At 32.5% G+C, this 115343-nt stretch carries 95 protein-coding genes, 3 tRNA genes, 1 pseudogene and 1 CRISPR repeat array (2 of these 100 running past the window's edge); of the genes and pseudogenes, 55 read left to right on the top strand and 44 right to left on the bottom strand.

From position 1 onward, the window contains the following. A protein-coding gene (locus DFR66_RS02490; RefSeq protein ID WP_114753452.1) for a DEAD/DEAH box helicase crosses the window boundary here: on the bottom strand, positions 1-699 show its 5' portion. It extends 648 nt beyond the left edge of the window; the window shows 699 of its 1347 coding nt (coding positions 1-699); its start codon is at positions 697-699; its stop codon lies off the left edge, out of view. 156 nt (positions 700-855) lie between these two features. On the opposite strand from DFR66_RS02490, the gene DFR66_RS02495 reads away from it, so the two are divergent. Then, positions 856-2586, top strand: a complete 1731-nt coding sequence (locus tag DFR66_RS02495) for a M14 family metallopeptidase (RefSeq protein ID WP_114753272.1) — start codon at positions 856-858, stop codon at positions 2584-2586. A 10-nt stretch (positions 2587-2596) separates the two neighbouring features. Here DFR66_RS02495 and DFR66_RS02500 read toward each other — a convergent pair whose 3' ends face one another. Then, a complete protein-coding gene (locus DFR66_RS02500; protein ID WP_114753273.1) occupies positions 2597-3199 on the bottom strand; it encodes an NUDIX hydrolase in 603 nt (200 codons plus the stop codon). A 7-nt stretch (positions 3200-3206) separates the two neighbouring features. Between DFR66_RS02500 and pyrE the strand changes: the two genes are divergently transcribed. Further along, a complete protein-coding gene (gene pyrE / locus DFR66_RS02505; protein WP_114753274.1) occupies positions 3207-3854 on the top strand; it encodes an orotate phosphoribosyltransferase in 648 nt (215 codons plus the stop codon). Between the two features lie 24 nt (positions 3855-3878). Next, a complete protein-coding gene (locus DFR66_RS02510; protein ID WP_114753275.1) occupies positions 3879-4271 on the top strand; it encodes an SRPBCC family protein in 393 nt (130 codons plus the stop codon). A 77-nt stretch (positions 4272-4348) separates the two neighbouring features. On the opposite strand, the gene DFR66_RS02515 is transcribed toward DFR66_RS02510, so the two are convergent. Continuing rightward, positions 4349-5077: a biotin--[acetyl-CoA-carboxylase] ligase gene (locus tag DFR66_RS02515; protein WP_114753276.1), complete on the bottom strand. Its 729-nt coding sequence runs from the start codon at positions 5075-5077 to the stop codon at positions 4349-4351. A 97-nt stretch (positions 5078-5174) separates the two neighbouring features. On the opposite strand from DFR66_RS02515, the gene rsfS reads away from it, so the two are divergent. The 7 genes from rsfS (at position 5175) to DFR66_RS02550 (ending at position 10884) form a co-directional block, all read left to right on the top strand. After that, on the top strand, positions 5175-5546 hold the full coding sequence (rsfS, locus tag DFR66_RS02520; RefSeq protein WP_114753277.1) for a ribosome silencing factor: 372 nt from the start codon (positions 5175-5177) through the stop codon (positions 5544-5546). Positions 5547-5565: 19 nt separating this feature from the next. Continuing rightward, the gene (gene ftsH / locus DFR66_RS02525; protein ID WP_114753278.1) at positions 5566-7494 is read left to right on the top strand and encodes an ATP-dependent zinc metalloprotease FtsH; all 1929 of its coding nucleotides are present in this window, start codon (positions 5566-5568) and stop codon (positions 7492-7494) included. Between the two features lie 117 nt (positions 7495-7611). Continuing rightward, on the top strand, positions 7612-8214 hold the full coding sequence (locus tag DFR66_RS02530) for an LUD domain-containing protein (RefSeq protein WP_114753453.1): 603 nt from the start codon (positions 7612-7614) through the stop codon (positions 8212-8214). A gap of 1 nt (position 8215) precedes the next feature. Next, positions 8216-9106 carry a phosphatidate cytidylyltransferase gene (locus DFR66_RS02535; RefSeq protein ID WP_114753279.1) on the top strand — a complete coding sequence of 297 codons (891 nt, stop codon included), beginning with the start codon at positions 8216-8218 and terminating at the stop codon, positions 9104-9106. Then, positions 9096-9746: a phosphatidylserine decarboxylase family protein gene (locus DFR66_RS02540; RefSeq protein WP_114753280.1), complete on the top strand. Its 651-nt coding sequence runs from the start codon at positions 9096-9098 to the stop codon at positions 9744-9746. The genes DFR66_RS02535 and DFR66_RS02540 overlap by 11 nt, the downstream gene beginning before the upstream one ends. Before the next feature lie 2 nt (positions 9747-9748). After that, positions 9749-10018, top strand: a complete 270-nt coding sequence (locus DFR66_RS02545; protein WP_114753281.1) for an acyl-CoA-binding protein — start codon at positions 9749-9751, stop codon at positions 10016-10018. Between the two features lie 92 nt (positions 10019-10110). After that, on the top strand, positions 10111-10884 hold the full coding sequence (locus DFR66_RS02550; protein WP_114753282.1) for a superoxide dismutase: 774 nt from the start codon (positions 10111-10113) through the stop codon (positions 10882-10884). 80 nt (positions 10885-10964) lie between these two features. Here DFR66_RS02550 and DFR66_RS02555 read toward each other — a convergent pair whose 3' ends face one another. Beyond that, a complete protein-coding gene (locus DFR66_RS02555; RefSeq protein ID WP_114753283.1) occupies positions 10965-12836 on the bottom strand; it encodes an alpha-amylase family protein in 1872 nt (623 codons plus the stop codon). Positions 12837-13110: 274 nt separating this feature from the next. On the opposite strand from DFR66_RS02555, the gene DFR66_RS02560 reads away from it, so the two are divergent. The 6 genes from DFR66_RS02560 to cas2 all read left to right on the top strand — a co-directional run bounded on the left by DFR66_RS02560 (position 13111) and on the right by cas2 (position 19862). Further along, positions 13111-14742 carry an OstA-like protein gene (locus DFR66_RS02560; RefSeq protein ID WP_114753284.1) on the top strand — a complete coding sequence of 544 codons (1632 nt, stop codon included), beginning with the start codon at positions 13111-13113 and terminating at the stop codon, positions 14740-14742. A gap of 139 nt (positions 14743-14881) precedes the next feature. Continuing rightward, positions 14882-16069, top strand: coding sequence for an aspartate aminotransferase family protein (locus DFR66_RS02565; RefSeq protein WP_114753285.1), 1188 nt, complete (start codon positions 14882-14884; stop codon positions 16067-16069). 222 nt (positions 16070-16291) lie between these two features. Next, positions 16292-17689: a tetratricopeptide repeat protein gene (locus tag DFR66_RS02570; RefSeq protein WP_114753286.1), complete on the top strand. Its 1398-nt coding sequence runs from the start codon at positions 16292-16294 to the stop codon at positions 17687-17689. Beyond that, a complete protein-coding gene (locus tag DFR66_RS02575; protein ID WP_114753287.1) occupies positions 17689-18438 on the top strand; it encodes a shikimate dehydrogenase family protein in 750 nt (249 codons plus the stop codon). The genes DFR66_RS02570 and DFR66_RS02575 overlap by 1 nt, the downstream gene beginning before the upstream one ends. 204 nt (positions 18439-18642) lie before the next feature. Beyond that, positions 18643-19557, top strand: coding sequence for a type II CRISPR-associated endonuclease Cas1 (gene cas1, locus DFR66_RS02580; protein ID WP_114753288.1), 915 nt, complete (start codon positions 18643-18645; stop codon positions 19555-19557). After that, positions 19533-19862 carry a CRISPR-associated endonuclease Cas2 gene (gene cas2, locus DFR66_RS02585; RefSeq protein ID WP_114753289.1) on the top strand — a complete coding sequence of 110 codons (330 nt, stop codon included), beginning with the start codon at positions 19533-19535 and terminating at the stop codon, positions 19860-19862. The genes cas1 and cas2 overlap by 25 nt, the downstream gene beginning before the upstream one ends. Before the next feature lie 2 nt (positions 19863-19864). Here the strand turns inward: cas2 and DFR66_RS02590 are convergent, their stop codons facing one another. Continuing rightward, positions 19865-20521: a transposase gene (locus DFR66_RS02590; RefSeq protein WP_114753290.1), complete on the bottom strand. Its 657-nt coding sequence runs from the start codon at positions 20519-20521 to the stop codon at positions 19865-19867. Positions 20522-20768: 247 nt separating this feature from the next. After that, positions 20769-21332: direct repeats of the CRISPR family, unit length 37 nt; unit sequence AAATATCGTGTTTTCTAATCTTTAATCAAACCACAAC. A 97-nt stretch (positions 21333-21429) separates the two neighbouring features. Continuing rightward, the gene (gene cas9, locus DFR66_RS02595) at positions 21430-25824 is read right to left on the bottom strand and encodes a type II CRISPR RNA-guided endonuclease Cas9 (RefSeq protein ID WP_114753291.1); all 4395 of its coding nucleotides are present in this window, start codon (positions 25822-25824) and stop codon (positions 21430-21432) included. Positions 25825-26271: 447 nt separating this feature from the next. Here cas9 and DFR66_RS02600 point away from each other — a divergent pair, with 447 nt between their 5' ends. Continuing rightward, positions 26272-28260 carry a DUF349 domain-containing protein gene (locus tag DFR66_RS02600; RefSeq protein ID WP_114753292.1) on the top strand — a complete coding sequence of 663 codons (1989 nt, stop codon included), beginning with the start codon at positions 26272-26274 and terminating at the stop codon, positions 28258-28260. Positions 28261-28668: 408 nt separating this feature from the next. After that, positions 28669-30033 carry an oxygen-independent coproporphyrinogen III oxidase gene (hemN, locus tag DFR66_RS02605; RefSeq protein WP_114753293.1) on the top strand — a complete coding sequence of 455 codons (1365 nt, stop codon included), beginning with the start codon at positions 28669-28671 and terminating at the stop codon, positions 30031-30033. A gap of 73 nt (positions 30034-30106) precedes the next feature. Here the strand turns inward: hemN and DFR66_RS02610 are convergent, their stop codons facing one another. The 8 genes from DFR66_RS02610 to DFR66_RS02645 form a co-directional block, all read right to left on the bottom strand. Next, the gene (locus DFR66_RS02610; protein WP_114753294.1) at positions 30107-30808 is read right to left on the bottom strand and encodes a sulfite exporter TauE/SafE family protein; all 702 of its coding nucleotides are present in this window, start codon (positions 30806-30808) and stop codon (positions 30107-30109) included. 72 nt (positions 30809-30880) lie between these two features. After that, positions 30881-31333 (bottom strand): FixH family protein, encoded by a 453-nt coding sequence (locus DFR66_RS02615; RefSeq protein WP_114753295.1) that lies wholly within the window; start codon positions 31331-31333, stop codon positions 30881-30883. Between the two features lie 37 nt (positions 31334-31370). After that, positions 31371-32789 carry a cytochrome c oxidase accessory protein CcoG gene (gene ccoG, locus DFR66_RS02620; RefSeq protein WP_114753296.1) on the bottom strand — a complete coding sequence of 473 codons (1419 nt, stop codon included), beginning with the start codon at positions 32787-32789 and terminating at the stop codon, positions 31371-31373. A 76-nt stretch (positions 32790-32865) separates the two neighbouring features. Then, entirely contained in the window at positions 32866-33765 is a 900-nt protein-coding gene (locus DFR66_RS02625) for a cbb3-type cytochrome c oxidase N-terminal domain-containing protein (RefSeq protein ID WP_114753297.1), read from the bottom strand. A gap of 18 nt (positions 33766-33783) precedes the next feature. Beyond that, the gene (locus tag DFR66_RS02630; protein ID WP_114753298.1) at positions 33784-33963 is read right to left on the bottom strand and encodes a cbb3-type cytochrome c oxidase subunit 3; all 180 of its coding nucleotides are present in this window, start codon (positions 33961-33963) and stop codon (positions 33784-33786) included. Between the two features lie 11 nt (positions 33964-33974). Further along, complete coding sequence (gene ccoN / locus DFR66_RS02635) at positions 33975-36152, bottom strand: cytochrome-c oxidase, cbb3-type subunit I (RefSeq protein ID WP_114753299.1); 2178 nt, start codon at positions 36150-36152, stop codon at positions 33975-33977. A gap of 50 nt (positions 36153-36202) precedes the next feature. Next, entirely contained in the window at positions 36203-36394 is a 192-nt protein-coding gene (ccoS, locus tag DFR66_RS02640) for a cbb3-type cytochrome oxidase assembly protein CcoS (protein ID WP_114753300.1), read from the bottom strand. Between the two features lie 117 nt (positions 36395-36511). Continuing rightward, entirely contained in the window at positions 36512-38917 is a 2406-nt protein-coding gene (locus DFR66_RS02645; RefSeq protein WP_114753454.1) for a heavy metal translocating P-type ATPase, read from the bottom strand. Positions 38918-39026: 109 nt separating this feature from the next. On the opposite strand from DFR66_RS02645, the gene DFR66_RS02650 reads away from it, so the two are divergent. Next, a complete protein-coding gene (locus DFR66_RS02650) occupies positions 39027-39707 on the top strand; it encodes a Crp/Fnr family transcriptional regulator (RefSeq protein ID WP_114753301.1) in 681 nt (226 codons plus the stop codon). A gap of 12 nt (positions 39708-39719) precedes the next feature. Here the strand turns inward: DFR66_RS02650 and DFR66_RS02655 are convergent, their stop codons facing one another. The 4 genes from DFR66_RS02655 to def all read right to left on the bottom strand — a co-directional run bounded on the left by DFR66_RS02655 (position 39720) and on the right by def (position 43423). Next, entirely contained in the window at positions 39720-41168 is a 1449-nt protein-coding gene (locus DFR66_RS02655; RefSeq protein WP_114753302.1) for an APC family permease, read from the bottom strand. A gap of 226 nt (positions 41169-41394) precedes the next feature. After that, the gene (gene mazG / locus DFR66_RS02660; RefSeq protein ID WP_114753303.1) at positions 41395-42177 is read right to left on the bottom strand and encodes a nucleoside triphosphate pyrophosphohydrolase; all 783 of its coding nucleotides are present in this window, start codon (positions 42175-42177) and stop codon (positions 41395-41397) included. A gap of 80 nt (positions 42178-42257) precedes the next feature. Continuing rightward, a complete protein-coding gene (locus DFR66_RS02665; RefSeq protein ID WP_114753304.1) occupies positions 42258-42746 on the bottom strand; it encodes a DUF5606 family protein in 489 nt (162 codons plus the stop codon). A gap of 89 nt (positions 42747-42835) precedes the next feature. After that, complete coding sequence (def, locus tag DFR66_RS02670) at positions 42836-43423, bottom strand: peptide deformylase (RefSeq protein WP_114753305.1); 588 nt, start codon at positions 43421-43423, stop codon at positions 42836-42838. A 195-nt stretch (positions 43424-43618) separates the two neighbouring features. On the opposite strand from def, the gene DFR66_RS02675 reads away from it, so the two are divergent. Beyond that, entirely contained in the window at positions 43619-45832 is a 2214-nt protein-coding gene (locus DFR66_RS02675; protein WP_114753306.1) for an FUSC family membrane protein, read from the top strand. 61 nt (positions 45833-45893) lie between these two features. Here the strand turns inward: DFR66_RS02675 and DFR66_RS02680 are convergent, their stop codons facing one another. Together DFR66_RS02680 and ruvX are read right to left on the bottom strand one after the other, a co-directional pair. Continuing rightward, positions 45894-47390 (bottom strand): malate:quinone oxidoreductase, encoded by a 1497-nt coding sequence (locus DFR66_RS02680; RefSeq protein WP_114753307.1) that lies wholly within the window; start codon positions 47388-47390, stop codon positions 45894-45896. A 120-nt stretch (positions 47391-47510) separates the two neighbouring features. Continuing rightward, positions 47511-47927 (bottom strand): Holliday junction resolvase RuvX, encoded by a 417-nt coding sequence (gene ruvX / locus DFR66_RS02685; protein ID WP_099715875.1) that lies wholly within the window; start codon positions 47925-47927, stop codon positions 47511-47513. A gap of 233 nt (positions 47928-48160) precedes the next feature. Between ruvX and DFR66_RS02690 the strand changes: the two genes are divergently transcribed. Genes DFR66_RS02690 through DFR66_RS02700 form a run of 3 tightly spaced genes read left to right on the top strand, consistent with a single transcriptional unit; the run spans position 48161 to position 51974 of the window. Beyond that, positions 48161-50068, top strand: a complete 1908-nt coding sequence (locus tag DFR66_RS02690; RefSeq protein ID WP_114753308.1) for an acyltransferase family protein — start codon at positions 48161-48163, stop codon at positions 50066-50068. 20 nt (positions 50069-50088) lie between these two features. After that, positions 50089-50904 carry a 2,3,4,5-tetrahydropyridine-2,6-dicarboxylate N-succinyltransferase gene (locus DFR66_RS02695; RefSeq protein ID WP_114753309.1) on the top strand — a complete coding sequence of 272 codons (816 nt, stop codon included), beginning with the start codon at positions 50089-50091 and terminating at the stop codon, positions 50902-50904. An 8-nt stretch (positions 50905-50912) separates the two neighbouring features. Continuing rightward, positions 50913-51974: a glycosyltransferase family 9 protein gene (locus DFR66_RS02700; RefSeq protein ID WP_242008619.1), complete on the top strand. Its 1062-nt coding sequence runs from the start codon at positions 50913-50915 to the stop codon at positions 51972-51974. 5 nt (positions 51975-51979) lie between these two features. On the opposite strand, the gene DFR66_RS02705 is transcribed toward DFR66_RS02700, so the two are convergent. Continuing rightward, positions 51980-52795 carry a glycosyltransferase family 2 protein gene (locus tag DFR66_RS02705; protein ID WP_114753310.1) on the bottom strand — a complete coding sequence of 272 codons (816 nt, stop codon included), beginning with the start codon at positions 52793-52795 and terminating at the stop codon, positions 51980-51982. 66 nt (positions 52796-52861) lie between these two features. On the opposite strand from DFR66_RS02705, the gene DFR66_RS02710 reads away from it, so the two are divergent. After that, positions 52862-53656 (top strand): glycosyltransferase family 2 protein, encoded by a 795-nt coding sequence (locus tag DFR66_RS02710; RefSeq protein WP_114753311.1) that lies wholly within the window; start codon positions 52862-52864, stop codon positions 53654-53656. Here DFR66_RS02710 and DFR66_RS02715 read toward each other — a convergent pair. Together DFR66_RS02715 and DFR66_RS02720 are read right to left on the bottom strand one after the other, a co-directional pair. Then, a complete protein-coding gene (locus DFR66_RS02715; protein WP_114753312.1) occupies positions 53634-54395 on the bottom strand; it encodes a lipopolysaccharide kinase InaA family protein in 762 nt (253 codons plus the stop codon). The two genes, DFR66_RS02710 and DFR66_RS02715, sit on opposite strands and share 23 nt — an antisense overlap. Before the next feature lie 128 nt (positions 54396-54523). Beyond that, entirely contained in the window at positions 54524-55312 is a 789-nt protein-coding gene (locus DFR66_RS02720) for a glycosyltransferase family 2 protein (RefSeq protein WP_114753313.1), read from the bottom strand. Between the two features lie 282 nt (positions 55313-55594). Between DFR66_RS02720 and DFR66_RS02725 the strand changes: the two genes are divergently transcribed. From DFR66_RS02725 to DFR66_RS02750, 6 genes are all read left to right on the top strand, one after another. Then, positions 55595-56164, top strand: coding sequence for an L-threonylcarbamoyladenylate synthase (locus DFR66_RS02725; RefSeq protein ID WP_114753314.1), 570 nt, complete (start codon positions 55595-55597; stop codon positions 56162-56164). Positions 56165-56222: 58 nt separating this feature from the next. Next, positions 56223-56615 carry a GxxExxY protein gene (locus DFR66_RS02730; protein WP_114753315.1) on the top strand — a complete coding sequence of 131 codons (393 nt, stop codon included), beginning with the start codon at positions 56223-56225 and terminating at the stop codon, positions 56613-56615. A 20-nt stretch (positions 56616-56635) separates the two neighbouring features. Further along, entirely contained in the window at positions 56636-58051 is a 1416-nt protein-coding gene (locus DFR66_RS02735) for a CCA tRNA nucleotidyltransferase (protein ID WP_114753316.1), read from the top strand. Between the two features lie 61 nt (positions 58052-58112). Beyond that, a complete protein-coding gene (locus tag DFR66_RS02740) occupies positions 58113-59135 on the top strand; it encodes a COX15/CtaA family protein (RefSeq protein ID WP_114753317.1) in 1023 nt (340 codons plus the stop codon). Positions 59136-59187: 52 nt separating this feature from the next. Continuing rightward, positions 59188-59961 carry a CDP-alcohol phosphatidyltransferase family protein gene (locus tag DFR66_RS02745; RefSeq protein WP_114753318.1) on the top strand — a complete coding sequence of 258 codons (774 nt, stop codon included), beginning with the start codon at positions 59188-59190 and terminating at the stop codon, positions 59959-59961. Between the two features lie 238 nt (positions 59962-60199). After that, a complete protein-coding gene (locus tag DFR66_RS02750) occupies positions 60200-60382 on the top strand; it encodes a CsbD family protein (protein WP_114753319.1) in 183 nt (60 codons plus the stop codon). Between the two features lie 108 nt (positions 60383-60490). Here the strand turns inward: DFR66_RS02750 and DFR66_RS02755 are convergent, their stop codons facing one another. The 6 genes from DFR66_RS02755 to DFR66_RS02780 form a co-directional block, all read right to left on the bottom strand. Beyond that, complete coding sequence (locus tag DFR66_RS02755; protein ID WP_114753320.1) at positions 60491-61258, bottom strand: LytR/AlgR family response regulator transcription factor; 768 nt, start codon at positions 61256-61258, stop codon at positions 60491-60493. 66 nt (positions 61259-61324) lie between these two features. Beyond that, positions 61325-61633, bottom strand: coding sequence for a 2TM domain-containing protein (locus tag DFR66_RS02760; protein WP_114753321.1), 309 nt, complete (start codon positions 61631-61633; stop codon positions 61325-61327). Positions 61634-61635: 2 nt separating this feature from the next. Further along, positions 61636-61950, bottom strand: a complete 315-nt coding sequence (locus tag DFR66_RS02765; RefSeq protein WP_114753456.1) for a 2TM domain-containing protein — start codon at positions 61948-61950, stop codon at positions 61636-61638. Beyond that, entirely contained in the window at positions 61941-63272 is a 1332-nt protein-coding gene (locus DFR66_RS02770; protein ID WP_114753322.1) for a 2TM domain-containing protein, read from the bottom strand. The genes DFR66_RS02765 and DFR66_RS02770 overlap by 10 nt, the downstream gene beginning before the upstream one ends. Before the next feature lie 54 nt (positions 63273-63326). Beyond that, on the bottom strand, positions 63327-63947 hold the full coding sequence (locus DFR66_RS02775; protein WP_114753323.1) for a hypothetical protein: 621 nt from the start codon (positions 63945-63947) through the stop codon (positions 63327-63329). A 233-nt stretch (positions 63948-64180) separates the two neighbouring features. Continuing rightward, positions 64181-66385, bottom strand: a complete 2205-nt coding sequence (locus tag DFR66_RS02780; RefSeq protein ID WP_114753324.1) for a TonB-dependent receptor — start codon at positions 66383-66385, stop codon at positions 64181-64183. Positions 66386-66565: 180 nt separating this feature from the next. On the opposite strand from DFR66_RS02780, the gene DFR66_RS02790 reads away from it, so the two are divergent. The 10 genes and pseudogenes from DFR66_RS02790 (at position 66566) to DFR66_RS02830 (ending at position 75541) form a co-directional block, all read left to right on the top strand. Beyond that, positions 66566-67024, top strand: coding sequence for a YciI family protein (locus DFR66_RS02790; RefSeq protein ID WP_114753326.1), 459 nt, complete (start codon positions 66566-66568; stop codon positions 67022-67024). Position 67025: 1 nt separating this feature from the next. Then, entirely contained in the window at positions 67026-67583 is a 558-nt protein-coding gene (locus DFR66_RS02795) for a sugar O-acetyltransferase (RefSeq protein ID WP_114753327.1), read from the top strand. 71 nt (positions 67584-67654) lie between these two features. Further along, positions 67655-67828 (top strand): hypothetical protein, encoded by a 174-nt coding sequence (locus DFR66_RS13835; RefSeq protein ID WP_158634634.1) that lies wholly within the window; start codon positions 67655-67657, stop codon positions 67826-67828. Positions 67829-67832: 4 nt separating this feature from the next. After that, positions 67833-68051, top strand: a complete 219-nt coding sequence (locus DFR66_RS02800) for a hypothetical protein (RefSeq protein WP_146841079.1) — start codon at positions 67833-67835, stop codon at positions 68049-68051. Positions 68052-68112: 61 nt separating this feature from the next. Further along, positions 68113-68373, top strand: a complete 261-nt coding sequence (locus tag DFR66_RS02805) for a hypothetical protein (protein WP_114753329.1) — start codon at positions 68113-68115, stop codon at positions 68371-68373. A gap of 393 nt (positions 68374-68766) precedes the next feature. Continuing rightward, positions 68767-69306 carry an IS1096 element passenger TnpR family protein gene (locus DFR66_RS02810; RefSeq protein ID WP_114753330.1) on the top strand — a complete coding sequence of 180 codons (540 nt, stop codon included), beginning with the start codon at positions 68767-68769 and terminating at the stop codon, positions 69304-69306. Between the two features lie 58 nt (positions 69307-69364). Further along, positions 69365-69658 (top strand): annotated as a pseudogene (locus DFR66_RS02815) (four helix bundle protein); the annotation flags it as partial. A gap of 115 nt (positions 69659-69773) precedes the next feature. Next, on the top strand, positions 69774-70832 hold the full coding sequence (locus DFR66_RS02820; protein WP_114753331.1) for a nucleoid-associated protein: 1059 nt from the start codon (positions 69774-69776) through the stop codon (positions 70830-70832). Positions 70833-71193: 361 nt separating this feature from the next. Next, positions 71194-71406, top strand: coding sequence for a hypothetical protein (locus DFR66_RS02825; protein ID WP_114753332.1), 213 nt, complete (start codon positions 71194-71196; stop codon positions 71404-71406). 400 nt (positions 71407-71806) lie between these two features. After that, positions 71807-75541 carry a metallophosphoesterase gene (locus tag DFR66_RS02830; protein ID WP_114753333.1) on the top strand — a complete coding sequence of 1245 codons (3735 nt, stop codon included), beginning with the start codon at positions 71807-71809 and terminating at the stop codon, positions 75539-75541. A 140-nt stretch (positions 75542-75681) separates the two neighbouring features. Here the strand turns inward: DFR66_RS02830 and DFR66_RS02835 are convergent, their stop codons facing one another. Both DFR66_RS02835 and DFR66_RS02840 read right to left on the bottom strand, forming a co-directional pair. Continuing rightward, positions 75682-76401, bottom strand: a complete 720-nt coding sequence (locus DFR66_RS02835) for an SdiA-regulated/phytase-like domain-containing protein (protein WP_317048668.1) — start codon at positions 76399-76401, stop codon at positions 75682-75684. A gap of 31 nt (positions 76402-76432) precedes the next feature. After that, positions 76433-77500 carry a hypothetical protein gene (locus DFR66_RS02840; protein WP_114753334.1) on the bottom strand — a complete coding sequence of 356 codons (1068 nt, stop codon included), beginning with the start codon at positions 77498-77500 and terminating at the stop codon, positions 76433-76435. Between the two features lie 763 nt (positions 77501-78263). Here DFR66_RS02840 and DFR66_RS02845 point away from each other — a divergent pair. The 6 genes from DFR66_RS02845 (at position 78264) to DFR66_RS02870 (ending at position 88658) form a co-directional block, all read left to right on the top strand. After that, a complete protein-coding gene (locus DFR66_RS02845; protein ID WP_262510416.1) occupies positions 78264-79718 on the top strand; it encodes a PAS domain-containing sensor histidine kinase in 1455 nt (484 codons plus the stop codon). Then, positions 79708-80109, top strand: coding sequence for a response regulator (locus DFR66_RS02850; protein ID WP_114753336.1), 402 nt, complete (start codon positions 79708-79710; stop codon positions 80107-80109). The genes DFR66_RS02845 and DFR66_RS02850 overlap by 11 nt, the downstream gene beginning before the upstream one ends. A gap of 66 nt (positions 80110-80175) precedes the next feature. Continuing rightward, complete coding sequence (locus DFR66_RS02855; RefSeq protein WP_114753458.1) at positions 80176-81087, top strand: ABC transporter ATP-binding protein; 912 nt, start codon at positions 80176-80178, stop codon at positions 81085-81087. A 3-nt stretch (positions 81088-81090) separates the two neighbouring features. Next, the gene (locus tag DFR66_RS02860) at positions 81091-81927 is read left to right on the top strand and encodes an ABC transporter permease (RefSeq protein ID WP_114753337.1); all 837 of its coding nucleotides are present in this window, start codon (positions 81091-81093) and stop codon (positions 81925-81927) included. Between the two features lie 14 nt (positions 81928-81941). After that, positions 81942-84269: a T9SS type B sorting domain-containing protein gene (locus tag DFR66_RS02865; protein ID WP_114753338.1), complete on the top strand. Its 2328-nt coding sequence runs from the start codon at positions 81942-81944 to the stop codon at positions 84267-84269. 24 nt (positions 84270-84293) lie between these two features. Beyond that, positions 84294-88658, top strand: coding sequence for a T9SS type B sorting domain-containing protein (locus tag DFR66_RS02870; RefSeq protein ID WP_114753339.1), 4365 nt, complete (start codon positions 84294-84296; stop codon positions 88656-88658). Positions 88659-88828: 170 nt separating this feature from the next. Here DFR66_RS02870 and typA read toward each other — a convergent pair whose 3' ends face one another. Further along, positions 88829-90625, bottom strand: coding sequence for a translational GTPase TypA (gene typA / locus DFR66_RS02875; protein ID WP_114753340.1), 1797 nt, complete (start codon positions 90623-90625; stop codon positions 88829-88831). Positions 90626-90798: 173 nt separating this feature from the next. Here typA and DFR66_RS02880 point away from each other — a divergent pair, with 173 nt between their 5' ends. Further along, positions 90799-92514 carry a PAS domain-containing sensor histidine kinase gene (locus DFR66_RS02880; RefSeq protein WP_114753341.1) on the top strand — a complete coding sequence of 572 codons (1716 nt, stop codon included), beginning with the start codon at positions 90799-90801 and terminating at the stop codon, positions 92512-92514. Beyond that, complete coding sequence (locus tag DFR66_RS02885; protein ID WP_114753342.1) at positions 92514-92918, top strand: response regulator; 405 nt, start codon at positions 92514-92516, stop codon at positions 92916-92918. Before DFR66_RS02880 ends, DFR66_RS02885 begins: the two co-directional genes overlap by 1 nt. Before the next feature lie 70 nt (positions 92919-92988). Here the strand turns inward: DFR66_RS02885 and rpsT are convergent, their stop codons facing one another. The 5 genes from rpsT to proS all read right to left on the bottom strand — a co-directional run bounded on the left by rpsT (position 92989) and on the right by proS (position 95255). Then, positions 92989-93240, bottom strand: coding sequence for a 30S ribosomal protein S20 (rpsT, locus tag DFR66_RS02890; protein WP_073371796.1), 252 nt, complete (start codon positions 93238-93240; stop codon positions 92989-92991). 157 nt (positions 93241-93397) lie between these two features. Beyond that, a tRNA-Glu gene (locus DFR66_RS02895) sits at positions 93398-93469 on the bottom strand. A 38-nt stretch (positions 93470-93507) separates the two neighbouring features. Then, positions 93508-93579 (bottom strand) — tRNA-Glu (locus DFR66_RS02900). Positions 93580-93626: 47 nt separating this feature from the next. After that, positions 93627-93698, bottom strand: a tRNA-Glu gene (locus DFR66_RS02905). A 78-nt stretch (positions 93699-93776) separates the two neighbouring features. Further along, positions 93777-95255: a proline--tRNA ligase gene (gene proS, locus DFR66_RS02910; RefSeq protein WP_114753343.1), complete on the bottom strand. Its 1479-nt coding sequence runs from the start codon at positions 95253-95255 to the stop codon at positions 93777-93779. Positions 95256-95355: 100 nt separating this feature from the next. Between proS and DFR66_RS02915 the strand changes: the two genes are divergently transcribed. The 5 genes from DFR66_RS02915 to DFR66_RS02935 all read left to right on the top strand — a co-directional run bounded on the left by DFR66_RS02915 (position 95356) and on the right by DFR66_RS02935 (position 100950). Beyond that, complete coding sequence (locus tag DFR66_RS02915; RefSeq protein ID WP_114753344.1) at positions 95356-96372, top strand: hypothetical protein; 1017 nt, start codon at positions 95356-95358, stop codon at positions 96370-96372. 56 nt (positions 96373-96428) lie between these two features. After that, positions 96429-97934: an OmpP1/FadL family transporter gene (locus DFR66_RS02920; RefSeq protein ID WP_114753345.1), complete on the top strand. Its 1506-nt coding sequence runs from the start codon at positions 96429-96431 to the stop codon at positions 97932-97934. Between the two features lie 269 nt (positions 97935-98203). Then, positions 98204-99517 carry a 30S ribosomal protein S12 methylthiotransferase RimO gene (rimO, locus tag DFR66_RS02925; RefSeq protein ID WP_114753346.1) on the top strand — a complete coding sequence of 438 codons (1314 nt, stop codon included), beginning with the start codon at positions 98204-98206 and terminating at the stop codon, positions 99515-99517. Between the two features lie 39 nt (positions 99518-99556). Continuing rightward, on the top strand, positions 99557-100012 hold the full coding sequence (locus DFR66_RS02930) for a hypothetical protein (RefSeq protein ID WP_114753347.1): 456 nt from the start codon (positions 99557-99559) through the stop codon (positions 100010-100012). 35 nt (positions 100013-100047) lie between these two features. After that, positions 100048-100950, top strand: coding sequence for an N-acetylmuramoyl-L-alanine amidase (locus DFR66_RS02935; protein WP_114753459.1), 903 nt, complete (start codon positions 100048-100050; stop codon positions 100948-100950). A gap of 299 nt (positions 100951-101249) precedes the next feature. Here DFR66_RS02935 and DFR66_RS02940 read toward each other — a convergent pair whose 3' ends face one another. After that, positions 101250-102299 carry a porin gene (locus tag DFR66_RS02940; RefSeq protein ID WP_114753348.1) on the bottom strand — a complete coding sequence of 350 codons (1050 nt, stop codon included), beginning with the start codon at positions 102297-102299 and terminating at the stop codon, positions 101250-101252. Between the two features lie 1009 nt (positions 102300-103308). On the opposite strand from DFR66_RS02940, the gene DFR66_RS02950 reads away from it, so the two are divergent. Beyond that, positions 103309-103788 carry a hypothetical protein gene (locus tag DFR66_RS02950; RefSeq protein WP_114753350.1) on the top strand — a complete coding sequence of 160 codons (480 nt, stop codon included), beginning with the start codon at positions 103309-103311 and terminating at the stop codon, positions 103786-103788. 130 nt (positions 103789-103918) lie between these two features. Here DFR66_RS02950 and DFR66_RS02955 read toward each other — a convergent pair whose 3' ends face one another. The 6 genes from DFR66_RS02955 to DFR66_RS02980 all read right to left on the bottom strand — a co-directional run bounded on the left by DFR66_RS02955 (position 103919) and on the right by DFR66_RS02980 (position 114155). Then, the gene (locus DFR66_RS02955; RefSeq protein WP_114753351.1) at positions 103919-105271 is read right to left on the bottom strand and encodes an NAD-dependent succinate-semialdehyde dehydrogenase; all 1353 of its coding nucleotides are present in this window, start codon (positions 105269-105271) and stop codon (positions 103919-103921) included. Positions 105272-105498: 227 nt separating this feature from the next. Continuing rightward, positions 105499-107610, bottom strand: coding sequence for a response regulator (locus tag DFR66_RS02960; RefSeq protein ID WP_114753352.1), 2112 nt, complete (start codon positions 107608-107610; stop codon positions 105499-105501). Positions 107611-108032: 422 nt separating this feature from the next. Then, positions 108033-109574, bottom strand: coding sequence for an acyl-CoA carboxylase subunit beta (locus DFR66_RS02965; RefSeq protein ID WP_114753353.1), 1542 nt, complete (start codon positions 109572-109574; stop codon positions 108033-108035). Positions 109575-109824: 250 nt separating this feature from the next. After that, positions 109825-111264 carry an acetyl-CoA carboxylase biotin carboxylase subunit gene (gene accC / locus DFR66_RS02970; protein ID WP_114753354.1) on the bottom strand — a complete coding sequence of 480 codons (1440 nt, stop codon included), beginning with the start codon at positions 111262-111264 and terminating at the stop codon, positions 109825-109827. Positions 111265-111367: 103 nt separating this feature from the next. Continuing rightward, a complete protein-coding gene (locus DFR66_RS02975) occupies positions 111368-111853 on the bottom strand; it encodes an acetyl-CoA carboxylase biotin carboxyl carrier protein subunit (protein ID WP_114753355.1) in 486 nt (161 codons plus the stop codon). 100 nt (positions 111854-111953) lie between these two features. Then, entirely contained in the window at positions 111954-114155 is a 2202-nt protein-coding gene (locus DFR66_RS02980; RefSeq protein WP_114753356.1) for a B12-binding domain-containing radical SAM protein, read from the bottom strand. Positions 114156-114322: 167 nt separating this feature from the next. Here DFR66_RS02980 and DFR66_RS02985 point away from each other — a divergent pair, with 167 nt between their 5' ends. Continuing rightward, positions 114323-115343, top strand: the start of a protein-coding gene (locus DFR66_RS02985) for a T9SS type B sorting domain-containing protein (protein ID WP_114753357.1). It continues 4835 nt past the right edge of the window; 1021 of the gene's 5856 nt are visible here — the first part of the coding sequence; the start codon lies at positions 114323-114325; its stop codon lies off the right edge, out of view.

Below are 115343 nucleotides of genomic sequence, written 5' to 3' on the forward strand. Positions count from 1 at the left end.
TGCCGATTGTGATTTTAACGAACAAATTAAGTTGAATAAACTTCCTAATTTGTCTTTTTCTTTCGAGACAACCATTTTCATAGCTAGATTTGTTTCTGCTACATTTTCTGGTATGAAATCTAAAATTGTTGGGTTTACGACTCTTGTGTATCTTGGAATCTCAATATCAGAAGTAGCCGAAACCAAAACACGTTTGTTCAGTTTTGTTAATTTCCCTATGATAAATGACATTTGCTCATGGAAACCCAATTGCAACGATTTATCAAATTCATCCAAAATCAAGGTTTGAATTTTATCCACACGGAAAGTTCCTCTGTCGATATGGTCTGCAATTCTTCCTGGAGTTCCTATCAAAACCGCTGGCGGATTGCTTAAATTCTTAATTTCAGTATCTATAGAATGTCCACCATAGCAAACATTTACTTTATAATCGGTTCCCATTTTTTTCCAAACTTGCTCAATCTGCAATCCTAATTCACGTGATGGAACCAGAATTAAACATTGCACCGATAGAATTTCAGGTTGTAACATTTCTAAAATAGGCAATAAAAAAGCCAAAGTTTTTCCTGAACCTGTAGGCGAAAGTAATAAAACATTATTGTCATTTAGGATTGTGTCTTGTGCTACTTCCTGCATTTCATTCAGGCTTTCGATACCTAAATTCAAAAGTATATTGTTGGAATGGTGTTTCTTATTCATTTTTTCAATTTGGTGCAAAGGTAATTTATAATTGTGAGTTATGAATTTTGAATTATCAATTTTCATTTTTTTTCAATCATAAATTGCTTTTCTTATATTCATTTTTACAGCTGTCTAAAAAAAACTACATTTGATATTCCATTTAAAAACCGAAATATGAGACTTTTCACATTCCTTTTTTTTCTATTAACTATTTGCACTTTTGCACAAAAAACGAATAAATACGATACTTTTTTCGAAAAAGGCAATGGAAATCAATCCGCATCTTATCCAGAAACAATTGCGTATTACAAACTTCTGGCAAATGATTTCCCAACAATCAAAATGCAAAAAATGGGACTGACAGACAGTGGCGAACCCTTGCACATGGTAGTTTTTAATCCGGAAAAGCAATTTGACTTTAGAATCATCCAAAAAAACAAAGCGGTAATATTACTCAATAACGGCATTCATGCAGGCGAACCGGACGGAATTGATGCCAGTATGCAATTGTTTAGAGATTTAGCTTTGGGTAAAATAAAAGCGCCAAAAAATACCGTTATCGTTTGTATTCCGGTGTATAATATTGGAGGCGCTTTAAACAGAAATTCCACTTCAAGAGCCAATCAAGATGGACCAGAAATTTATGGCTTTCGTGGCAATGCAAGAAACTACGATTTGAATCGCGATTTCATCAAGTCCGATACTCGAAATACTAAAAGTTTTGTTGAAATATTCCACAAAATAAATGCAGATGTTTTTATTGACAATCACGTTAGCAATGGCGCAGATTACCAATACAAACTCACGTACATTATGACCCAACATAACAAATTGGGAACCGTTTTAGGTGATTTTTTAAATACTGAAATGATGCCTGCTTTGGTAACAGATTTACAAAAAAAGAACATAGAAACTACGCCTTATGTTAATGCTTTTCAGGACACACCAGACAAAGGTTTTGGTCAATTTTTTGAAAGCCCACGATTTGCTACGGGTTACACATCATTGTTTAATACCATTGGATTTGTGGTGGAAACTCACATGCTGAAAAAATATACCGAGCGCGTAAAAGTGACTTACGAATACATGCGTTCCGCCATTGATTTTACGGATGCCAATTATAAGAAAATTAAGCAACTGCGATTGAAAAATGAGGAACAATACCAACCAAAGAAATCGTACACCATTAAGTGGGAAATTGACAGTACAAAGGCGATTCCTTTTTCGTTTTTAGGTTATGAAGCCAGTTACAAAAAAAGTGACGTAACATCAGGGAATCGCTTGTTTTATGATCGTACAAAACCATTCAAAAAAGACATTCCGTATAGCAAGGAATTCAAATCCGTAAAAGAGGTAATTATCCCGGAAGCGTATATCATTCCAAGAGGATTTTGGCCTGTTATCGATTTATTAAAAAGTAATACCATCACCTATTCCCAGCTAAAAAACGATACCATAATTGAAGTCGAAAGTTATAAAATTGCAGATTTTAAAACCACAAATTCGGCTTATGAAGGCCATTATTTACACCGAAACACAATGGTGACTTCTAAAATAGAGAAAGTGGCTTTCGCCAAAGGAGATTACATCATTCCTACGCAACAAAAGGGAATCAAATATTTATTAGAAACATTAGAACCGGAAGCAATAGATTCTTATTTCAATTGGAATTTTTTCGATACAATGTTACAGCAAAAAGAAGGGTATTCTGATTATGTTTTTGAAGATTCAGCAACACAAATTTTAAAAGAAAATCCGAAATTAAAAGCTGAATTTGATTTAAAAAAACAAAGTGATGTCAAATTTATTAATAACCCGGAAGCCCAACTCGACTGGATTTACAAACATTCAGATTATTATGAAAAGGCACATTTACAATATCCGGTATATCGCATCTTAAAATAAAAAAAAGCTCCTATTTCAGGAGCTTTTCTTCTTCAAACAATAATTTTATGTTTTCATAGGAGTTCTTTAAGGCTTCAGTAATTTGCTCTGGATTCATCCACGCCACTTTTTCTATTCCTTCCTCTAATTGTCCTTCAGGTGTTCCTTCAAAATCAGATTGCATTTCGAACCAATGTGTAATTTTCAGTTTGTACTTACCATTGCGTCTAAAAACATGATAGGTTTTTTGAAGTTTATGGGATATTGTCAAACCATTAACACCAGTTTCTTCCTCTACCTCTCGCATGGCAGTAGCATCAATTTCTTCTCCTTTTTCGATTCCGCCCTTAGGCAAATCCCATTTTCCATTTCTAAAAATGAATAAAACCTCCCCTTTTTTATTGTAAACCAAGCCGCCTCCCGCTTTGCAAACAGGAATTTTAGCTTTTAAAGTCTTCATAATCAAGCTTTCGTCAGGATGATACAGATAGGCTTTATTAATTTTATTTTGAAAGATTTTAACTATAAGTTGCTCTATGTCAATACTTTCCAATAAAAACAATTGGAAATCAGTCTCCTTGGAGATGTGATTTGTCAAAAAAAGTGGTTTGTCGTTAACAAAAACTTTATACATTTGTACTATGATTTTTAATAAAGATACAGCCGAAAAAACAGCCGAATTTCTTTTGCAAATAAATGCAATTAAATTGAATCCAAGAAATCCTTTTACATGGGCTTCTGGATGGAAATCGCCTATTTATTGTGACAACCGATTAATCCTCTCATTTCCAGCCGTAAGAAATTATGTCCATGATGAATTCGCCAAAAATATTGAGAAACAATTTGGTAAACCAGATGTTATTGCCGGTGTTGCTACTGGAGCAATAGGAATTGGGGTGCTGGTAGCGGAAAGTTTAGGATTGCCTTTTGTTTATGTTCGTCCAGAACCAAAAAAACACGGAAGACTAAACCAAGTTGAAGGTTTTTTACAGAAAGGACAAAATGTAATTGTTGTAGAAGATTTAATCAGTACCGGAAGCAGCAGTTTACTTGCAGTTGAAGCTTTGCGCGAAGCAGGAGCGAATGTAAAAGGAATGGCAGCAATCTTTACCTATGGTTTTGATATTGCTGACACCAATTTTAAAAATGCAAATGTGGATTTATACACGCTAAGCAATTATCAAAATTTATTGAATTTAGCAGTTGCAAAAAGATACATTACAGAAGATGAAGAGCAAACTTTAAGAGAATGGAACGTGAGTCCATCCACGTGGACAATTGAAGTTTAAACAAAAAAATAAAATATAAAAACAATGAACTTAGAAAGTCCTAAAGTTACTGTTCAAAAATCAGCTCAAGAATTATTTGATTTATTGAGTGATGTGAAAAATTTTGAAAAATTAATGCCGGAAAACATCGCTAAATTTGAAGTTATTGGTGACGACGCTTTTATTTTTGGATTAAAAGGCATGCCAGAAATTAAACTTAAAATGAAAGAAAAAGTTGCTCCAAGCAAAATTGTTTTGGGAGCAGCAAGTGATAAACTTCCATTTACCTTGATAGCGAACATAGATTCAGTTTCTGAAAACTCTAGTGATGTAAAACTTGATTTTGAAGGTGATTTCAATCCTATGATGGCCATGATGATAAAAGGTCCTATTGGGAAATTCATCGAAACTTTGGCTGGAAATATGACCAAATTATAAATACCAATAAAATATAAAAACGAAACCCTTTTAGTGAAAACTAAGAGGGTTTCGTTTTTAAATGCGATAATGTTTTCTTAATACAACATCTGAATTTCTTTAACATCATATTCAGCTATGCTGTCATCTTCCAGAAGAACTTGAAGTTTTCCTACATGAGAAACGCCTTGAATAATGCCCATAAAATTATTATTCTTTTGATCTGCAAAAGGCATTGGCAAACCTTTCTTATATAAAAAATTACTATAATTAGACCATAAACCTTCAGGGCTTTGTTTACAAAATTTTACATTTTTTTTTATTGCTTCACAAATTAATAAAAGTAGTTCATCTTTGTTAAATTTTGTATCACTAATAACCGCCAAAGAAGATGCTTTGGGCAAATTATCAAAGTTGGTTTGATTCACATTTAGTCCTAAACCTACTATAGAATTGATTGTACCGTCACTTTTAATACTATTTTCGATCAAAATGCCACCTATCTTTTTGTTGTATGACATTATGTCGTTAGGCCATTTTATACTAAGATTAGGAATCTTAACCGATTCTAAAACTTCTATTACAGCCAATGAAACTGCAATGTTTAAATTGAAAATCTGACAAATATCAACTAAAAAATCCTTAACCAAAAGACTCATTATTAAGTTTTTACTCGCTTCAGAAGTCCAAACAGCTCCCATCTGCCCTTTACCCTTTGTTTGATGCTCAGCAGTTACTACAGTAAAGTTTTCCAACTCTTGTTTGTTCGATAACCCTTTTAGGAATTCGTTTGTAGAATCTATGGCATCGAGTTTGATTAGTTTCATATACAGTTTTTTGTGAAACAGAATTTAATATTGTGTTAAGGTTCAAAAATAATCACAAAAAATGGTAACTTTACAAACTTATATATAAAAATAATTCATGGCGAAAAAGACTATAAATAATGACGTCCTGTTGGCGAACATCATTAAGGGAATAGAAGAGGTAAAAGGAAATGATATTACAATCCTTGATTTAAGAGAAATAGACACTGCAGTTTGTGACTATTTTGTCATCAGTAACGGTAATTCAAACACTCAGGTTAATGCCATAGTAAACTCAATCCAAAAAACGGTTTCTAAAGAATTAAAAGACAAGCCTTGGCATGTTGAAGGAACAGATAATGCTGAATGGGTATTAATGGATTATGTAAATATTGTGGTTCATGTATTTCAAAAACACATTCGTGAATTCTACAACATCGAAAGTTTATGGGGCGATGCTAAAATAACAACCATAGAAAACAAATACTAAAGAAACATAACTCCTAGTAATGGCTAAAGATAATAATCCAAATTCGAATAAGTTTAAAGTAAGCCCTTGGTTAATTTACACTGCAATATTATTAATTTTCTTGTTTATAAGTTTTATAACTGGCGGTTCTAGTTTAAACGAACCAGGTCAATTAACTTCTTCTAAATTTAACGATTATTTAGAAAAAGGCCAAATTGAAAAAGTTATCGTTTATAACAAAACTGAAGCAGAAGTTTTTCTTAGTGCAGCAGCTTTAAAAGAAGGTGCGCATAAAAAAGTTTCTAAAGACGTATTTGACAGACCTAACAAAGGTCCTCATTATACTTTTGACATTGGTAACGATCAAATTTTTCAAAACAAACTTGAAAAAGCCGTTGCTGAAGGAAAGTTAAAAGATTTTAACTTCTTGCCAAAAAACAACTGGTCAGATATTTTGATCAGTTTATTACCAATCATAATTATTATCGCTGTTTGGATATTTATCATGAGAAAAATGTCTGGTGGCGGAGCTGGTGGCGGTGGCGGTCAGATTTTTAACATTGGAAAATCTAAGGCTAAGCTGTTTGATGAAAAGACAGATATCAAAACTACCTTTAAAGATGTTGCTGGTTTAGAAGGTGCAAAAGAAGAAATACAAGAAATTGTTGAATTCTTAAAAAACCCTGAAAAATATACCAATCTGGGTGGGAAAATTCCAAAAGGAGCTTTATTAGTGGGACCTCCAGGAACTGGAAAAACCCTACTAGCAAAAGCGGTGGCAGGTGAAGCTCAAGTACCATTTTTCTCTTTATCAGGTTCTGATTTTGTAGAAATGTTTGTAGGTGTAGGTGCTTCTCGTGTACGTGATTTGTTTAAACAAGCCAAAGAAAAATCTCCTGCAATTATCTTTATTGATGAGATTGATGCTGTAGGTAGAGCAAGAGGAAAAAGCAATATGTCAGGTGGAAATGACGAACGTGAAAATACATTAAACCAATTACTTACAGAAATGGACGGTTTTGGAACAAATTCTAATGTCATTGTTTTAGCTGCTACAAACAGAGCTGATGTATTAGACAAAGCTTTAATGCGTGCAGGTCGTTTTGACAGACAAATATTTGTAGACTTACCAGACATTCGCGAAAGAGCTGAAATTTTTAAAGTACACTTAGCCCCTTTGAAAAAAATTGAAGGATTAGATACTGATTTTTTAGCTAAGCAAACCCCAGGATTTTCTGGAGCTGATATTGCTAATGTTTGTAATGAAGCTGCTTTGATTGCCGCAAGAAACAATAAAACTGCAGTTGACAAACAAGATTTCCTTGACGCTGTAGATAGAATTGTAGGTGGTCTAGAAAAGAAAAATAAAATTGTAACCCCTGATGAGAAAAAAGCAATCGCTATTCATGAAGCAGGACACGCTACCGTTAGTTGGATGTTGGAACATGCAGCACCACTAATTAAAGTTACCATTGTTCCAAGAGGTCAAAGTTTAGGAGCCGCATGGTACTTGCCAGAAGAACGATTAATTGTTCGCCCAGACCAAATGTTAGACGAAATGTGTGCTACTATGGGAGGAAGAGCTGCTGAAAAAGTAACATTTAACAGAATTTCTACTGGAGCATTAAGCGACTTGGAAAAAGTTACTAAACAAGCACGTGCCATGGTAACTGTTTATGGATTAAATGAAAAAATTGGTAATGTCACTTATTACGATTCAACAGGACAAAGCGAATACAATTTTTCTAAACCTTATTCAGAAGAAACAGCTAGAGTTATTGATGAAGAAATTTCTTTACTAATTGAAGGTCAATACCAAAGAGCTATTCAAATATTAGAAGAGAATAAGGACAAACTAGATCAACTGGCAAATATCTTAATCGAGAAAGAAGTTATTTTTAAAGATGACCTAGAAGCTATTTTCGGAAAAAGAACATTTGATAAAAATCTTGAAGAAGTAGTATCTTAGAAAACATAATAAATTATTCAATTATTTTTAAAATCTTAATTCAAAAACTACTTTTGAATTAAGATTTTTTTATCTTTGGACGTTTTCAAATATCAAATTATAGTATTCTACAAAAATATGAGTCTTTTTAGAAAAATTTTTGGTTCTAGTAATCCAGCTTCTGAGGAAAATCAAGAAAGTGAATTTAATAAATCCCTTACTGATAATGCAACCTCTATAGATGAAAAATTTATCTATAATTTTAAAAGAAATGGAGGTAAGTTTTTGTATTGCGAAAACGCTGATGAAGTAAAAGAACAATTTGAAAACATATTAGAGGAAAACGATTGGTTTGAAAGCGAAGTTTTATGCTATGAACCAAATCTTTTTGGAATGCTTGACGATAATAAACTTATGTATACTAAGCCACTAACTCCAAAATTTCTTCTAGCAAGTTGTGAAAATTTAATTGCTGAGGAAGGCTCTATCCTTTTCTCATCAAAACAAATTAAACAAAACAAACCTAACGAATTACCAACAAACATTATAATAATAGCAAATACTAGCCAAATTCTTGCTACAAAAAGCGATGGACTTAGTGCTATAAAAAAGAAATACGAAAGAGATTATCCTACCAATATTACTACAATAAAATATTTCGAGAAAGCTAAAGAAGAAGATTTTACACAATACGGAAGTTCGGCAAAAAACCTTTATTTGTTGCTTTTAGAAGATCTTTAAGATGAATGAAACTCTAAAACGAGGTATATCAGGAGCTATTTATATTATATTATTACTTGCTTCTATTTTATATTCTACAGAAAGCTTTTTTATCCTTTTTGGTATATTCCTTATTATTGCAGTTTATGAATTTTGTAATTTAGTTCAAATAAATAAAGTCTTTCCAATTCTTTTTGCAACACTTCTATATACGATTGTAACTTTAGTAAGCCATTACAATACAATTACTACAGATACTATTAATGAAATATTTGATACAGACTTAGAAATAGCAATAAATATCCAACAGTTAGATGTCGTTTTATTAGTTGTGGCATTAGTTGTATCCATAAAATGTATCCTTTTTTTATTTTATGATAACATTCAAAAAATAAGTGTTTCATCAAAATATCTTTATTTACTTGGATATATTATTCTTCCATTTATATTTATCACAAAAATTTCATTTGGTATAAACGATTATAATCCTAAAATAATAATTGGATTATTTATCTTAATCTGGACCAATGACACTTTTGCCTATATTGTGGGCAAATCTATAGGCCGAACTAAATTATTTGAAAAAATTTCTCCTAAAAAAACAGTAGAAGGTTTTTTAGGCGGGATTGTTTTTGCAATTATAGCGGGTTATTTAATCTCGAAATACTACATAAAGGCAAATCCTGAATTTAGTGACAGATCCATTTTGATTTGGACCTCAATAGCTGTTATTGTTGGGATTGCAGGTACAATTGGGGACTTAATTGAATCTAAATTTAAGCGCATTGCAGGTGTAAAAGACAGCGGAAGCATAATGCCTGGTCATGGAGGCATACTAGATCGACTAGATAGTGTTATATTTGTAGCACCAATTATATTTTTATTTTATCAAATTTTAAACTATGTTTCATAAAGAAGGAACCCAATCTATTTTACTAGGCACCATTTTCACAGCTGTTGTCCTTTTATTAACTGACAATTTCATTGATACTAACTGGATCAAAATGGCTATACAAATAGCTACTTTGTTACTTTTAATTATCATTCTGCAGTTTTTCAGAAATCCAAAAAGAACAGTGGAAATCAATGAAAATCATATTCTTGCTCCTGTAGACGGGAAAGTTGTAGTTATTGAAGAAGTGTTTGAAAGCGAATATTTTAAAGATAAACGTTTGCAAATTTCTATTTTCATGTCGCCTATAAACGTACATGTTACGCGTTATGGATTAAGCGGAATAGTAAAATTCAGTAAATATCATCCTGGTAAATTCTTAGTGGCATGGCATCCAAAAGCCAGTGAAGAAAACGAAAGAACAACAATTGTCATCGAAAACAAAACCTTTGGGTCCATCTTATACCGTCAAATTGCCGGTGCATTAGCCCGACGAATTGTAAATTACGCAGTAGAAGGAACTCAAGTAATTCAGGGAACTGATGCTGGTTTCATAAAATTTGGTTCAAGAGTAGATATCTTTTTGCCATTAGGAACAAAAGTAAATGTGGAACTGAATCAAAAAGCAATCGGAGGAAAAACAATTATTGCTATAAAATAGGCATGAATGAAAAAGATTTAGATACTCAGTTTTTAGAAGCAGTAGAAATAGCTTCTGAAATGACGCAGGCATCTTTACCTCAAGATATACAACTGCGGCTATATGCTTTTTTTAAACAAGCTACTTTTGGAACTTTAGATCTAAAACAAACATCATCATACCACTTGAGAGATGCTTTTAAGACCAATGCTTGGATGCAAATTAGTCATTTAACTCCTGATCAAGCAAAAGAAGAATACATAGAGCTAATCCATACTCTTACTAAAAAATAATACAAATTATAAAATTGCCATGATTCCTAATCACAAAAAGGAATAAAGAATGGCGATACCATGTTCCGCTAAAAAACAAATATTATCTTCATATGAAAAAGCTGAATTTTTTACTTTCTGTTTTATTTTTATTTATGACTTTACTTTCTTGTAACAAGAAAAAATTAACGGAGGTTGTTGAAGTCCCTTTGCCAACTACCGAACCAACAGTAGCTATACAGGGATCTCCTGATGACGTAAAAGCTGATGAAGGATCTTTTCAGCTAGAAAAATTACCTTACACTTATAATGCACTAGAACCAAGTATATCAGCTGCAACTTTAGAAATGCATTATTCCAAGCATTACCTTACCTATACAAACAATTTAAACAAAGCCGTATTAGGAACTCCTTTAGAAAATATGACGATTGAAGAAGTCTTATCAAAATTAGATCCTAATGATGCTGCACTTCGTAATAATGCTGGTGGATTTTATAATCATTCTTTGTATTGGAAATGTATGGGTCCAAAAGCTGGAGGTGAACCAACTAATGAATTAGCTGAAGCAATAACAAGAGATTTTGGTTCTTTTGAAAATTTTACTTCATTATTTAAGGACCAAGCAACAAAACAATTTGGTTCCGGTTGGACTTGGCTAATAGTCGATCGAACTGGAAAACTTCAAGTAACTAGCACGTCAAATCAAGACAATCCATTAATGCGAAATGCTCTTGTTCCAGGAACACCAATACTAGGATTAGATGTTTGGGAGCACGCATATTACTTAGATTACCAATACAAAAGAAAAAATTATATCGATGGTTTTTTTAATGTAATCAACTGGAACAAAGTCCAAGAAAACTTTGATGCTATTGTCAAAAAATAGTTTTAAGTTTTTAGTAAAAAAAAATGCTGGTATAAAAATTTATATCAGCATTTTTTTTATTCCTAAATCTAGATTCCTTTTTAGTTCAATTGATAAATAAACGATTCTGAAGGTGCGATTGTAATTTGCGCTTTTCCTTCACCATTTACTACCTGTAACTGAATAGCACTCTTATGGTATAATTGATCCGTTAATGTGTAATTTCCGTCTTTCAAATTCCATTTTTGAATAATATCGGAAGGAATTAATAATTCAAAATTACTGGTAGTAAGCCACGAAAAATTAGTAACAACGATTAGTTTTTGAGAATCTGACCAGCGTGTAAAAGAATATATTCCTGAGTCGTAACCTTGTGTATTATTGCGATTTACAGTTTGAATTTCTTGGTATTTTCCCATCAAAGCAGAACTATTCAAGGAGAAATTCAACAATTTTTTATAAAAATCACGTAACTCTTTTTCTTCCTTAGTCAATTGTCCACCATCAAATTTTCCTTCGTTCATCCAGCGTTGATGATTTGGAACTCCGATATAATCAAAAATTGAAGTCCTAGAATGTGTTCCAAATCCTGCATTTTCATTCCCCGCCTCTCCTACTTCTTGTCCAAAATAAACCATAGTAGGCGAAGTGCTAATGGTTGTAGAAACTACCATTAAAGGTTTTCCTTTTTCTGGCGTTCCTGCAAATTCGGGACTAGCCAAACGCTGTTCATCATGATTATCTAAAAAATGCAACATGTGATGTTCGATATCTGCCATTCCGTTTTGTATCTCTGATAATCCATCAGGCAATGATCTTCCTTGAATGATATCTTTCAATTTATCATACGTTTCTACTTTATCATACAAATAATCCATTTTACCCAAACGAATATAATTTCTGTATTCTTTAGGATTATAAACTTCAGCTAATAAAAAAGCATCTGGATTATTCACTTTGATGGCTGAATTCATATAGCTCCAAAATTCATATGGAACCATTTCGGCCATGTCAAATCTAAAACCATCCACTCCTTTTGCTGTCCAGTACAGCGCAATGTCTTTGAATTTATCCCAAGAATCCGGAACGTCTTTTCCTTTCCAAAAATCAAAATGTTCCTGATACGACTTGGAACCAAAATCTGCGGGAAGTTCTGGAAAATCTTTTGAACCATCTGGACGAATACCATAATTTACTTTTACAGTTTCATACCAATCATTTTTATCTGGTTTTGCCATTCGGGAACCGTTTCCAGTCCATTTTGCTGGAATTTCTTCAAATTTACCATCAATTAATGGATTCTTTTCTCCATTTAATGGTCTGTCTGTATCGGGAATTTCAAAACGTGTATTCGGTATATAATAGAAGTTATTATCTCTTTTGTAATCAACCGTTATATCATCATCAGCCCCAAAATCTCTTACACCTACTGGATTGCTTTTTCCTTCATATTTACGTGCAATGTGATTGGGAACAATATCTATAATCACTTTTAAACCCGCTTTGTGGGTTCGCGCAATTAAAGCCTCAAATTCCTGTAAACGATTCGCTGGATTTTCGGCCAAATCTGGATTTACATTGTAATAATCTTTTACGGCATAAGGAGAACCGGCTCGCCCTTTGACCACTTCAGGATCATCATTAGAAATACCTATTGCAGAATAATCCCGTATCAAAGCGTGATGCGGAACGCCTGTGTACCAAATATAAGTAACTCCTAAATCCTTAATTTCATGCAATGCTGTTTCAGTAAAATCATTAAATTTACCTACTCCATTTTCTTCAATTGTTCCCCAAGGCTTATTGGTGGTGTTTATATTTCCAAATAATCGGGTAAACACCTGATATACAACCTCTTTTTTACGCGAGACTGTCACTTGTTGTTCTGTGCTCATTTTTAAATCTTTCGTTTTACAAGCAGTTACTAAAAGTACCACGCTTATTCCTGCAACAATAGTTATTTTTTTCATCATATAAAATTATTCATCTATATTTTAATTCTTTTAATAGCAACTGAATATCAATTTTTAAATTTAATATTTTTTAAATTATAGATGTCTAATTCGTTCTTAATTATGTAATTCAATTTTTAAAAAACAAATACTACAACGAAGGAGTTGTTCTATTTGTTAATAACTTTAAAAAAGTACAGAAATAGCTTGTCCTACGATTTAACTAATTATAAATAAATCCTAATATAGATTAGGATTGTTTCCTTTTTCATAAATTTGACAAAAATTAAATCCATTGAAGAAATCGCTATTTTTCCTTCCTTATTGTTTGATACTCTTTGTTACAAATTTGGTTTTGGCGCAAGCCCCAAAAAAAATTATTGTTGAAAACTCGGATTTTGCAGATGTAAATCAGCTTGAAGTTCCTGATGCGTTGTTGCTTATCGGTAACGTACGTGTCAATCATGACGGTGTGGTAATGACCTGTAATAAAGCCTATTATTTCCAAAAAGAAAACTACATCAAAGCCTTTGGAAATGTACAAATGGTACAAGGAGACACTTTATTTTTGAATAGTAAATATGCAGAATACAACGGAAACGTAAAAAAAGCCTATGCTTCAGGAGATGCCGTAATGAGTTCCCCAGACGCAACATTGGTAACAGAGATTATAAATTTTGACCGAAATGTTCAAGAAGTATTTTACGACACGCCAGGAACTATTACCAATAAAGATAATACGCTTAAAAGCAATGCGGGGAGGTACTTCGTAAACCAAAAAAAATTCCAATTCCTGACAGCGGTTACCATCACTAATCCTACGTATGTAATCAAATCAAATCATCTAGATTATTTTAGTAATTCTGGGCATTCTTATCTTTTTGGACCTTCTACAATCACCAGTAAAGCCAATTATATTTATACCGAAAAAGGGTTTTATGATACCAAAAAAAATCTGGCGCATTTCCTGAATAAATCTTACATCAGATACGATGATCGAGTGATTAAAGGAGATAGTTTGTATTATGATCGCAACCAGGAATTTGCATCGGCAACTCGCAATGTAAAAATAACCGATTCTATCAATCGTGGAATCGTAAAAGGACATTATGCCGAAGTGTACAAAAAACTGGATTCTATGTATGTAACTAAAAGAGCCCTTGCTGTAAATTTTGTAGAAAATGACTCAGTCTACATCCACGGAAAAAAATTGATGGTTACCGGAAAAGAAGGAAACAGAATTATCCGAGCGTTCAATAATGTTCGTTTTTTCAAAACGGATATGAGCGGAAAATGTGATTCGATTCATTCTAGTTCTAAAAATGCCTTGACTAAAATGATTGGAAGTCCAATACTCTGGAACGCAGAAAACCAAATCACAGGTGATGTAATGCATCTTATTGGTAATAATACAACACAGAAACTAGATTCACTCAAAGTACTCGAAAACACGTTTATAGTCTCTAAAGACACCATAGGAACCGGCTATAATCAAGTCAAGGGACAAAATCTCTATGGCAAATTTCAGGATGGAAAACTGCATGATGTAGATATTGTGAAAAATGCAGAAGTTATCTATTATATGCGAAACGAAGCACAAGAACTCATTGGTATCAACAAAAACGTGAGTAGTAAGATAAATCTTGTTTTAGAAAAAAATGAAATCGAAACCATTACCTTTTTTCAGCAAGTAGATGGGGATATTTTTCCGGAAAAAGACTTGCCTGAAAATGCTAGAAAACTTCGAGGCTTAGTCTGGCGTGGCGATGAACGAATAAAATCAAAAGACGATATTTTTCCTCCCGAAGAAAATGAAGACAATGATAAAATTGCTAAAGCAACTCAATCATCTAAGGCCAAAGGGGATATTCCTATGAAAATTCGAAAAGAAACTCTGAATTACGATAAGAAGAAAGGGAAAAAATAGTATTCAGTCGTCAGTCTCAGTTTTCAGTCTCAAGTTACAGACAACAGCTTTCAAAATACCTGTTTAAAAAATACCATTAAAAAACTTCGTGAACTTTGCGAAAAAACTTCGTGAACTTTGCGGTTAAATTTCTAAAAAATTGAACACAGATTTTTTAAAATATCAAGCACAAACCTCACCATATCCACTAGGAATGGAAGTTTCACATGCTGTAGGTTCTTACATTTACGATACAAATTCTAATAAATATTTAGATTTTGTAGCTGGTGTTTCGGCTTGCGCATTGGGACACCAACATCCTAGAGTCAATCAAGCTATCAAAGATCAGCTAGATAAATATTCTCATGTTATGGTGTATGGCGAATATTCGCAAAGTCCGGCGGTAGAATATTGCAAATTGTTAGCCTCACTCCTGCCCGCTCCTTTAGACACTACTTATTTAGTCAATTCAGGAACAGAAGCAATAGAAGGCGCCTTAAAACTTGCCAGAAGAACTACCGGAAGAAGCCATTTGATTTCGTGTCATAATGCATATCACGGCAACACCATGGGCTCGATGAGCGTTATGGGATTTGAAGAACGCAAACAAATCTTTCGCCCTTTAATACCTGATGTTGATTTTATCACTTTCAACAACGAAGAAGATTTACAAAAAATAACGACAAAAACAGCAGGAATTATTCTGGAAACCATTCAAGGTGGCGCTGGATTTATTCAACCACATAATGATTTCCTTAAAAAAGTGCGCGAGCGCTGTACTGAAGTTGGTGCCATGATGATTCTGGATGAAATTCAACCAGGCTTTGGGAGAACAGGAAAACTTTTCGGATTTCAAAATTATGATGTTGTTCCTGACATCGTAGTTATGGGAAAAGGAATGGGTGGCGGAATGCCTGTAGGCGCTTTTACAGCTTCATCTGCTATGATGAAACTGCTAAGTCATGATCCAAAACTAGGTCACATTACCACTTTTGGTGGACATCCTGTCATTGCGTCAGCCTGTTTGGCGACTTTGAAGGAAATAACTGAGACCAATCTCATGGCCGAAGCTGTAGAGAAAGAAAATTTATTTCGTTCCCTTTTGGTACATCCTTTGATAGAAGAAATAAGAGGAAAAGGATTGATGCTTGCCGCAATGACAAAAAATGCCGACATTACTAATGAGGTGATTCTCAAATGTCAAGACAGAGGACTCATTTTATTTTGGCTACTTTTTGAAGGTTGTGCTATAAGAATAACACCTCCATTAACTATTTCTGAAGAAGAAATACGAGAAGGTTGTAGCATCATACTGGAAGTAATGAATGAAATGATGAACAAAAATTAATAGTCAGAAAAGTAGTGATTAGAAACTATTCCTGCTATTCATTAAAAATAAAGTTCTATGAACTACTATTAAAATAAAAATATAGTAAAGTATTCAGAGCTAAGAAATCCGTTTTTACTAAAGCTTTTTTGTTAATTAAATTGTTCACAACAATTCTAACATTCCCTCTTAGCATACCCACGATTACCTAATTTTATTTAGGCCAAATTAAAAACATACAGTATGCAATTAAGCAACGAAGAAGAAGACTATAACTTATCCTTGTCTAAATTTGAGTCCATGTTGAAAACCAACAAAGTACTCTTTTTTGACTCTGAAGAATTTGAAGAAATTATTCTTCATTATCTGGACATGGGTAAGGCAGCATTGGCAAAAAAAGCACTAAAACTAGCATTGGAACAACATCCAAAATCTACCGGACTAAAACTAGTTCAAGTAGAAATGTTAGTGTATGATGACAAACTCGAACTGGCTGAAAAGTTATTGAATGAGTTGTTTGCCATTGAACCAACCAATGAAGAAATATACATTCAAAAAGCTAATATTTGCTCCAAAAGAGACCAACACGAAAAGGCAGTTGAATTATTAAAAATAGCATTAAAATATACTGATGATTATCCAGATGTCTATAATTTAATAGGTATGGAATATCTCTTTATGGACAATTTTGAAATGGCAAAAGAAAGCTTTATCAAGTGTTTAGAAGAAGATTTAGAAGACCAATCCGCATTGTACAACGTTGTTTATTGCTTTGAATTCTTAGATCAAAACCAAGATGCGATCAGTTATTTAAAAAAATACATCGACAAAAATCCCTACAGCGAAATTGCATGGCATCAACTGGGACGTTTGCATTACGGTGTAAAAGAATATGAAAGTGCAATTCGCGCTTTTGATTATGCCACTTTAATAGATGATGAATTCCTAGGTGCTTTTATGGAAAAAGCAAAAGCCTACGAACGATTAAAAAAATACGCCGAAGCGATTGAAAGCTATAGCAGAACCATCGAACTGGATGATGTCACTTCGTATGCACTGCTAAGAATGGGAAAATGTTATGAAAGATTAGGAAACAAAGCTTTAGCATTAAAATATTTCAATCAAACCGTACATGAAGATCCACTATTAGATAAAGGTTGGATTGCCATTACTGATTTTTATGTACGTCAAAAAAATTATCAAAAAGCACTATTTTTTGTCAATAAAGCATTAGCAATAGACAATCAAAACCGACTGTATTGGAAACGTTTTGCCAGTATTAATAAGCAAATGAACTTCTTTGAAGAAGCTGAGTTTGGTTACAGAAAAGCAGTAGAATTTGGTGAAACAGGATTAGAAACTTGGTTGTTTTGGGTTGATATTTTGCAATTTTTAGGCGAATTTGAAAGTGCTATTCAAACATTATTACAAGCCTCAGAGTATTATCCAGAGGAAAATGAAATCGAATACCGATTGGCAGGATTGTATTTTATGCTTTCCGATACTACAAAAGCAAAATTCCATTTAAGCAATGCTTTGCGTTTGAATTTTGATAATTATATAATACTCGAAGATTTATTTCCAGTAGTTTGGACAAAAAAAATGGTTCAAAATTACATTGCAAAATATAAAAAACAATAATGATTGACACAGTTAGAAAACGCTTTGGATTATTAGGACGTAACATTAGTTATTCGTTTTCTAAAGGATATTTTACAGAGAAATTCAATAGTGAAAACTTTGTAGGTTGCACCTATGAAAATTTTGACATTCCAGAAATAACCGCTTTTACGGAAGTAATTAAAGACACTTCAGATTTAAAAGGTTTGAATGTTACCATTCCGTACAAAGAAGCAGTTATTCCGTTTTTAGATAAATTGTCAAAAAAAGCGGCGTTAATTGGCGCTGTAAATACGATCAAAATCACTAAAAAAGGTAAACTCAAAGGTTATAATACCGATTACTATGGTTTCAAAAAATCATTAGAACCATTGCTGCAACCCCACCATAAAAAAGCATTGATTTTAGGCACAGGTGGTGCTTCTAAAGGAGTTGCATTTGCATTAGATGAACTGGATATAACCTATACTTTTGTTTCGAGAGAAGCTAAAGAAAATGGAATTGATTACAACCGTATCAACGCAACTACATTTGATAATTACCAAATCATAATCAACGCAACCCCTGTAGGCACAAGCCCTAATGTGGATGCCTTTCCGTTGATTCCATATGAGTTTTTCACAGAGAAGCATATCGCTTATGATTTGATTTATAATCCTGCTGAAACACAATTCCTCAAAAAAGCCAAACAACAAGGCGCGCAAATCAAAAATGGATTGGATATGCTTATTTTTCAAGCAGAGAAAGCATGGAAGATTTGGAATAAATAAGTAGAAAATAATTCAAGAATATTTTAATCGTCTTGTTTTAAAATTAGCATTACTCGTTTTGGGTCATGCTGTTTTAAAACAAGACGTTTTTTTTATGTCAGTAATTTAAAAGACAAATTGAGGTTTCCCGTAAAACAGTTGGTTATTTATTGTGTTAATTTGACTGACAATCAAATTCTTGAGTTTAATTTAACACTTTAAATTATGATTAAAAGAACAATCCTCGTCGAAAACAAATCCTCAATCACGACAAAAAATCAGCAATTAGTCCTAAAATCAGAAGTTAGAGAAAGTACTATACCAATAGAAGACATAGGTTTTCTTGTGCTCGATCATGCTGAAATTTACCTAAGTATTCCTGCCATGAATTTAATTGTAGAAAACAATACCGCAATTATTATTTGCGGCAGCAATCATCTACCAAATGGAATGTTTTTGAACCTCAACAGTCATCATATTCAGCAAGAAATTTTCAAAAATCAAATCGAAGCCTCTATTCCATTAAAAAAAAATTTATGGCAGCAAACCATTGTTGAAAAGATAAGAAATCAAGGAGAATTGTTAGCTAAAATAACTGGAAATAAAAATACGTTTGAATTTCTGGCGAGTAAAGTATTAAGCGGTGATACATCTAATATGGAAGGTGTTGCAGCACAACAATACTGGAAATATTTCCCTTTGCCAAATCATGAAAAAGATGGTATAAAAAGAGAACGCTATGGCGATTATCCAAACAATTTTTTGAACTATGGATATGCTATTTTAAGAGCAGCTACGGCCCGAGCACTTTCTGGAAGCGGATTATTAAATACTTTAGGAATTCATCACAAAAGTAAATACAATGCTTTTGCACTTGCGGATGATATTATGGAGCCTTTTCGTCCTATTGTTGACGAAAAAGTTTTTGAGATTATGTTAAAGTTTAAAGAACAAGAACTAAACACCGCTATAAAGGCTGAACTACTACAAATCTTGACACAAACTGTTTATTTCAAAGAAGAAAAAAGTCCGTTAATGGTAGGATTACAAAAAACGGCCAGCTCACTCCAACAATGTTTCACAGGAGAACGAAAAAAAATTAAATATCCGAAATTATGGAACTTAACGGATACCGAATAATGTGGCTATTTGTATTTTTTGATTTACCTACAGAAACAAAAAAAGACAGAAGAAATGCTTCTCAGTTTAGAGGTAATCTCTTAAAAGACGGTTTTAGCATGATGCAATATTCCGTTTATATTAGGCATTGCGCGAGTGGAGAAAGTGCCGATGTACATGAAAAACGCATTAACAGACTTGTTCCACCATTAGGTAAAGTGAGTGTTTTACGGATTACCGATAAACAATTTGGCATGATCATCAATTATTTAGGTAAGGCAAAACAAGATGCTGATGCTGCACCAACGCAGTTGGAGTTGTTTTAATTCTAACTAGTGTGAAATTTATCTTTATGCCAAGTATTGGGATTTTTTTCTATATAGCTTACAATGTTAAAATACGATTTTTCATCTCTAATAATATGGTCGTAAAAAGAACGATGCCATGCAAACTCATCATTACCAGCTTCATGAATTAATTTAGAACTAGTCGTTTTATATGCTCCCATAATTTGAGAAAGCGATTTTATTTTAACAATCTCTTTTGGCAAACATTGATTAGTAGCTGCCTTTATTAAATTAGAATCAATTTCAATCACTGCATGAATATGATTTGGCATTACAATATAAGAATGAAGACTAATGTAAGGATATTGTTTTTCTAACCATTCCAATTGATTATTCGCTATAATCCCATATTCATTTAAAATCATTTCTGCTTCAATTTCATCGAGATCATTTTTATCGGGAATATTTTTATCAAGATTATTTTTATCTGGATTGTTTTTATCAGAAATATTTTTATATGGATTGTTTTTATCAGAAATATTTTTATCGGGAATACGTAAAGACAGGTCGCGACCTGTCCCTACCGAAACCACATCACCAAAACAACATTCCATATTTTTCACGCATGATGTTACAAAATATAAATTATTTTTCGAATAATCATATCCTTTCAATCTATTTGCTTTTCTATTTTTCATATTGATTTGCTATTTTCAGCCATTACGCCTTGACACACGGTAGTACAGACAGGTCGCGACCTGTCCCTACGTGTTGCAAATAACAAAATTTATTTTAAAAATACATTATTATTTGTAGGTACGGGTCGCGACCTGTACCTACAAATAAAAAAATGCTCCAATCTTGGGTTATCAATCCAAAAAAGAGGCATTTTTTTATACGATATTTACTCATAATCAGCTGAAAATTAGAAGGTAACAAACCAACTAATATCGTGTTTTCTAATCTTTAATCAAACCACAACTCGTAGTAACTTCGGTGTATAATTCCATAAATATCGTGTTTTCTAATCTTTAATCAAACCACAACACAGCAAGCATTAACCCTGTTATTGGTGCAAATATCGTGTTTTCTAATCTTTAATCAAACCACAACGAAAGTAATAAACTGGAATTAGATAAGCTAAATATCGTGTTTTCTAATCTTTAATCAAACCACAACCGAGGTTGTGGACGATTCAAAAACTATAATAATATCGTGTTTTCTAATCTTTAATCAAACCACAACCGGCTGAAAGAAATCCAAGCATAAACCAAAAATATCGTGTTTTCTAATCTTTAATCAAACCACAACCATTCTTCAAAAGTTGTTTTTCTAAAAACAAATATCGTGTTTTCTAATCTTTAATCAAACCACAACCATTTTTATAAATATTTATTAGTTATTGAAAATATCGTGTTTTCTAATCTTTAATCAAACCACAACTAAACGTCTCTAATGCGCTTGCAAATGTGGAATATCGTGTTTTCTAATCTTTAATCAAACCACAACTGAAAGCTACTGCATCCCTGCTGGGCGGATGCCATACCTTTCAGTTGTGGTTTGGCTGTTTAAGACAATGAAACATGTCAAAGAACTTTTAATCTTTTTAAATAAAAGTTATTTTGCCAGAGGAAGACAATACGAACTCATATCCTTCGACTAACATATTTAATTTACTTACTTGCAATCTAATTTGTTCAAATGGGTTTTCAAAATCTACATTATAAATTTCTTTTAAATCACTAGCTTGCCTAGCTTCAAAATGAGTTCTAAAAGTTAACCTCCCTTGGGCATCAAATTTAGCTAATTTGTATAATCGATTATGTAAATCATTAATAGGCAATTCTAAAATCTCTTGTTGGTTTTCTTTAAAAAACAAAACCATCAATCCTTTTTTTAGAATATACTTTAATGGTAATCCTGTTTTATCGTGAGGATTAGTTACAATGTCATAGTTCATTTTATTTTCTCCATTACTTAACTTATAGTATGAACCAGCATCGATATTATTAATCATTTCAAACGACCTTTTTATTTTTCCTTTTTTATCAAAATCTTCATAGATAGCAATTGCAAAATTCTCATCATTTTGAGCATATATTTTTTGCTTATGTTCGTGTCGAGATTTTGATAATGAACTATGCTCTTTAATTTCTAAAGGATTCTTTACTGAATTCGCATACAATCTAACTTTGTTTATTGGAATTCCTTTTTCTTCATTCATCCAAACCGTTCCGTCTAATTTGTTTTTTTGTTGCGCATTTGATGAAATTAATAAAACTTTATTTCCGATAGCATCCTTCACTTTTTCTTTAACCATTTCATCAACAATATTCTCGATATCGGATGCTTTGATACTTTCTAAATCTTTACGGATTACATAACGGATTTCCTCTGTATTTAATGGATTTTTAATTGCTCCATAAATACTGTCTTGGTGTAATGAACCGCGGATGGTATCACCTTGTTTAAAGATTGGGATTTTCTTGTAAATTATATTTCCAGATTTATCAAATAGATACTCATAATATAAGGTTTCGCTATTCTTTTGAATTTTAAAATAATCTTTTCCTTCAACTTTTGATAAAACCTCTTCTTCATTTAATCTTTTTCCAAAAATTGGAATTGTATTTCCTCTTTTATCTAATAAATTTTCATCTCTAAATTGTTTCTTCCCTCTAATTCTAACAATTTTTTTAGACTGTTTTTTTACATTATCGGGTGTATAATGTGATACTAAAATTTCTTCTTCTATCTTTTTTAAATCTTCTTTAAAAGTCTTCCAAGGTTTAGAATCGGCTAATAATTTTCGTGCTTCGCCAAGTTGTCCTTTGTCTTCGTGTGTCCAAGCATTGGCTAATGCATCATATTTCTCTTTGGTCATACAAGCAATTGTAATCGCATCGATGGTGTGATGTGTGTGTTTGCTTCGGTCTTTTTCGTGAAAATATTTTTTATCGTTTTCTTGAAAACTCTCTTGAATTCCCCAAATTTTTCTGAACTCGGCAACCATTCCTCCTTTTACGGATTCTACTCTTTTGAAATAAGATTTCAAATAGGCTTGCGAATACTTTGTGATAATCCCTGTATCTGGAATTTGACTGTTTTTGAAACCAACTTTTGGCTCTTCCCAAATAAATCGGTCGTATTTCCCTTTTAGATAGTCTCTTTTTAAAGTCAAGTAATGTCTTCGTCTTATTTTCTTGTCTTTAAGCTCTTTTGTAGCTGCTGCTTTTATGGAGCGAGAAATAATCTCGATTTCTCTAGTCAAATTATCTGATTCTTCTTTCCAATGTGCAATTCTTGGTAAAATTTCGAGATAATTACTTAACTCAAAAGGCATTTTATTCCCTTTGATTTCTCTATTGAACTTTTGACTGCAAAGCGTCTTGTTCATTTGAGAATTGTCTTGTGAACGACTTCTTGGAATTGTGTGTTCGAAATCATATTTTGGGTCAGTTCCAATGATGTCACATATACTTATATTTCTTCCATCTTCATAAATTTCTTGCCTATTCTGCTCTAGCCAAAGTTGATACCGTAATAAATCATCTTCTGTTGGTTCAATCTCTTTTTTGCATTCGTCAAAATATAACTTCCTTATATCTTTGGCATATTCTTCTCTATTCTTTTTATTTTCATTTTGATAATCTTGAATCCCTTTTCGCTTATTGGCATCGTTCAGTTCACGAGCCATTTCAATATGAATAATAGTTTTTTCGTCAACTAGTCCTTCAAAAATCAATGTATTCAACACTTTTCGCAATTGATACAAAGCACGCATTGCCATTGGATTTTTAATTGATGACGTTAACGGACTTCCTAAAACCACTTTTTCATTTCTGAATTCGTCTTTAATGATTTTCTTTTTAAAAACCTCTATGTCAGATGGATGATACAGTTTATTAATTCGCTTTTCTTTTGTACAGAATATTTCGCCATCATCATTTTTACCTTTTATGAAGTCTAAAACTTTTTCATCTAAACGATTGATTTTTATATATTCATATTTTTTCAATTGCTCAATTAAAACAGGAAATAGCTCGCTTAAAATTGATTCTTTGTCTGATTCTATTTTATGGAATTTAACGAAAGGAATTAATTTTTTATCCAAATCTGATTTGTAGATATTTTCGGCTTCTTTAGAATAAAAAGCACCTACCGCTTTACACTCTTTAATCAAACTATTAATTACTTCTAATTTTCCATTTTCAAAAGTGTGATTTTCAATTATTTCAGCAATTTTATCTTGAATAAATTTTCTTTGATTGCTGTCGTTCCATATAGATTCATCAACAATACTTTCAATATTTGCCATAAAAACGGCGTGAGAATACAGCAATCCTTCTCTAACATAAGGCAAAATCTTGGTGATAGCATTCAAACTCAAACTTGCAAAATCTTTTTTCAATCGAATTTTACTAAATGATTTGGCATTTTTATCATCCAATCCTAACTTCTCTTTGGCATATTGAAACAAATAAATATCTGATGTTGAAACGGAAAGTAAATGCCATAAATCCTTATAATCTACAGTTCGATTTACTTCAATTCCTTTTGAGTTTTTGGTTTTATATGAAATGGTTTTAGTTTTCCAATCTTCTCCAAAAATGTTTTTTAAAGATGCCGAAACTGGGCTTGCCGTTACAGTATCATAAGGTTTGTAATTAAACAAATAATTAACCTCGTTAGCTTTGGAAGATTTATAGAAATTGAATGTAGCTCCTTTTGGAATCAATTCTTTGGCTAAATCTTCAAAATTAAAATTGTCTTTTTTTCTTAAAAATTTAGAAATCAAACTTTGCTTTTCATCTTGTGATAAAAATCGCAAAGTTTTATCCGATTGAGTTCCAATCTTTATTGTGTTTAAATAAGTCCACATTCTATATTCCTCAAAATCTGGATGAGAAATGGCGCAACGAGTTTTGCTTTTTTCAAACGAACATTTACCTATCAATCCTTTCTGTGATTTTAATGGTCGCTGAAAAAATATTGCTTTATATAAATCTTTAGCTAATCCATTATATTTTTTTTCAGGTAACAATTCATCGACTATGATTTCTCCTATTCCTTGTATCTGACAAATTATATTAAACTCTTCAAGATAATGTTCTTCTCTCGAAGTATATTGATTTCTAATCTTGCTTTTATTGTATAAACTAAAGAAATATTGACCTAGTGTTTCGAAATTTCCGTCAATCATTGCTTGGGAAATGTCTTTGATTTTACCTTTAACTGCTCCTAAAGCATCTTTTTTATTTAATCTTGCAATAATTTCTTCTTTACCTTTTTCAAAATTATTCTCATTATTCTTAATTATTGCCAACATTGATTTATACAATGAAACTAATTTTTTGTCGCCCTCATCTAAATCTTTTGCAAAACCAGTTTTTTCATTGGCATCAAAAATTCCAGTTTCTAAAAAATATTCTTTTAATTCTGAAATAATTTCTTCTTTAGAACTCAAATCTTCAATACTTGCTTGGATTTTTGGACAATGTTCTTCCAAAATTCCTTCTGCAGATTGATCCAATCGATTACTTAAAAAACCTCTTCTTTGAGCAATATGATATAATGCTCTACCTAATTCAAACAAAGAAACTTTTTGTTTGCTTGCCTTATCTCTAAACACATAAGGATTTATATTTTCATTTTCATCAGTTCGCAACCATTTCAAGAATTCAGGATTCATAGGATATTTTTTAAATCCTGACTTTCTCCATTCTTCAACTTCTTCAATAGATAATGGACACATATTGTTTTTAGAAAGCACTTTTAAAGTTTCATACTTTCTCAACTTTCTACGGTATTTTAATTTTCTAGCACTTCTGAAAGCGGTTCTTTCTGCTGCACGAGAACTTTCAATACCTTTTTCTGATTTTACGCCTTCCGAAAATATCCTAACACCTTTATCTACTAGAGAAAATTCATTCCCATCTTTATCAACTATCGCCCACCCAATTGAGTTTGTTCCTAAATCTAATCCTAATATTTTTGCCATACTACTATGTGTTTTGTAAGAATATTGCAAAGTACAATTAAAATAATTGTTCATTTTACGGTTTTCCGCATTGCAACTTAACTATTTTTTATTTATGTTTGTTACTGATTAAAATTTCTAATCTTTAATCTTATCACAATAAGGCTATATGCCGTAGATGAAAATCTTTAGTCCTGCTTCGGTGGGACTTTTTTTTTGAATACAACTTACACTTTCATCCACAAAACCCTAACCCTGATGGCAGCGGCATCTCCCGATTTAGGAAAACAAGGCTTTTTTAGCCGTAGTTTTTTTAAATTAGGAATACAGCGAACAGCAGGAAATTGCTCCAAAAAAAAAACATTTGCAACATAAAATGACAATAAATAAGGGGTTTTATTTTGTACTTTGATACTGCTTTAGTACCTTTCGTGTTAAATCTAATTAGAAACCTTACACATTGAAAAAATGTTAGAAGAAAAGAATGATAACCTGCTTGAAGCAGATGGAAATATTGAAAATAACTCAATTGATGCTACTGCGGCTGCTGCGGAAGTATCAGAATTAGTAGAACCAACTGATTTTCCTGCGGAAGATAATGTAGTGTCGCCTTCTATGGAAGAAACGGTTTCAGAGACAGAAAATCAAACAGCCATTGACGCCATTGCAGAAACAAACGCCGAAGAAAGCGAAGATGAAACGCTGAAAGAGCGTCATGAAATTCCATTGCAGGATTATGATAGTTTGTCACTCGAAGCATTAGTAGACGAACTGAAAAGTTTAGTTGCTAATGACAAAGTGATGTCATTTAAGGAGCATATTGAAGAAATAAAAAAAGTATTTTTAGCTAAATACAATCATCTACTGGAGGAGAAAAAAGAAGAATTTCTGGCAGAAAATCAAGATCCAAATGAAGATTTTCAATATCATTCTCCACTTAAGACTAATTTTGATAAATATTATTCTCAGTTTAGAGATATTAAAAATACACACTTCAAGAGTTTACAAACGAATCTAAAAACCAATTTAGAGAACCGTTTAGCTATTGTTGAGGAATTAAAGGAGTTGATAAATCCGCAGGCAAATATCAAAGACACCTTAAAGCATTTTAATGATTTAAGAGAACGATGGAAAAATGCTGGACCTATTCCTAAGGATAAATACAACCACGTGTGGAACAACTTTCATTTTCATGTGGAAAATTTTTATGATTATTTACACTTAGATCGAGAAGCGAGAGACTTAGATTTTAAACATAATTTAGAGCAAAAACAAAAAATTGTTGCTCGTGTTGAAGAATTAGTAAACGAGGCGGATATCAATAAAGCATTCCGAGAATTACAAGACTTACATAGAATTTGGAAAGAAGATATAGGACCTGTTTCTAGAGAACATCGTGACGTGATTTGGAATAAGTTTAGCGACTTGACCAAACAGATGCATGATAAACGTGAAGTTTTATTTGAAAACCAAAGAGGAACTGAGCTTGAGAATTTAGAAAAGAAAAAAGAAATTATTGCCAAAATTGAAGTTTTAGCTACTGAAAAAGTAAATGCACACTCACAATGGCTGGCTCAGATAGAAAAAGTGGAAGCCTTGCGTACTGCTTTCTTCTCTGCTGGAAAGGTTCCATCTGATGTGAATGAAGAAACTTGGGCTAGTTTTAAAACGGCTGTCAGAAATTTTAATACTTTCAAAAATTCATTTTATAAAGACATTAAAAAAGATCAAAACGACAATTTAAGCAAGAAAATAGCTCTTGTTGCTAAAGCTAAAGAATTGCAAGAAAGTGTTGATTTTAATGTGACTACACCTATCATGAAAAAAATTCAGGATGAGTGGAAACAGATAGGACATGTACCAAGAAAATACTCTGATAAAATCTGGAAAGAATTTAAAGATGCCTGCAATCATTATTTTGACAAGTTAAAAGAGCAAAAAAATGAAGAAAATGGCGAAGAAGTAGCCGCTTTTGATAATAAAAAAGCCTATCTGGAAACGCTGAGAGAATTTCAGTTGACCGGAGATCACAAAACAGATTTAGATGCTATCAAATTGCATATAGAAACTTGGAAAAACTTTGGAAAAGTACCTTTCCCAAGAAGGCATATTGAAGGGAAATTTAATAAAATCCTAGATGCGCTTTTTGAAAAATTGAGTTTGAGCAAGAAAGATACAGATATGATGCGTTTTGCAAACAGAATGGATCATTTGTCTGAAAGTAACGATACCCGAAAACTGGAAAACGAAAAGATTTTTCTAATGCGTAAGATTGAAGAAGTTCAGAATGAAATTTTCCAATTAGAAAATAACATTCAATTCTTTACTAATACAAAAAATGCAAAAAAAGAAAATTCTATTGTATTAGAAGTTCGTAAAAACATCGCTATTCATAAAGAAAGTCTTGATGTTTGGAAAGAAAAACTAAAACAATTGAGAAATCTTAACCAAGAATAAATCTTAGTTAACGTTAATGCAGAAACCTCGAACTTAAACAGTTCGAGTTTTTTTTTTGCATAAGTCACTATTGACATACACATTGCAGTCTCTATATTTTTTTGTTATATCGAGCGCAATGTCATTACGTTAAGGAAAAATCCTCATGATTTTGTCTTTCCGACGAAGGAGGAATCCTAACAAACGTGAGCAAAAAACAGAGATTCCTCCTTCGTCAGAATAACAAATAAACTTTTAGCTTAATGACATTTATATCGAGCGCAGTCGAGATGTCATTATGGTTATTGACTGCGTACGAAATCACAATTGGACTATTTTATAATAACGAATTATTACATTGATATGATAATTATCATTTTAATAATTGAGTAGTCGTTCTACTTTTGAACAACGATAAATGATTTTGCCATGAAAAATTCTTTGATTCAAAAATACAATGTACCCGGCCCAAGATATACGAGTTACCCTACGGTTCCTTATTGGGATGAAACTGATTTTTCAGAAGAAATTTGGGTTGAAACGTTAAAAAAATCATTTCAAGAAAGCAATGCTACAGAAGGAATCAGTTTGTATATCCATTTGCCGTTTTGCGAAAGCTTGTGTACTTTTTGTGGCTGCAACAAGCGTATTACCAAAAATCATAGCGCTGAAAACCCATACATTGAAGCAGTTTTGAAAGAATGGGCAATTTATTGTAAAATTCTGGGGGAAAAACCAACAATCAAAGAAATTCATTTGGGCGGTGGAACTCCTACATTTTTTTCCACTAAAAATTTAGAGGATTTAATCAATGGAATTTTTGTTCATGCCAAAAAAGCCAAAGATCATGAGTTCAGTTTTGAAGGTCATCCCAATAACACATCGCATGAACATTTGCAAAAACTTTATGATTTAGGTTTTAGAAGAGTAAGTTTTGGTGTTCAAGACTATTCAGAGAAAGTACAAAAAGCAATTCACCGTTTTCAACCTTTTCATAATGTGGCAAAAGTTACCTTTTGGGCTAGAGAAATTGGATATACTTCTATAGGACATGATATCATTTTTGGATTACCCTTTCAGGAAGTAGAAGATATCATTGATACGATTGAAAAAACAAAATCATTACAGCCCGACCGATTGGCATTTTATAGTTATGCACACGTTCCGTGGATTAAAGGCAATGGACAACGAGGTTTTAATGACGAAGACATTCCAAAAGATGATAAAAAGAGAATATTGTACGAGACCGGTAAAAAATTATTGTATGAAAACGGATATAATGAAATAGGAATGGACCATTTTGCTTTAGAATCAGACAGTTTATACAAGTCTTTTCAGAACGGGACATTGCATCGTAATTTTATGGGCTATAGTTCCTCTAAAACACAATTAATGATTGGTTTGGGGGTTTCTTCCATCAGTGACAGTTGGTACAGTTTTGCACAGAATGTAAAAAATTTAGAAGATTATTATCAAATATTAGAATGGAATAAATTACCGATTTTCAAAGGGCATTTATTGACTGATGAAGACCTTATTATCAGAAAACACATTCTGAATTTAATGTGTCAATTTGAAACATCTTGGGTAAAAAAAGAAGATTATTTCAATGAAATTCCAGATATAATTCTTCAATTGAAAGAAATGGAAAATGATGGATTGCTAATCATAAAAGACAATGGCATTGCCGTTACAGAAAATGGGAAACCGTATGTGCGTAATATTTGTATGGCATTTGACTTACGATTGAAAAGAAAAGCTCCAGAAACAGCACTGTTTTCGATGACAATTTAATGTTTTAGAAATTTTTGAAGATATAAAAAAGCACGCTAAATGGCGTGCTTTTCTATTAGTATACAACTAAAACTTAATGACAATTGGGATCAGCTTGAATAAATAAACTCATATCAGATGGAGAAATATAAGGAATTCCCAATCCCAAACCTCTTAAAATAAATAAGCAACCAATACATACCGCTACATAAGGAATAGCTTTCTGGATGCGGTTTCGAATTGGTACTGTTAAGAATGAATTGATATATACCACGCTGCTCATCAAAGGAACAGTTCCTAATCCGAATAAAATCATATATAAAACACCAAGACTTTCACTTTGCATGGCAATAGCACCAAATAAGGCAACATAAACCATTCCGCATGGCAAAAAGCCATTTAGTAAACCTATTGTAAAAAGGGATTTGTAACTTTTGTTTCTGAACTGACTTCCTAACGCTGTTTTTATTTTTGAAATTAATTTAAAAACAGGTTTCGAAAAATTATATTTTGCAAAAAGAGTATCAGGAATCAGCACTACAATAATCATAGCTACACCAATGAATATCGATAATTTCTGTTGTAAGCCAGCCATGAAAAAACCTTTTCCAAGCAGTCCAAAAACGAAACCTATAGTGGCGTAAGCCGTTAATCTTCCTAAATGATACGTGATGATTTGAATAACTTTTTTAGACTGATTGGTTCTGTCTACGGGTAACATCATGGCAATAGGACCACACATACCTATGCAGTGAAAACTACTTATTAAACCAAAAATAAAGGCAGTATAAAGCATTTTTTTTGTCTAATGTCATAAAAATAAAAGTTTTAAATCCAATAAATTGTCTTTAAGCTTTTAAAATTAAGACTAGTTGATATATATTGTTTCTTTAGACAAATATGATTTTCCATCATATTGCCATTCCATATTAATGTCCCATCGACCGCCTGCCAAACTTTTTTTAGGTATGAGCAAAGTAGTAGCATCAGATAATGAAATTGGAATTTCAAAATCTAATTTTTTGTTAGACGGTCTATAAAGGGACACTTTACCTTTAATGTTTTTTGGAACAAAGATTTTTGGAAATACTATTTCAATTCCGTTCGAAACATTATTAATTGTAGGTTTTTGATTCAAATCTGCTGCATTTTGAATTCGAGCCATTTCATCTCCAAAATGAGCATCATGCTTGTAATATTCTTCAACCACTAACTCATTATCATATTTTGAATCGGATTGTACTTTAAAAACAAAATACAAAATAAAGGTTATAAACAAACCAAAAGCGATTACAATTCCTGTTCCCCAGCTAAATTTCATAATGTTATATTTTTTGATGAATCTCTATTGCACCCTATTAATCAAAACTACGCGGACTCAAAAAGTTTGTAGTTGTTGTTTCAATTTTTTCACTCCCATTAAAAACCTCAATTTTCAGTTTTGTTTTATCACTATCTAGTAAATTTTGGTTAATTTCTATAAAAAGTGAACCACCATCCATGCCTTGTTTTGGTATTTTAATATCTTGTTTCCCTACAATTTTTAAAACTCCTTTGATATCTACTAATTTAAAATGAATATCATTAAAATCCTTGTTGGTTTTGTTTATGATTTTAAAAGTATAAATATTACTAATGTTTTCGCCTTTGTGTTCAAATAACTGACCTGGAAGTCTCAAAATAATAGCTTCAACATCCGAACGCAAGAATAATAATCCAATCAAAATACCTGTCAAGATGAATAACACAGCGGAATACCCTTTCATTCTTGGGGTAAATTTGAACTTGATGTTTTTCTCAATTTCATCTTCAGAGGCATAACGAATCAAACCTTTTGGCAATCCAATACCATCCATAATGGTATCACATTCATCTATACAGGCTGTACAATTGACACATTCCATTTGAGTACCGTTACGTATGTCAATTCCTGTTGGGCAAACATTTACACATTGTTTGCAATCAATGCAATCACCTTTACCCGATGCAACTCTATCTTCCTGTTTATTAAATTTAGCTCTACCAACTTCTTTTTCACCACGTACAAAATCATAGGCTACATTTATCGATTTATCATCTAATAAAACACCTTGCAATCTTCCGTAAGGACAAGCAATAATACAAACCTGTTCTCTGAACCATGCAAAAATAAAATAGAAAACCCCAGTAAAAATTAATAAGGACACTAAAGTACTTAGATGATTTGCAGGTCCCTCTTCAATCATTAACAACAACTTGTCACTACTGATTAGATATGCTAGAAATACATTGGCAATAAAAAAAGAAATAATTAGGAATATCGTCCATTTTATAGCTTTCTTTCTGATTTTTTCAGCGTTCCATTCTTGCTTTTCTAAACGAATTTGAGCACCACGATCACCTTCTATCCAATATTCAATCCTGCGGAAAACCATTTCTAAAAAGATGGTTTGTGGGCAAATCCAACCACAAAATATTCGCCCAAATATCACTGTAAAAAGTATCACAAAAACAACTCCTACAATAATAACCAGAACAAAAAGATAGATATCCTGCGGCCAAAATGGAAATCCTAATATATTAAAACGGCGCTCCAGTATGTTGAACATCATGAACTGATTGCCATTTATCTTTATAAAAGGATTCGCAACAAGTACAATCAGTAAAAAATAACTCACCCATTTCCTGTAATCATAAAACTTCCCCGAAGGCTTTTTAGGAAAAATAAATTTTCTGTTTCCTTCTTCATCAATTGTACCGATGGTATCTCTAAAAGCTTCGTCTGGTAATTTTGACATTTCTTTTTATTTAAAACACAAGTTTAAAATAATTATTAAAATTCTTAAGTTAAATAAAAACGTGTGTTTCTAATTGTTATTTAACCGCAACAGTAACATCTTCTTCTACCCAAACTTCCCCTTCCGGAGCTTTTGCATCTGGTGGATTACTTCCTTTTAAGGATAGAATGTAACTGGCTACTTTCTGCATTTCTTTAGGTTTTAATGTACCTTTCCAAGAAATCATTCCTTTACCATCACGCCCTCCGTTTACTAAAGTATGAAATACATTTTTTATCCCACCACCCAATATCCATTGATCATCTGTAAGGTTTGGTCCAATTTGTCCTCCTGCATCTGCTCTGTGACAGGCAGCACAATTAGTAGTGTAAATTTCTTTACCAGCAGCTAAATCAGCAGGATCTGTCAATAAAGTCACTGTTTTTTCATCCATCATATCCGGTGCAGTTTTCATGTATTCTGCAATATCAATTTTGGCCTGAGCAACTTCTTTTTTAAGTTCCATCTCTTGATTATCAGCACCTAAAACTTCATAACGCACCATATAAACAACACCAAAAATGATACAAGCATAGAATAAATATACCCACCAAGGCGGTAAATTATTATCTAATTCTTTGATACCGTCATAATCATGATCTAATAATAATTGACCTTCATTGTCTATTGACTCGGTTTTAGTCAATTTTGCCATTAGGTTTTTATACCATTGCCTATCCTTGAAACTCAAATTATTTGCTTCATTTAACTGGCTTTTTTGTTCCTCAGTCAATAACTGATACATTATATTATCAACTGCTTTCATCGTAATTTCTATTGCAATCAAAAGAAAAAGGAACACAAGTAAGAATACGGAAACCATCGGAAATTTTATAAAAGCAGGACGATCTCCTGAGTCAATCATATATTCCATTGCCATCATTACAGCAAAGAAAATAACAGGTACTCTCACGTATACTGGAATTAATTTTTTCATTTTCTGAATTTTAAAAAATTATACTATTTGATTGTCTCTCAATGGAATTTGACTCAATTCATTTATCGTTTCTTTTTTGTAGGATAACACCCAAAGGCCTAGCCCAACAAAAAAGACGAAAAAAATCAATAATGATAAGATGGGATATATGGCCACACCTTCAATCGTTTCCATATTATGTTTAATTTGTTCGAACATGACTTTTATTTTTATTCTTTTACTTTAATATCAGTACCAAGTCTTTGCATGTAAGCAATCATGGCAACGATTTCCCTTTCGTTCATTGGAACAAATTTCTCTCCTCTTGCAGCCGCTTTTTTCTTGCTTTCATCATAACTTTTGACAAAGTCAGGATCATTTTTCAAGCTCTCTTCAATTGCAATAGCTTGTTTTCTTAGATCATCTAAACCACTTGCAATTTGAGCTTGTGAATAAGGAACCCCTAATGTCGCCATAACCTGCATTTTCTTTTGAGTCAAAGAAACATCCATAGGTTTATTATCAAACAGCCATTTATAACCTGGCATAATAGATCCTGCAGATATACTTTGTGGATTCCAAAAGTGGTTAAAATGCCAATTGTCATTGTATTTTGCTCCAACTCTCAACAAATCCGGACCTGTACGTTTTGATCCCCATAAGAATGGATGATCGTATACAAATTCGCCTGCTTTAGATTGTGGTCCATAACGTTCTACTTCACTTCGGAAAGGACGAACTGACTGCGAGTGACATCCTACACAACCCTCACGAATGTATAAATCACGCCCTTCTAATTCTAGTGGAGAATAAGGTTTTACACTTGCTATTGTTGGAATATTAGACTTCACCATAATTGTAGGTACAATTTGAATAACACCACCAATAAGAATAGCGATAGTCGCCAAAATAGTTAACTGAATAGGTTTTCTTTCTAACCAAGGGTGAAATTTCTCTCCTTTTACTCTTCCTGCACTAATTTTCATTAATTCAGGTGCTTCGGCTAATTCATCTTCAATTTTAGAACCAAATCTAACCGTTTGAATAATGTTATACACCAGGGTAAACATTCCAATTAAATAAAGGGTTCCACCAATAGCTCTCATCCAATACATTGGCATGATTTGAGTTACTGTTTCTAGAAAGTTACCGTATGTTAAAGTCCCGTCTGGATTGAATTGTTTCCACATAGAAGCTTGTAAAAAACCAGCAACATACATTGGGATTGTATATAATATAATACCTAAAGTACCAATCCAAAAGTGAAAATTAGCCAATTTAAGAGAATACAAATTGCTTTTTGTCATTCTAGGAACCAACCAATAAATCATACCAAATGCCATAAATCCATTCCAAGCTAATGCTCCTACGTGTACGTGTGCAATAATCCAATCCGTATAATGCGCAATAGCATTTACATTTTTAAGCGATAACATAGGTCCTTCAAAAGTCGCCATTCCATAACCTGTAATTGCTACAACGAAGAATTTTAAAACTGGCTCTACACGCACTTTATCCCAAACACCTCTCAGTGTCAAAAGTCCGTTTATCATTCCACCCCAAGATGGAGCAATCAACATAATTGAGAATGCAACTCCTAAATTTTGAGCCCAATTAGGTAACGCTGAATATAATAAATGGTGTGGTCCAGCCCAGATATAAATAAAAATTAACGACCAAAAGTGAACAATTGACAGTCTGTAAGAATACACAGGGCGATTCGCTGCCTTTGGTATAAAATAATACATCAATCCTAAAAACGGTGTAGTCAAGAAAAACGCAACCGCATTATGACCGTACCACCACTGTACTAAAGCATCTTGAACTCCTGCGTAAACAGAATAACTTTTCATTCCAGAAACAGGCAATGATAAACTGTTGAAAATATGTAAAACCGCAACCGTTACGAATGTTGCTAAGTAAAACCAGATGGCAACATACAAATGTCGCTCTCTACGTTTTATAATCGTTCCAATCATATTGATACCAAAAACAACCCAAATCAATGCAATTGCTATATCTATTGGCCATTCTAATTCAGCATATTCTTTAGAAGAAGTATAGCCTAATGGCAATGATATGGCTGCTGCTACAATGATTAATTGCCAACCCCAGAAATTAAGATTACTCAAAAAATCACTGTACATTCTGGCTTTTAACAAACGCTGCAGTGAGTAATAAATACCCGCAAACATTGCATTTCCTACAAAAGCAAAAATAACTGCATTAGTATGTAAAGGTCTTAATCGACCATAACTCAACCACGAAATACCATCAGTAATATTTGGAAAAAGGAACATAAAGGCCAATGTAAGCCCCACTAACATTCCTACCACTCCAAAAACAATGGTTGCGTAAATGAATTTTTTTACAATTTTGTTGTCATAATAAAACTGCTGCATTTCCATATTTATAATTATTATTAAAGTTGTTTATTATTAAATTGATTTGTTGAAAGTTATAACTTAGTTGAACTCTCGGTTTTAGCTTTTTTTGCTTTAGACTGAATTAACTCATCATCAAATAGCATTCTGACAGACGGCGTATAATCGTCGTCATATTGACCTGTCTTTACTGCTCGTATAAAAGCAATAAAAAAACCAATGGCGACTATTATACTGATGGAGATTAATAAATAAATGACACTCATACCTTAATTTGTGTTTACAAAGTTACTTTGACGTTTTAGAGTAAAATATGACATTTGTCATACTTATTTATATATGTTAAAATTATGTGAAAACGAAACTCAAAGAATTATATAATTCTATTTTTTATTTGCATAATAACTGCTCATTATCGTTACAAAACTCACAATGGTTATTGTGCTCAAAGGCATAATAATAGCCGCCACTAATGGTAATAAATTACCTGTAATAGCAAACGACAATCCCACTACATTGTACAATAATGAGAGTACAAAACTCATTTTGATAGTCGTTATGGAATTCTTAGATAATTTCAAGAAATAGTTTAATTTCTGAAATTCACCGGCATCCAAAATTGCGTCACAAGCTGGAGAAAAAACATTCACATTTTCAGAAATAGAGATTCCAACATTACTTTGTGCTAAAGCTCCTGCATCATTCAATCCATCACCCACCATCATTACGTTTTTGCCTTTGTCTTGTAAACTTTTAATAAATTCTAATTTCTGTTCTGGTTTTTGATTAAAAATCAATTCCGTGCCTTTCGGCAAAAGCTGTTCAAGAGTTATTCGTTCGCCTTCATTATCTCCCGATAAAACCTTGATTTGATAATTAGTACTTAAGTTTCGGAAAAGTTCTTCTAAACCTTCTCTATATTGATTGTTAAAAATAAATTTTCCATAATAATCATCGTTAATCTTAATGTGAACTGATGTTTGCTGAACATTATTCTCTTCCTTTTTTTCTACAAAAGCAGCAGAACCTATTTGAATTTGGTAACCAAAAATCTGGGCTTGAATTCCTTTTCCAGTAATTTCTTCAAATGCATCCACTTTCAATTTTTTAGAATCTATCGCTGATTTATTTGGCAAAATTGGAATAGGCAAATAGTCATAAAGCATTCGGCTCAACGGATGATTAGAAGCCCGAAGTACATTTTTTATCAGCAATAAATTCTCATCAGAAAGGGCTATTCCTTCATAAGAAATATTCGATTTTTTATTGGTGGTAATCGTTCCTGTTTTGTCAAAAACGATTGTATCTACTTTTGCTAATTGCTCAATAACCAAAGCATTTTTGAGATAGAATTTCTGTTTTCCTAATATTCGCAATACGTTCCCAAAAGTAAATGGAGCAGTCAAAGCCAATGCACAAGGACAAGCAACAATAAGCACTGCCGTAAACACATTGAAAGCAGTATTAGCATCTATGAAAATCCAATATCCAAATCCTGCAAAAGCAATCAGTAATAAAATAGGTGTAAAATAACGGCTAATGCTATCCGTAATAGTTTTGTGTTTTTGTTCCACATTTTTTTGGAACACATCATTACTCCATAATTGAGTCAAATAACTTTGCGAAACAGAATGTAAAACTTCCATTTCGATTACTTTCCCTATTTGTTTTCCTCCAGCAAATAATTTATCCCCAGATTGTTTCGTAATAGGAATTGCTTCTCCAGTAACAAAACTATAATCGATTTCCGCTTTTTCAGAAATTAGAATCCCATCAACCGGAATCAATTCTTGGTTTCTGATGAGTAAACGATCGCCTTTTTCCACTTCATAAATCGCTATACTTTCTTCGGAAGCATCCGTATTGATTTTAGTGATTGCAATAGGGAAATAAGACTTAAAATCCCTTTCAAAACTCAAAAAGCTGTAGGTTTTGATTTGGAACATTTTTCCTAAAAGCATAAAGAAAATCAATCCTGTTAAGCTGTCAAAAAAACCAGAACCATAATCCATTATTATATCAAAGGTACTTCGCACAAACATCACCACTATACCTAAAGCAATAGGAATATCGATGTTGAGCATTTTTGTTTTGATACTTTTATACGCCGATACGTAATAACCACTAGCCGAGTAAAAAAAACTTGGCAACGATAAAGCAAATATCAACCAACGGAAAAAACCACGGTATTGGTCTAACCAATATTCTTTTACCTCAAAATATTCTGGAAACGAAAGCAACATAATATTCCCAAAACAAAAGAATGCAACACCTAGTTTATAAGTCAAACTTCTATCTATATTATTGCTCCCTGTTTCATAGTTTTCTAAACTAATGTAAGGTTCATAACCAATGGAGCTCAACAAATAAACAATCGCTTTAATTGAAACTACTTCAGGATTAAAAGTAATTCGGACTCTTTTTTCAGGGAAATTAACCTGAGAAGTACTTATTCCTTTTTGAAGACGCTGTAGATTTTCCAAAATCCAAATGCACGAACTGCAATGAATATGAGGAATGTTAAGTGAAATAATTGCGGTTGAATTTTCCTGAAATTCCAATAATTTGGATACAATACTTTCATTGTCTAAAAAATCATATTTACCATTAATATCTTGCGGGGTTGCTCCAGGGGATTTTTCAAAATCATAATAACAAGTCAAATCATTCAGACTAAAAATTTCATACACCGTTTTACAACCGTTGCAACAGAAATTTTTAGCATCAAAAATAATTTCTTCTTCTTTAATAATGTCTAACCCACAATGGAAACAGTTTTGTATGTCCATAACTTTGCTCATTTTACCTGAAACAAAGGTCATTCATCGAATGAGTTAAAAATATGATATTTGTCATATTAAAGAGTTAGTTTTGTAAAGCAAATAAATCACATATACCATGAGCAAATGCGAACAATGTATCGTCAGAGAATTTAGCTCTCTTAAAGCCTTAACAAAAGACGAATTAATAAAACTTTCTGACTGTAAAACCTCACTTATCATCAAGAAAGGAGAGGTTATATTTGAAGAAGGAGAAAATGTTAATGGTATTTATTGTATAAAAGATGGTATTTGTAAGCTTACAAAACTTAGTGCAAATGGTAAAGATCACATTGTAAAATTGGTTACAAAAGGTGAATTACTGGGTCAGCGTTCTATGATTAGCGACGAACCAGTAAATCTTAGCGCTGTTGCGCTCGAGGATATGCAAGTTTGCTTTATTCCAAAATCAGAAGTGATGGGCTATTTTGACAAAAACAATCAGTTTTCTATGAATGTGATGAAAACTATTTGTGGAGATCTAAAAGAAGCTGATGATCACATGGTTAATTTAGCCCAAAAAACAGTCAAAGAAAGACTAGCCGAAACGCTACTTTATCTTAATGACACCTTTGGGAAAAACGAAGATAACTCCTTAAAAGTTCAACTTTCCAGAGACGAATTAGCCAGTATAATTGGTACAGCCACAGAAAGTTGCATCCGTTTATTATCCGATTTTAATAAATTAGGATTGATTGAATTAACAGGCAAAAAAATTGTACTGAAAGACATTACGAAACTCAAAAAACTTGCGGAGTAATTCTCGTTTTTGTTACTCTTTCTTTTTCATAACAAAATAATAAACCGGAATTCCTAACGCTACAATACACAATCCCAACCCAGTATTGAATGTGTCATAAATCAGCAAAGTGAGACAAATTGCTACAGTAACAACAATATAAAGTGCCGGTACAAATGGATATCCAAACGCTTTATAAGGTCTATCCGCATTAGGTTCTTTTTTTCTGAGGATAAAAACACCCAGAATTGTTAAGATATAAAACAATAATGATGCAAAAGTGGCATAGGTGAGTAAATCACCAAATTTTCCGGAGACACAAAGCACACAGGCCCAAATACACTGCACCCACAAAGCCTTTGCAGGAACCTGATTTTTATTTAATTCTGTTGCTTGTTTAAAAAATAACCCATCTTTAGCCATTGCAAAAAACAATCTTCCACCGGAAAGAATTAAACCACTGTTGCAACCAAAAGTGGAAACCATGATTAAGCCAGCCATTACAAAAACACTTATATTTCCCACAATCATACTTGCTGCAGCCGCTCCTACCCTGTCATTACTGGCAAACATGATTCCGTTTTCAGCAATACTAGCAGCGTTTGGCGTTCCCTGCATGGGTAACAAAGCTAAATAAGCAACATTTGCTAAAATATAAATGATAGTTACAATCAAGGTTCCAAGAAACAAACTACGAGGAATATTCTTTTTAGGTTCTTTAATTTCTCCTGCAATAAATGTTACGTTATTCCACGCATCACTAGAAAATAAGGAATTAATAATTGTTGCCCCAGCAGCACCCAAAATAGCCATACCGGCTAATTTTGTCACAGTTACTGTTCCGTCAGGATTAACAACTGTTTTACTGGCATCCCACATATTTGCAAAATTATCAGACAAAACATTTGTTTGTAAGCCAACATACAATCCTAAAACTATCAATGAAAAAAGTGCAATTAATTTAGCCGAAGTAAAAACCAACTGTACCGTTTTTCCACTCTCGACACCTTTCGTATTGATGTAGGTAAGCAGAATTATACTAAAAATAGCCAACACTTTTTGGTACGAAAAAACAAAACCAGTCCCAACCGTAAAAAGAGTTTGATCTAAAATAGGGAAAAAGATAGCCGCATAATTAGCGAAAGTAACCGCAATGGCTGCAATAACACCCGTTTGAATTACCGTAAAAACGGTCCAACCATACAGGAAAGAAACTAAGCGTCCGTACGCACGTTGTATATATACGAATTGACCACCCGCATTAGGCATCATTCCAGCCAATTCTCCATAACTCAATGCCGCTGCAACGGTTATTAATCCCGTTACCAACCAAATTACCAATAACCAAGCAGCAGATCCAATATCTCTCGCCATGGCTGATGTTACAATAAAAATCCCCGATCCTATCATGGAACCCGCAACTAAACTCGTGGCATCTATTAATCCTAAAGAGCGTTTTAACTCGGTTTTATTTTCTGACATTGATAATTAATTAATTTAATACTGAATACTACAATTTCTTCGCTTCTTCCCAAAATTGAGTTATTTGGAAATCATAGATTTCCAATTCCTATTTATTTAGAAGACGCTTCGCTTCTTCCCAAAATTGAGTTATTTGGAAATCATAGATTTCCAATTCCTATTTATTTGGAAGACGCTTCGCTTCTTCCCAAAATTGAGTTATTTGGAAATCATAGATTTCCAATTCCTATTTATTTGGAAGACGCTTCGCTTCTTCCCAAAAAACATCCATTTCAGCTAAAGTCATATCCATTAAAGGTTTTCCTAATTCTGCTGCTTTACCTTCTAAATATTGAAAGCGTTTGATAAATTTTTTATTGGTACGTTCTAAAGCATCTTCGGGGTTTACATTCAGAAATCGTGCGTAGTTAATCATTGAAAATAAAACATCTCCAAATTCAGCTTCAATTTTATCTTGATCTCCAGCTTGAACCTCAACTTGTAATTCTTCCAATTCTTCTTGAACCTTATCCCAAACCTGATGCGATTCTTCCCAATCAAACCCCACACCTTTTACTTTATCCTGTATTCTACTTGCTTTTACTAATGCCGGTAAACTTCTTGGAACACCTTCGAGAACAGACTTTTTACCCTCTTTGAGTTTCAGTTTTTCCCAGTTTTGTTTTACTTCTTCCTCGTCTTTTACCACTACATCGCTATAAATATGCGGATGACGGTGAATTAGCTTTTCACAAATTTCATTACATACATCAGCCATGTCAAAATCTTTGGTTTCGCTTCCTATTTTAGCATAAAAAACAATATGCAATAACAAATCCCCAAGTTCTTTTTTGACTTCGTTCAAATCATTATCCAGAATTGCATCGCCAAGTTCGTAGGTTTCTTCAATGGTTAGATGACGCAAGGTTTGCATGGTTTGCTTTTTGTCCCAAGGACATTTTTCGCGCAAATCATCCATTATATCTAATAATCTTTCGAAAGCTTGCAGTTGGTTTTGTCTTGAATCCATCAGAAATTGTTTTTGGTAAAAATAAAAAAATCCTGTTCAGAAAATAGCTGAACAGGATTAAATATTATTGTGGTGTGCAATTACTCTTTTTTAGCTTTTGCTTTTTTAGCAGGAGCTTCAACTTCTGCAACTGGAGTTTCTTCTGCAACAGCTTCAACCTCTTCTGTCACTGTAGCTGCAGGAGCTTCATCAGTAACTAATCCTTTTGCTTGAAGCATATTGTACCAGTTTAAAACTTTTTTGATATCAGAAGGATAAACTCTTTCTTCATCGTAATCCGGTAAAATTTCTTTGAAATATGTCGTTAAAGTAGTATTGTCTTCTTTATGTGAAATTGCTTGACCTTTATTTTCTTTATCAGCAATTTTCTGCATGATTTCAGCTAATGGTTTTTCGCCTTCATAAGTATATATTGAGATTTCAGACAATAAGCTTACATTGCTTTTTAAGTTTACTGTGATTTTTTTTCCATCCAATAATGATTCCGCAACAAACCCAGTACGTGTTTGTACTCTCAATACATATAAACCTGGTTTCCCAGAAATGGCTAATATTTTTTCTAAATTCATGTTTTGTGTAATTATTATTAAGAATTTGACTTATTTATTTTTTAATTTGAAACCAAAAATCATACCAAGGTAAAGGTTTGAAAACTGTATTATCTTCCCTTTTTAGCAAAAAATTTCATTCGGTAATCTTGGAATGTTTTTCCTTCCAAAATGTTTTTGAGTTTCTTTTGAATCAATCTTTTTTTCAAAGAAGAAATTTTATCTGTGAATAATACTCCTTCTATATGATCGTATTCATGTTGGATTACTCTGGCAATCAATCCGTCAAAAACTTCCGTTTTCATTACAAAATCCTCTTCACAATATTCAATTGTTATCGTTGGATTCCTGTATACATCTTCTCTAACATCAGGAATACTCAAGCAACCTTCGTTAAAACTCCACTCTTCACCTTCTTCTTTTATCATTTTTGCATTGATAAAAGTTCTTTTGAATCCTTTTAATTCTTTTTGTTCTTTGTCTTCTAATTCTTCATCATCGCTAAAAGGAGTTGTATCGATTACAAATAAACGTAATGCCAATCCTACTTGAGGTGCAGCAAGCCCAACACCATAGGCATTATACATTGTTTCGTACATATTAGCAATCGTCTCTTTTAAATTAGGATGTTCCGGTGAAAGAACCTCGCCTACTTTTCTTAAAACTGGATCACCGTATCCTATAATTGGTAAAATCATTGTTTTTGTGTTAAGTATTGAATACTAAAATAAGAATAGGTTTCCCTTTAATTCAGTCCGCAAAAATAGTAAAAAAATAGACAATGAATAATCCTGTATTGATTATTAGTATTTTTTTACCATTTAATCAAAAACAGTGCAAATTATACTTTGAATGAGTCGTTCAATTCTTACCTTTGTTTGTAATCTAATTGTATGATCTACAAAATCCGAAACTTTACTGATAGTACTTATTTTACCAATGCATTAAAAGTAACAATAGCAGCAGTAATTCCGGTTGTACTTCTTTCTTTTTTTGGCAAATTCGAAATAGGTTTCACCATAGCTTTAGGTGCTATTTTTACCTATCCGAGCGATATTCCAAGCAATCTAAAACATAAAATTAACGGTCTTCTAGTAACGGCTGTACTTGTTGCAGCTGTTAATTTAGTAGTAAATTATGTTTATCCTTATTCTATTATTTTTTACCCTTTTTTAGCGGTCTTAATTTTTCTGATGTCCATGTTGTCCGTTTATGGACAACGAGCAACTATGGTTTCTTTCTCTGCTCTGATTTCTATTTCATTAGCATTTGCTAACATCAACACTGGTTGGGCTATGATTCAAAATTCAGGACTGATTCTTTTAGGAGGTTTATTTTATCTCGCCATTTCACTTATTTTTCACTACGTAAGACCTCATCGCTATATTGAATTACAAATAGCAGAATGTATTAAACTTACGGCTAAATATTTAAAGCTAAGAGGTGATTTATGGACAATTGATGCTGATAAAAAAGCGATCATAGAAAAACAATTACACCTTCAAGTAGAACTAAATACTATCAGGCAAAACATACGAGAAGTATTGATTAGCAACCATACTGCATCTGGATCTTCTAATCAAAACCGAAAAATGTTAATCGTTTTTATTTCATTGATGGAAATTTTGGAACTAGCATTAGCAACTTCATTCGACCATGATAAATTACATCAAAAATTTGACGACCATCCAAAAGTTTTGTTGACCTATCAAAAATTGGCGTACAATCTTGCCACGAGTTTAAAAAAATTGTCCAAAAGTGTCCAAAACCAAACAAAATATATTTCTACGCACAAACTTCGAGGAGATTTGAATGCTTTACAAGTTGCCATTACTGATTATGAAAATGGGTTAGGAAAAACTACTGCTTCCGAAGGTGTTTTTATGCTAACTACAATGCTACAGTATGCTGAAAAACAAGTGGAGAAAATAAAAATTGTAGAGCGTGCTTTTACATTAGCCTTCAATTCACAAGATTTTAAGGATAAAGATAAAGACTTAGAAAAATTCCTTACACCACAGAACTACCCTTTTAGTACATTAATTCAAAACCTAAGTTTTTCTTCCACTATTTTCAGACATTCGTTACGATTAACTATAACATTATTGATAGGTTTCATCATTGGACACATTCTGCCTTTTCATAACGACTATTGGATATTGCTGACCATAATTGTTATAATGCGCCCTGGATACGGCTTGACCAAACAACGCTCTTTTCATCGAATTTTTGGTACTATTATAGGTGGAATAATAGCTTTTGGTATTCTTTCGTTAATACAAGACAACATTATAATCAGCATACTTTCTATTTTAAGCATGCTTTTAGGATTTTCTTTTACCCAAATAAATTATAAAGTCAGCGCCACATTCGTGACTATGTATGTTGTTTTTATATACGGAATATTAACCCCTAATTTTGGAGATGTAGTTCAATATAGAATACTTGATACCATTGTAGGCTGCACTTTAGCTTTCCTTGCCAATCACTTTTTATGGCCTTCTTGGGAGTTTTTAAATATTGCGTCGCACATAGAAAAATCAATTGTTGCAAATCAGAATTATGTACAAGAAATTTCAAGTTTTTACAATAAAAAAGGAACTATTTCTACTACGTATCGGTTAGCACGAAAAAATGCTTTTATCGAAATTGGAAATTTAATGGCTTCTTTCCAAAGAATGGCCCAAGAACCTAAGTCTAAACAAAAGCAGTTACCACAAGTATATAAATTAGCGGTCCTAAATCATTCATTACTATCGTCATCTGCATCTTTAGGAACATACATCCAATCTCATAAAACTACGTCTGCTTCGCTAGCTTTTAATGCTGTAGTCGATACTGTCATAAGAAATTTGGATAATGCGATAGCACTTTTGAAAGAAAATGATTTGTATCTAAAAGAAAATCTCCCAAAAGAAGATTTAGCCATGCGATTTACGGAATTAAAAAATATTCGGGCTAAGGAATTAAAAGAAGGAATTCCTATTGATGAAGAAGCATTTAAATTGAAAATGCAAGAAGCGCAACTGGTTATAGAGCAATTAATGTGGTTGACTAATCTCTCTGAAAACATTTTAAATACAACAAAAGAATTAATGGAGTCTTAAAAAAAAGTTCAGTAATCAGTGATCAGTAGCTGACTGTTCACCGATTACTGAACGCTGAATACTAATTAGTCAGTTTTAAAACCGAAGCAGTTTCTTTTCTTATTTCAGCCAACAAATTTGGATTATCATTTAATTTCTGACCATACGAAGGAATCATCACTTTTAATTTTTCCTGCCATTCCGGAGTTTCAATTTCGTCTTTAAAACACCTTCCTATTAAATCTACCATGATAGAAACTACGGTAGAAGCACCTGGAGATGCACCAAGCAAAACAGCTAAAGTTCCATCAGCTGTAGTGATGACTTCAGTTCCAAATTCTAGTATTCCACCTTCTTTCTCGTCTTTTTTTATAACCTGCACACGTTGTCCTGCACGTTCTAATACCCAATCCTTAGATCTTGCACCAGGAACATATTCTCTCAATGCATTAATCCTGTCTTTAGGTGACTGACGTACTTGCTCGATTAAATATTTTGTAAGTGGTATATTTTTTATTCCAGCAGCAATCATAGGAATGATATTATCTGGTTTTATAGATAAAGGTAAATCTGAATAAGAACCATTTTTTAAAAATCGAGTAGAAAAACCTGCAAAAGGTCCAAAAAGTAGTTGTTTTTCTCCATTTATCATTCGGGAATCAATATGTGGAACTGACATTGGGGGCGCACCCACACTCGCTTTTCCATAAACTTTTGCCTGATGTTTAGCAATCACCTCAGGATTAGTACATTTTAGCCACTGACCGCTCACAGGGAAACCGCCATAACCTTTTCCTTCTGGTACATTAGCTTTTTCTAGTAACGGCAATGAACCTCCACCAGCACCAATAAAAACAAATTTAGTATATGCTTTTCTTTTTTGGCCAGTAGCCAAATCAGTAATTTTTATTCTCCATGTTTTATCTTCACGTTGTCTCATTTTTTGGACCTCATGATTAAAATACATCGTAACACCTTCCAATTTAGACAAATAACTAAAAATATTTCTGGTCAATTCACCAAAATTTACATCAGTTCCAATAGCCATAGACGTTGCTGCGACTTTCTCAGATTCCTTTCTACCCTCCATAACCAGTGGCATCCATTCTTTCAATTGAGCAAAATCCGTACTGAAAACCATTTGCTCAAAAAGAGGATTCGATTGTAAAGCCTCAAATCTTGTTTTAAGATACTTTACATTTTTCTCCCCCCAAACAAAGCTCAAATGTGGAATACTTTTAATGAAATTTTCAGGTGATGAAACTTTATTTTGTTGTACTAAATAGGCCCAGAATTGTCTAGAAACCTCGAAAGATTCTGCAATACTGATAGCTTTGTTGGGATTGATGCTTCCATCTTCACCTTCGGGAGTATAATTAAGCTCACAAAAAGCAGAATGTCCGGTTCCTGCATTATTCCATGCATCAGAACTTTCGGCAGCAGCCATGTCTAGTCTTTCGTAAATTTCAATTTTAATATCTGGTTGTAACTCTTTTAGGATTAAGCCAAGAGTGGCGCTCATTATTCCGGCACCTATAAGAACTACATCACTTTGCGAACGAACGGTTGTATCAGGCATAACAAAATTTTTGAGTGCAAAGATACTTTATAAATACAAAAAAAATATAACAAAATATTGTTAAAAAGTAAGGAATTGCGAATCTATTTCGTTCCATAAACTGGAGCTGAACTAGGATATCTAAAACATTTTTCGAGTCAAATAGTCCTGAAGCATTATCGTTGCCGAAATCTCATCAATAAGTGCTTTATTTTGACGCTGTTTCTTGCTAAGTCCGCTGTCAATCATGGTTTGAAATGCCATTTTTGAAGTAAATCGTTCGTCTACCCGAATGACTTTCATGTCTGGAAAATGATTCGTAAAATGCGTTACAAATCCCTTAATAATAGAAGCACTTTCTGAAGGTTCTCCATTCATTTGTTTGGGTTCACCAATAAGAACAGCTTCTACTTTCTCCTTAGAGAAATAGTCTTTTAAAAAGGCAATTGCTGTTGGGGATGGAATAGTTGTCAATCCAGAGGCTATGATTTGCATTTCATCCGTAACGGCTATTCCTGTTCGTTTTTGTCCGTAATCTATGGCGAGAATTCTTGGCATTTGCATATTTTTTTCAAAGGTAACTATTTTAATTTCCTAATTCTTAGCAACAACTGAAAACTCACTTTCTTATATTTTTTTTTTAAAATTTATTTATTCTGCTTTCGAATTTAAAAATTAGTATCATTTTAAATTAAAAATTAAAACAAGAAGTTTAATCTGTAACATTTTCAATAAAAAAACCCGCTTATGATTTTAGTTTAAAATTCTATCTTTGCCCGAAATTCAGCTTAATGAAAATAAACTTTTCTTATCGCCCAGATATTGACGGTATGCGCGCAATAGCCGTTTTACTGGTGATTTTATATCATGCTGACTTTACATTTATGACTGGGGGATACGTAGGAGTTGATGTTTTCTTTGTTCTATCTGGTTTTTTAATTACTCTGGGAATCGATAAAGAAATGAACAATAATTCTTTTTCTTTTGGGAAGTTTTATTTAACACGAATCAGACGCATCATACCTGTACTGGTTTTTATAATGCTGATTGTGACCATCCCAGCTTATTTTATTTTATTTTCTGATGATTTAGAATCGTACTCCCGAACACTGATACACACCATACTTTCAACTAACAACATCCATTTATGGATAAACAATGGAGATTATTTTGCAGGAAATTCAGAATTAAAACCTTTTCTTCACACCTGGTCATTATCTGTTGAAGAACAGTTTTATTTTTTATGGCCTATACTTTTACTTTTTTTACATCGTAAATTAAGCCTGCAAAAAAGACTTGTTTTTATCATTCTTTTTCTGATTTTAGGAGTCGTTCTTTCTGTTTATCTAACAAACACAAATCCAAATTTGGCCTATTTTTTATTACCTGCCAGGATATTTGAACTCACTATTGGAGCCTGTTTAGCAATGTTTTGGGGAAAATTACCTGTGTTTACTAGAAATACAAACCATATTTTATCTATAATTGGTTTAACCATAATTTTGATTCCGGCTGTAGTTTTAAATAAATCAAGCTTATTTCCAGGTTTAAATGCCATCTTGCCCTGCATAGGAACCGCACTTCTCATTTTTACAGGAAAAGAAGAGGATAACAAAGGTATTGTCAATAAATTATTATTTAATAAAAGCTTAGTTTTAATTGGCCTTACCTCCTATTCCATGTATTTATGGCATTGGCCTATTTTTGTTTTTATCAAATACCTGGGAATCAACTTAGATGGGTATATTCGGATTTTGTCATTGTTATTAATTTTTGCGCTTTCTTATTTCTCCTGGCGTTTTGTAGAACAGCCTTTTAGAAAAAAATACAAATATAATTTCAAAAAAACCCTGCTCTATATTTTCTTACCTTCTTTGTCTGCAATTGCATTAATCTATGCTGTTATAGATTCAAAAGACGGATTCCCGGAAAGATTCCCTGAATTAAGCGAATTTACCCCAAAGACAAATTATCCAAATAAAGTTAGAAAACAATGTTTCGATAAATTCAGAATTGGAAATTGTGAGGATTGTTTTTTAGGTGTCAAAAAAGACAGTCTTGATGGTATGCTCATAGGAGATTCCTTTGCAAATCATACCGCAGCCTTTCTTGATGTTTTAGCTAAAGATGCCGAATTATACATTCACGACAGTGCTGCAGGTGGTTATCCGCTTATGAATGGATTAAATAAAGACGGTTCGGCACATTATCCTAAACAATATGCCATAGAACGTTTAAACTATGCGAAAAAATTCAAAAACATTTTTATATCAGCCAACTGGGAGGGGCTTTCCGAACCAGAAAATAAAGCAACTTACCTGTCAACAATAAAGACTTTAGGTGAATTAGTAAAAACTGGAAAAAAAATAATTATTTTTGAAGCCTTAAGAAAAACTACTGAAATGAATTTACATAGGGCCAAATTAGTAAAAGCTAAAATCCCTGTGTATTTTTCTGAAAAGAATTTTTCTATTCCTGAATACAAGAGGCCGGACAATTATATCATATATGAAATAAAAAGGGAATTTCCTTCTATAATCATTATTAACCTTAATGATGTAATGTGTGAAAACGGAAATTGCGAAATAGAATTGAATAACACAATTATTTATAGAAATTCAGATCATCTCAATACCAGCGGAGCCCGTTTATTAGGCGAAGCTTATTTAAAAAAACATAATAATCCACTAAAAATTTAATTTTAAAACTAGATAATCAAATGAACAATTTACAAACAATTATAGAACAAGCTTGGGAAAACAGAGCCTTGTTACAAGAAGAAACTACCACTTCTGCCATTAGAGAAGTTATTGAATTATTAGACACTGGAAAACTTCGTGTTGCCGAGCCGGTTAACGAAGGATGGCAAGTAAACGAATGGGTAAAAAAAGCGGTAGTTATGTATTTCCCAATCCAGAAAATGGAAACATGGGAATCTGGAATTTTTGAATACCATGACAAAATGTTATTGAAAAGAGGTTACGCCGAAAAAGGAATCCGTGTGGTTCCTAATGCTGTGGCCCGTTATGGTGCATACATTTCAAGCGGTGTTATTTTGATGCCAAGTTATGTAAATATTGGTGCTTATGTTGATGAAGGAACTATGGTAGACACATGGGCAACAGTAGGAAGCTGTGCACAAATTGGTAAAAACGTACACTTAAGTGGTGGTGTAGGAATAGGTGGTGTTCTAGAACCTTTGCAAGCAGCTCCGGTAATTATTGAAGACGGTGCGTTTATTGGTTCTCGTTGCATTGTTGTAGAAGGTGTTCATGTTGGGAAAGAAGCCGTTCTTGGTGCTAATGTTTGCTTGACAGCATCAACAAAAATTATTGATGTTACAGGTGAAGCTCCTATTGAAATGAAAGGTTTTGTTCCTGCTCGTTCTGTAGTAATTCCTGGAAGTTACACTAAGAAATTCGCTGCTGGTGAATTCCAAGTACCTTGTGCTTTGATTATTGGTACTCGTAAACCGTCAACAGATTTAAAAACTTCATTGAATAATGCTTTACGCGAATATGACGTAGCGGTTTAATATAGAAAATGATGAAAATATTGGTGATTCAACAAAAGATGATCGGTGATGTATTGGCTAGCAGTGTTATTTGTAATAATTTAAAGCTGATTTATCCCGATTCTCAAGTTGATTATCTTGTTTATCCTTTTACTGTTCCAGTTTTAGAAAATAATCCAAATATTGATAACATTATTTTATTCGAAGATGAGTATCGCAAAAGCAAACTCGCTTTGTATAAATTTTTAATTGCTATCAGGAAACAAAAATACGACCTCGTTATAGACGCATACGGAAAACTAGAAAGCAATTTAGTAGTCGCTTTTTCTGGTGCAAAAATAAGAATCGGGTTTTACAAACCGTATACAAATTATCTCTATTCTGAAACAGTAAAAGAAATCATAAACCCGACTACTGAAGCCGGAACAGCTATAGAAAACAGATTGAATTTGTTATTGCCATTAGCTACAAATGCTAAATTAAAAAACAAACCTCAAATCTTTTTAACCGAAAATGAAATTGAAAATGGCAAAGCTATTTTAGTGAAAAACAAAATTAATTTTACTAAAAAGTTATACATGATCAGTGTTCTTGGAAGCGGCAAAAACAAAACCTATCCTTTTCCTTATATGGCAAAAGTGATTGACCGAATCGTTGAAAAAAATGAAGCAGTTTTACTTTTTAATTATATGCCATCGCAAGAAAAAGAAGCCAAAGCTGTTTTTGACTTATGTAATCTTAGAACTCAAGAAAACATTAAAATCAATATTGTCTCTGGAAGTATTCGAGAATTTTTATCTATCACATACCACTGTGACGCGTTAATTGGTAATGAAGGTGGTGCGGTAAATATGGCAAAAGCGATAAACAAACCTACGTTTACCATATTTTCTACTTGGATAATTAAAGAAGCTTGGAATTCATTTGAAAATGAAAAATCAAGTATATCGGTGCATCTAAAAGATTTTAAACCAGAATTATATGGTAGTAAATCTGCAAAAGAGAGGAAGAATGAAGCTTTAAATCTATATGATTCCTTTATCCCTGAACTTCTTTTTCCAAAATTAGAACTTTTTTTAGAAAATAATTAAAGTGCTTAAGCATTAGAATCAATACCATTAGGACTTCTTACTATCTTATTCATTTTAGTAAATTTTCTAATGGTTTTATTTTTTTTCAACGCTTCTTCGTTTACATAACCCCGACTATGATCTAAGTGAATACATATAGCACTATATCTAATTTGTTTGGATTTCAATTTCATATTAAATAAACGCTCTCCTAATTCTCTGTCTTCGCCCCCATATTGCATTTCTTCATTAAAACCGTTTACGGCAATTAAATCATTTTTCCATCCAGAAGCATTGTGCCCATTCCAACTGGCGTTAGTAGGCGTTATGGCATTTAAAATTTTAGATTTAAATTTAGACGAACTAATTTTAATGTTTTTATACGATTTTTGCAAACCATGCTGTATTAACCACTTTACATCAAAACATCTTTGTAATGTAATATCTTCCTGTGTTATCACTTTAGAAACGGACATTGGTAATTTAAAATATCCCCCTGAAAGGAAATAACCTTTCTCTCTGTAATCAAGATGAACTGCAATAAAATCATTTCTTGGAATACAATCACCATCCGTAAAAATTAAGTAATCAGAATTAGCACTAAGAATAGCTTTATTCAAAATTTGAGTTTTTTGAAAACCATTATCCTCATGCCAAACATGAATTATAGGATTTGAAATCATACTCTTCATTTGATCAATTAATACTTTTGTTTTTGGACCAGAGCCATCGTCTGCTATAATAATTTCAAAATCCTTTTCAGTTTGAACATTAAATCCAAAAAGAACTTTTTCTAACCATGCTTCTGCATTGTATGTACTTATTATCACAGATGCTTTCATATTTTTTTTACAGTTAGGTAATGCAAAAGTAGTTAATAAATTATATTTGTAAAATACTTCCAATTCATGAATCTAAATTTAGCACCCAAAATATCTGTATTAGTAATTACTTTAAACGAAGAAGCAAATATGCAGGCGCTTTTAGTAGATTTGGGTTTTGCAGACGAAATCATTATAGTTGATTCGTACAGCACTGATAAAACAAAGTCTATAGCCCAATCTTTTTCTAATGTAAAATTTATAGAAAATAGATTCGAAAATTATTCTTCACAAAGAAATTTTGCAATTTCACAAGCAAAAAATGATTGGATTTTATTTCTTGATGCTGATGAAAGACTGACTACTGAACTTAAGGAAGAAATTATAGAAACCTTACAAAACAACAAAACGTATTCTGCTTTTTTATTTTACAGAATATTTATGTTTCAAAATTCGGTTTTACATTTTAGCGGATTACAAACCGATAAAATACTCCGATTATTTGATAAAAACTTTGCAAAATACAGTAACAATCAGTTGGTGCATGAAAAATTAATAGTCAATGGGAAAATAGGTGTTTTTAAAAACAAGCTTCTTCATTATTCCTATTCAGACTATCAATCCTACAAATATAAAGCTACTCGATACGGAAAGTTAAAAGCTCAAGAAAAGTTTATCAAGAAGCATAAACCATCCTTTTTACTCCACATTGTTCATCCTTCTTATAATTTTTTATACAATTATTTTATTCGCTTGGGTTTTCTTGATGGCAAAAAAGGTATTATTATATGTTACTTAAATGCCTACAGTGTGTTTGTAAGATATCAAGAACTAAAGCTTCTTTGGGGTAACAGAAACCTTATTTCCAGAAAAAATATTTAGCTTTTAGTCTGCGTTTTCTATGATATTTTTCTTGGAATTTACAAGTATTATACCACATGATATCAAAAACGTCCTGGAATGATTTATTGTATAATTTTGCATATTCATCGCTCATTATTTCAATCATTTCTTTTTTTGGTGTTAATCTCGAAAGGTTTTTCATTCTCATGTTTATATCCATTTCAGCATGAAAATTCATTCTGTTTAAATCAACTAAGAAAAATTGATATTGTTTTTCAGAAACTTTTTTTATAAGAGTATTCCCTGGCGAATGATCTAAAAACTCAATTCCTTTTTCATGCAAATCAAAAGAAAATTTAGTAAACTGTCTTAGAATATTTTCATGATCAGGATAATCCGGAATTTCTACTAATTCTCTAAAAGTTAATTCGGTTACCAAATGCTCACTAACATAATAACTTTCTTTCAATCCCAGCCAATTGTAATTTTCAAAATAAGCTATTGGTTGTGGAGTTCCTATACCGTTTTCGAGCAAATTAGCAGCATATTCGTAGGAACGTCTGGCCTTAGATTTTCTAAAATACTTGTAGGCAATTTTGTTAATTAAATTTGGAATCTTAAACGACTTGATATTAATCGTTGGAGAGTCTAAATCAAATAATTTTATTTTGTTTCGTTTTCCATCACCAAAAAGAATTCCCTTCGTATCAAAATTTTCAATACAACTAGACAATTTTGATTTATGACTAAGAAAATGGGAGTGAATATTTATTTGCATCAATACAATAATAAGAGTAAACAAAAGTAGGTATTGCTTTTTATTTATCCAATTTAAGGTAAACTATAAATCCAATATTAATTTTATTTGAAAACAAATACTGCTAGTTTAATAAATCTCTAAAAAGTCTATTTCAAATACTTATCAACTCCATTTAGAATTTTTACCGTTCGATTTGCTATCGTTTCCTTTTGCATTTTATCATTTAATTCAAAATGATCTTTTGAATTTACTTTATGAAAAATATGATATACAATCCCAGCATAACGTAGTCTTTTAGCATTTACATGATTGTTTCCAAGTCGAATAGCTAAATCAGAATCTTCTCTGCCCCAACCTTCAAAATCTTCATTATAACCATTTATTGCTATGAAATCTTTACGCCAGTATGAAACATTACAGCCTCTAAATTTTTTAGAAATTCCTTCATGTGATTTATACAATCGAGACAAAAAAGGAATATGTAAGGTTCTGGTTCTATTTTTTATTTCGCTAGAAAAAACATTAAAATAGATTTTCTTAGTTTTAAAAATTTTTTCAATGGCATTAGGAAGTAAATTCACCCTAGAACCATATAAATAAATACCTTTTTCTGCAAGGTTTAAATGATCTTTCACAAAATTTGGATGCAAAATACAATCTCCATCAACTTGAATAATATAATCAATATCTGTTCCTGCTATGGCTTTATTTAAAATTTTTGCTTTTCTAAAACCTTTATCCGTTTGATGAAAATGAATAATTGGAACCGTACTTTTAAGTTGAAACTCAATTATAAGTTCTTCCGTTTCTTTTGCTGAACCATCATCAGCTATAAGAATTTTATTAGGTAAATGTGTTTGTGATAAAGCACTAATCATAACTAAACGAAGTGCTTCTGGCCAATTATATGTAGAAATTAAAAGTGCTGATGTCATCCTCTATTTACTTGAATAAATTAATCTGAAATATATTTTTCTATTGCTAGAAACAACATTAAGTCTTCTAAATTTCATATTTGTGCCAAAATAACGCTAAAAATATTAATTTAAATAGCTTCAAATATCAAATGTTTTAAAATTAAAAGAAAAAGTACCCTAAGACTCAATCTCCTCTCGAAATATATTTGGATTGCAAAGCTCAAATGAAGTATTTTTGCACATTGGAAATTACATTAGTTTTATTGACATGAAACTTAAAATATCCACAAAAATAAAAATATGGAAAATATCAACGAAGAAGTACATAAAGCATACGAAGTCATCAAAGAAGGCGGAATCATCCTATATCCTACTGACACTGTTTGGGGAATTGGCTGTGATGCCACAAACGCTGAGGCTGTCGCCAAAATATACAAACTCAAGCAAAGAGCCGAAACCCAAAGCATGATTGTTTTGATGAATGGCGAAAAAATGATGTACAATGTTTTTAAAGACATTCCTGAAGTAGCTTGGCAAATTATAGATTTATCCGAAAAACCAACGACTTTAATATTAGACAAACCCAGAAATGTGGCTCCTAATATAATCTCTACAGATAACTCACTGGGAATTCGTGTTGTGAAGGAACCTTTTTGCTTCAAATTAATGGAAAAGATGAAAAAACCATTGGTTTCGACATCAGCAAATATTTCAGGCCAACCCACTCCTATTGCCTTCAAAGATATTAGTCCGGAAATTATAAAAGGTGTAGACTATGTTGTAAATTTGCATCGTGAAAAAATAGGCGGAAAACCATCAACAATCATAAAATTAAGTTCAGATAGTCAGGTTAAAATTATTCGTAAATAGATTTTTTATTTATTTTTTACCGCGGATTCGCAGATTATTAATCAATTTATTAATTTTTATGTCAGAAGAATATTCAAATAAAAATGAAACATACAAAATAATTGGAATTCTATTTGAGGTACATAAAAATTTAGGAAAAGGTTTTTCAGAAATAGTTTACAAAGACGCGTTAGAATATGAATTTAAGATTAATTCTATTCCGTTTGAGCGTGAAAAAGAATTTCAAGTGCAGTATAAAGCTACCACTTTAAAACATAAGTTTTATGCTGATTTTGTTGTTTACAACGACATAATCCTTGAGATAAAAACAGTTGAATGCTTCAATTCTAGCCATTATAATCAATGTCTCAATTATTTAAAGGTATCAGGAAATGAATTAGCATTACTAGTAAACTTCAACGCGGTATCCTTAGAATATAAACGGATTGTGAGTTCAAAAAAATTAAAATAAATCTGCGAATCTGCGGTAAAATGAATTACAAAACAGCATTAAATAATAAAATTTTCGAAGTCATCTCTCAAGCTTCTCAAGAACTTAACGTAGATAGTTACGTTATTGGTGGTTTTGTGAGGGATTTACTTTTAGGTAGAGATTTCAAAAAAGATATCGATATTGTTGCTGTAGGCAGCGGTATCGAATTAGCTTTAAAAGTATCACAACTACTTCCTAACAAACCAAAAGTTCAGGTTTTTAAAACCTACGGAACAGCAATGTTGCGTTTTGAAGATACCGAAATAGAATTTGTAGGCGCGCGTAAAGAATCCTATCAATCTGACAGTAGAAATCCTATTGTAGAAAACGGTACGCTACAAGACGATCAAAACCGTCGCGATTTTACAATTAATGCACTTGCTTTATCACTCAATAAAGATAATTATGGAGCATTATCAGACCCTTTTAACGGACTTGACGATTTAAAAAATAAAATCATTAAAACTCCATTAGACCCTGATATTACATTCTCTGACGATCCGTTGCGTATGCTAAGAGGAATTCGTTTTGCAAACCAACTAGGCTTTGAAATCGAAGAAAATTCTTTGAATTCTATAACTAAAAACGCAGAGCGAATCAAAATCATTTCTGGAGAACGCATTGTTGATGAATTGAATAAAATACTTTCCACTGACAAGCCCTCCGTAGGATTTTTGTTATTATTCAAAACTGGACTTTTAGATATTATTCTACCGGAATTGACTGCTTTGAATCAAGTTGAAGAAATTGAAGGTCACACCCACAAAAATAATTTCTACCACACGCTGGAAGTTGTAGATAATATTTGCCCAAATACGGATGATGTTTGGTTGCGCTGGTCAGCATTGTTACATGATATTGGAAAAGCACCAACGAAACGCTTCAACAAAAAACAAGGTTGGACATTTCACGGTCACGAATTTCTGGGTGGAAAAATGGCAAAGAAAATTTTTGAGCGCTTGCACATGCCACTAAACCACAAAATGAAATTTGTACAGAAAATGGTGATGATGAGCTCCAGACCCATTGTCCTTTCGCAAGAAACCGTAACAGATTCTGCGGTGCGTAGGTTGGTTTTTGATGCTGGTGAAGACGTAGAAAACTTAATGACATTGTGCGAAGCTGATATCACTACTAAAAACCCAAATAAATTTAAAAAATACCACAAAAATTTTGAAATAGTTCGCCAAAAAATTGTGGAAGTAGAAGAACGCGATCAGGTTCGTAATTTTCAACCTCCTATTACTGGCGAAGAAATTATGGAGCATTTTAACATCAAACCTTCTAGAGAAATTGGCCTTTTAAAAGAAGCCATCAAGGAGGCCATACTTGAAGGTGAGATACCAAATGAGTATCAAGCTGCTTATGATTTCATGTTAAAAAAAGCCGAAAAAATAGGATTAGTTAAAGTTTAACTATTGTGTAGTGACCTACTCCATAGAAATGAGATAATTTTACAAAAAAAATACAATTCCTGTGCAAAAATACTTTTTAAAATCCGCAAAAATAGCTCTTGTTTTAGTTTATCTTGTCATCTTTGCTGGGGCGTTTGTTCGCTTAACAGGATCTGGAATGGGCTGTCCTGATTGGCCTAAATGTTTTGGATATTACATCCCCCCTACGGACCAAAAAGAACTTTTATTTACCCCAAGTAAAGAGTATACCAAGGGACAAGTAATTATAAAAGAAGAAGCTTTATGGGTGGCCAAGGAAGATTTTGTAGCAACAGATCGTTTTGAAAACAGCAATTGGACAGCCTATGAAAAGCATGATTATGCTATTTTCAATCCTATTCACACCTGGGTAGAATACATCAATAGACTATTAGGTGCTTTAGCAGGAATTGCATGTATTGTAACCTTCGTACTTTCTTTTGGATATAGAAAACATCAAAAAAATCTTATTTACTTATCTTTTATTGTGTGCGTTCTAATGGCATTTCAGGCGTGGCTGGGTAAAACAGTTGTAGATTCTGTGCTGAGTCCTTATAAAATTACCACACACATGCTCGCTGCATTGTTGATCCTAGCAATTCAACTTGTTGTCATTTATAGCGTAAAAACGAATAACAAGCCTTTAGTCTTCAATACAAAATTTAATACTATTTTACTTGTTTCTTTGGTGCTAACAATAATTCAAATTGTCCTTGGCACTGATGTAAGAGAACATGTTGATATCGTTTCAAAAACGGGTGCGCCAGAGATCATGTGGCTTCAAAACCCTACTGTAATTTTCTACATTCACAGATCATTTTCAATACTTGTCTTAGCAATAAATGCCTTTTTATTTTACATGAATAGCAAACTGAATTTAAATGCAAGCAAATTAAAATGGGTCATGTACTTACTTGCATTTGAAATCATTTCGGGTATTGCTATGTATTATTTTGATTTCCCTTTTGGTACACAAACCATACATATTGTTCTAGCAACCCTACTTTTTGGGGTTCAGTTTTACCTGGTTTTAGAGTCGTATTCGCAAAGAAAAAAACAGCTTTAACACCCATCTTTGACTATATTGTCACATCTTTTTTTGCTTACTAATTATTAAAATGTCTAAACTAGCCGCTCAAGATAAATTTTTAGATTTGTCAGATTATGGAAGACCATTTGGAAAATTTCTTGCCAATCAATTAAAAAACACTCGGTTTACTCCTATTCATGTTACACTACTTTTTGGTGTTTCCGGTCTAATCGCTATTTATTATATTCTAGACGGATCGTACTTTTTAGCTGGATTATTCATCTTGCTGAAATCAGGAATAGATGCTGCCGATGGTGAACTGGCTCGATTAAAAAACAGGCCTTCTTATACCGGTAGATATTTGGACAGTGTATTTGATATCATCCTAAATTTTCTCTTTTTGATGACCATTTGTTACGTTTCAAAAACTAGTTTTTGGATGACAATTTTGGCCTTTATCGGCATTCAGTTACAGGGAACTTTATACAATTATTATTATGTAATTTTACGAAATAAATCTGTTGGGGGAGACACAACTAGTAAAATTTTCGAATATAAATCTCCAAAGGCTCTACCAGGAGAGACCCAAAAATCAGTTGATATTTTATTTCGAATTTATACTGTAGTCTACGGTACTTTCGATAAAATAATTCACACAATGGACAAAGAAGCATACAAAGTAAAAACGTTTCCTAATTGGTTTATGACGATACTTTCTATCTACGGCTTGGGCTTCCAACTATTGATAATCGCAGTAATGTTACCCATGAAATTAATTGAATACATCATTCCATTTTTTATTATTTACACCACTTTAATTTTGGTCATAATTGGTATCCGAAAAGTAGCCTTTAAGATTTAAAATCATCATAAGAATAATCTATACCTAATACGCAAAATACACATTACCATATTTATAACAAACATTATCTTAAGTTGTAATTTATATCAAATACTATTCTAAATCAACAGTATAAAAAGAAATACAGTTTCAAAATTCAATGGAATTATACAATAGTTTTTCCTAATTATATAAGATATTTACAGTTTAAAATTGCCAAATTTGTAATGAACAAATAGTAATTTAATACTTAAATATTATGCCAAATTCAAATGAGATTAAAGGGAACTGGAATGAGATGAAAGGAAAGCTGAAACAAAAATTTGCTGATCTTACCGATGATGATTTATTGTATGAAGAAGGTAAAGAGGATGAAATGTGGGGCAAATTACAGCAAAAGCTAGGTAAGACTCAAAAAGAAATTAAGTCTTTACTTGACTAATTTTTAAGTAAATTTACAAGTGTTTCTGTTTCTGTTATTAAAGTATTCTTGATTTGAATTCTTTTTAAAAACAGCAACAGAAACACTTTTTTTTGGACTAAAAAAAAACTACCCTATCCACTCCTTAAAGTCGGTTACTTTTTCACGACTTACTATAACATCATCTTCCTTGTAAGTGGGTAAAACAACCTTCAATCTAGAGTTGCTATAAAGGACAATTTCCTTGATTGCTTTCATAGGAATTATGAATTTTCTACTAACTCTAAAAAAATCTTTCGGGTCTAATTCTTGCTCTAAATTTTCGAGTGTGGTATCAATTAAGTAATTCCTGTTATCATACGTGTGCATGTATGTGCCTTTATTTTCGCTAAAAAAACATTCGATTTCATCTACTGCAATTACTTTGAGATGCTGCCCTATTTTAACGGTAAAACGTTTTTTAAAATTTTTCTCAAAAGGATTGGTTAGCATTTTTTTGATTTGTTCAAAATCAAGAGCAAGGTTTTGAACTGGTACTTCTTGTTTCGGTAAAAGCGATTTAAATTTGGCAACAGCCACTTCTAAATCATCTTCGTCAATTGGCTTCAAGAGATAGTCAATACTATTCAATTTAAAAGCCCTTAATGCATATTCATCATAAGCCGTTGTAAAAATTACAGCACTTTTAATTTCAACTTTTTCGAAAATTTCAAACGACAAACCGTCAGACAATTGAATATCTAAAAAGATCAAATCTGGATGTGTGTTTGCAGAAAACCACTGCACCGCATCCTCAACAGAGTGAAGCATCGTTTGAACTTGTACGCCTAACTTTTCTACTTTACGTTGTAAAAGTCGTGCAGCTGGTTTCTCGTCTTCAATGATAATTGTTGTCATGTATTTTTATTCTTGCTTTATAAATGATCTTTTGACTCTTGTTGCTTAGTAAAAATAAGAATTTAGTTATTCCCAATTACCATTTTTTTGTTTCTCCATGAGCTCTTTAATTTTAAGCTCTTCCCAGTCGCGTCCTAAAACAATAGCTGGAATAAATACTGATAAACCGTGTGCTGCTAAACCAATTCCCCAAAACAATGCAGTCGCAAAATTATTCCATTGAAAATAACTTTCGCCAGGTTTAAGGTTTTGTGTGTTCAACACAATAATCATGATGTTGATGACAATGTAAACAATAAGGTGCGTGTAAAAACCTTTAATTTTTCGAACTCTTTTTAGTGCATTATCGTATGCTATTTGATCTGTTGTAGTCATGATTACTCGTAGGTATTAGTTTTACTATTTTCTTCTTTAATGTATTGTTGAATTTTTCTTTCTTCCCAGTTTTGTCCAAAAAATGGAATCCAATTAAAAACTCTAATGGCGTGAAATAAAAGACCAATTCCCCAACTTCCGAAAGTCCAAAAGAAAAATATATGGTTTGGAGAATATCTAAAATTAATTAAAATCAGAATTCCATTTACAAGCACAAAGGAAGCAAGATGCGAATAAAACCCTTTTAACTCCTCCACCTGCTTTTTAGCGATTTGATACTGCTCAAATTCGCTATTGTTTGGTTTATTTAGTTCCATTTGTTTGTTTTGTTTTTGTTTAAAATCTCTTGTATTTTTTGCTCTTCCCAATTTTTGCCGTACCCAAAGGTCTCGAGTGCATGAAACGTAAGTCCCATTCCCCAGCCCAAAAGCGGGAACCAAAACCATTGAAAAGGATGTGGCGAACTCAGGTTAACGATGATTAAAATTGGGATTACAATACAGTACGAAATTAAATTTCCGTAAAATCCTTTTAATTTTTCTACTCTTTCTTTAGCTCTTGCGTAAGCTAAATTTTCGTTGCTAATTGTATTTGTTTCCATAGCGGTTATTTGTTTGGTTAAAATAGGAATCAGTACTTTAAAGTCTGTTTCCGTTTGTTCTACTAAAACTTTTCTCTTTGATAGCAAGGCATAACGGCTTACAATATTTTGCAATCCTACACCTTGACGGTCTTGCAAGACCTCTTTTTTTTGCAAATTGTTTTGAACCACCAGGTAATTATCCTGAATGTAAATAGTAATCTGCAAGGGCTTATTTTCACTTACTACATTGTGCTTGATCGTATTTTCTAGCAACAATTGTAAGGATAGCGGCACTACTCTAGCCTCTATATTTTCAAAATCTGTTGGCAATTGAAAGCTAATACTGTTTTCAAATCGCATTTTTAATAAATTCATATACGTTTTGGCAAAAGCCAGTTCCTCTGCCACACTAACAAGTTCTTTGTCTTTTTGTTCTAAAACATAACGGTAAATTTTAGATAAAGAGGTGGTAAAACGCTGTGCATTTTCAGGATTTTCTTCGATTAAAGAACTCAAAACATTCAAACTATTGAACAAAAAATGTGGGTCAATTTGGTTTTTTAAACTCTCGAATTTGGCGTTAGCTGTCCCAGCAATAATTTTTTGTTCCTTGACTTTGTTTTCATTGTACGCCTTGTAAAAATAGATGGCATGTATTGCTAGTGTAACAAAAAAAGTTATGATACTGGATACAATGTAGTTCTCTGGCTTTTCGTTTTTGAGAAACTCTTGCAAACTTTGGTTATTGTAGACTACCTCTTCAAACAAGTGCAATAAAAAAATTACGATTAAAGACAAGACAACCGAACCCGCAAAACCAACCAACAATCTCTTTTTAGAAAAACGATCAACAAAGAGAGCATCTAATTTCATAAAAAACAGTGCATTGGTACCATATAACGTAAGCGAATACAAGGCTGTAAACAAAAAGTGAGTTAGTAAACGCTGGTTGAATCCTACTGTTCCGCCCATAACTACCGTAAATAGTTGCATTAAGACAAAAATTACTAAGGTTAGTTTGAATGCTTTTTGTAATTGTTGAAGAAATAAGTTCATTTTATAAATTCTTTAGTTTCCTGCTAGTCACAGCAAAATCAATCGTTTTTTATATTATTTACAATTTTTTTGAGCAATTTGGGCTCTTTCTAATCCCCATGTAGGAGAAAAAACTGTTTCAGGTTTAAAAGTAGCAAAAAGTCCAATAGCTTTTTCAATTTGAGCACACATTGGCTTGGTATCGGTTCCCCAAAATTGTGCTCCTCCTATTTCAAATTCGGCTTTACCAAAAACAACTCTAGGATTTTCTGGAGCGATTGTCTGGGCTTTACCGTACAATTCCATCACTTTTCCTGATAATTTTTGTCCGTTTGTCATGGGGTCAAATGCAATCCAGGCGGTATGAATCATTGCTTGCATCACCAACAATTCGGCATTATTTGGATTTTTATCCATTTCTATATCCAATGATTTTTGTGCTTTAGAAAGTAATAAATTCATTTGCTCTTTATCTTTAGTTCTAAAAGCAGTCGTCGTATTTACCAATGACACATAATAATTAGGCAACCAACTTGTTTTTTCGGCAGCTGCAATTCTTTCGAATAAATCTGAAGCTTCGGTATTTTTCCCTTCACCCCACAATTGAAGTGCTTTACCCATTCCTTGCTCAAATTGGCCTTGAGCTGAAAGTAAACTACAAATAAAAAATGCGATTGTTGTGATAATTTTAGTCATGATTTCTAGGTGTTAAATGGTTATTTTTTTTTGATGATTGAAACGTTCTTATTAATTTATACTTCAAAAGTAGATTGCTTTTTACAGCTTAAAAATTGATTCCTACCGAACTGTAGAATTTAATGGATGAGTTGTGTTTTTTAGTTGCAAAGGTTCTTAGGTTCTAAGGTTCAAAGTAAAAAGTTTGAAGATTCGCAGGCTTAGAACCTTAGTATCTTTGCGACTTTGAACCTTTATAGATTCCTCAACTGATTGTCTTTTTTATCGTTGCTAATCGTCCAAAAGAATCCTACAAAGAAAAAACGGTCTGCCGTGGGAATAATTTCTTTTCTGTTGTAAAAACCTGTATTGTCTGGATTATTAGCATATTCGTAACCAAAAACATTTTTTGTACCTAAAATATTAGAGACAGAGAAATATAAAATCTTTTGCAGTGACAATAAATACGCCCAGTTAAAACTCAAACTATTGAAGGATTTAGTTTTTCCATTCATAAATTTCACTTCATTTGGGTTATTATAAGGTCTGCCAGAACTGTATGAATTTGTAAAGCCAATTTGCGATTTCCAGTTCGTAATAAAGTATTTTGTAACAATAGACAAACTATGGTCCGCAACAAAACTTGGTGTCACTTGAGAACTAAAATTTTTATAGTTTCTTTCCGTGTCTATGTACGAATAGGAAACCCAATACTCTAAGTTTTTGATTGATTTTCCGTCTCTCCAAAACAAATCCAACCCTTTTGCATACCCCGAACCGGAATTGCTAAAAACCGAATTATATTGTGCCGTTTTAGTGTCAAATTTTACTAAATCGCGATAGTCTTTGTAATAGGTTTCTGCACGAAATGTTTTACCGTTTTTATTGTATTGAAAATTCAAAATGTAATGTGAAGCTTTTTCGCTTTCAAACTGATTGTTGTTTGAATATTTGATGTTTTCAGCACTTGGAGTCTGAGTAAAATCGCCATAAGCAAATGAAAACTGACTGTTTTTAGCCATTTTATATGCAAATGAAATTCGGGGAGAAATAGCAGTTTCTTTGAGCAAATCATTATTTGAAGCCCTTATTCCAACTTTTGCAGCCCATTTTTTAGAGAAGAAAATATCAGCTTCGGTATAAACCGCTGCAATGTTTGAATCGTAACCATTGGTAATAACCGGACCTGAACTTTCGTTGAAATCTTCATTGAATTGGGTAACAAAATAATCCGCACCAAAAGAAAGTTTCACTCTTTCTGAAAAGCTTTTTCTTAGTTTGAATTTCATATGAGCCGCATTTTCATCATTCGCCACTTTATCTGAATCTAAATTTATTTTGTTGTTGCTGTAACCATAACTCAGCCCAGTAGTGATTTGCCAATTGCTACCAAAAACGCCTTTGTAGGATGAATTTAAATAGAAATTATTGTTGTTTAAATCCACTCTGATTTTCTCCGGCGTATTTATATTTTCCTGATTGATGTCAAATTTTGAAGCATCAAATGCAGCGTATAGTTTCAAAATCCCATTGTTGAAGTTATAGCGATACACCGTTTCTCCAGACAAGGATTGAAAAGGACTGTTCCAATCTAAGTTTTGAGGAATCGCAGCTTGATAAGGCGCAAGATTCAAATAACTAGCATTGACACTCAAGGAACTTTTTGCCCATTTTTGGGTGTTTCCAATACCTAAACCAACGGTCATCAAGGAAATTTCTGTTTTATTTTGGTCCGGGTCATCTTGAGTATTGAGTAACAACACGCTGGACAAAGCTTCTCCATATTCTGCAGAATATCCACCGGTAGAATAAGCGATTCCGCTAAATAAAAACGGCGAAAATCGGCCACGAGTAGGTAAATTATTAGTAAAAGCACCATAGGGTTGCGCTACACGAATACCATCTACAAATGTTTGTGTCTCGTTAGCCTCGCCACCACGAACAAACAATCTTCCGTCCTCGCCTACTGTTTGCGTTCCTGGTAAGGTTTGCAAAGCCGCAATGATATTCCCTGCTGATCCTGCAGTGGTCACAATATCTAGAGGTTTTAAAACCGAAACTCTTGCTTTGTCGCCCGCCTCAAATGTTCCGGCCGTAATCACGACTGCATCAAGCGATGTCACACTTTCTCGCAGTTTTATGGTTTTATTTTTAAAATTTTCAACATCAATTACTGTTCTTAAAGTTTCATAAATTAAAAAACTCACTACTAAAGTTTGATTTCCAGTTGTTGTAGTCGTAAAACTAAAATCCCCCGACTCACTGCTTGAAGCGCCGTCATAAGTACCTTCGATAAAAATATTAGCACCAGACACTGGTTTCCCTTTTTCATCCACCACTTTTCCCGAAATTGTTGTTTGTGCGAAAATAGTCAGGCTGAATAATAGAATAGTCAAAGTGAAAATCGATTTAAGGCTTCTTTTCGAATGATTTGGCAGATGAGTAAATGTTAATTTCATGATTTATGATTTTGATGAAGCAAATATCTACAGCAAAAGTGACAACCAGAAAAAGTTATTGCTGAACTGTGGAAATTTAAGGATGAGTTGCTTTAATCAATACATTTTGATTTTTAAAATCCCGTATTTTTTATATTATAACGAAAACCTTAAATTTGTTTACATTCAAACTCTGAAAAAATGAAAAAATCATTCTTATTCCTCATATTATTTTGTTTTAGTACTGCAATATTTTCTCAAGCAACGGAATCAGCATTTGATGAAAAGCGAGCAAAATCGCTAAATGCAGATGATTACGGAATGAAGCAATATGTTTTTTGTTTATTAAAAACCGGAAGCAATACAACTGCCACTAAAGAAGAAACTCAAAAATTATTTGAAGGGCACATGACTAATATCAATCAACTAGCCAAAGAAGGAAAACTGGTTGTGGCTGGTCCTTTCATGAAAAATGATAAAAATTACAGAGGTATTTATATTTTTAACGCCAGTAGTATCGAAGAAGCTAAAACATTTGTAGCAACAGATCCTGCGGTTCAATCGAAACTTCTAGAAGCAGAATTGACGCTTTGGTATGGAAGTGCCGCATTGCAGGAAACACTTAAAATTCATGATAAAATAGCTAAAATTAAAATATAACATGATAACTGAAAAAGAAAAAATGATTGCTGGAGAATATTATTTGGCAGGCGATCCAGTTTTAGTAAAAGATAGGCGGAAATCTAAAAATTTGCTTCACCGATTGAATGTTACCGAATATAGAATTACCAAAAAAGCGAGAGAAATACTGAAAGAACTGATTCCTAATGCAGGACCTAATCTTTATATTGAACCGCCATTTTTTTGTGATTATGGATACAATATCAGTTGTGGCGAAAATGTTTATTTCAATGTAAACTGCGTCGTTTTGGATTGTGCCAAAGTCACTATTGGTTCTAATGTCTTTTTTGCTCCGGGCGTTCAATTATACACCGCTACACATCCGCTGGATGCTGAACTAAGGAAAACACTAGAAAATGCATTGCCAATAACCATAGGTAATGATTGCTGGATTGGCGGTAATTCAGTTATTTGTCCTGGAATCACTATTGGAAATGGCTGTGTAATTGGTGCTGGTTCTGTGGTTACAAAAGACATTCCTGACAATTCTTTGGCAGTAGGAAATCCTGCGAAAGTGATTCGGAAATTGAATGAATAATGAATATTGGAATTACATTTTCTCAAAAATAAATTTCCCTATCTTTGTTATAACTACTTAAACAAATCATAATGAAACATCTTAAAGTATTTTTAGTCCTTGCACTTATTGTTGTTGTAAACTCAGTTTCGGCACAATCCACTTTTGAAAAATGGTCTGCCATAAAAGAATTTCACGAAGTAATGTCACAAACCTTCCATCCGGCAGAAGAAGGGAATTTAGCACCTATAAAAAGCCCGTTCTGAAGAAATGATGAACAAAGCAGCAATGTTATTAAAATCTGATATTCCTACAGAATTTAGAACCAATGCAATTTTAGCTTCAGCGGAACGACTGCAACTTAAAAGTAAAGCGCTTCACAAATTAGTACTGTATAATGGAGCTGATACAGCAATTGTGAAATCAATTACCGATTTACACGACACTTTTCATGAAATCGTAGGTCTTTGTTCTGATGCAAAAAAATAAAAATCTAAAGCCTAATCAACTGATTAGGCTTTAGATTTTAACACTTTATTAATTTAAGAAAATGCCGTATTTATTAGCTAAACTTAAGAACGTTACGATTACAATAGCCCGAGAATTCTTAGAAAAGGATAAACCCTTTCATGAAAAAAATAATATGTTTTTGGAAAATATTTGGCAAAATGCAGATGATGACAATGAAGTCTTATTTATTTTCCGAATTAAAGATATTGTTGAAACCAAAGCGCTGATTCATAAGCTGCATTCTGAGGCTTTAGCCACCGATGCCAATGCAAATCTGCCGGAAATGACTTATTTAAAATAATACACTGCAACTCAATAAAATCCAACACACTATCATTATTAGTTTCGATTTTCATAAATCCAAAACGTATTTTATCAGCATTCTAAGAATTGTTCCATAAATCTAGACAATCGTGCAAATTGCGGGCAATATCCATATTATAAAACATCATCGGTTCCAAAAAAGTATCGGTACTGTTTTTTAAAATAATGCAAACCACTGAAAAGTATAACTTCAAGGTCAGAAAAACGGCAATTATTATTGAAAAAAAACTTCCTTTTCTGACTTCTAAATAAAGTTGCTTGAACTATTAGCTACATGTGCATACGCAAAAATCTTATCAACAAATCGAAAATCTGAAATCTAAATCTAAAATTATATTTTACCTTTGAGCTTTCAATAAAAATAAAGATTATGGTTTATAAATTTAGAGTGATTCTTGACGCGGAAGAAGATGTTTTTAGAGACATAGCAATACTTGAAGACGATACTTTAGAAGATTTGCACAATGCTATTTTCAATTCTTTTGGATTTGACGGAATGGAAGTAGCTTCGTTTTATACTTGTGATGAAACTTGGAATCAGGAAGATGAGATTTCTCTTTTTGACACTGGTGATATACCAGGCGAACAAAAAATCATGAGCGATTACCAATTATCTGATATTTTAGATAAGGAAAACACTAAGATTCTTTATGTATATGACTTCATCAACATGTGGACTTTTCTTGTAGAACTGGCAGCAATAGAAGATCAACTTGCCGGAAACACCTATCCTGAGACCATTTTTTCTCATGGAGAAATGCCTGACGAAGCGATGGAAAAAAACTTTGAATCTGATAATGCTGATGACTACAATGATGAATTTGAAGATGGCTTAGACGAAGATGATTTGGATATGTTTGAGGGCGATGATAGTTTTGAAGACTATGGATTTGAGGAGAACTGGAATTAATTTTCAGATACAAAGATTCAAAGTAACAAAGATTCAAAGACTTTTAAAATAAAGAGGTATGAGTACATTTAGAGACTTATTAATTTGGCAAAAATCAATGATTCTTGTTACGGATATTTATCAATTAACAAATACATTTCCTAAAGAAGAAATTTACGGATTAACTTCACAAATTAGAAGGTGTGCGGTATCAATTCCAAGTAATATTGCTGAAGGATACGGAAGAGATGGCAACAAAGATTATTTGAAATTTTTGAATATAGCAACCGCCTCTTTATTTGAAATGCAAACGCAAATTGAAATAGCATTCAATTTAAAATACCTTACTGAATTACAATTTAACAATATATATTAAGCAAGTAGAGAACTAGAAAGAATGATGTGTTCCTTTATTAGAAAAGTTAAGGGACGAAATTAAAACCTTTGTTTCTTTGCCTCTTTGCAGCTTTGCACCTTAACAAATAAATATGATCAACTTATATAACACGCACATCGAAAACTTATCTATTCACAGAGTGGGTAACAAAAGTAGAAACGAAGCCATTTTTTTATCGGAGCAACCTTTTAGTTTAAATGATGAGATTGTGCCTTTGATGAAAGAATTTTTCTTTAAACCTTTTAGAGAGAAAGAAGAAAACTATTTTCAGTTTGCCCATGAAATTGATTTGGATTACAATGACATGTTCAAGTATGCAACGGAGGTTTTTGATAATCCAAGTGCTATTCATGACGTTTCTAAAAAAATTACAACACACTTATTCGAACAGTCGAATCATCCGCACATCAAGAATGGTGAAGTATATGTAACGTATTTGACTAACGTAAGTATTGATAATAATGTGGTGGATGCCATTGGGATTTTTAAAAGTGAAATACAAGCTGACTTTTTACAATTTGAAGAAAAAGCAACACATTTAGAAATGATTTTGCAACATGGTGTAAGTTTAAATAAACTGGACAAAGGTTGTGTTATCTTTAATTACAAAAAAGAAGAAGGATACAAAATCCTGACTGTAGACAGTAACCGTTATGATGCGAGATATTGGCTAGAGCATTTCTTATCTGTGGATGCATTTGAAGATGAAAACTTCATCACAAAAAAATACTTAAAATTCTGCCAGAACTTTGCTAAAGACGTTGTTTTTCCTGCTGAGGACAAGAAAGAAGAAGTGATGTTTATGAACCGTTCGGTAAATTATTTTGCTAAAAACGATCAGTTCGAAGAAACTAATTTCCTAAACGAAGTTTTAGACAATCCAGACTTAATTCCTGAATTTAAAAACTACAAAGTAGACAAAGGAGAAAAATACAGCATAGAAGATGTTACATCTTTTCCTATTGCAAATGCAGCTGTTTCTGACGCTAGAAAGTCCATTAAAAATGTTATAAATTTAGACACACACATTCAAATCAAAATGGATTTCATCAATCCTGAAAGTGCCGAGAAATATGTCGAAAAAGGCTGGGACGAGGAAAAACAAATGTATTACTACCTGGTTTATTTTAATAAAGAAGAAAAGAGTTAGTAAGTATTGAATAGTCCCAGTGTTCAGTCGCAGTCGCAATATGCAATCACAGTTTTTAGTAATTAGTGATTCGTTTCGATTTAAAGTAAAAGAATTATACAGATATTAATCTCCAATTACGAATGTAATTGGAGATTTTTTTTGAAATAAACATAAAAACTACCGTCTCAAATTTGGTTTACTTATATTAAAAAAAGAAAATGGCTCAAATTTTTTTTAAAGAAAGTCCGTTCAAAACATTGATTTCATTTCATAAGCTAATTGAAGCTTTGGAAGAAATTGCCAATTATCGAGCGATTTTGCTTAAGCATTATTAAAAGAAATTGCGCCTTTTCCTGAATTTCGCATTGGTATAGAAAATTTGGATTTAATATTCGAAAACGAAACTTCAATCCAACATTTACTGGCTGATTTGTTCCCGACCGCTTTAACGAACAATGAAATTAAAGCTATTACAATTCCGTATCTGAATTTTACTTATAATTACACGGAACGTTTCAAAAAAATAATTGAAGATGTTAGTACATTATTTGAAATTATGGAAAGGATTATTACTAACATAAAAAAGTTATGAGCAATTTGCGGCAAACTATATTATTTCACATGAACAACTACTAAAAAACATAGGTCCTTAATTATCTAATCATAGACAAATTCCTTGTCATTTATCATTTCATTCATTGGTCATTAGTTTTTGATTAAAGACATTCAGTAAAAAAAATCAAATTTACAATTTTATTTTAGGTGTCTTTACGTGTAAAACACCTCTATTTACTTTTAGTTGTTTTGACATTATTACAATAATAATCAACACATGGCACTACAACATAGTAATAGTATTAATAACAAGATACTATGGTGTACATTAGATTATGGTAGGTTTATGAAGGAGAAAGTCTATCTTTAAACAATTTTCAATAAAGTCTTTGATCTGCATTACTAGTTTCCTGGACATATTTTAATACTACTAAATTATGAAATTATTTTCGGATAATTATTTTATTACATTCAATAAACCAGGTTTTATAATATTCTTGACAGGAATAATGTTGCAATCATGTGCGACTCATCATGCACAATTTGGAAAAGACGTAAAAAAACCAGTTATTATTAACGCGACAGATAGTTTACAAATAGCACACACCTTTTTTTTGATTGGCGATGCAGGAAATACCAATGAAAAAACGAAACAACAAAAGCTTGGTTCTCTTGAAGAAAGATTGAAAAAGGCATCAAAAAACACCACTCTTTTATTTCTTGGTGATAATATCTATCCAAAAGGATTACCAGCTGCAGAAAACACAAACGAGCGCCTTCTAGCCGAAAGTAAACTCACAAACCAACTGAAATTGTCTAAAAACTTTAAAGGACAAACTATTTTTATTCCAGGAAATCACGATTGGTACAGCGGTATAAAAGGACTTGAACGACAGGCAAAATTTGTTACTGAATACCTCAACGATAAAAAATCATTCCTTCCTAGAAAAAGCTGTGGTATTGATGATTTAGAAATAAATAATAATCTGGTGCTAATCACTATTGACAGTCAATGGTTTCTGGAAGACTGGGATAACAGTCCCACTATTAACGATGATTGTACAATAAAAACCCGAGAGGCTTTTTTTGCTGAGCTGGAAAATCTTTTAATAAAAAACCAAGAAAAAGCAATTGTTTTAGCCCTCCATCATCCATTAATGAGTAATGGTTCTCATGGCGGCCAATTCTCAGTAATGAAACAGCTTTTTCCATTAGAGCAAAAAATTCCTCTTCCAGTCTTAGGTTCTGTTGCTAATTTTTTTCGAAAAACAAGTGGAGTAAGTCTTACAGATATTCAAAACAAACAATATACCCTTTTTATAAAAAGATTAAAAACACTTTTGCAAAGTCAGGATAATGTTATTGTTGTTTCCGGCCATGACCACAATTTACAATACATTGAAAAAGAAAATATTAAACAAATTATTAGTGGTGCGGGATCCAAATCTGAAGCTGCAAAAGCAATTTATCCCAATGATTTTTCTTATGGTCGCAGTGGATATGCCACTTTAGCTGTTTATGAAAATGGAGCCGCAAAAGTTTCTTTTTTTGGTGAGGAAAATAACAAAGAAAAACTGATTCATGAACATATGGTATTAAATGAAAAAGACGATTTAAATACCAAAGTATTCTCTACTACATTTCCAAAAACCATTACTTCAAGCATTTATACAATTAAACAAACTAAAAAATCTGGATTTTACAGATTCTTATTTGGAAACCATTTTCGAACATATTATAGCCTTCCAATAAATGCAACAACAACTACAATTGATACCCTTTATGGAGGATTGCAGCCCAAACGTTCCGGAGGCGGTTATCACTCAAATACATTGCAACTTTTCGACAAAAAAGGGAGGGAATTTGTAATGCGTGCTATGAAAAAAAACACTTCGAGTTTCCTACAAACAGTAGCTTTCAAAAATCAGTTTATACAAGATGAATTTGAAAATACATATGCAGAAGATCTTTTGTCTGATTTTTATACTACTTCACATCCTTACACTCCATTTGCTGTTGGGAATTTAGCTGGGAAAATTGGCGTAGCACATACTAATCCATCTTTATATTATATTCCAAAACACAGAGCGTTGAAAAATTTCAACGCTGATTTTGGAGATGAATTATACCTTATTGAAGAACGACCAACAGACAGCCAGATTGGTGTAAAAAGTTTTGGCACTCCAATTTCCATTATCAGTACGGAAGATGTAATGAAAAATCTTCACAAAGACGAAAAATATTCAGTCGATGAAAGTGCTTACATCAAAGCACGATTGTTTGACATGCTTATAGGAGACTGGGATAGGCACAAAGATCAATGGCGATGGGGCGAATATAAAGTAGGCGAAAAAGTAATTTATAAGCCTATACCTCGAGACCGAGATCAAGCTTTTCCTAAGTATGACGGTGCTTTACTGTTTGTTTTGATGAAAAAAGCAGAATTGCGTCACATGCAATCTTTTAAAGAAAAAATATCTAATGTTAAATTGATGAACCGTGAACCATATCCTCTAGACCTTGCTTTTATAAAAAATGCTGATGAAAACGAGTGGGTCAAACAAGCAAAATACATTCAAGAAAACCTGTCAGATATAACTATTGATGCTGCGTTTTCTAATTTGCCAAAAGAAGTTCAGGACGAGACTATTTCTGATATTAAACGAAAACTGAAACTAAGACGAAATCAATTGCATCGTTCTGCTTCAGTATATCATTCCGTGTTGCAACATACCGTTTTGATCGTTGGCACGGATAAAAAAGATAAATTTGTTATTCAAAACAACGAAAAAAATAAGCTTGAAATCCACGTATATCGTGTAACAAAAGAGACGGAAGAATTACAATACTCTAAAAGTTTCACCGCTAAAAAAACCAAAAAAATATGGATTTATGGATTAGATGAAGATGATATTTTTGAAGTAAAAGGAAATTCAAAATCAAATATAAATATTCGATTAATTGGAGGGCAAAATGAAGATTCGTATACAGTTGAGAACGGAAGAAAAATAAAAATTCATGACTTTAAAACAAAAAAAAATACGTACAATTTAGATTCTAAAAGTAAAGTATTACTATCTGATGATTATGAAATGAGTTTATACAACTATCAAAAACCAAAGTACAATTCCTTTTCAGCACTACCCAATATTGGATTTAATCCAGATGACGGTATTAAACTAGGGGTTGTAACAGGTTATGTTGTCAACGATTTTAAACAAAACCCTTACACTCAGAAACACAGCCTAAAAGCTAATTATTTCTTTGCCACAAAAGGATATGAACTGATTTACAGTAGTAATATTCCAAAATTATTTAGCAAGTGGAATTTAGATTTTGAAGGCCAATTTACGAGTCCTAATTTCACCATCAATTATTTTGGCTACGGAAATGAAACTGTGAATAATGATGATACTTTTGGTATGGACTTCAATCGTGTTCGTATCAAAATGTTGAAAATTATGCCATCCATTAAAAAAGTAGGCAAGTCGGGTAATATCATTCATTTTCAAACCAGTTTTGAACGAATTACCGTGGAAGAAACCATAAATCGATTTGTAGACATTTCTACCAATATAAATCCTTCTGTTTTTGAAAATCAACAATTTGCAGGCGCATCCTTGAAATACAGTTTTGAAAATTATGATGTTCCATCCTTCCCGACCATGGGAATGGGATTTTCTATTGCGGGTACATGGAAGATGAATTTAGTAGATACCAATAGAAATTTCCCTATCATTGAAAGTAAACTGAATTTTAACCATAAGATTGATGCCAACGGAAAGTTAGTTTTAGCCACAATCCTTAGAGGAAAAATGATATTGAATAATAATTTTGATTTTTATCAAGGTGCCAATTTAGGCGGTGACTATAATTTAAGAGGTTTTAGAAACCAACGCTTTTTAGGAAACCAATCTTTTTATCAAAGTAGTGATATACGCTGGAACTTTGGCAAAATAAAAAGAAGTATAATTCCTATGTCCTACGGAATATTAGCTGGTTTTGATTACGGTAGAGTTTGGCTAAAAGGTGAAAATTCCGAAAAATGGCACCAGTCATTTGGGGGAGGGTTATGGATAAACGGACTAAATGCATTAACGGCACGACTTACTTATTTTAAAAGTGCTGGCGAAGAAACAAGAATTGCTTTTGGTTTAGGATTTGGATTTTAATTTTTTGATACTTACCTCATAAACATTCCCTCCTACGCCTTGTGTTTTTTCATCAGCAATAAAAAGTCTGTCATTATCAATAAATGAAGCGGCTTCTTTTTGCGAAAAATGATTTAGTTCGAGGGTGGTTTTTATTCCATTTAGGAAATTGTCACCTTCGAAATTTTCGAATAAAATATCTTATCGTGGGTTAAAACAACAACTTTAGACTCATCAGGGCTTATTGCAGCAGCTGTAACTGCACAATGATTGTAATTATCACAAGTTTTAAATTCTCCCAATAAAACAGCTTGATGAAAACCCGCAGTATTGGGGATTTTGTATAAAAAAGCGGTTCCGTCAAAACCTTTGCTTCGGTTTTTAGTGAAGAGATAGAAGTTATTTTTGAATTCGAAAAAACCTTCAACATCATAGAACATTTCTGATTTTTTAGGAAGAAAATCTTTTTGTTCAGGGTACGCAAAAGAAATTTTATAGGCCGGAGTTGCGCTTTCAGATGTTAAAGAATTTTTATCAATTTTATAAATACTTAAATCCCTTCTTTCATTATCATTGTTACCAAAATCTCCTATATATAAATTTCCTTCTTTGTCTTTTGTAATATCTTCCCAATCGATATTCTCCGTATTTTCGATGGTAATTGTTTTTTCTACGCTGCCACTTACAAAGTTCAATCCGTAAATTTCACTCGGATTACCACTATCTTCCAGTGACCAAACTAAATTACTATCAGACAAATAAGTTATTCCTGAGACTTCTTTTAGTTTTTTAGGCAAGGAATAAACCGTTGATAAAGCTCCTGAATCTTGCTGACATGATAAAAAAGTAAAAACCGATAAGATGAAAATATAGTTTCTCATAGCTTAATTAGTGTAAATAATAGGTAAAAGACTAAAAATCTGTTTTAAATAAATTTGTGTTTTTGAAGTTTCTTGTAATAAACTCAAAAGCAGCACTCATAATGTTACCCATAGATTTTGCTTTTTTAAAATTCAAATCATTTGTGTAACGGTATAATTCTAATTGTAATTGCTTCAAATGTTCCTCCGGAGCGATTACATCATCGCCCATGATTTGTAATAATCTTTGAATACGATTCTCTGCAGAGTGTATTCGTTTAGCAAGAACCGCTCTTTCTTCATCTTTGTATTGCTCGATTGAACTGTTTTGAAGCTTGTCTTTAACCAATTTTACCATTGGATAATTTTCTTTGAAAAATTGAGGTCGGTAGACTTTAAAATTTCCTTCGTAACACTGTTGGTCAAAATCGATGGCGCGTATTTTATATACTACATGGTCAAAATCATGTGTAGGAACAATAACATAATTATAGGAACGCATATCGCCCAACAAGCGTATCATACATCGCTCATTGAATTTTACAAACTCTTTTGCAATTTGTGATTTTTCAGTTTCGGTGCATTCTGCCAAAAGATTTTTTATAAAAACATCGCCCGGGATTCCCATGATGTGTTCCTCTATCAAAGTGTCATTATACACTAAAAAATTTATCTTATCCGGAGATAAAATATGCTCTAATTCTAGTCCATAAATACGAGAAGCATCTGCTTTCTTAATATAAAAATGTGTGTAATTATCATTAAGAATGTTTCTAATTTTTATTCGAAAAGGTTTTGAATTTCCAAAAGTGCAGTAATCAATGGAATCCACATTCAAAAATTTAAGAATCCCCAAATTACCATCTGAATGCAACAGCGAATAGATTTTTTTTAGATTTAAATCAATTTCTTGTCTTTCAAATTCATTATAATACACACGTACCCATAAAGTATCCTCATCGTTTTTATCATAAACGTTGACAGAGCCTGAAAAGCGCAATAAGTCATCGTAAAAAATAGAAACCTTTGACAAACGGTCAAAACGCTCCAAGTATTCCAAAAGCGATTTATTTATTGGATACGAAGGTTTTTTAAAAAGCATTACTGGCTCACTACTCATTTGAAGGATTATTTAATACAAAATTACAATAAATTAAGCCGCTGAAGGGAATTCCTTTTTAAATATATGTTTTCAAACTACTCACGAATAAGAAATACAATTTTCCCAAATATATTTTGGTTTACCCATTTTAAACCCAATTTAATATTTTTAGAGAATACCGTTCCAGAAAACTGTAACTAGTTAATTATTAGAATAAAACTGATGTTTTTATTCCATTAAAAAATCAACAATTAAACCATAAAACACTTATAGTCAGATATTTAATATATTTTAAATAAAACAACATTACAAATAGGTTGTTTTTTATGTTAAAAATATTTGTCACCAATATTTAAACTTTACATTTGATTGTCCCCAAGACAATTAAAACATTTAAAACCTACTAATTACAGATAAGCTTAACTTTTATTTCGAAACTGCAAAATCGGCAAAGATTGGCATTTGGGAAATTAATTTAGAATCCAGCCAAGTTTTTTGGAATGCTGTTACTAGAGACATACACGAAGTTCCACATTATTTTATACCAAGCTTAGAAAAAGGATTTTCTTTTTATCTTGAAGGAGAAAATAGAACGAGAATTAAACGCTTAACTGAAAAAACCATTAGTAATGGAATTCCATTTAACGATAAATTTCAAATTATTACTGCTAAGGGTAATGTAAAACATGTAGAAAATATAGGGCAAATAGTATATAAAAACGAAAAGCCTTATAAATTAATTGGTACTTTACAGGATATTACAAAAGAGCAAAATTTAATTATTGAACTTCAATTAAGTGTTGAAAAATTTTCATCTATCTTTTCCAGTGCCAATGATGCAATTTTTATAATCGATACCTCAAATGGCCTAATTACTGACTGTAATCCTAGATCATCAGAACTTACTGGGTACGATAATAATGAATTGATTGGTTTACACAATTCAAAATTATTTCCTGTTGAACTAAGAACAGAGCTTAGGTTATTCCTGAAATATAATCTTAACCGAAATGAATACACACTCAATGAAACGTGTATCAAAACAAAATCAAAAGATATAATACCGGTTGAAATAGCCTCTGGAAAAAAATTTGAGGTCGATAATATTACCTATTTAGTGTGTTATATAAGAGATATCAGTGAAAGAAAAAATGTTGAAGCTAAACTAAATTTATTATCATTGGCAGCATCAGAGACCACTGACACTATTGTAATTGCTAATGAAAAAGGAGAAGCCGTTTGGGCAAATCAAGCCTATTTAGACCTTACCGGTTTAAATATGGAAGAAGTAATAGGGCACAAGCCTGGCTATTTATCAAAAGGACCTGAAACAGATTTAAATGCTTCTCTATTAATGAGTAAAGCAATTAAAAATAAAGAAAGCATCAATATCACGATTCTAAACTATAGTAAAAATGGAGAGAAATACTGGTTTGAAGTCAATATCACTACCGTATTTGACAGTAAAAACAATTTCGTCAATTTTGTTGGTGTCGGTCGAAACGTAACCCAACGTATTGAAAAAGAGTTTGCACTTAAAAGCTTATTGGATGTAACCAATAGCCAAAACAATAAATTATTTAATTTTACCCACATTGTTTCCCATAATATACGTTCGCATTCCAGTAATTTATCAATGGTCGTGGATGTGATTGAAAATACTGACGACATTAATGAAAAGCTCTCTTATTTTGATTTATTCAAAGAAGGAACAGAAAAACTATCCGAATCAATTGAATATTTAAATGAAATTATAACGATTCAACAAAAAACAAATATTGAAAAAACTAAGATTCATTTAAAGAGTGAAATTGAAAAAACAAGAATGGCATTAAGTTTATCGATAAAAGAAAGTAACATATTAATCACCGACACTATTCCCGATAATTTGATTGTTACTGTTATTCCCGCTTACTTAGATAGTATTTTGCTAAATTTATTTACGAATGCCATAAAATATAAATCACCAGAGCGAAATGCAACTTTAGAAATTGGTTACGAAATTATAGACAATTATACCGTTATTAACTTTAGAGACAATGGCATAGGTTTAGATTTAAAAAAAAATAAACATAAACTGTTTGGAATGTATAAAACTTTTCACGGGAACGAAGATGCAAAGGGAATTGGATTATTTATTACTAAAAACCAACTTGAAGCTATGAATGGAAAAATTGAAGTAGAAAGTGAAGTGGGTTATGGTTCTAATTTTAAAATTTATTTAAATGAAAAATAAATTAACATACATTATTGATGATGACAAATTAACCGTGAAATTGATGACTATTCTCATTGCTAAAAGTGAGTTTTGTGAAGAAATCCAATCCTTTAATAATGCTCAATTAGCGATTGATAAATTAAAAGAAAATTGGAATAATAGTGCTATTCTTCCTGATGCCATTTTACTTGATTTAAATATGCCGGTTATGGATGGATGGCAGTTTTTAGACGAATTTATTCAGTTGCCCAAACAAAAAGAAATTTCAATATTTATAATGACTTCTTCTATTGACCCTGCAGATATAGAAATGGCTAAAACATATCAGGTAGTCAAACATTACATCATGAAACCTATCACTGCAAACAAATTAGATATGCTATGTAAACTAATTGCTAATTTACCCTAATTTAAATTTCTCGGTAACAATTTCCGGTATTGTTCGTCCTACTATTAAATCAAAAAGATGAACCCATTGGAAACTATCCTTTCTATAAAAAAACTCAACAAACATTACGGCTCACTTCAAGCCTTAAAAAATGTTTCTTTCGATATACATAAAGGCAATGTATACGGTATTCTGGGCCCTAACGGAAGCGGAAAATCAACAACTCTAGGAATCGTTTTAAACGTGGTTAACAAAACTTCAGGAGAATATAGTTGGTTTAATGGTACAATGGAAACGCATGATGCTCTAAAAAAAGTAGGTGCCATTATCGAAAGACCTAATTTCTATCCTTACATGACAGCTAAAGAAAATTTAGAACTGGTATGTAAAATAAAAGGAATCAACTACGCTAAAGTGAATGAAAAACTTGAGTTAGTAGGTTTAGTAGATAGACAAAATAGTAAATTCAGTACTTTTTCTTTAGGGATGAAACAACGATTAGCCATTGCTTCTGCCCTACTGAATGATCCTGAAATTTTAATTCTAGACGAACCCACAAATGGTTTAGACCCTCAAGGGATTCATCAAATTAGAGACATCATCAAACAAATCGCTTCAAAGGGAACTACTATTTTACTCGCTTCTCATTTATTAGACGAAGTTGAAAAAGTATGTACTCATGTTTTAGTTTTAAGAAAAGGCGAAATTCTATATACTGGTTTAGTTGATGGTATGTCAGCGAATGAAGGTTTTTTTGAATTGCAAGCTGATGACACTGAAAATTTAATCCTCGCTGTCAAAACGCATCCTGCAGTTAAAAATGTAGTGAACGAAGAAGGGAAAATTTTAGTCTATTTAAAAAATGATTTAGATGCTAAGGAGTTGAATCGATTCCTATTTGAAAAAAACATTATACTAAATCATTTGGTAAAACGCAAAAATAGCTTAGAAGAACAATTTTTAGAACTAACAAGCTCTAAACCAACTTTCAAAAACTAAATCATGAAAAGATTACTCTCTATAGAATTACAAAAAATTTGGAAAAACAAAGCAAGTCGTGTTTTAACAATGTCTTATTTTATTCTGTTAACTTTTATAGCATTAATAGCCTCCATAAAATTTGACCTAGGAATTTTTAAATTTCATCTAGCTGAAATGGGAATTTTTAATTTCCCTTTTATATGGCATTTCAACACCTATATCGCAGCCGTTTTAAAACTGTTTTTAGCAATCGTTATTGTCTCCATGATGGCAAATGAGTATAGTTATGGAACACTCAAACAAAACTTAATAGATGGCATGAGTAAAAAGGAATTTATTCAGTCTAAATTTCTAACGGTAGTTTTGTTTGCAACGGTTTCTACTGTTTTTATTTTTATAATGTCCCTGATTTTAGGGCTTAGTTATTCTTCCTACACTGAATTTAGTATCGTGTTTTCTGATTTAGAATACCTATTGGCTTATTTTATAAAACTGGTTGGATTTTTCTCATTCTGCTTATTTTTAGGAATACTAGTAAAACGTTCTGCTTTTGCACTCGGATTTCTTTTGGTTTGGAATATCATCGAGGGAGTTATCAATGGAGTTTTAACTTTTAAAGTATTTCCAAACAGTACTACCGCAGCATCTATTACTCAGTTTTTACCGTTACAATCCATGTCGAATTTAATTGTAGAACCTTTTAGCAGATTATCAGTAGTAAAAAATCTGGGAACTCAAATTGGGTTAGATAACATTAAAGATTATGGCGTTCCTTTTTCTTCCTTAGGTATTGTTTTATGCTGGACCGTGATATTTATTTTCCTTTCCTATCGATTATTAAAAAATAGAGATTTGTAGTATCTTTACACATGATGAAATGTGTGAAAATAATATTATTTTATATTTTTATAAGTTGCGCTGTGTTTGATGCAACCGCACAATCTATTTCAGTAAATGACTCTTATACTGCGCAACAACTTGTTGAAAATGTCTTAGTAAACAGTTCTTGTGCTAATGTTTCTAATTTCGTAGTAAAAGGAGATTCTTTTTCCGGAACTAGAAACAGCTACGGCTATTTTAATTCTGGCACGAGTAATTTCCCTTTTGCAGAAGGCGTTCTTTTGAGCACTTGGAGCAGTAAGAATTCTGAAGGTCCTTATATTTCCAATCGAGGAGGAGGAAATTCTTCTTGGATAGGCGATTCCGATTTAGAGCAAGCAATAGGAATAACAAATACCGTAAATGCAACTATTTTAGAATTCGATTTTATAGCTCTGACAGACTTCATAAGTTTTAATTACATCTTTGCCTCTAATGAATACCAAGATGATTTTCCATGTAATTATTCTGATGGTTTTGCCTTTTTAATCAAAGAAAAAAACACAGCCTCCTACATCAATTTAGCAGTACTCCCCGAATCTTCAACTCCGGTTTCATCAAAAAATATTCACCCATTAATCAATGCAATTCCAAATTCGACTGAACCTATAAAAAGTTGTGGTCCAGAAAACGAATTTTTCTTTGGTGGTTACAATACAGTTACTAGTCCAATAAATTATGCAGGACAAACTAAAGTTTTGACCGCTCAAACAAATGTACAACCAGGAAAAACGTATCACATAAAATTAGTAATAGCTGATCAAAGAAATCAATATTTTGACTCCGCAGTATTTCTTGAAGCGGGTAGTTTTTTACCAAAAATTGATTTGGGATCAGACCGTTTATTAGCAACAAACAATCCCATTTGTTTTGGCGAAAGCTATACTATTGACACAAAACTACCATCAAGCTTAGGATATACTTACAAATGGTTTAAGGATAATGTAGAGTTTACGAACAACTCTCCTACTTTTTTAGTTACTAGTCCAGGCATTTATAAAGTTGATGTGCAATTGACAACCAGCTGCGTAGCTACTGAAGAAATAAAAATCGAATATACACCAGAAATTATTTTGAATGATACTTCGCTTACGCAATGTGACATCGATAATGACGGAATATCTATTTTTAACTTAACTAAAGTCGATGCCATAGTAAAAAATAATGCTAGTAATTTAAGTGCTGTTGTTTATTATGAATCTTTAGTTGATGCTGTTGCAAAAAACAACCCAATTACAAACCCCACTTCATATAGTAATAAATTCAATAATCAATCCCTATTTGCAAGAGTGAGCAACTCATTTAATTGCGCAAATTATGCCGAAGTAAAACTAATTATCTCTAATAATGCTATTGCCAATCAAAATCCTATTTCGACTTGCGACACTGATGGCACTAATGATGGTTTGTCACAATTTGATTTAAATGTACAAGTAACCCCTCAAGTGCTAACAGGTTTGCATACTGGCTTAATTGTAGAATATTTTTTAAATCATACGGATGCCATAGACCAACAAAATGTTTTGCCAAATATTTTTAAAAATACTGTTGCCACCCAACAAATTATTTATGCCAGAATCGTAAACGGTACTGACTGTTATGCTATCACCCCGATAGTTCTAAAAGTAAATACATTTGATCCAACTAATTTTCAAGATGAAACTTTATTTTTGTGCCAGACAGGATCGATTAACCTAACGGTAAATTCTGGGTTTTCAAGTTATTTATGGAATACTGGAGCAAGTTCAAACACTATAACAGTAACTTCTCCTGGGGATTATTCTGTTACTGTTACGAACTTTGATGGTTGCAAAAAAACAAAAAAAATCCGTGTTGATGTTTCTGGAATTGGAACCATTACCGGAGTAAAGGTGAATGATTTTGAAGGTAATAAAAATTCAATTACAATTGAATATAATGGAATTGGTGATTATGAATTCTCTATAGATGGATCTTTTTTTCAAGATAGCCCAATGTTTAACGGAGTTGCACCTGGTGAATATTTAGTTTATGTAAGAGATAAAAATGGGTGTGGTATATCAATTCCGTATGTGGCTTATGTTTTAGATTATCCCCGCTATTTTACGCCTAACAATGATGGTTATAATGATATTTGGGTAATTAAGAACATGGATGATTTACCTCAGTCAACTCTTTACATTTTTGATCGATACGGAAAGTTATTAAAACAATTAAACGAAACTGACAATGGATGGAATGGAACGTTTAATGGATTTGCATTACCTACGGATGATTATTGGTTTCATTTGAAATTAGAAAATGGAAAAACAATAATAGGTCATTTTTCGCTAAAGAGATAATCAAAATTTTGCTATTTTTAGCCCATGAAAAAAACATTACTTTTACTCATTACTCTTTTTTCCATAAGTTGTTACTCGCAGTTTAGCAAAACACACTATATTCCGCCATTGACTTGTGCTACAAATTTAGCCGGGGATCAATATTTATATATATCCACACCAAGTACATCAAATGTTAATTTCAAAATTTTAGCTAACGATGGAAGTATTACTTCAGGTGTTGTAAAAAATACAGATCCATACATTTATAGTATAGGACAAGGAACTGATACACAATTATTCATTCCAAAAACTAATACTGGAATTGTAACAACTAAAGGATTTATAGTAGAAGCCGAGGATTTAATTTATGTAAGTGTTCGAGTTAATGCTGGATTTTCAACTTTTAATAATTCCTATAATCATGCGGGTGGATTAGTCTCAAAAGGAAACAGCGCCTTAGGAAAAGAATTTAGATTAGGTGCAATGCTTAATCCTCTTTTTGACCCAAATGTATTAAATTTTGCTTCGATTTTATCAACAGAAAATAATACCAAAGTTACCATTTCAAATATAGAAACTGGAACAATACTATTAAATGGTAATATTATATCTGGACCATTTGAAGTTACTTTGAATAAAAATGAAAGTTATGTATTAGCATTAGAAAATACAAGTAATACTATTTCCAATAGTTCTAAAATGATTGGCGCTCTTGTAGAATCAGATAAACCTGTAGTAGTTAATTCCGGTTCTTTTGGAGGTAGTAACAGTTCAATTCTTAATGCGCAAGGAAATGTACCTGGAAGAGATGTAGGTTTTGATCAAATCGTTCCAACAGAAAAAACTGGCATGGAATATATATTTGTAAAAGGACTTGGGACTAATGAATTAGAACGGGTTTTATTAATTGCAAATGAAGATGATACGAAAATTTTTATTAATGATTCTACAGTTGAAATTGCCACTTTAAGTAAAGGACAGTATACTGTTCTTGATGGAGGTCAGTTTATAGACGGTAATTTATACGTTTCCACTTCCAAAAATGTATCGGCTTATCAAAGTATTGGAGGTAATGCTACACCTGCAAATCAAAATTTATTTTTTGTTCCTCCTCTAAATTGTGCTACTCCTAATATTGTTGACAATATTCCAGCAATTCAATCTATTGGTAATACACTATACAATGGCGGATTAAATATTGTTACAGAAACGAATGCGACCGTTACTATAAATGGAAGCCCAATAAATGCAACCGATGCTATTCCTGTAACTGGAAATACTAATTACGTGAGATACACCCTTTTTAATCAGGCTGGAAATATTGCTGTAAAATCTACAAAACAAGTATATGTATCCTATTTTGGAACAAATGGTGCAGCAACTTATGGCGGTTATTATTCAGGCTTTGATACTAAACCAGAAATTGTAACTGATAAAATTACAGCTACTAATTCAGCTTGTATACCAAATGTAGTATTAAAAATCAGCACCTTATCTTCATATGATACTTTTCAATGGTATTTCAATGACGAACCAATTAACGGGGCAAATTCAAATTCATACAAACCCATACAACCGGGATATTATCAGGTAAAAGGAACTATAACGAGTTGTTCGAATACCGACCCCATTTTCTCGGATAAAATTCCTGTAAGCAATTGTCCATTAGATTCAGACAATGACGGAAGCAACAACAACATTGATATTGACTTGGATAATGATGGAATTACTAATTGTACTGAATCCTATGGCGATCAAAATTTAAATCTTTTAAATCCTACAACAGGCACTATATCAGTAGGAAGTTACTCCAATTCCTTTACCGGAACTGTTACAACCTTCGGAACTGGATTGCCAATGGGAACATTTACGGGAAATACTAACGGTAGTTTTATTACCGAAGTTCCTGCTGGTAAGGGGAATAGTGTAACTTATAAACTGAATTTTGCCAGACCAATGAGCGTAGGAGTTGAATACACTTCTACTGCAAATCCTACTGATTTATTGAATGCAAATGCCGAGTTTATTGTAATTTCTGATATTGACAAAACCATAACCGTCCTCAATCCAAACAATCAATTACTGATTGACACTAATTATGATGGGATTTATGAAAGTGGTATAACACAATATTCATCCTTTGAAATACGATTTCGATTAAACAGTACAACTGCTTTAGCGGCAGGAACTGGAACATTTAAATTTTTAACACACTTAACAAATGCGATTAGTTTTACACACAAAAATTTATCTGATGACATTTCAAATAAAGCTACTTTAAAGTTTTTTGCTACTTGTGTTCCCAAAGATTCTGATGGTGATGGAAATCCCGACCAGTTAGACACAGATAGCGACAACGATGGTATTTCAGATACAATTGAAGCGCAACAAAATATTTCAGTTAACTTTTCAAATTCAGACACTAATAATAACGGGCTAGACAATGCGTTCGAACCAGGATTTATCCCTTATGATAATGATAATGATGGCATATACGATTATCTAGATTTAGATAGTGATAACGACGGAATTCTAGATTTAGAGGAAACGGGAGTTGATACAGATACTGATGGAATAAGAAATTATCGAGATCTGGACAGTGATAACGACCTTTGTAATGATGTCAATGAAGCGGGATTTTCAGACCCCGACAATGATGGAAAATTTGGAAATTCACCAATATCTGTAGATTCAAAAGGCCTTGTCATTGGGGCTCCGTATACAATACCCAATCCGGATTATTTAATTTCAGCACCAATTATAATATCAAAACAGCCCGCGGTTGCTTCTACATGCGAATTACAAAACGCCGAAATTACGTTAGTAGATAACGGAGGAAACACTTATCAATGGCAACTTTTAACCAGCGGAATTTGGACTGATATTATAGATGGTTCAACTTATTCAGGAGGAAAAACCAATACATTGCTAATAACAAGAGTAAAAAACGAAATGAATGGTAATAAATACAGAGTCAAACTAGAAAAAAATGGAAATTCATGTGGCTTAATTTCTTCAGAAACAACTTTGACAATTTATGCATTACCAGTAGTGAGTCCTATCACAATTGTACAATGTGATGATGATACCGATGGTTTCTCAGATTTTAATTTAACGATTAAAAATAATGAAATTTCTTCAAATGCAGCTGCAGAAACATTTACTTATTACACTTCACTAGCTGGTGCTGAAAAGAGAGATTCATCTCTATTAATCCCCAATCCAACAGCTTTTAGAAATACAGTTTCAGGAAATATGAAGGTTTGGGCCAACATAGAAAATGAAAATGGTTGTAATAGTATCGCTGAAATAACATTAATAGTTTCTACAACTAAAATTCCAGCTTCATTCTCTCGTTCGTTTTCTATTTGTGATGACTTAGGAGCAGCTAATAATGACACTGATGGCATCGCAACATTTGATTTTAGTAGTGTTACTGCCGAAATAGAAGCTATTCTACCAGCCTCAACAATACCATACTCCATTAAGTATTACAAAAATGAACCAGATGCACTATCCGAGAGTGATGAAATAACAAATACTTCAAACTATAGAAATGAGGGATATCCAAATGAACAAAAAATATGGGTACGCGTCGAAAGTACTGTCGACAATGCTTGTTATGGTTTGAGTCCTAGAATTACATTAACCGTAAATCCAAAACCAAATATTGATACCAACGCAGATTCTGATGAAAATGAATTAGTATGCTCTAACTTACCTACTTTTTTTGTGACATTGGATGCAGGCATTCAAGATGGAACTCCAAGTACTGACTATACTTATGTTTGGACAAAAGACAATGTAATTTTAACTTCTGAAACAAATTCAACATTAAATGTTAACACAGAAGGTAATTATACCGTAGAAGTTAGTTCCCTTGCCGGTTGTAGTAGAATTAGAAATATAAAAGTCACCGCATCTGATATTGCACAAATTACAAACATTTTAATTGTTGATTTATCAGATGTAAATTCAATTACAGTAAATGTAACTGGAAAAGGAAAATATCAATATAGTTTAGATGCACCTTCAGGGCCTTTTCAAGATTCTAATTTCTTTGATAATGTAACTGCTGGAATTCATGAAATCTACATTAATGATAAAAATGGTTGTGGGACGGTAAGCAAAACAATTGCGGTAATTGGTATTCCAAAATTTTTCACTCCTAATGGAGATGGATATAATGACTATTGGAATGTTAAAGGAGTGAATGAAAATTTCAATAAAAATTCAATTATTTATATTTTTGATCGTTACGGTAAACTTTTAAAACAAATTGTTCCTTCTAGCCAAGGATGGGATGGTACATTTTTGGGACAGCCATTATCAGCAGATGATTATTGGTACTCTATAAAATTAGTTGATGGCAGAGAGGTAAAAGGACATTTCAGTTTAAAAAGATAATAGAATCAAAATGCCATAAGCTCCTTCTAAAATTTATTTCGAACGAATTCTGACATTTATCAAATATTAAAAACTATTAATTGCGGCAAAATACACAAGCTTCAAATTAAATTCTCATAAAAAAAGCCATTCGAATCAACGAATGGCTTTCAATTTTATAAAAAATAGAATTAGATTTTAAATCTTTTTCTATCTGTTTCTGTCAAATATATTTTTCTCAAACGAATAGATTTTGGTGTAACCTCAACATACTCATCTTTTTGAATGTATTCTAAAGCTTCCTCTAATGAGAAAATAATTGGAGGAATGATTCTAGCTTTTTCATCATTTCCAGAAGAACGAACGTTAGATTGTTTTTTCTCTTTCGTTACGTTTACACACATATCATCACCACGAGAGTTTTCTCCAATAACTTGACCTTCGTAAATTTCAGCATTAGGCTCAACAAAAAACTTACCACGATCTTGTAATTTATCGATAGAATAAGGAATTGCTTTTCCTTTTTCCATAGAAATCAATGAACCTTTGTTACGTCCAGCAATCTCTCCTTTGTAAGGCTCATATCCTATAAAACGGTGTGCCATAATAGCCTCACCAGCAGTAGCAGTAAGCAATTGATTACGCAATCCAATAATACCACGTGATGGGATATTAAATTTTACAATCATACGTTCACCCTTAGTTTCCATACTCAGCATTTCACCTTTACGCATAGTAACGAACTCTACCGCTCTTCCTGAAAGATTCTCAGGTAAGTCGATTGTTAACTCTTCAATTGGTTCACATTTTTTACCATCAATTTCTTTGATGATAACTTGTGGCTGACCGATTTGTAACTCATACCCTTCTCTTCTCATTGTTTCAATAAGAACAGACAAGTGAAGTACACCACGACCAAAAACCATAAACTTATCAGCAGAATCAGTTTCACCCAATTTCATTGCTAAGTTTTTCTCTAATTCTTTTGTTAAACGGTCTCTAATATGACGAGAAGTTACAAATTTACCCTCTTTACCAAAGAAAGGAGAGTCATTAATTGTAAACAACATACTCATCGTAGGCTCATCAATATCAATAGTTGCTAAAGCTTCTGGATTTTCAAAATCAGCGATAGTATCTCCAATTTCAAATCCTTCAACACCAATAATTGCACAAATATCTCCAGCAATTACTTGTTGAACTTTTTTACGACCAAGACCTTCAAAAGTATGAAGTTCTTTAATTCTAGATTTAAATACAGTACCGTCTCTTTTTACTAATGAGATTGGCATACCTTCGTTCAAAACACCTCTTTCAAGACGACCGATAGCGATACGACCTGTAAATGCTGAGAAATCTAAAGATGTAATCAACATTTGTGGAGTTCCTTCAGAAACTTTAGGAGCTGGTACATTTTCAATAACCATATCTAACAATGCTTCCACATTATCAGTTACGTTTTCCCAATGGTCAGACATCCAGTTATTTTTAGCAGAACCGTAAACAGTTGGAAAATCCAATTGCCACTCTTCAGCACCTAATTCAAACATTAAGTCAAAAACTTTTTCATGAACTTCTTCAGGAGTACAGTTTTCTTTATCGACTTTATTGATAACTACACAAGGTTTAAGACCTAAGTCAATAGCTTTTTGTAATACAAAACGAGTTTGAGGCATTGGACCTTCAAAAGCATCTACAAGTAGACAAACTCCATCCGCCATGTTCAATACACGCTCTACTTCTCCTCCAAAATCGGCGTGACCAGGAGTATCAATAATGTTAATTTTTGTTCCTTTGTAAACTACAGAAACATTCTTTGAAGTAATGGTAATACCTCTTTCGCGCTCTAAGTCGTTGTTATCAAGGATTAAGTCACCAGTATTTTCGTTATCACGAAATAACTGACAGTGATACATAATTTTATCAACCAAAGTTGTTTTACCGTGATCGACGTGGGCAATAATTGCAATGTTTCTAATAGATTCCATCTGTGATTTTTAATGGGTGCAAAGGTACACTTTATTTTGATATAAAAAATATTTATGTAATAGTTTACATATTCTTAACCCATTAGACACAAAAATAGACCATTATAAAAATCTTAAAAAATAAGTTACAAATGTTCTTTAATAATTCCGCAATAATTAATTATATTTGAGTAATGAAAAGCAAAACCAATCAAGTAATCATCATCTACATTCTAATTTCATTGTTTGTAGCTATTGTTAGTCATAAATTATTATTACAATATATTTCTGATTCAAATCATCAGCTTTACACCTTTACAAAAGATATCATATTTATATTTTTGACAGGAATAGTTTTTAGACTTGTCTTATTAAAAAACGATAACCGAAATATCTCCATTTTCGAAAAACTTAAAAATACAAATAACGAAATCAAGGAGTCGAATGAAAAATACGACATCGTAGCAAAAGCAACAAGCGATACTATTTGGGACTGGAAAATACAAGAAGACAACCTTTCTTGGAATAAAGGAATTGAAAATGTTTTTGGTTACACTCAAGATCAAGTAGGCAGTAGTTCTAAATGGTGGTTTGATAAAATTCACCCCGAAGACAGCATTAAAATGTCTATTAGACTTTACTCTTTTATAGAACAAAAAACAGAAAACTGGCAAGATCAATACCGTTTTAAATGCGCTGACAACTCCTATAAATACGTTTTAGACAGAGGCTTTCTCTTAAAAGATGAAAATGGAAGAGCTATCAGGATGATTGGTGCCATACAAGACATAACAAAACAAAAAGAAGAAGAACAAAGACTTAAATTACTAGAAACCGTATTTACCCAATCAAAGGACTCAATTATCATTACCGAAGCCAACTCTCTTGACGATAAAATTCCTAACGTTATTTATGCCAATCCAGCTTTTTCTTCAATGTCAGGATATGAATTTGAAGAAATTTCCGGAAAACCAGCAGATCCCTTCAATAGTCCAAATTCTGATATTAACGAACTAAAAAAACTTCTTGACTCTATTAAAAACAAACAAGAATGTCTAATAGAAACTATTAGCATAAACAAAAAAAGAGAAGAATACTGGGTTCGCTTCTCAATGATTCCAATTTATAATTCTGAAAATGAACTTTCGCACTGGATTTCCATACAAAGAGACATAACTGATGAAAAAAAGCAAGAAAAAGAAAAAGAACAACTTATTAGAGAATTAACACAAAACAATAAAGACTTAAAGCAATTCTCGTACATTACCTCCCACAATCTCAGAGCTCCATTATCAAATTTAACAGGATTACTTAATCTACTAGAAGACATACCTGTTGAAAATCAAGAATTAAACGAAATCTTAAATGGTTTTAATAAATCTACTCATTTATTAAACGAAACTATTAATGATTTGGCAAAAGTTATAATCATTAAAGACAATCCTTCGATTCAAAAAGAAAATGTTCAAATAAAAGAAGTTTTTGAAAATGTTTTAAACCAACTAAATTTTCAAATTGAATTATACAAACCAATCATAAATCTTAATTTCGAAAAAAATACAAACATTAATATCAATAAAGCTTATTTCGAAAGTATATTATTAAATCTTTTAACAAATGCAATAAAATATAAATCCGAAAACAGAAAGCTAAAAATAACTGTAACCAACCGTGAAATTGGCGATAATGTTGAATTAATATTTAAAGACAACGGAATTGGTATCGATTTAAAAAGAAATAGAGATAAAGTATTTGGTCTTTATCAACGTTTTCATAATTACCCTGACAGCAAAGGACTTGGTCTTTATTTAGTAAAATCACAAGTTGAAACAATGGGCGGCACAATCGAAATTGAAAGCGAAGTAAATAAAGGAACTACATTTACATTAACATTTAAAAATAAACTATAATGTTAGATCAAATTTTATGCATCGATGACGACCCAATAACGCTTATGCTTTGCAAAAAAGTAATAGTCAAATCATCATTTTCTAATGAAATAATTACTGCTCAAAATGGCGAGGAGGCACTAAGCTACTTCAATACTATAAGACACGTCAAAGACAAACCTATAGAACATCCTCAATTAATTTTTTTGGATTTAAACATGCCCGTAATGGGAGGATGGGAATTTTTAGACTATTTTAATAGTCCTGAATTTTCAGAATTTAAAACTATAAAAGTCGTTGTTCTTTCATCCACTATAGATCCTGAAGACTTAGAAAAAGCAAAACAATACCCAATGGTAATTGACTTCTTATCTAAGCCAATTACCCGTTCAATGCTTGAATATCTTAATAACAAGATGGAATAAATAAAAAATATTAAATACAAAAAAAAGCCCTTAAAATAAGGGCTTTTTTTGTATCTTAGAATTGTATTAATTACAATTTAGCAACGTGCTTAGTCAATTTAGATTTTAAATTAGAAGCTTTATTATCATGAATGATATTCTTCTTTGCTAATTTATCAATCATAGATATCACGCTTGACAATTTAGATGTAGCATCTGCTTTATCAGTAGCTATTCTCAAGGCCTTGATAGCGTTACGAGTAGTTTTGTGTTGGTATCTATTTAATACTCTTCTCTTTTCGTTACTTCTAATTCTCTTTAGAGCTGATTTATGATTTGCCATTTTATTGTTTTTTTTTTAAATGTAATAATTGTTATAAACTATTAGTTAAAAAAGAAAAACCTCCCACAATTGTTAATCAATCACTTTGGTTTTAACTAATAAAACAATGATTGGAGACACCAACCTCTGTTTTACAAAACTTATTTACAACTAATTGTAGTCCGTAAGGGAATCGAACCCCTGTTACCAAGACGAAATCTTGGCGTCCTAACCCCTAGACGAACGGACCATTATCCCCTAAGTTTTTATCAATATAAATTGAAATTGTAGCCCGTAGCGGAATCGAACCGCTCTTACATGGATGAAAACCATGCGTCCTAACCGATAGACGAACGGGCCATTTTTCCTTCTAAGTTCAGGAAAACTTTAACATGCAATAAAAAAAGTAGCCCGTAGCGGAATCGAACCGCTCTTACATGGATGAAAACCATGCGTCCTAACCGATAGACGAACGGGCCCTGCTTCTCTAATGCGGATGCAAAAATACAACTATTTTTGAAACGTACAATAGTACATGCAAAAAAAAATATTTTTTTTTAATACGCCTTCGCAAATAACACTCTACCCACTGAGCTTTCCCCTGTAAACACACAACTTCCCGCTTCTTCAACCCTATCTAAAGGAATACATCTGATTGTAGCTTTAGTTAAGTCCTTAATCCTCTCTTCAGTTGCAGCAGTTCCATCCCAATGTGCTGAAACAAACCCTCCTTTAGTATCTAAAACTTCTTTAAACTCTTCAAAACTATTTACTTCAGTAATATGAGCATTCCTATATTTTAACGCTTTTTCAAATAATTCTTTTTGAATTTGCTCTAATAAATCACCAATATAAGTAGTAATTACATTTTTAGAAACCACTTCTTTTGTCAAAGTATCTCTTCTTGCCACCTCAAAAGTTCCATTTTCTAAATCTTTTGGACCCACAGCAATTCGAACAGGCACTCCTTTTAATTCCCATTCAGCAAATTTAAAACCAGGTTTCTGAGTGGTTCTGTCATCAAATTTCACCGAAATATGTAATTTTCTTAAAGTAGCTATCAAAACGTTTACTTCGGCCGTTATAGCTGCTAATTGCTCATCCGTTTTATAAATAGGAACAATTACTACCTGAATAGGTGCTAAACTTGGAGGCAATACCAATCCCTGATCGTCTGAATGCGTCATTACTAATGCTCCCATTAAACGAGTAGAAACACCCCAAGAAGTTCCCCAAACATATTCTTGCTTTCCTTCGGCATTTGCAAATTTAACATCAAACGCTTTAGCAAAATTCTGGCCTAAAAAGTGTGACGTACCAGCTTGTAAAGCTTTTCCATCTTGCATTAAAGCTTCGATACAAAATGTCTCCTCAGCTCCAGCAAAACGTTCTGTTTCAGTTTTAACCCCTTTTATAACTGGAATTGCCATAAAATTCTCAGCAAAATCAGCATATACATTCATCATCTTTTCTGATTCTTCAACTGCTTCTGCTTTTGTTGCATGAGCAGTATGCCCTTCTTGCCATAAAAACTCTGCTGTTCGCAAAAATAATCTGGTCCTCATTTCCCAACGCACAACATTGGCCCATTGATTAATTAACAATGGTAAATCCCTGTACGATTGTACCCATCCTTTGTAAGTAGACCAAATAATTGCTTCACTTGTAGGACGAACAATTAATTCCTCTTCTAATTTTGCATTAGGATCAACCATTAATTTTCCTGGTTTGTCCGGGTCATTTTTTAATCTATAATGAGTTACAATTGCACATTCTTTTGCAAATCCTTCCGCATTTTTCTCTTCAGCCTCAAACATGCTTTTAGGAACAAATAACGGAAAGTAGGCGTTTTGATGACCTGTCTCTTTGAACATTCGATCCAATTCAGCTTGCATTTTTTCCCATATTGCATATCCGTAAGGTTTGATAACCATACAGCCTCTAACTCCTGAATTTTCGGCTAAATCGGCTTTGACAACCAATTCGTTATACCATTTTGAATAATCTTCTGATCTTGTAGTTAAGTTCTTACTCATGTTGAATAATTTGGCACAAATTTTGCATTAATAATTTTAAGTAAATAGTTTAGCAAAACTAACTATTTTTGTAATGTGCAACAATAAAAACTCCATATATATGAAAACTAGTACTCTTTCCTTTCGAAACCCAACAATATATTACTTTGTTGGACTTTTGAGCATTCTGTTGACATCCTGTGGCTCCTATCAAAACAGTTCTTACTATGATTCTGACGGAATATATGGTAACGCTCCAAGAAGAGCTGTAGAAGTAGAGACGCAAAATGCTCCAAATAACTACTACAAAGACTATTTTGGGTCCTTGAAAAATAACAACAACCAATCTGTAGAAATTTTTACAGATGTAGACAATTACAATGATTATAACATAGATAACGACAGCTTAGACTACAACAATTATCCAGGATGGGGCAGTAATCCGCAAACTGTAAGCGTAAACATTTACGACAATGGATGGGGAATGAATAATTGGTATGGAAACAACTGGGGCTGGAATGGCGGTTTTGGTTGGGGAATGAACAATTGGTATGGAAACAACTGGGGTTGGAATGGCGGTTTTGGATGGGGAATGAACAATTGGGGTTGGAATAACTGGGGTTGGAATGGCGGTTTTGGCTGGAATAATTGGGGATGGAATAACTGGTATGGCAACAATTGGGGACACCCTAATAATAACAGAATCTATTCTTACAACCCAAGTAGAAGAGGTTCTTCTTATGCCAACAATACAAGTAGTAATAGAAATTACAATACCCGAAGTTCAGCAAATTACTCTAGAAACCAAACTAATACAGTTAATCGTAGAACTAATTTAGATTACAGAGGAAATACGAATAATGATTTTAGGAGAAGTGGTACAAACGGATTCAACAGAACTGGTCCAACATTTTCAAGAAATCAAGGTCAATATCAAAACAATTCCAATAATTCATCTGGTAGAAGATCTAATATGAATAGCACACGCAGTGATAACAGCAGATCTGAAAGATCATATTCTCCAAGTACAAGAAACGACAACAATTCAAGATCATACAGTCCTAGCTCAAATAGTTCAGGGAATTATGGTGGCGGAGGAAGATCATCTGGAGGTGGCGGAAGAGGTGGTAGAGGATAATAATTAATTTATAAACATTCCTATTTTGACATTAAACTAAAACCTACAAATTAAAAATGAAAAAATACATATATTTATTAGCTTTAGGCTTCACTGTAAGCGTTGCACAATCACAAGAAATATCGGACGCGATGCGCTACGCACAAGATAACCTAAATGGAACAGCTCGTTTTAGAGCTATGAGTGGTGCTTTTGGTGCTCTTGGAGGTGATTTATCCTCGCTAAATGTAAATCCTGCGGGTTCTGCTATATTTACAAATAACCAAATGACTCTGACCCTAAGTAATTTTGGCACAAAAAATAATTCTAATTATTTTGGCAGTACAAATAACGAAAAAAATAACTCTTTTGATTTGAATCAAGCCGGAGCTGTTTTTGTCTTTAATAACAAAAGCACAAACAGCAATTGGAAAAAAGTTTCACTGGGTATCAATTATGAAAATACCAATAATTTTAATAATGGATTATATGCTGCAGGAACCAATCCAAACAATTCAATAGCTAATTATTTTTTAAGTTATGCCAATGGGATTCCTTTGAATGTGATACAAAATTCAAATTTTGAGGACTTAGATTACGGAGGACAACAAGCTTTTTTAGGTTACGAAGGCTTTATAATTAACCCAGTTGATGAGAATAATTCAAATAACACACAATATTCTTCAAATGTTCCATCAGGAGGGAATTATTACCAAGAAAACTCTGTTTACAGCACTGGCTATAACGGAAAGTTAGTATTCAACGCAGCCACTTCTTACAAAGATAAATTGTACATTGGGTTGAACTTAAATTCCCATTTTACAGATTATCAAAGATCAACAAGTTTTTATGAGGATAATAATGCACCCTTAACAAATAATTACACTGTTTCAAGATTGATATTCAATAATGACTTAAACACTTACGGAACAGGATTCTCGTTTCAAGTGGGAGCCATTGCAAAATTGACAAATGAAGTTCGCTTGGGATTAGCGTATGAATCTTCGACTTGGTATAAATTGACAGACGAACTATCACAAAGTTTAATTGCTGTAAGTGCTAATACTGGTGGAGAATTAGAACCTGATGATGTAGACCCGCAAGTAATTAATATTTACGAACCATATAAATTACAAACTCCAAGTAAACTTACTGGAAGTTTTGCCTATATTTTTGGAAAATCTGGTTTAATAAGTGTTGATTACGCTATTAAGGATTACAGCAACACTCAATTTAAGCCTGTAAACGACCCTTATTTTAATAGTCTAAACAGTGATATGAATTCGATATTAGACACTACAAGCGAATTAAGATTAGGTGCTGAGTACAAAATAGACGCATTAAGCTTACGAGGTGGATACCGTTTTGAGCAAAGTCCATATAAAAACAAAACAACGATAGGAGACTTAACTGGATTTTCTGCAGGTTTAGGGTATAATTTTGGTTCAACCAAAGTAGATTTAGCGTACTCGTATGCAAAACGAAATTCACAACAAGGATTTTTTAATCAAGGATTTACAGATGGTGCAAGTGTTGATGCCATAAACAATAATGTTTCAGTTACATTACTATTTGAATTATAGCTCATCAAAAAATATAATTTAAAATCCGTTTCGCTATTTTTTAGACTAAACGGATTTTTTTTTAGCCATGATTGTCCCGAAGTGTCGGGAGAAATCCTCCCTTAATTTTGGGAGATTACTTCAAACTAGCTTTCATTATTATGCGAGTTCAATAAACTTTGTTTGAAACGTACAGCAGGAATAGCTCTATAAAAAACACAAAGATTTATGGTCCTAAAAATAAAAATTGTAATTTTGCAAAATTCCCAAATTATAGGGATTCTAATGTTATGAGAACTAAGTCTTTAAAAAAGAATAAAATCAACGTAATCACTCTAGGGTGTTCGAAAAATGTATATGATAGTGAAGTCTTAATGGGACAACTTCGCGCAAGTGGAAAGGACGTTACACACGAAGCTCCAGAAGCAGAAGAGGGAAATATCATTGTAATAAATACTTGTGGATTTATAGATAATGCTAAAGCAGAATCAGTAAATATGATTTTGGAATATGCAGACAAAAAAGAAAGAGGATTGGTCGATAAAGTATTCGTTACCGGATGTTTATCTGAACGTTACAGACCCGATTTAGAAAAAGAAATACCAAATGTAGACCAGTTTTTTGGAACTACAGAGTTACCTCAATTATTAAAAGCTTTAGGAGCAGATTATAAGCATGAATTACTGGGAGAAAGATTGACTACAACTCCAAAAAATTATGCGTATTTAAAAATTTCAGAGGGTTGTGATAGACCTTGCAGCTTTTGCGCCATTCCGTTGATGCGAGGAAAAAACGTTTCGCAAACCATTGAAAAATTAGTTAAAGAATCTGAAGGCTTGGCTAAAAATGGAGTAAAGGAATTGATCTTGATCGCTCAAGACTTAACCTATTACGGATTAGATATTTACAAAAAAAGAGCTCTTGGAGAACTATTGGAAGCGTTAGTAAAAGTTGAAGGAATTGAATGGATTCGTTTGCATTATGCTTTTCCAACCGGTTTTCCAATGGATGTTTTAGAAATCATGAAACGCGAGCCTAAAATTTGTAATTATATTGACATTCCGTTACAACACATTTCAGATTCTATCCTGAAATCAATGCGTCGTGGAACCACTCAAGAAAAAACAACAAAATTATTGAAAGATTTCCGTGCTGCTGTACCCGGAATGGCTATTCGTACAACTTTGATTGTAGGATATCCAGGAGAAACTCAAGAAGATTTCAATATCTTGAAAGATTTTGTTCAAGAAATGAAGTTTGACAGAATGGGATGTTTTGCTTATTCTCATGAAGAAAACACACATGCTTACGCACTAGAAGATGATGTGCCGGACAATGTAAAGCAAGAACGTGCTAACGAAATTATGGAATTACAGTCGCAAATTTCTTGGGACTTAAATCAAGAGAAAGTAGGACAGACATTTAAATGTATTATTGACAGAAAAGAAGGTGGCCATTTTGTAGGAAGAACTGAATTTGACAGCCCAGATGTAGATAATGAGGTTTTGATTGACGCATCAAAACATTATGTAAAAACGGGTGAATTTGCAATGATCAAAATAATTGAGGCTACAGAATTTGATTTGTACGGAGAGCCTGCGTAATTTTCTAAAGACGATTTTAATCCATTTTAAAAAATAAATATGAAATCAATTCAATCATTATTAATCATCGCGTTTATTTTATTATCAACAAATATAATTTCTGCACAATTCGGGAATAATGGTTTTGGAAATGGAAATAATCGTAGAATGAACAGTGCTATGGATCAATCCAGAACCCAAGACAAACCAAAAGAAATTCCAGTTGAAGTAACGGTAGAAAAAATTATTAAGAGAATTCAGCCGGAACTCATACTAGACGAACTTCAGATAATAGCAATTTCGAATATTTTGACCGAAAGTATAAAAACGCAAGGCATGCTTATAAAAGCAGAAGTTAGTCAAGAAGACAAAATTAAAAACATAACGGCTCTTTCTGAAACTACTGATAGAAAAGTAATGGAATTATTAAACAAGGACCAGAAGATAAAATATATAGCCATGAACGAAGAAGCTAAAAATCCTAAAAAATCGAAATCTAAAAAGAAATCCAATTAATCGATTTTTTAGTATGTTGCTAAATGAAAACCTACATGAGAAAAATTTTCTATTACCTTATTTTGACAGTTATCGCTGCATCTTGCTCTACAAATCCTTATAAAAAGAGTGAAAAAATATATGATTCAAAGCTAAAAACATTAAAAGAAACTATTTCTAATAAAGATTCAAAGCCATTAACTGTTATACCCCATGTAGAAATAAACATTGACACAGTATACACGAAACAGTTACATACATACAAAGACACACTTTTCAAAATGGGTCCTACGCCTCTGCAAAACGGCGTAAATACAGAATGGATAGGAACCGTAAATTTTAATTTAAGAAAGCCAAATTTCATTATTATCCATCATACTGCACAGGATTCATTACAGCAAACATTAAAAACATTTACAAAAATAGAATCACAAGTGAGCTCCCATTATCTAATTTCAGACGATGGTAAAGTAGTGCAAATGTTGAATGATTATTTAAGAGCTTGGCATGCAGGTGCTGGTACCTGGGGAAGAAATACAGATATCAACTCGGCATCAATAGGCATTGAATTAGACAACAATGGATTCGAAGTTTTTTCTGAATTACAAATCAATAGCTTACTGGCTCTTTTGACTAAGCTAAAAAAAGATTACAACATTCCTACTCAAAACATCATTGGACATGCAGATATTGCTCCAACTAGAAAAAAAGATCCTAGTCAATTATTTCCTTGGAAAATATTAGCAGACAAAGGTTTTGGTCTTTGGCCAGATGAATTTTTAGAAAATGCTCCAATTGATTTTAATGTTGAACAAGGATTGCGAATTATAGGGTATGATACAAAAAATCTACCAGCAGCTATAACTGCTTTTAAATTACATTATATACAAACAGAAGTTAATGCTGTATTGGATGAAAAAACTAGAAACACCATTTATTCCATTTATAAAAAACAATAAGCTGTTTACATAATATACATTACCATAAAAACGGTTTTTTGAATCTTTCAAAAGACCGTTTTGTATTTAAAGCCACATTAATTCAAACTCTTCACTTAGTTTATTACTACTCAAAGTTATACTTCCTCAGAGTTTTTGACAAAAAAACATTTCACAACTAGTATAAGAAGTTATTGCAGTATAGCATAAATCAGTCAACTTTTTGAATTACTAACAAAAACAGCTATTACATCTTAACAAAAAAAAGCTGCCAAAATACTTGAAAGCATCTTAGCAGCAAAAAAAATATTAATTCAATACTAGAACGAGTAAGTAGTCGCCAGTAAGGCATAAGCTGTTAAACCTTTTGGCGCAGCATCACTATTTGTAAAAATATCTTCTGAAGCTTTGTCAACACGGAACTCAGGAATAATAGTCAAGTTTCCTACCTTATAATTTAATGACAACGTATTACCTACAATACTAGTTCCAGCAAGTGAACCAAGTCCCGCAGTAGCATTTTTAGCATCTAAATACTCTAATCTGTAAGCTAAGCTTAATGACTCTTTGAATGCGAAATTAGCATATCCTACTAGAGCAAACCATTCACCATCCAAAGAACTATCAAAGTCATTGTTAGTCATTGCATACGTACCGTTGAATCCTAAAGAGAAAGAGTCACTAACTTTTTTTGAACCTACAAAATCAAATTGTGTTTTATTTTCATCAGAAATAGGATTGCTACTTCCGGAAGTAACATTGAAATATGCACTTCCAGTGTCACCAATATACCCTAGTTGACCAATGAAAGTTTTTTGGCTAGACCCCGCTTCGATTGTGGTTTTAAAATCTGTTGGATTTGAAACCCCAGCCATAAAGGTAAATTTTCCAGAAGTATATTGTGCTTTAACACCCGTATTAAAAAACGGTCCATACGTAAATGCATATGACATACTGTAGTTTTTATTGTCTACTGCATCCAATAATTCATAGCCAACATGAGTTCCAAAACTTCCTGCAGTTACTTTAAATTTATCTGAAAACTCATAGGTAAAATTCAATTGCTTAATCATAAATGTAGTTGAGTCGTCATTATAAGTAAATTGAGAAGCTCTGCTACCGAAACCCAAGTCAACAAAAACTGAAGCTTTACCCATTTTGTGAGATGCTTCAATGGAAGCCATACCTAATTCAAAAGAATTGTGTGAATTTGTAAAGCTGGTAAAACTGTTGTCTACTCCCGAGAAATCATATTTATAATAGGCATCAGCAGAACCTGCAAAAGTAGTTGAAGGTACAACAGTAGTATCTTGTGCAAAAGTTAAACTTGTTATTAGCGATAATGCTAAAATAGTTAGGAATTTTTTCATCTTTAAATGGTTTTAATTAGTAATCTAGTTTGGTTAATATATTGGTCTTGGTTTATCCTTCTTTGAAAAAATATAATTTCAAAAACTAAAGAAAACTGCACTTTAATTCTCTTTATAAAATGTAAATTTCTCTAGTTTATGAAGCGAATTTATTAACTTTTAATTCACTTTAATTACTATTTAGCACTTTTTTACTTTGTTTTGAGAAGAATTATTAATAACTAAAATTCAACAAAAAATAATAGATATTCCGTATTTTTAAGTAACTATTTTAAAAATACAATAAATACTAAAAACTACACACCCCCTATTTTTTTATACTAAAATATTATATAAGATAAAAAATTAGCTATTTATGCGTTTTTATATATGTCATAAATTATATACCCCTATTATTTTATACTCAAACTCAATTTTAAAAAATAATTAAAAAAAACAACTAAAATATTGAATACATTCTCACTAACATCAATTTGAAGTATTTTAATCGTTCTCAACACTATTTACACTTCCAAAAATTAGAACTGAATCCAGAATTGTAAAAACCTAAATTCCACCATTATTAAAACTGATTTTATGAAAATTTTAATTGTTTAAAGATTGCTATTTTTGTATATTTATGTCATGTTTAACACGATATCAAAAATCATCATTTTACTTGTAGCTGTCACTTTCACCTTTATTTGGGTTAGTGATAAGTTTTCAATATTTATGTTTGAGAAGCAATACGATTTATACGAATTAGCAGAAAATAATACTGAAGAAAACACTAATGAGAGCAAACTAAAATTAGTTTTTATAGATTCAATTGAATTTTTTAATTGTTTCAAATGTTATTCTTTAATCAAAAACAGTTTTAGTTCTTTTGACTTATTTATAGTCAAGGAGTTTGTGATAAAAAATCTGACTCCTCCACCAGAATAGTCTATTCCATTTTTTATTAAAACCATTATTACCATACATCGCAAATTGAAAACAAATTCATATTCACATCCTATTATTTAAACACATGAAAAATTTATTTATAACATTCACTATTTTATTTACGTCTTCATTAATCGCGCAAACCCATCAAATCGTTAAACATGATGGAGAAACAATTGAAATAAACTTTATAAAAAATGAAAATAATTTGGTTTATTACACACTACCTAAAAGCGCTGAAGAAAAGACAATAAGTCAATATGCCGTGTCACAGTTGAATGAAAAATCAAAAAGCACCTCTGAAGTCATATCTGAAAAAATTCAACTGAATGGGAAATCCGATTATAAAAAGGTTGTTGTACTAAAAAAACATCAAACTAAAGGATTGAAAGAAACTGGATTGATTACTAGTTTCTATTCAGGAACTAAGGGAGAAACTCCATTATCGTTTATTGATAACGGTGAGAAACGATTAAAACAAAATGCAGCTGATAAAGGTTCTCAATTTATCGTGATTCTTTCTAATAAACCCAAAAACTTAAAAGCAGCTATTTATACTTATTAAAAAATTTGATAATAAATTCATATCTCTACTTTATGAAGTAGAAATATATTGAATAAAAAAACGAGGACAGATTTGTATAAAACACAATTTCTGTTCTCGTTTCTTTATTTATAAATAGTATTCAATACAATTATTCTATAATCAATGATTTCACGTTCATAAATTCTTTGATTCCTATTGCACCTAATTCTCTTCCGTATCCTGATTTTTTTACACCTCCAAAAGGAATTCTAGAATCCGACCTCACTAACGAATTCACGAATACATTTCCGGCTTCAATTTTTCGTGCTAATAAATAGGCATTTTTGCGGTCATCTGACCAGATTGCAGCACCTAAACCATATCTATGATTATTAGCAATATTCACAGCATCATGCGCATCCTTAGCTCTAGTAATTGTAGCCAATGGACCAAATGTTTCTTCTTGAAACGCAATATTATTAGTATCAACAAAATCAATTAATGTGGGTTTAAAATTGCAGTCATCCCGCTCTCCTCCTACTATTAATTTTGCGCCTTGTAACAATGATTTTTCCAATTGAATTGCTAATTTTTCAGCTAAATCCAACCGAGCTAGCGGCCCCATATTAATTCCTTCTTGCAATGGATTTCCTTGATGCAATGATTTTATTTTCTGGCTAAAGAGAGCCGTAAATTCATCTGCTACTTTTTCAGTAACAATAAATCGTTTGGCACAAATACATGCCTGACCTGCGTTTAACATTCTGGATTGTGCAGCAATCGTTGCCGCATTTTCAAGATTTGCATCATTCAAAACTATAAAAGCATCCGAACCACCCAATTCCATTACAGATTTCTTGATGTGTTTTCCTGCCAACGAAGCAACTGATGAACCCGCCATTTCACTCCCAGTCAAAGTAACTCCTTGTACAATATTAGACGCAATTACACTTTCAATTTGAGGAATTTCTATTGTGATTTGTTGAAAAACACCTTCAGGAAAACCCGCTTCTAAAAATACATTTTCAATTGCTTTTGCGCAACCAATAACGTTAGATGCATGTTTTAAAAGCGTTACATTTCCCGCCATAATTGCTGGAGCTGCATAACGCAATACTTGCCAAAAAGGATAATTCCATGGCATTATTGCAAATACTGCTCCCATTGGGTCATAAACAGACATACTCTTGAAAGGAGTATTGTAATATTCATCCTTTAAAAACTGCTCTGCATTCTGGGCATAGAAATCGCAGTTTCCAGCTGATTTTTCAACTTCAGAAATACTTTCAGACAAAACTTTACCCATCTCATTAGTAATCAACAATCCCAACTCCAGTTTTTTTTCTCTAAGTATAGACGCAAGCCTTAGCATCATATCTGCTCTTTGCTTAAATGTGGTTTGCTTCCAATTTTTAAAAGCTTGCTCAGACAATTGTAGTTTTTGATTCAGTTGTGCATTAGTCAAGACTTCATACTCGCCAATAGTAAGTTGTGAAAACGGATTTATTGATTTAAAAATCATGTGCTTTTAATTTAAATTCTTTGAAATGTAAGTTTTAGAAATCAACTTATTGTTTGAAATTGTATCAACTTCACAAATACTCGATAAAATTCTAGAACTAGTAAAATTAAAGCTATTAATGCAAGGATGGAAAAAAATCACGAGAAAAAGATAGACCTGTTTGTGAAATTTTGAAGAATTTTCTAAACAAATAAAAAAAAGCAAACATTAGGTTAAATCTCGTTAATTTACTTGTGCATTTCCATAAAAACTGTGTCAAGTAGTTCGAATACTTTTTCTTTATCCAATGGTTTTGTAATACAGTCCATAAAACCAAATTGCATCATTTTCTCTTTATCTTCAAATGAGGAATAAGCCGTTTGAGCAATAACAGGAAGTTCTGGTTTTATCATTTTTATTTTTTGGTAAGCTTGAAAACCATCTAAAACAGGCATTTTTATATCCATAAAGACCAAAGTAATATTTGGATTTTCTGTACAAATATCTACGGCTTCTTGCCCGTTTTTAGCTCTTATAACAGTATGGTTTTTTAATTCTATAATTTTTTTCAAGAGCATGTAATTAATGGTATCATCTTCTGCAATTAAAATAATCTCATTATCATAATTAGTATAATGATATTTTTCTTTTTTGGGTTTCCTCGCCTTTACGGAATGATCAAATTTTAATGGTATTGTAAATGAAAAAACAGAACCTAAACCAATTGTAGAACTTACCGTTATTTCTCCTCCCAACAATTCAACATAAGCTTTTGTAATAGACAACCCAAGACCTAATCCTGATAATTCTATAGACCCATCGCCTTCAATTCTTCTAAATCTATCAAAAATTACTTTTAAATAATTTTCGCTGATACCCATACCTGAGTCTTCTATCTTAAATTCTAAAACTTCTTTTTCTTTATTTATTGAATAACCAAAAGCAACAAAACCTCTATCTGTAAATTTTAATGCATTGGTTATTAAATTAACAATAATCTGTTTCAGTTTTGTTTCATCTGTTAAAATATTTCCTTGCAGTTTCTCAGAATTTTCAATGATATAAAATTGAATATCTTTGTCTTTAGGAATCGTGACCTTGATGGAATCATACAATTCTGTAATGCACTTTTCTATATCTAATCCTTTAATATTAGGTGTAATTTGCTTTGCATCAATTTTAGACATTTCAATCAGATCTTCAATAATGGAAACCAAACTTCCACCACTATTTTTTATAATTTTTAAATACTCTAACCTTTCTTTTTCCTCTAATTTTGAATCAAGCAGTAAATCACTAAAACCCATGATGGCATTCATAGGCGTTCTGATTTCATGCGATAAATTAGCCAAAAAAGATGATTTTAAAGTATCACTTTCTTCTGCTTTCTGTTTAGAAATTTCTAATTGCTTCCGTTGATTGCTGTTTTCTTCAAATAAGTTTCCTATATATCCAAATTCACCGTCAGACCTCTTTAAACTGTTGATAGAATTTACATTGCCTGTTTCTAATATATTTTTAATTAACTTTAGGGGATTATAAACCCATCTTTTAGTATAATAAACGTAGACAAAAATACTTATCAACGAAACGAAAACAACAATAAAAAGAATCTCTTTTGAGTTCGTATAGTTTAAATTAAAAGGTCTTTTAAAAATCAAATTAACCACAACTTCATTTTTCCAATCTTTTAGATCTAAACTAACTATAACAAAATCATCTTCATTAGCTGTCACAGCATCACTTGAAGACAAGTAGATTTTTGAGTTACTTATAATACCTAACCTCTTCAAAAAGGATTCATCTAAAAGTCTTGCCATAAAAAAATAACCAGAAGGACTGGTTTTAATCTTTTTAGGATCATTAGAAGGATGAATAGTTGCACCAAAAACCTCAACAATTCCCTCTGGAATTTTTATATAAAATCTTTTAAGTTTAGATTTATAAAGCATAGACATCATCTCTTTTGGGATAAAATCAAAGCTTCTAATCTTAGGAGAAACTGTTTTATTGATTATTTTTTTATCTAATCCATAAATACCAATATAATCAACTCCATACGATTCAAATTCATTTAAAACATATTGATTATACCACTTTTCATCTTTTGTTTTTGTAAACTGAACCAATTCATTCCAATAGGTAACATCAATAATAGTCGCTGTAGCTGTTTTAGAATCAAGCCTAAACAAAGATTTCACTTCTTTGTCATATTGATTATACGTAGTTTTGTAAAAATGACTTTCTTCTTGAACAGTATAAAGATAAAGCAATATGTAAATTAGAAAAAAGAAAATACTTGTTGAGATTATCAAAATCAATAGTTTTGAATACGTATTTAATTCTATAAATTTTTTCATATGTTACAATCAAATCTAAAAAAAGACTACCAGTATCTTCCATTTTTGTAAGATATATCACTTTTTTTTGCTGACGCAAGTTAAACTTTTTTTATCATAAAAAAAACCCAACACATTAAACTAATGCAGTTTATCATAACCCCGATTTATTTAATCATTTATTCCATTGCAACGCTGATATCAATTTGTCCTCTGACGTTAAATAAAATTCAAAATATCTGTTGGAATTTTCAACAGATTTATAAAAAATTGATTCTAGTAAAACCAGAACCAAACGATTATTTTTCCAAAAATCTAAACTGGATAATTTTTATCTTTAAGACAGCAGTCGGATTATTTAATTTTTTTTCTAAAAAAACCCCAAATAGTATTTAACTTTTTGGGGTAATTCAATATTTATTTTATTTAATTCTAGCCAGTAATTATAAAGGAATGTTTCCGTGTTTTCTATTAGGAGTAATGCTTTTTTTATTTTCGAGCATACTAAATGCTTTTATCAATTTACGTCGGGTGTCTTGTGGTAAAATTACCTCATCTACAAAACCACGTTGCGCTGCTGTATAAGGATTAGCAAACAAATTTGCATATTCAGCTTCCTTTTCTAAGAGTTTGGCTTCATGATCATCCGCTTCACTTATTTCTTTTTTAAAGATGATTTCTGAGGCACCTTTGGCTCCCATTACCGCAATTTCAGCAGTTGGCCAAGCAAAATTCATGTCGGCACCAATGTGTTTAGAGTTCATCACATCATACGCACCACCATACGCTTTACGGGTAATTACAGTTACTCGCGGCACGGTTGCTTCACTAAGGGCGTACAACAGTTTCGCACCGTGAACGATAATTCCGTTCCACTCTTGATCAGTTCCCGGTAAAAATCCTGGTACATCCACCAAAACTAATAATGGAATATTAAAACAATCGCAAAAACGGGTAAATCTTGCCGCTTTTTTCGAACTGTTCACATCCAGACATCCAGCTAAAATCATCGGTTGGTTGGCTATAATTCCTATGCTTTTTCCTCCCAATCGAGCAAAACCCACAAGGATATTTTCGGCATAATTTTTATGAATTTCAAAAAACGAATCTTCATCAATAATACCACCAATAACCTCGTGCATATCGTACGGTTTATTGGGATTATCCGGAATAATAGTCGCTAATTTGGCACGAATCTCATCATTCAGTTCGTAAGGTAAATTGTGTGGTTTTTCTTTGTTGCTTTGTGGCAAATAACTTAACAAGCGCTTCAAATCCTCCAGACATTCCACATCATTGGTAGAAGTAATATGCGCCACACCCGATTTTGTGGAGTGCGTACTTGCACCTCCCAATTCCTCCGAAGTTACCGATTCATTGGTTACAGTTTTTACCACATTCGGACCTGTTACAAACATATAGCTAGTATCCTCCACCATCATCGTAAAATCAGTCATGGCTGGGGAATATACTGCTCCACCGGCACAAGGGCCCATAATAGCAGATATTTGTGGAATCACACCGCTTGCTTGAACGTTTCTGTAAAAAATATCAGCATAGCCACCCAAAGAACGAACACCTTCCTGAATACGTGCTCCACCAGAATCATTCAGTCCAATCATGGGCGCTCCCATTTTGACCGCCATATCCATCACTTTGCAAATTTTCTCAGCATGAGTTTCGGATAACGAACCACCAAAAACGGTAAAATCTTGAGCAAAAATATAAACCAATCGTCCATTTATGGTTCCGTATCCGGTAATGACTCCATCTCCGTAATACAATTCTTTTTCCATTCCAAAATCAGATGTTCGGTGCGTCACCAACATCCCTATTTCTTCAAAAGAACCTTCGTCCATCAAATAATTAACGCGTTCTCTCGCCGTTAGCTTTTTATTCGAATGTTGTTTTGCAATTCTGTTTTTACCTCCACCTAAATGAGCTTCGGAAATTTTATCATTTAATGCCTCTATTTTGTCTTTCATACTATTCTTTTTTTAACCGCTAAGTTTTAATAACCCTTTTGCTTGTGACTAAAGCCAAATTTTTTTTCGCCACAGATTACACAGATTCACACAGATTTCATGCTCATTATTAAAAAAAATCTGTGGAAATCATTTTAATCTGTGGCTAATTTATTCTTTTAATATTAGCCACAGATTCTAATAAAACCATTATAGTTAAGTTTTACTTTTCTTAATGAAACTTAATCTCTTAATGGTTAAAAAAAATATTTTAATTCGGTAAGCGTACGATTTTTTGATCTTCAAAATATTGTTTCAAAGCGACCTTGGCAGCGATTTCGGCTTCTTGGGCTATTTGATTTTTTAACATTTCGGCGCTGTAATAATTTTTTACAAAATGCGTGTCAAATTTCCCAGAACGAAACGCCTCATGTTCAAAAACAAATTTCCCAAAAGGCAATGTTGTCTGCACGCCTTCGACATGATAATCTTCAATGGCCTTAATCATAATTTGAATCGCTTCCTCGCGAGTTTCTCCATAAGTGATTAATTTGGCTAACATAGGATCATAATAAATAGGAACATCCATACCTTGTTCAAAACCGTTATCCACACGAATTCCTTCGCCAACAGGTAATTGATATACATCCAAATGACCCACACTAGGCAAGAAATCATTCAAAGGATCTTCGGCATAAACACGCAATTCCATTGCATGTCCTTTTATTTTTAAGTCTTCTTGTTTAATTGCTAATTCTTCACCTCTGGCCACTCTGATTTGGAGTTCGACCAAATCGGTTCCAGTAATCCATTCCGTAACGGGATGTTCCACCTGTAAACGCGTATTCATCTCCAAGAAGTAGAAATTGTTATTTTCATCCAATAAAAATTCAACAGTTCCAGCTCCTAAATAATCACAGGATTTAGCTACCAAAACGGCTGCTTCTCCCATTTTTTTACGCAATTCTGGTGTTAAAACAGAAGAAGGCGCTTCTTCTATCACTTTTTGGTGACGACGCTGGATGCTACATTCTCTTTCAAAGAAATACAGGACATTGCCATGACTGTCTGCCATAACTTGGATTTCGATATGTCTTGGTGAACCAACATATTTTTCGATAAAAACAGAACCGTCTCCAAAAGCAGCAATAGCTTCACTAATAGCACGATCCATTTGAGATTCGAAATCCGCTTCGCTTTCTACCACTCGCATTCCTTTTCCTCCACCACCAGCTGAAGCTTTAATCAGTATTGGAAAACCAACTTCTTTCGCAATTACTTTTGCTTTTTCGACATCCGTAATGGCTTGGTCAAAACCAGGAACCATTGGGATGTCGTATTGTTTAACAGCCTCTTTAGCCGCTAATTTACTTCCCATTATTTTTATCGCTTTCGATTTTGGACCAATAAAAATGATGTTATTTTTTTCGGCTTCTTCAGCAAAATCTGCATTTTCACTCAAAAATCCATAACCGGGATGAATGGCATCTACATTTAAAGACTTAGCAACCTCTATGATTTTACCTCCTAACAAATACGATTGACTCGAAGGTGCTTCTCCAATCCAAACGGCTTCATCAGCGAATTTTACGTGGGGTGCATTTCTATCGACAGTTGAGTATACTGCTACAGTTTTAATACCCATTTTTTGTGCGGTTTTCATCACCCTGATGGCAATTTCCCCTCTATTGGCAACTAATATTTTTTTCATTTTTTATTTTTTAACTGCAGATTCGCTAATTTTAATTCCCTACAATCAATTCCGTTGAATAATTCAACACTCAATTTATAATTTACGAATTAGCGGTATATAATTATTCGAATTCAATCAACAATTGTCCTTTATCCACGGCGTCTCCTACAGCAACCGAAATGGTTTTGATAACGCCATCGCGCGTAGAAAGAAAACTATTTTCCATTTTCATAGCGCCAAGAATAATTAAATTGTCATTTTCTTTTACCTCTTGTCCCTCCACCACACTAATTTCGAGAATCAATCCGGGCATTGGCGCTTTGATAAAATTGACTTGTTTGGAGAGACCTGTTTCGAATCCCATTTCCTTAATCAAAATGTCCAATGGATTAGAAATGGCAACAATATAAGTATTGTTGTTTACCTTGACTGTGTAGTTTTTTTGTAGAAAATCAGAAGCGATGATTTCCGCTTGATAAGGTGTGTTTTCGTGTAAAATATGGAATTTATCCGTTTCCACACGCACTGCATCCAATTGTGAAACACTTTCTTTTTCCAAATCAAAATGAAAAGTGTCGTTTACATTAACTTTATAACCAATACTCATTTGTTTCTATTTTAGTTTCGTAAAAATAAGTAAAAGAAAACGTTTTCGTAAACCAAAAATTAAAAATTATGCTAAATAGATATAGTTAAATGGAAATATTTTACAAAACTAATAATCCAAACTCTCTAAGGGTTTTAATTGGCTTTGAGTACCAAAACAATTCAAAATCTTCCAATTGTATTTCGAAATTAGCTTTAATTTCTTGAAATGTGAAAATTTTTACATTCGCAACAGAAATTTTAAGCAGCATCTCAACTAACCACTCACCTTCGTTTTTATTAGTTCGAATATTGAAACTTTCCTTTTTATCATGAAAAGTCAAAGTCATCATTTCCCAGGAATTTCCTTTTTTTGATTTGGTGAAATGTTCCACAAATGGTTTTCCGCCTAACCAAACGATTTTTGCTGTAGGCTTGATATTGAAATCCTCGTTTTCGTGTAAAGCGTCAAAAATAAAATCAGGTGAAATTTTAGTCTTTGGAATTTTAAAATCAAACCAATCCTGCAATTCGTAATCAAAACAGATTCCGTGCATAAAGTTGAATAAGGATTTTTTGAGTCCAAAACTGAATTTATCATGGTCAATTCCTGTAGAATCCGTATAATTAATATCGTTATTGGCAAAAGTTCCAATTGCTTCGGTTTCTTTTACAACACCAAATTTCTCCGGGTACAAACCCACGGGACTGTGAGCAGTCATTGCAAACTGGTGCCAAAATCCGGATTGCAACACGCCAACTTCAAATAATTGACGCACCATTTCCAGACTGTCCACCGTTTCCTGAATAGTTTGTGTAGGATAACCATACATTAAATACGCATGAACCATAACGCCTGCTTCGGTGAAATTTCGAGTCACTTTAGCTACTTGTTCTACCGTTACGCCTTTATCAATTAATTTTAATAATCTATCGGAAGCAACTTCGAGACCACCAGAAACCGCAATACAACCGGATGCTTTAAGCAGTAAACACAAATCTTTGGTAAAACTTTTTTCGAATCGAATGTTCGTCCACCATGTCACCGCTAATTTTCTGCGGAGTATTTCGAGAGCCAAAGCACGCATCAAAGCTGGTGGCGCTGCTTCGTCAACAAAATGAAACCCATTTTCGCCCGTTTGGGCAATCATTTCTTCCATTTGGTCGCACAATAAATTGGCCGCAACGGGTTCGTAAACCTTTATATAATCTAAAGAAATATCACAAAAAGTGCATTTTCCCCAATAGCAACCGTGCGCCATGGTGAGTTTGTTCCAGCGGCCGTCACTCCACATTCGGTGCATTGGATTTACAATTTCGATAACCGAAATATATTTATCCAAAAGCAAATCCGAATAATCCGGAGTTCCAACTTGCGATTGTTTGTAATCGTGTTTTGTTGAATTGTTTTTATAAACGACCTTTCCATTTTCTAATAAAAAAGTTCGTTTCAAAGGCATCTCGACTTCGCTCGATGTGATAGCATTTATCAATTCTTCAATTGGTGCTTCGCCATCATCCAAAGTAATAAAATCGAAAAACTCAAAAACGCGTGCATCTGAAAGCGAACGCAGTTCCGTATTGGGAAAACCACCACCCATTGAAATTTTGATTTTTGGATGATGCTTTTTCACCCATTGTGCGGAACGAAAAGCAGAATATAAATTACCTGGAAACGGAACTGAAATCAAGAGTAATGTAGGTTGAATGGTTTCGATTCGTTCTTTTAAAATAGAAAGAAGAATAGTATCAATATAGGTTGGCTCTTGTTGTAAGGCTTCGTACAATTCGTCAAAACAATTCGCACTTCGTCCCAAACGTTCCGCATAGCGACTGAAACCAAAATTAGCATCGACACATTCCACAATAAAATCGGAGATATCTTCGAGATACAAAGTCGCTAAATGCTTCGCTTTATCCTGTGTTCCCATGGTTCCAAAAGCCCAATCTAATTCTTCTAATTGTGCAAACCGAGATGCTTCAGGCAAAAAATCTTCCTGACATATTTGAAGCGCTAATGTTGGATTTTTCCCTTGAAGGAAAGCAATAACAGGATTTATCGTTTTAAGGTATTCATCTTGCAAAGCGTAAATACGTTTCGAATTATCTGAGACTTCTCCAACGCTAAACGTTAAACCTCCAACTTCAAACAAATTTTGCAAACCTTCTTTCGAAAACAATTTTAAAATTACTTCAATACCCAAATCCGCTTGAACAGACTCAATGTTTTTGGTATTCAGAAACCCTTTGATATATGCAGTTGCCGGATACGGAGTATTCAGTTGGGTGAAAGGCGGCGTGATTACGAATAATTTGGTTTTCAAGAGGAATAAGTTTGGTGCAAAAATAAGGGATAATTCTATTCTTTCCACAAAAGTAAAAGGCTACATTTTTATTTATTCTTTAGATTCAAATATAAAATAATGCAATTTTTAGTTTTTATGTAATCTGTAGATATTTAATTACATTTACGGTTGTTTAAATTATAAAAATGAATCTAAAATTACTCTTCCTTTTTTTATTATTTTCTGCTTTCTGCTCTGCACAAGAAAATTGTGACAATGGTATTGACGATGATGGTGACGGAAAAATTGACTTAAATGATAGTGATTGTATTTGCAATAACTCTGTAATAACTTCACTACTTCCGAATCCTTCTTTTGAAGAAAAAACAAATTGTCCTCAAGGTTTTGATGATATTCTGACAATCAATCATTGGACAAAAGGAACAATCCCATCTCCAGACTACATAAACAAAGACTGCAATGTTTTTAATACTATTTATACGAAAAATCTTGAAAATTTTCCAGACGGTAAAGGAATTGTGAGAGCTGTATATAAAAACAATAAAAAAGAATATATCGCTTCTAAATTATCAGCTCCATTGGTTACTGGAGTAAACTATCAGTTAACACTGAATATTGCTACATTAATGGGTATCGAAACAACCAACTTAAGTAAACGTTTTGATTTTAATTTTTTAGCACCTACTTATGTAACACTTTATGGATGTAATAAAAAAGATAATTTACCATTATATACCAATTCAGATCCAAGTTCATTTGACCAATCCTGGGTTGAAATTGGAAAAGTTTTATACCAACCACAGACTGTTTGGGGAGAAATAACAATTAGTTTCATCCCAAATACTGAGATCAACGCAATAATGATAGGACCAGAGAAAACATTACCTCCATCATTTAACACTGATTATGAACCTTCTTTCTTATATGATAATTTAAGATTAAATACTTCTGAAAATTTTGGTGTTACTATTATCCAGAGTGGAAATTTCTGTAATAATGATTTAACATTGACTGCTAACCTGAATAAAACCATGAATTTAGTAACAACTTTTCAATGGTATTTAAACGGTATAGCGATAAACGGAGCAACTAATAAATCTTATTCAATTCCTTCACTTAAAACAAATTTGGGGGAATATACTGTAAAAGTTACAGATGGAAATGAATGCTTCATAAGCTCAAAAATAACTGTAAACAATTCAATTC

The organism is Flavobacterium glaciei (genome assembly GCF_003350545.1).
Lineage (GTDB): Bacteria > Bacteroidota > Bacteroidia > Flavobacteriales > Flavobacteriaceae > Flavobacterium > Flavobacterium glaciei.

What these genes read in the sequence shown, in the direction of transcription:
- DFR66_RS02495 (WP_114753272.1), top strand. Translation starts at nt 856, where the DNA reads ATGAGACTTTTCACATTCCTTTTTTTTCTATTAACTATTTGCACTTTT.
- DFR66_RS02500 (WP_114753273.1), bottom strand. Translation starts at nt 3,199, where the DNA reads ATGTATAAAGTTTTTGTTAACGACAAACCACTTTTTTTGACAAATCAC.
- pyrE (WP_114753274.1), top strand. Translation starts at nt 3,207, where the DNA reads ATGATTTTTAATAAAGATACAGCCGAAAAAACAGCCGAATTTCTTTTG.
- DFR66_RS02510 (WP_114753275.1), top strand. Translation starts at nt 3,879, where the DNA reads ATGAACTTAGAAAGTCCTAAAGTTACTGTTCAAAAATCAGCTCAAGAA.
- DFR66_RS02515 (WP_114753276.1), bottom strand. Translation starts at nt 5,077, where the DNA reads ATGAAACTAATCAAACTCGATGCCATAGATTCTACAAACGAATTCCTA.
- rsfS (WP_114753277.1), top strand. Translation starts at nt 5,175, where the DNA reads ATGGCGAAAAAGACTATAAATAATGACGTCCTGTTGGCGAACATCATT.
- ftsH (WP_114753278.1), top strand. Translation starts at nt 5,566, where the DNA reads ATGGCTAAAGATAATAATCCAAATTCGAATAAGTTTAAAGTAAGCCCT.
- DFR66_RS02530 (WP_114753453.1), top strand. Translation starts at nt 7,612, where the DNA reads ATGAGTCTTTTTAGAAAAATTTTTGGTTCTAGTAATCCAGCTTCTGAG.
- DFR66_RS02535 (WP_114753279.1), top strand. Translation starts at nt 8,216, where the DNA reads ATGAATGAAACTCTAAAACGAGGTATATCAGGAGCTATTTATATTATA.
- DFR66_RS02540 (WP_114753280.1), top strand. Translation starts at nt 9,096, where the DNA reads ATGTTTCATAAAGAAGGAACCCAATCTATTTTACTAGGCACCATTTTC.
- DFR66_RS02545 (WP_114753281.1), top strand. Translation starts at nt 9,749, where the DNA reads ATGAATGAAAAAGATTTAGATACTCAGTTTTTAGAAGCAGTAGAAATA.
- DFR66_RS02550 (WP_114753282.1), top strand. Translation starts at nt 10,111, where the DNA reads ATGAAAAAGCTGAATTTTTTACTTTCTGTTTTATTTTTATTTATGACT.
- DFR66_RS02555 (WP_114753283.1), bottom strand. Translation starts at nt 12,836, where the DNA reads ATGATGAAAAAAATAACTATTGTTGCAGGAATAAGCGTGGTACTTTTA.
- DFR66_RS02570 (WP_114753286.1), top strand. Translation starts at nt 16,292, where the DNA reads ATGCAATTAAGCAACGAAGAAGAAGACTATAACTTATCCTTGTCTAAA.
- DFR66_RS02575 (WP_114753287.1), top strand. Translation starts at nt 17,689, where the DNA reads ATGATTGACACAGTTAGAAAACGCTTTGGATTATTAGGACGTAACATT.
- cas1 (WP_114753288.1), top strand. Translation starts at nt 18,643, where the DNA reads ATGATTAAAAGAACAATCCTCGTCGAAAACAAATCCTCAATCACGACA.
- cas2 (WP_114753289.1), top strand. Translation starts at nt 19,533, where the DNA reads ATGGAACTTAACGGATACCGAATAATGTGGCTATTTGTATTTTTTGAT.
- DFR66_RS02590 (WP_114753290.1), bottom strand. Translation starts at nt 20,521, where the DNA reads ATGAAAAATAGAAAAGCAAATAGATTGAAAGGATATGATTATTCGAAA.
- cas9 (WP_114753291.1), bottom strand. Translation starts at nt 25,824, where the DNA reads ATGGCAAAAATATTAGGATTAGATTTAGGAACAAACTCAATTGGGTGG.
- DFR66_RS02600 (WP_114753292.1), top strand. Translation starts at nt 26,272, where the DNA reads ATGTTAGAAGAAAAGAATGATAACCTGCTTGAAGCAGATGGAAATATT.
- hemN (WP_114753293.1), top strand. Translation starts at nt 28,669, where the DNA reads ATGAAAAATTCTTTGATTCAAAAATACAATGTACCCGGCCCAAGATAT.
- DFR66_RS02610 (WP_114753294.1), bottom strand. Translation starts at nt 30,808, where the DNA reads ATGCTTTATACTGCCTTTATTTTTGGTTTAATAAGTAGTTTTCACTGC.
- DFR66_RS02615 (WP_114753295.1), bottom strand. Translation starts at nt 31,333, where the DNA reads ATGAAATTTAGCTGGGGAACAGGAATTGTAATCGCTTTTGGTTTGTTT.
- ccoG (WP_114753296.1), bottom strand. Translation starts at nt 32,789, where the DNA reads ATGTCAAAATTACCAGACGAAGCTTTTAGAGATACCATCGGTACAATT.
- DFR66_RS02625 (WP_114753297.1), bottom strand. Translation starts at nt 33,765, where the DNA reads ATGAAAAAATTAATTCCAGTATACGTGAGAGTACCTGTTATTTTCTTT.
- DFR66_RS02630 (WP_114753298.1), bottom strand. Translation starts at nt 33,963, where the DNA reads ATGTTCGAACAAATTAAACATAATATGGAAACGATTGAAGGTGTGGCC.
- ccoN (WP_114753299.1), bottom strand. Translation starts at nt 36,152, where the DNA reads ATGGAAATGCAGCAGTTTTATTATGACAACAAAATTGTAAAAAAATTC.
- ccoS (WP_114753300.1), bottom strand. Translation starts at nt 36,394, where the DNA reads ATGAGTGTCATTTATTTATTAATCTCCATCAGTATAATAGTCGCCATT.
- DFR66_RS02645 (WP_114753454.1), bottom strand. Translation starts at nt 38,917, where the DNA reads ATGGACATACAAAACTGTTTCCATTGTGGGTTAGACATTATTAAAGAA.
- DFR66_RS02650 (WP_114753301.1), top strand. Translation starts at nt 39,027, where the DNA reads ATGAGCAAATGCGAACAATGTATCGTCAGAGAATTTAGCTCTCTTAAA.
- DFR66_RS02655 (WP_114753302.1), bottom strand. Translation starts at nt 41,168, where the DNA reads ATGTCAGAAAATAAAACCGAGTTAAAACGCTCTTTAGGATTAATAGAT.
- mazG (WP_114753303.1), bottom strand. Translation starts at nt 42,177, where the DNA reads ATGGATTCAAGACAAAACCAACTGCAAGCTTTCGAAAGATTATTAGAT.
- DFR66_RS02665 (WP_114753304.1), bottom strand. Translation starts at nt 42,746, where the DNA reads ATGAATTTAGAAAAAATATTAGCCATTTCTGGGAAACCAGGTTTATAT.
- def (WP_114753305.1), bottom strand. Translation starts at nt 43,423, where the DNA reads ATGATTTTACCAATTATAGGATACGGTGATCCAGTTTTAAGAAAAGTA.
- DFR66_RS02675 (WP_114753306.1), top strand. Translation starts at nt 43,619, where the DNA reads ATGATCTACAAAATCCGAAACTTTACTGATAGTACTTATTTTACCAAT.
- DFR66_RS02680 (WP_114753307.1), bottom strand. Translation starts at nt 47,390, where the DNA reads ATGCCTGATACAACCGTTCGTTCGCAAAGTGATGTAGTTCTTATAGGT.
- ruvX (WP_099715875.1), bottom strand. Translation starts at nt 47,927, where the DNA reads ATGCCAAGAATTCTCGCCATAGATTACGGACAAAAACGAACAGGAATA.
- DFR66_RS02690 (WP_114753308.1), top strand. Translation starts at nt 48,161, where the DNA reads ATGAAAATAAACTTTTCTTATCGCCCAGATATTGACGGTATGCGCGCA.
- DFR66_RS02695 (WP_114753309.1), top strand. Translation starts at nt 50,089, where the DNA reads ATGAACAATTTACAAACAATTATAGAACAAGCTTGGGAAAACAGAGCC.
- DFR66_RS02700 (WP_242008619.1), top strand. Translation starts at nt 50,913, where the DNA reads ATGATGAAAATATTGGTGATTCAACAAAAGATGATCGGTGATGTATTG.
- DFR66_RS02705 (WP_114753310.1), bottom strand. Translation starts at nt 52,795, where the DNA reads ATGAAAGCATCTGTGATAATAAGTACATACAATGCAGAAGCATGGTTA.
- DFR66_RS02710 (WP_114753311.1), top strand. Translation starts at nt 52,862, where the DNA reads ATGAATCTAAATTTAGCACCCAAAATATCTGTATTAGTAATTACTTTA.
- DFR66_RS02715 (WP_114753312.1), bottom strand. Translation starts at nt 54,395, where the DNA reads ATGCAAATAAATATTCACTCCCATTTTCTTAGTCATAAATCAAAATTG.
- DFR66_RS02720 (WP_114753313.1), bottom strand. Translation starts at nt 55,312, where the DNA reads ATGACATCAGCACTTTTAATTTCTACATATAATTGGCCAGAAGCACTT.
- DFR66_RS02725 (WP_114753314.1), top strand. Translation starts at nt 55,595, where the DNA reads ATGGAAAATATCAACGAAGAAGTACATAAAGCATACGAAGTCATCAAA.
- DFR66_RS02730 (WP_114753315.1), top strand. Translation starts at nt 56,223, where the DNA reads ATGTCAGAAGAATATTCAAATAAAAATGAAACATACAAAATAATTGGA.
- DFR66_RS02735 (WP_114753316.1), top strand. Translation starts at nt 56,636, where the DNA reads ATGAATTACAAAACAGCATTAAATAATAAAATTTTCGAAGTCATCTCT.
- DFR66_RS02745 (WP_114753318.1), top strand. Translation starts at nt 59,188, where the DNA reads ATGTCTAAACTAGCCGCTCAAGATAAATTTTTAGATTTGTCAGATTAT.
- DFR66_RS02750 (WP_114753319.1), top strand. Translation starts at nt 60,200, where the DNA reads ATGCCAAATTCAAATGAGATTAAAGGGAACTGGAATGAGATGAAAGGA.
- DFR66_RS02755 (WP_114753320.1), bottom strand. Translation starts at nt 61,258, where the DNA reads ATGACAACAATTATCATTGAAGACGAGAAACCAGCTGCACGACTTTTA.
- DFR66_RS02760 (WP_114753321.1), bottom strand. Translation starts at nt 61,633, where the DNA reads ATGACTACAACAGATCAAATAGCATACGATAATGCACTAAAAAGAGTT.
- DFR66_RS02765 (WP_114753456.1), bottom strand. Translation starts at nt 61,950, where the DNA reads ATGGAACTAAATAAACCAAACAATAGCGAATTTGAGCAGTATCAAATC.
- DFR66_RS02770 (WP_114753322.1), bottom strand. Translation starts at nt 63,272, where the DNA reads ATGAACTTATTTCTTCAACAATTACAAAAAGCATTCAAACTAACCTTA.
- DFR66_RS02775 (WP_114753323.1), bottom strand. Translation starts at nt 63,947, where the DNA reads ATGACTAAAATTATCACAACAATCGCATTTTTTATTTGTAGTTTACTT.
- DFR66_RS02780 (WP_114753324.1), bottom strand. Translation starts at nt 66,385, where the DNA reads ATGAAATTAACATTTACTCATCTGCCAAATCATTCGAAAAGAAGCCTT.
- DFR66_RS02790 (WP_114753326.1), top strand. Translation starts at nt 66,566, where the DNA reads ATGAAAAAATCATTCTTATTCCTCATATTATTTTGTTTTAGTACTGCA.
- DFR66_RS02795 (WP_114753327.1), top strand. Translation starts at nt 67,026, where the DNA reads ATGATAACTGAAAAAGAAAAAATGATTGCTGGAGAATATTATTTGGCA.
- DFR66_RS13835 (WP_158634634.1), top strand. Translation starts at nt 67,655, where the DNA reads ATGAAACATCTTAAAGTATTTTTAGTCCTTGCACTTATTGTTGTTGTA.
- DFR66_RS02800 (WP_146841079.1), top strand. Translation starts at nt 67,833, where the DNA reads ATGATGAACAAAGCAGCAATGTTATTAAAATCTGATATTCCTACAGAA.
- DFR66_RS02805 (WP_114753329.1), top strand. Translation starts at nt 68,113, where the DNA reads ATGCCGTATTTATTAGCTAAACTTAAGAACGTTACGATTACAATAGCC.
- DFR66_RS02810 (WP_114753330.1), top strand. Translation starts at nt 68,767, where the DNA reads ATGGTTTATAAATTTAGAGTGATTCTTGACGCGGAAGAAGATGTTTTT.
- DFR66_RS02820 (WP_114753331.1), top strand. Translation starts at nt 69,774, where the DNA reads ATGATCAACTTATATAACACGCACATCGAAAACTTATCTATTCACAGA.
- DFR66_RS02830 (WP_114753333.1), top strand. Translation starts at nt 71,807, where the DNA reads ATGAAATTATTTTCGGATAATTATTTTATTACATTCAATAAACCAGGT.
- DFR66_RS02835 (WP_317048668.1), bottom strand. Translation starts at nt 76,401, where the DNA reads ATGAGAAACTATATTTTCATCTTATCGGTTTTTACTTTTTTATCATGT.
- DFR66_RS02840 (WP_114753334.1), bottom strand. Translation starts at nt 77,500, where the DNA reads ATGAGTAGTGAGCCAGTAATGCTTTTTAAAAAACCTTCGTATCCAATA.
- DFR66_RS02850 (WP_114753336.1), top strand. Translation starts at nt 79,708, where the DNA reads ATGAAAAATAAATTAACATACATTATTGATGATGACAAATTAACCGTG.
- DFR66_RS02860 (WP_114753337.1), top strand. Translation starts at nt 81,091, where the DNA reads ATGAAAAGATTACTCTCTATAGAATTACAAAAAATTTGGAAAAACAAA.
- DFR66_RS02865 (WP_114753338.1), top strand. Translation starts at nt 81,942, where the DNA reads ATGAAATGTGTGAAAATAATATTATTTTATATTTTTATAAGTTGCGCT.
- DFR66_RS02870 (WP_114753339.1), top strand. Translation starts at nt 84,294, where the DNA reads ATGAAAAAAACATTACTTTTACTCATTACTCTTTTTTCCATAAGTTGT.
- typA (WP_114753340.1), bottom strand. Translation starts at nt 90,625, where the DNA reads ATGGAATCTATTAGAAACATTGCAATTATTGCCCACGTCGATCACGGT.
- DFR66_RS02880 (WP_114753341.1), top strand. Translation starts at nt 90,799, where the DNA reads ATGAAAAGCAAAACCAATCAAGTAATCATCATCTACATTCTAATTTCA.
- DFR66_RS02885 (WP_114753342.1), top strand. Translation starts at nt 92,514, where the DNA reads ATGTTAGATCAAATTTTATGCATCGATGACGACCCAATAACGCTTATG.
- rpsT (WP_073371796.1), bottom strand. Translation starts at nt 93,240, where the DNA reads ATGGCAAATCATAAATCAGCTCTAAAGAGAATTAGAAGTAACGAAAAG.
- proS (WP_114753343.1), bottom strand. Translation starts at nt 95,255, where the DNA reads ATGAGTAAGAACTTAACTACAAGATCAGAAGATTATTCAAAATGGTAT.
- DFR66_RS02915 (WP_114753344.1), top strand. Translation starts at nt 95,356, where the DNA reads ATGAAAACTAGTACTCTTTCCTTTCGAAACCCAACAATATATTACTTT.
- DFR66_RS02920 (WP_114753345.1), top strand. Translation starts at nt 96,429, where the DNA reads ATGAAAAAATACATATATTTATTAGCTTTAGGCTTCACTGTAAGCGTT.
- rimO (WP_114753346.1), top strand. Translation starts at nt 98,204, where the DNA reads ATGAGAACTAAGTCTTTAAAAAAGAATAAAATCAACGTAATCACTCTA.
- DFR66_RS02930 (WP_114753347.1), top strand. Translation starts at nt 99,557, where the DNA reads ATGAAATCAATTCAATCATTATTAATCATCGCGTTTATTTTATTATCA.
- DFR66_RS02935 (WP_114753459.1), top strand. Translation starts at nt 100,048, where the DNA reads ATGAGAAAAATTTTCTATTACCTTATTTTGACAGTTATCGCTGCATCT.
- DFR66_RS02940 (WP_114753348.1), bottom strand. Translation starts at nt 102,299, where the DNA reads ATGAAAAAATTCCTAACTATTTTAGCATTATCGCTAATAACAAGTTTA.
- DFR66_RS02950 (WP_114753350.1), top strand. Translation starts at nt 103,309, where the DNA reads ATGAAAAATTTATTTATAACATTCACTATTTTATTTACGTCTTCATTA.
- DFR66_RS02955 (WP_114753351.1), bottom strand. Translation starts at nt 105,271, where the DNA reads ATGATTTTTAAATCAATAAATCCGTTTTCACAACTTACTATTGGCGAG.
- DFR66_RS02960 (WP_114753352.1), bottom strand. Translation starts at nt 107,610, where the DNA reads ATGAAAAAATTTATAGAATTAAATACGTATTCAAAACTATTGATTTTG.
- DFR66_RS02965 (WP_114753353.1), bottom strand. Translation starts at nt 109,574, where the DNA reads ATGAAAGACAAAATAGAGGCATTAAATGATAAAATTTCCGAAGCTCAT.
- accC (WP_114753354.1), bottom strand. Translation starts at nt 111,264, where the DNA reads ATGAAAAAAATATTAGTTGCCAATAGAGGGGAAATTGCCATCAGGGTG.
- DFR66_RS02975 (WP_114753355.1), bottom strand. Translation starts at nt 111,853, where the DNA reads ATGAGTATTGGTTATAAAGTTAATGTAAACGACACTTTTCATTTTGAT.